This window comes from Exiguobacterium sp. s193 (assembly GCF_018618755.1).
In the GTDB taxonomy this organism is placed as follows: Bacteria; Bacillota; Bacilli; order Exiguobacteriales; family Exiguobacteriaceae; genus Exiguobacterium_A.
In genome coordinates, this window is record NZ_JACSMR010000006.1 from 56,884 (window position 1) to 162,421 (window position 105,538).

Annotated in this window: 97 protein-coding genes, 1 tRNA gene, 1 rRNA gene, 1 pseudogene and 1 other annotated feature (1 of these 101 cut by a window edge); of the genes and pseudogenes, 57 read left to right on the forward strand and 43 right to left on the reverse strand. The window is 46.2% G+C overall.

Annotation, left to right across the window (positions count from 1 at the left end):
* The 5 genes from nfsA to KNQ04_RS09315 all read left to right on the forward strand — a co-directional run.
* Positions 1 to 6: the end of an oxygen-insensitive NADPH nitroreductase gene (gene nfsA, locus KNQ04_RS09295; RefSeq protein WP_214849900.1), read on the forward strand. The gene continues 741 nt to the left of window position 1, outside the view; only the last 6 of its 747 coding nucleotides appear in the window; the start codon falls outside the window, past its left edge; it ends in the stop codon at positions 4 to 6.
* A 15-nt stretch (positions 7 to 21) separates the two neighbouring features.
* Complete coding sequence (locus KNQ04_RS09300) at positions 22 to 1,257, forward strand: LCP family protein (protein ID WP_214849906.1); 1,236 nt, start codon at positions 22 to 24, stop codon at positions 1,255 to 1,257.
* Between the two features lie 273 nt (positions 1,258 to 1,530).
* Entirely contained in the window at positions 1,531 to 2,241 is a 711-nt protein-coding gene (locus KNQ04_RS09305) for an SDR family oxidoreductase (protein WP_214849908.1), read from the forward strand.
* A gap of 114 nt (positions 2,242 to 2,355) precedes the next feature.
* Complete coding sequence (locus KNQ04_RS09310; protein ID WP_214849911.1) at positions 2,356 to 2,901, forward strand: TlpA family protein disulfide reductase; 546 nt, start codon at positions 2,356 to 2,358, stop codon at positions 2,899 to 2,901.
* A gap of 3 nt (positions 2,902 to 2,904) precedes the next feature.
* Positions 2,905 to 3,357: a hypothetical protein gene (locus KNQ04_RS09315; RefSeq protein WP_214849914.1), complete on the forward strand. Its 453-nt coding sequence runs from the start codon at positions 2,905 to 2,907 to the stop codon at positions 3,355 to 3,357.
* A 97-nt stretch (positions 3,358 to 3,454) separates the two neighbouring features.
* On the opposite strand, the gene KNQ04_RS09320 is transcribed toward KNQ04_RS09315, so the two are convergent.
* Together KNQ04_RS09320 and nhaC are read right to left on the reverse strand one after the other, a co-directional pair.
* A complete protein-coding gene (locus KNQ04_RS09320; RefSeq protein WP_029332693.1) occupies positions 3,455 to 3,664 on the reverse strand; it encodes a DUF3006 domain-containing protein in 210 nt (69 codons plus the stop codon).
* 461 nt (positions 3,665 to 4,125) lie between these two features.
* The gene (gene nhaC, locus KNQ04_RS09325) at positions 4,126 to 5,499 is read right to left on the reverse strand and encodes a Na+/H+ antiporter NhaC (protein ID WP_214849917.1); all 1,374 of its coding nucleotides are present in this window, start codon (positions 5,497 to 5,499) and stop codon (positions 4,126 to 4,128) included.
* A 587-nt stretch (positions 5,500 to 6,086) separates the two neighbouring features.
* On the opposite strand from nhaC, the gene argC reads away from it, so the two are divergent.
* From argC to argF, 7 genes are read left to right on the forward strand one after another with little or no spacing between them, the layout of a single operon-like run.
* Positions 6,087 to 7,118 (forward strand): N-acetyl-gamma-glutamyl-phosphate reductase, encoded by a 1,032-nt coding sequence (argC, locus tag KNQ04_RS09330; protein ID WP_214849920.1) that lies wholly within the window; start codon positions 6,087 to 6,089, stop codon positions 7,116 to 7,118.
* A 12-nt stretch (positions 7,119 to 7,130) separates the two neighbouring features.
* On the forward strand, positions 7,131 to 8,348 hold the full coding sequence (argJ, locus tag KNQ04_RS09335) for a bifunctional glutamate N-acetyltransferase/amino-acid acetyltransferase ArgJ (protein WP_214849923.1): 1,218 nt from the start codon (positions 7,131 to 7,133) through the stop codon (positions 8,346 to 8,348).
* Positions 8,345 to 9,118: an acetylglutamate kinase gene (argB, locus tag KNQ04_RS09340; RefSeq protein ID WP_214849924.1), complete on the forward strand. Its 774-nt coding sequence runs from the start codon at positions 8,345 to 8,347 to the stop codon at positions 9,116 to 9,118. The genes argJ and argB overlap by 4 nt, the downstream gene beginning before the upstream one ends.
* Positions 9,084 to 10,229 carry an acetylornithine transaminase gene (locus KNQ04_RS09345; protein ID WP_214849926.1) on the forward strand — a complete coding sequence of 382 codons (1,146 nt, stop codon included), beginning with the start codon at positions 9,084 to 9,086 and terminating at the stop codon, positions 10,227 to 10,229. The genes argB and KNQ04_RS09345 overlap by 35 nt, the downstream gene beginning before the upstream one ends.
* Positions 10,226 to 11,278 carry a carbamoyl phosphate synthase small subunit gene (locus KNQ04_RS09350; RefSeq protein ID WP_214849928.1) on the forward strand — a complete coding sequence of 351 codons (1,053 nt, stop codon included), beginning with the start codon at positions 10,226 to 10,228 and terminating at the stop codon, positions 11,276 to 11,278. Before KNQ04_RS09345 ends, KNQ04_RS09350 begins: the two co-directional genes overlap by 4 nt.
* Positions 11,268 to 14,303: a carbamoyl-phosphate synthase (glutamine-hydrolyzing) large subunit gene (gene carB / locus KNQ04_RS09355; RefSeq protein WP_214849930.1), complete on the forward strand. Its 3,036-nt coding sequence runs from the start codon at positions 11,268 to 11,270 to the stop codon at positions 14,301 to 14,303. Before KNQ04_RS09350 ends, carB begins: the two co-directional genes overlap by 11 nt.
* The gene (gene argF, locus KNQ04_RS09360) at positions 14,300 to 15,232 is read left to right on the forward strand and encodes an ornithine carbamoyltransferase (protein WP_214849931.1); all 933 of its coding nucleotides are present in this window, start codon (positions 14,300 to 14,302) and stop codon (positions 15,230 to 15,232) included. Before carB ends, argF begins: the two co-directional genes overlap by 4 nt.
* Before the next feature lie 414 nt (positions 15,233 to 15,646).
* Here the strand turns inward: argF and KNQ04_RS09365 are convergent, their stop codons facing one another.
* Together KNQ04_RS09365 and KNQ04_RS09370 are read right to left on the reverse strand one after the other, a co-directional pair.
* The gene (locus KNQ04_RS09365; protein WP_214849942.1) at positions 15,647 to 16,456 is read right to left on the reverse strand and encodes an MBL fold metallo-hydrolase; all 810 of its coding nucleotides are present in this window, start codon (positions 16,454 to 16,456) and stop codon (positions 15,647 to 15,649) included.
* A gap of 141 nt (positions 16,457 to 16,597) precedes the next feature.
* A tRNA-Gly gene (locus tag KNQ04_RS09370) sits at positions 16,598 to 16,671 on the reverse strand.
* A 172-nt stretch (positions 16,672 to 16,843) separates the two neighbouring features.
* Here KNQ04_RS09370 and KNQ04_RS09375 point away from each other — a divergent pair.
* Together KNQ04_RS09375 and KNQ04_RS09380 are read left to right on the forward strand one after the other, a co-directional pair.
* On the forward strand, positions 16,844 to 17,389 hold the full coding sequence (locus tag KNQ04_RS09375) for an imm11 family protein (RefSeq protein ID WP_353049715.1): 546 nt from the start codon (positions 16,844 to 16,846) through the stop codon (positions 17,387 to 17,389).
* Positions 17,386 to 17,805 carry a hypothetical protein gene (locus tag KNQ04_RS09380; RefSeq protein WP_029332704.1) on the forward strand — a complete coding sequence of 140 codons (420 nt, stop codon included), beginning with the start codon at positions 17,386 to 17,388 and terminating at the stop codon, positions 17,803 to 17,805. The genes KNQ04_RS09375 and KNQ04_RS09380 overlap by 4 nt, the downstream gene beginning before the upstream one ends.
* A gap of 129 nt (positions 17,806 to 17,934) precedes the next feature.
* On the opposite strand, the gene KNQ04_RS09385 is transcribed toward KNQ04_RS09380, so the two are convergent.
* Together KNQ04_RS09385 and KNQ04_RS09390 are read right to left on the reverse strand one after the other, a co-directional pair.
* Positions 17,935 to 18,894, reverse strand: coding sequence for an alpha/beta fold hydrolase (locus tag KNQ04_RS09385; protein WP_251136975.1), 960 nt, complete (start codon positions 18,892 to 18,894; stop codon positions 17,935 to 17,937).
* 19 nt (positions 18,895 to 18,913) lie between these two features.
* Positions 18,914 to 20,593: a formate--tetrahydrofolate ligase gene (locus KNQ04_RS09390; protein WP_214849956.1), complete on the reverse strand. Its 1,680-nt coding sequence runs from the start codon at positions 20,591 to 20,593 to the stop codon at positions 18,914 to 18,916.
* A 165-nt stretch (positions 20,594 to 20,758) separates the two neighbouring features.
* On the opposite strand from KNQ04_RS09390, the gene KNQ04_RS09395 reads away from it, so the two are divergent.
* The 5 genes from KNQ04_RS09395 to KNQ04_RS09415 all read left to right on the forward strand — a co-directional run bounded on the left by KNQ04_RS09395 (position 20,759) and on the right by KNQ04_RS09415 (position 24,974).
* Positions 20,759 to 21,649: a carbohydrate ABC transporter permease gene (locus tag KNQ04_RS09395; RefSeq protein ID WP_214849959.1), complete on the forward strand. Its 891-nt coding sequence runs from the start codon at positions 20,759 to 20,761 to the stop codon at positions 21,647 to 21,649.
* Positions 21,646 to 22,533 carry a carbohydrate ABC transporter permease gene (locus KNQ04_RS09400; RefSeq protein WP_214849962.1) on the forward strand — a complete coding sequence of 296 codons (888 nt, stop codon included), beginning with the start codon at positions 21,646 to 21,648 and terminating at the stop codon, positions 22,531 to 22,533. Before KNQ04_RS09395 ends, KNQ04_RS09400 begins: the two co-directional genes overlap by 4 nt.
* 142 nt (positions 22,534 to 22,675) lie before the next feature.
* Positions 22,676 to 22,936 (forward strand) — a binding site (T-box leader).
* 67 nt (positions 22,937 to 23,003) lie between these two features.
* Positions 23,004 to 23,978 carry an aspartate--ammonia ligase gene (asnA, locus tag KNQ04_RS09405; protein WP_214849965.1) on the forward strand — a complete coding sequence of 325 codons (975 nt, stop codon included), beginning with the start codon at positions 23,004 to 23,006 and terminating at the stop codon, positions 23,976 to 23,978.
* Positions 23,979 to 24,137: 159 nt separating this feature from the next.
* Positions 24,138 to 24,359, forward strand: a complete 222-nt coding sequence (locus KNQ04_RS09410) for a hypothetical protein (protein ID WP_029332710.1) — start codon at positions 24,138 to 24,140, stop codon at positions 24,357 to 24,359.
* Positions 24,360 to 24,374: 15 nt separating this feature from the next.
* Positions 24,375 to 24,974 carry a DedA family protein gene (locus KNQ04_RS09415; RefSeq protein ID WP_214849968.1) on the forward strand — a complete coding sequence of 200 codons (600 nt, stop codon included), beginning with the start codon at positions 24,375 to 24,377 and terminating at the stop codon, positions 24,972 to 24,974.
* 369 nt (positions 24,975 to 25,343) lie between these two features.
* On the opposite strand, the gene KNQ04_RS09420 is transcribed toward KNQ04_RS09415, so the two are convergent.
* Positions 25,344 to 26,807 carry a potassium/proton antiporter gene (locus tag KNQ04_RS09420; RefSeq protein ID WP_214849976.1) on the reverse strand — a complete coding sequence of 488 codons (1,464 nt, stop codon included), beginning with the start codon at positions 26,805 to 26,807 and terminating at the stop codon, positions 25,344 to 25,346.
* 189 nt (positions 26,808 to 26,996) lie between these two features.
* Between KNQ04_RS09420 and KNQ04_RS09425 the strand changes: the two genes are divergently transcribed.
* Positions 26,997 to 28,280, forward strand: a complete 1,284-nt coding sequence (locus KNQ04_RS09425; RefSeq protein WP_214849978.1) for an ABC transporter substrate-binding protein — start codon at positions 26,997 to 26,999, stop codon at positions 28,278 to 28,280.
* A gap of 108 nt (positions 28,281 to 28,388) precedes the next feature.
* On the opposite strand, the gene KNQ04_RS09430 is transcribed toward KNQ04_RS09425, so the two are convergent.
* The gene (locus tag KNQ04_RS09430) at positions 28,389 to 29,678 is read right to left on the reverse strand and encodes an NCS2 family permease (protein WP_214849980.1); all 1,290 of its coding nucleotides are present in this window, start codon (positions 29,676 to 29,678) and stop codon (positions 28,389 to 28,391) included.
* 207 nt (positions 29,679 to 29,885) lie between these two features.
* On the opposite strand from KNQ04_RS09430, the gene KNQ04_RS09435 reads away from it, so the two are divergent.
* The 8 genes from KNQ04_RS09435 (at position 29,886) to KNQ04_RS09470 (ending at position 38,564) form a co-directional block, all read left to right on the forward strand.
* Positions 29,886 to 31,643, forward strand: coding sequence for a sensor histidine kinase (locus KNQ04_RS09435; RefSeq protein ID WP_214849982.1), 1,758 nt, complete (start codon positions 29,886 to 29,888; stop codon positions 31,641 to 31,643).
* The gene (locus KNQ04_RS09440; protein ID WP_214849984.1) at positions 31,643 to 32,347 is read left to right on the forward strand and encodes a response regulator transcription factor; all 705 of its coding nucleotides are present in this window, start codon (positions 31,643 to 31,645) and stop codon (positions 32,345 to 32,347) included. The genes KNQ04_RS09435 and KNQ04_RS09440 overlap by 1 nt, the downstream gene beginning before the upstream one ends.
* 24 nt (positions 32,348 to 32,371) lie before the next feature.
* Positions 32,372 to 33,079, forward strand: a complete 708-nt coding sequence (deoD, locus tag KNQ04_RS09445) for a purine-nucleoside phosphorylase (RefSeq protein ID WP_029332717.1) — start codon at positions 32,372 to 32,374, stop codon at positions 33,077 to 33,079.
* A 203-nt stretch (positions 33,080 to 33,282) separates the two neighbouring features.
* Positions 33,283 to 34,665 (forward strand): aldehyde dehydrogenase, encoded by a 1,383-nt coding sequence (locus KNQ04_RS09450; RefSeq protein ID WP_214849989.1) that lies wholly within the window; start codon positions 33,283 to 33,285, stop codon positions 34,663 to 34,665.
* A gap of 169 nt (positions 34,666 to 34,834) precedes the next feature.
* Positions 34,835 to 35,542, forward strand: a complete 708-nt coding sequence (locus KNQ04_RS09455) for a Crp/Fnr family transcriptional regulator (RefSeq protein WP_214849991.1) — start codon at positions 34,835 to 34,837, stop codon at positions 35,540 to 35,542.
* A gap of 733 nt (positions 35,543 to 36,275) precedes the next feature.
* Positions 36,276 to 36,389: a cytochrome C oxidase subunit II gene (locus KNQ04_RS09460; RefSeq protein ID WP_152638917.1), complete on the forward strand. Its 114-nt coding sequence runs from the start codon at positions 36,276 to 36,278 to the stop codon at positions 36,387 to 36,389.
* A 12-nt stretch (positions 36,390 to 36,401) separates the two neighbouring features.
* Entirely contained in the window at positions 36,402 to 36,872 is a 471-nt protein-coding gene (locus KNQ04_RS09465) for a cytochrome c oxidase subunit II (protein WP_214849993.1), read from the forward strand.
* A complete protein-coding gene (locus KNQ04_RS09470) occupies positions 36,873 to 38,564 on the forward strand; it encodes a b(o/a)3-type cytochrome-c oxidase subunit 1 (RefSeq protein ID WP_214849996.1) in 1,692 nt (563 codons plus the stop codon).
* A gap of 395 nt (positions 38,565 to 38,959) precedes the next feature.
* Here the strand turns inward: KNQ04_RS09470 and KNQ04_RS09475 are convergent, their stop codons facing one another.
* From KNQ04_RS09475 to KNQ04_RS09495, 5 genes are read right to left on the reverse strand one after another with little or no spacing between them, the layout of a single operon-like run.
* Positions 38,960 to 39,589 (reverse strand): response regulator, encoded by a 630-nt coding sequence (locus tag KNQ04_RS09475; protein WP_029332722.1) that lies wholly within the window; start codon positions 39,587 to 39,589, stop codon positions 38,960 to 38,962.
* Positions 39,586 to 40,611: a sensor histidine kinase gene (locus KNQ04_RS09480; protein WP_034801180.1), complete on the reverse strand. Its 1,026-nt coding sequence runs from the start codon at positions 40,609 to 40,611 to the stop codon at positions 39,586 to 39,588. The genes KNQ04_RS09475 and KNQ04_RS09480 overlap by 4 nt, the downstream gene beginning before the upstream one ends.
* Entirely contained in the window at positions 40,608 to 41,327 is a 720-nt protein-coding gene (gene liaF, locus KNQ04_RS09485; RefSeq protein ID WP_029332724.1) for a cell wall-active antibiotics response protein LiaF, read from the reverse strand. The genes KNQ04_RS09480 and liaF overlap by 4 nt, the downstream gene beginning before the upstream one ends.
* A 57-nt stretch (positions 41,328 to 41,384) precedes the next feature.
* Positions 41,385 to 41,999 carry a hypothetical protein gene (locus tag KNQ04_RS09490; RefSeq protein WP_029332725.1) on the reverse strand — a complete coding sequence of 205 codons (615 nt, stop codon included), beginning with the start codon at positions 41,997 to 41,999 and terminating at the stop codon, positions 41,385 to 41,387.
* Positions 42,000 to 42,029: 30 nt separating this feature from the next.
* Positions 42,030 to 42,410 (reverse strand): lmo0954 family membrane protein, encoded by a 381-nt coding sequence (locus KNQ04_RS09495; protein WP_029332726.1) that lies wholly within the window; start codon positions 42,408 to 42,410, stop codon positions 42,030 to 42,032.
* Between the two features lie 269 nt (positions 42,411 to 42,679).
* Here KNQ04_RS09495 and rsgA point away from each other — a divergent pair, with 269 nt between their 5' ends.
* Positions 42,680 to 43,729, forward strand: a complete 1,050-nt coding sequence (rsgA, locus tag KNQ04_RS09500; protein ID WP_214849999.1) for a ribosome small subunit-dependent GTPase A — start codon at positions 42,680 to 42,682, stop codon at positions 43,727 to 43,729.
* 173 nt (positions 43,730 to 43,902) lie between these two features.
* Here the strand turns inward: rsgA and abc-f are convergent, their stop codons facing one another.
* The 3 genes from abc-f to pflB all read right to left on the reverse strand — a co-directional run bounded on the left by abc-f (position 43,903) and on the right by pflB (position 48,845).
* Positions 43,903 to 45,579 (reverse strand): ribosomal protection-like ABC-F family protein, encoded by a 1,677-nt coding sequence (gene abc-f / locus KNQ04_RS09505; protein WP_214850002.1) that lies wholly within the window; start codon positions 45,577 to 45,579, stop codon positions 43,903 to 43,905.
* A gap of 272 nt (positions 45,580 to 45,851) precedes the next feature.
* Entirely contained in the window at positions 45,852 to 46,571 is a 720-nt protein-coding gene (gene pflA, locus KNQ04_RS09510) for a pyruvate formate-lyase-activating protein (RefSeq protein ID WP_214850005.1), read from the reverse strand.
* A gap of 24 nt (positions 46,572 to 46,595) precedes the next feature.
* Positions 46,596 to 48,845 carry a formate C-acetyltransferase gene (gene pflB / locus KNQ04_RS09515; RefSeq protein ID WP_483299245.1) on the reverse strand — a complete coding sequence of 750 codons (2,250 nt, stop codon included), beginning with the start codon at positions 48,843 to 48,845 and terminating at the stop codon, positions 46,596 to 46,598.
* 346 nt (positions 48,846 to 49,191) lie between these two features.
* Between pflB and KNQ04_RS09520 the strand changes: the two genes are divergently transcribed.
* From KNQ04_RS09520 to KNQ04_RS09530, 3 genes are read left to right on the forward strand one after another with little or no spacing between them, the layout of a single operon-like run.
* Complete coding sequence (locus KNQ04_RS09520; protein WP_214850012.1) at positions 49,192 to 49,623, forward strand: hypothetical protein; 432 nt, start codon at positions 49,192 to 49,194, stop codon at positions 49,621 to 49,623.
* A gap of 28 nt (positions 49,624 to 49,651) precedes the next feature.
* Complete coding sequence (locus KNQ04_RS09525; RefSeq protein ID WP_214850016.1) at positions 49,652 to 50,824, forward strand: DEAD/DEAH box helicase; 1,173 nt, start codon at positions 49,652 to 49,654, stop codon at positions 50,822 to 50,824.
* The gene (locus KNQ04_RS09530) at positions 50,821 to 51,465 is read left to right on the forward strand and encodes a hypothetical protein (protein WP_214850019.1); all 645 of its coding nucleotides are present in this window, start codon (positions 50,821 to 50,823) and stop codon (positions 51,463 to 51,465) included. Before KNQ04_RS09525 ends, KNQ04_RS09530 begins: the two co-directional genes overlap by 4 nt.
* Positions 51,466 to 51,568: 103 nt before the next feature.
* Here KNQ04_RS09530 and KNQ04_RS09535 read toward each other — a convergent pair.
* The 8 genes and pseudogenes from KNQ04_RS09535 to KNQ04_RS09570 all read right to left on the reverse strand — a co-directional run bounded on the left by KNQ04_RS09535 (position 51,569) and on the right by KNQ04_RS09570 (position 60,747).
* A pseudogene (locus KNQ04_RS09535) lies at positions 51,569 to 53,152 on the reverse strand (IS1182 family transposase).
* Positions 53,153 to 53,324: 172 nt separating this feature from the next.
* A complete protein-coding gene (locus KNQ04_RS09540; protein WP_214850022.1) occupies positions 53,325 to 55,115 on the reverse strand; it encodes a GGDEF domain-containing protein in 1,791 nt (596 codons plus the stop codon).
* A gap of 12 nt (positions 55,116 to 55,127) precedes the next feature.
* Positions 55,128 to 56,969, reverse strand: coding sequence for a GGDEF domain-containing protein (locus tag KNQ04_RS09545; RefSeq protein WP_214850025.1), 1,842 nt, complete (start codon positions 56,967 to 56,969; stop codon positions 55,128 to 55,130).
* A 207-nt stretch (positions 56,970 to 57,176) separates the two neighbouring features.
* Complete coding sequence (locus KNQ04_RS09550) at positions 57,177 to 59,069, reverse strand: ABC-F family ATP-binding cassette domain-containing protein (protein WP_214850027.1); 1,893 nt, start codon at positions 59,067 to 59,069, stop codon at positions 57,177 to 57,179.
* Position 59,070: 1 nt separating this feature from the next.
* Positions 59,071 to 59,769, reverse strand: a complete 699-nt coding sequence (locus KNQ04_RS09555) for a lysophospholipid acyltransferase family protein (protein WP_214850030.1) — start codon at positions 59,767 to 59,769, stop codon at positions 59,071 to 59,073.
* A gap of 77 nt (positions 59,770 to 59,846) precedes the next feature.
* Complete coding sequence (locus KNQ04_RS09560) at positions 59,847 to 60,104, reverse strand: hypothetical protein (protein WP_214850032.1); 258 nt, start codon at positions 60,102 to 60,104, stop codon at positions 59,847 to 59,849.
* Between the two features lie 39 nt (positions 60,105 to 60,143).
* Entirely contained in the window at positions 60,144 to 60,449 is a 306-nt protein-coding gene (locus tag KNQ04_RS09565; RefSeq protein ID WP_214850034.1) for a hypothetical protein, read from the reverse strand.
* A 130-nt stretch (positions 60,450 to 60,579) separates the two neighbouring features.
* Entirely contained in the window at positions 60,580 to 60,747 is a 168-nt protein-coding gene (locus tag KNQ04_RS09570; protein ID WP_214850036.1) for a hypothetical protein, read from the reverse strand.
* Positions 60,748 to 60,983: 236 nt separating this feature from the next.
* On the opposite strand from KNQ04_RS09570, the gene KNQ04_RS09575 reads away from it, so the two are divergent.
* From KNQ04_RS09575 to map, 5 genes are all read left to right on the forward strand, one after another.
* On the forward strand, positions 60,984 to 61,838 hold the full coding sequence (locus KNQ04_RS09575) for a S1-like domain-containing RNA-binding protein (protein WP_214850038.1): 855 nt from the start codon (positions 60,984 to 60,986) through the stop codon (positions 61,836 to 61,838).
* A 337-nt stretch (positions 61,839 to 62,175) separates the two neighbouring features.
* Positions 62,176 to 63,762, forward strand: coding sequence for a degradosome RNA helicase CshA (gene cshA / locus KNQ04_RS09580; protein ID WP_088836404.1), 1,587 nt, complete (start codon positions 62,176 to 62,178; stop codon positions 63,760 to 63,762).
* 97 nt (positions 63,763 to 63,859) lie between these two features.
* Positions 63,860 to 64,126 (forward strand): hypothetical protein, encoded by a 267-nt coding sequence (locus tag KNQ04_RS09585; protein ID WP_214850040.1) that lies wholly within the window; start codon positions 63,860 to 63,862, stop codon positions 64,124 to 64,126.
* A gap of 71 nt (positions 64,127 to 64,197) precedes the next feature.
* Complete coding sequence (locus KNQ04_RS09590; protein WP_214850044.1) at positions 64,198 to 65,388, forward strand: EAL-associated domain-containing protein; 1,191 nt, start codon at positions 64,198 to 64,200, stop codon at positions 65,386 to 65,388.
* Positions 65,389 to 65,402: 14 nt separating this feature from the next.
* Positions 65,403 to 66,149 carry a type I methionyl aminopeptidase gene (gene map, locus KNQ04_RS09595; RefSeq protein WP_214850047.1) on the forward strand — a complete coding sequence of 249 codons (747 nt, stop codon included), beginning with the start codon at positions 65,403 to 65,405 and terminating at the stop codon, positions 66,147 to 66,149.
* A gap of 201 nt (positions 66,150 to 66,350) precedes the next feature.
* On the opposite strand, the gene menC is transcribed toward map, so the two are convergent.
* The 6 genes from menC to KNQ04_RS09625 form a co-directional block, all read right to left on the reverse strand.
* Positions 66,351 to 67,421 (reverse strand): o-succinylbenzoate synthase, encoded by a 1,071-nt coding sequence (menC, locus tag KNQ04_RS09600; RefSeq protein WP_214850049.1) that lies wholly within the window; start codon positions 67,419 to 67,421, stop codon positions 66,351 to 66,353.
* Entirely contained in the window at positions 67,418 to 68,791 is a 1,374-nt protein-coding gene (gene menE, locus KNQ04_RS09605; RefSeq protein ID WP_214850051.1) for an o-succinylbenzoate--CoA ligase, read from the reverse strand. The genes menC and menE overlap by 4 nt, the downstream gene beginning before the upstream one ends.
* 77 nt (positions 68,792 to 68,868) lie before the next feature.
* On the reverse strand, positions 68,869 to 69,693 hold the full coding sequence (menB, locus tag KNQ04_RS09610; protein WP_029332747.1) for a 1,4-dihydroxy-2-naphthoyl-CoA synthase: 825 nt from the start codon (positions 69,691 to 69,693) through the stop codon (positions 68,869 to 68,871).
* 18 nt (positions 69,694 to 69,711) lie between these two features.
* On the reverse strand, positions 69,712 to 70,488 hold the full coding sequence (menH, locus tag KNQ04_RS09615; RefSeq protein ID WP_214850053.1) for a 2-succinyl-6-hydroxy-2,4-cyclohexadiene-1-carboxylate synthase: 777 nt from the start codon (positions 70,486 to 70,488) through the stop codon (positions 69,712 to 69,714).
* Positions 70,485 to 72,134, reverse strand: a complete 1,650-nt coding sequence (gene menD / locus KNQ04_RS09620) for a 2-succinyl-5-enolpyruvyl-6-hydroxy-3-cyclohexene-1-carboxylic-acid synthase (RefSeq protein WP_214850055.1) — start codon at positions 72,132 to 72,134, stop codon at positions 70,485 to 70,487. Before menD ends, menH begins: the two co-directional genes overlap by 4 nt.
* Positions 72,124 to 73,503: an isochorismate synthase gene (locus KNQ04_RS09625; RefSeq protein WP_214850057.1), complete on the reverse strand. Its 1,380-nt coding sequence runs from the start codon at positions 73,501 to 73,503 to the stop codon at positions 72,124 to 72,126. The genes menD and KNQ04_RS09625 overlap by 11 nt, the downstream gene beginning before the upstream one ends.
* A gap of 160 nt (positions 73,504 to 73,663) precedes the next feature.
* Between KNQ04_RS09625 and KNQ04_RS09630 the strand changes: the two genes are divergently transcribed.
* The 4 genes from KNQ04_RS09630 to KNQ04_RS09645 all read left to right on the forward strand — a co-directional run bounded on the left by KNQ04_RS09630 (position 73,664) and on the right by KNQ04_RS09645 (position 77,128).
* Positions 73,664 to 74,557 carry a 1,4-dihydroxy-2-naphthoate polyprenyltransferase gene (locus tag KNQ04_RS09630; protein ID WP_214850060.1) on the forward strand — a complete coding sequence of 298 codons (894 nt, stop codon included), beginning with the start codon at positions 73,664 to 73,666 and terminating at the stop codon, positions 74,555 to 74,557.
* A gap of 193 nt (positions 74,558 to 74,750) precedes the next feature.
* The gene (locus KNQ04_RS09635) at positions 74,751 to 75,662 is read left to right on the forward strand and encodes a guanosine-inosine kinase (RefSeq protein WP_214850063.1); all 912 of its coding nucleotides are present in this window, start codon (positions 74,751 to 74,753) and stop codon (positions 75,660 to 75,662) included.
* Positions 75,663 to 75,703: 41 nt separating this feature from the next.
* Positions 75,704 to 76,129 (forward strand): NUDIX hydrolase, encoded by a 426-nt coding sequence (locus KNQ04_RS09640; RefSeq protein WP_214850066.1) that lies wholly within the window; start codon positions 75,704 to 75,706, stop codon positions 76,127 to 76,129.
* A 90-nt stretch (positions 76,130 to 76,219) separates the two neighbouring features.
* A complete protein-coding gene (locus KNQ04_RS09645) occupies positions 76,220 to 77,128 on the forward strand; it encodes a YihY/virulence factor BrkB family protein (RefSeq protein ID WP_214850069.1) in 909 nt (302 codons plus the stop codon).
* 64 nt (positions 77,129 to 77,192) lie between these two features.
* On the opposite strand, the gene KNQ04_RS09650 is transcribed toward KNQ04_RS09645, so the two are convergent.
* On the reverse strand, positions 77,193 to 79,142 hold the full coding sequence (locus KNQ04_RS09650; RefSeq protein WP_214850071.1) for a heavy metal translocating P-type ATPase: 1,950 nt from the start codon (positions 79,140 to 79,142) through the stop codon (positions 77,193 to 77,195).
* A gap of 186 nt (positions 79,143 to 79,328) precedes the next feature.
* Here KNQ04_RS09650 and KNQ04_RS09655 point away from each other — a divergent pair, with 186 nt between their 5' ends.
* Together KNQ04_RS09655 and KNQ04_RS09660 are read left to right on the forward strand one after the other, a co-directional pair.
* A complete protein-coding gene (locus tag KNQ04_RS09655; RefSeq protein WP_214850074.1) occupies positions 79,329 to 80,258 on the forward strand; it encodes a DMT family transporter in 930 nt (309 codons plus the stop codon).
* Between the two features lie 154 nt (positions 80,259 to 80,412).
* Positions 80,413 to 80,709: a hypothetical protein gene (locus KNQ04_RS09660; protein WP_235195201.1), complete on the forward strand. Its 297-nt coding sequence runs from the start codon at positions 80,413 to 80,415 to the stop codon at positions 80,707 to 80,709.
* A 115-nt stretch (positions 80,710 to 80,824) separates the two neighbouring features.
* On the opposite strand, the gene KNQ04_RS09665 is transcribed toward KNQ04_RS09660, so the two are convergent.
* The 3 genes from KNQ04_RS09665 to yfkAB all read right to left on the reverse strand — a co-directional run bounded on the left by KNQ04_RS09665 (position 80,825) and on the right by yfkAB (position 83,435).
* Positions 80,825 to 82,015: an MFS transporter gene (locus KNQ04_RS09665; protein WP_251136978.1), complete on the reverse strand. Its 1,191-nt coding sequence runs from the start codon at positions 82,013 to 82,015 to the stop codon at positions 80,825 to 80,827.
* Between the two features lie 39 nt (positions 82,016 to 82,054).
* Positions 82,055 to 82,237, reverse strand: a complete 183-nt coding sequence (locus tag KNQ04_RS09670) for a hypothetical protein (RefSeq protein ID WP_214850077.1) — start codon at positions 82,235 to 82,237, stop codon at positions 82,055 to 82,057.
* Positions 82,238 to 82,319: 82 nt separating this feature from the next.
* A complete protein-coding gene (gene yfkAB / locus KNQ04_RS09675) occupies positions 82,320 to 83,435 on the reverse strand; it encodes a radical SAM/CxCxxxxC motif protein YfkAB (protein ID WP_214850079.1) in 1,116 nt (371 codons plus the stop codon).
* 86 nt (positions 83,436 to 83,521) lie between these two features.
* On the opposite strand from yfkAB, the gene KNQ04_RS09680 reads away from it, so the two are divergent.
* Both KNQ04_RS09680 and rlmD read left to right on the forward strand, forming a co-directional pair.
* Positions 83,522 to 83,728: an SE1561 family protein gene (locus KNQ04_RS09680; RefSeq protein ID WP_029332765.1), complete on the forward strand. Its 207-nt coding sequence runs from the start codon at positions 83,522 to 83,524 to the stop codon at positions 83,726 to 83,728.
* Positions 83,729 to 83,771: 43 nt separating this feature from the next.
* Complete coding sequence (rlmD, locus tag KNQ04_RS09685; protein WP_214850081.1) at positions 83,772 to 85,157, forward strand: 23S rRNA (uracil(1939)-C(5))-methyltransferase RlmD; 1,386 nt, start codon at positions 83,772 to 83,774, stop codon at positions 85,155 to 85,157.
* A 31-nt stretch (positions 85,158 to 85,188) separates the two neighbouring features.
* On the opposite strand, the gene KNQ04_RS09690 is transcribed toward rlmD, so the two are convergent.
* From KNQ04_RS09690 to KNQ04_RS09715, 6 genes are all read right to left on the reverse strand, one after another.
* The gene (locus KNQ04_RS09690) at positions 85,189 to 85,707 is read right to left on the reverse strand and encodes a TVP38/TMEM64 family protein (RefSeq protein WP_251136979.1); all 519 of its coding nucleotides are present in this window, start codon (positions 85,705 to 85,707) and stop codon (positions 85,189 to 85,191) included.
* 123 nt (positions 85,708 to 85,830) lie between these two features.
* On the reverse strand, positions 85,831 to 87,225 hold the full coding sequence (locus KNQ04_RS09695; RefSeq protein ID WP_214850084.1) for a sensor histidine kinase: 1,395 nt from the start codon (positions 87,223 to 87,225) through the stop codon (positions 85,831 to 85,833).
* Positions 87,222 to 87,905: a response regulator transcription factor gene (locus KNQ04_RS09700; protein WP_214850087.1), complete on the reverse strand. Its 684-nt coding sequence runs from the start codon at positions 87,903 to 87,905 to the stop codon at positions 87,222 to 87,224. The genes KNQ04_RS09695 and KNQ04_RS09700 overlap by 4 nt, the downstream gene beginning before the upstream one ends.
* Positions 87,906 to 88,039: 134 nt before the next feature.
* Positions 88,040 to 88,597, reverse strand: coding sequence for a GNAT family N-acetyltransferase (locus tag KNQ04_RS09705; RefSeq protein ID WP_029332770.1), 558 nt, complete (start codon positions 88,595 to 88,597; stop codon positions 88,040 to 88,042).
* A gap of 259 nt (positions 88,598 to 88,856) precedes the next feature.
* A complete protein-coding gene (locus KNQ04_RS09710; protein WP_214850089.1) occupies positions 88,857 to 89,999 on the reverse strand; it encodes an amidohydrolase in 1,143 nt (380 codons plus the stop codon).
* Between the two features lie 19 nt (positions 90,000 to 90,018).
* Positions 90,019 to 90,927: a TIGR01777 family oxidoreductase gene (locus KNQ04_RS09715; protein ID WP_214850092.1), complete on the reverse strand. Its 909-nt coding sequence runs from the start codon at positions 90,925 to 90,927 to the stop codon at positions 90,019 to 90,021.
* A 113-nt stretch (positions 90,928 to 91,040) separates the two neighbouring features.
* On the opposite strand from KNQ04_RS09715, the gene KNQ04_RS09720 reads away from it, so the two are divergent.
* From KNQ04_RS09720 to KNQ04_RS09740, 5 genes are all read left to right on the forward strand, one after another.
* Complete coding sequence (locus tag KNQ04_RS09720; protein WP_214850093.1) at positions 91,041 to 91,862, forward strand: RecX family transcriptional regulator; 822 nt, start codon at positions 91,041 to 91,043, stop codon at positions 91,860 to 91,862.
* Positions 91,863 to 92,235: 373 nt separating this feature from the next.
* Entirely contained in the window at positions 92,236 to 93,963 is a 1,728-nt protein-coding gene (locus KNQ04_RS09725; RefSeq protein ID WP_353049716.1) for an ABC transporter ATP-binding protein, read from the forward strand.
* 8 nt (positions 93,964 to 93,971) lie between these two features.
* Positions 93,972 to 96,041, forward strand: coding sequence for an ABC transporter ATP-binding protein (locus KNQ04_RS09730; protein WP_483299246.1), 2,070 nt, complete (start codon positions 93,972 to 93,974; stop codon positions 96,039 to 96,041).
* A 59-nt stretch (positions 96,042 to 96,100) separates the two neighbouring features.
* Positions 96,101 to 96,418 (forward strand): DUF1811 family protein, encoded by a 318-nt coding sequence (locus KNQ04_RS09735; RefSeq protein WP_214850102.1) that lies wholly within the window; start codon positions 96,101 to 96,103, stop codon positions 96,416 to 96,418.
* A complete protein-coding gene (locus KNQ04_RS09740; protein WP_214850105.1) occupies positions 96,418 to 96,693 on the forward strand; it encodes a YfhJ family protein in 276 nt (91 codons plus the stop codon). The genes KNQ04_RS09735 and KNQ04_RS09740 overlap by 1 nt, the downstream gene beginning before the upstream one ends.
* A gap of 57 nt (positions 96,694 to 96,750) precedes the next feature.
* Here the strand turns inward: KNQ04_RS09740 and KNQ04_RS09745 are convergent, their stop codons facing one another.
* Positions 96,751 to 97,734: a metal-dependent hydrolase gene (locus KNQ04_RS09745; RefSeq protein ID WP_214850108.1), complete on the reverse strand. Its 984-nt coding sequence runs from the start codon at positions 97,732 to 97,734 to the stop codon at positions 96,751 to 96,753.
* 106 nt (positions 97,735 to 97,840) lie between these two features.
* Between KNQ04_RS09745 and mutY the strand changes: the two genes are divergently transcribed.
* From mutY to KNQ04_RS09765, 4 genes are all read left to right on the forward strand, one after another.
* Positions 97,841 to 98,860, forward strand: a complete 1,020-nt coding sequence (gene mutY, locus KNQ04_RS09750) for an A/G-specific adenine glycosylase (RefSeq protein WP_214850111.1) — start codon at positions 97,841 to 97,843, stop codon at positions 98,858 to 98,860.
* A complete protein-coding gene (locus tag KNQ04_RS09755) occupies positions 98,857 to 99,279 on the forward strand; it encodes a hypothetical protein (protein ID WP_214850114.1) in 423 nt (140 codons plus the stop codon). Before mutY ends, KNQ04_RS09755 begins: the two co-directional genes overlap by 4 nt.
* 120 nt (positions 99,280 to 99,399) lie before the next feature.
* Positions 99,400 to 99,942, forward strand: coding sequence for a nucleoside tri-diphosphate phosphatase (ntdP, locus tag KNQ04_RS09760; protein WP_012369561.1), 543 nt, complete (start codon positions 99,400 to 99,402; stop codon positions 99,940 to 99,942).
* A 42-nt stretch (positions 99,943 to 99,984) separates the two neighbouring features.
* The gene (locus KNQ04_RS09765; RefSeq protein ID WP_214850117.1) at positions 99,985 to 101,772 is read left to right on the forward strand and encodes an ABC transporter ATP-binding protein; all 1,788 of its coding nucleotides are present in this window, start codon (positions 99,985 to 99,987) and stop codon (positions 101,770 to 101,772) included.
* A 56-nt stretch (positions 101,773 to 101,828) separates the two neighbouring features.
* Here the strand turns inward: KNQ04_RS09765 and KNQ04_RS09770 are convergent, their stop codons facing one another.
* Positions 101,829 to 103,127: a glutamate-1-semialdehyde 2,1-aminomutase gene (locus KNQ04_RS09770; RefSeq protein ID WP_214850120.1), complete on the reverse strand. Its 1,299-nt coding sequence runs from the start codon at positions 103,125 to 103,127 to the stop codon at positions 101,829 to 101,831.
* 158 nt (positions 103,128 to 103,285) lie between these two features.
* Here KNQ04_RS09770 and perR point away from each other — a divergent pair, with 158 nt between their 5' ends.
* Positions 103,286 to 103,726 carry a peroxide-responsive transcriptional repressor PerR gene (perR, locus tag KNQ04_RS09775; protein ID WP_251136980.1) on the forward strand — a complete coding sequence of 147 codons (441 nt, stop codon included), beginning with the start codon at positions 103,286 to 103,288 and terminating at the stop codon, positions 103,724 to 103,726.
* 13 nt (positions 103,727 to 103,739) lie between these two features.
* Here perR and KNQ04_RS09780 read toward each other — a convergent pair whose 3' ends face one another.
* Positions 103,740 to 104,102, reverse strand: a complete 363-nt coding sequence (locus KNQ04_RS09780; RefSeq protein WP_214850142.1) for a YgzB family protein — start codon at positions 104,100 to 104,102, stop codon at positions 103,740 to 103,742.
* A 118-nt stretch (positions 104,103 to 104,220) separates the two neighbouring features.
* On the opposite strand from KNQ04_RS09780, the gene KNQ04_RS09785 reads away from it, so the two are divergent.
* Positions 104,221 to 105,090: a nucleotidyltransferase-like protein gene (locus KNQ04_RS09785; RefSeq protein WP_214850144.1), complete on the forward strand. Its 870-nt coding sequence runs from the start codon at positions 104,221 to 104,223 to the stop codon at positions 105,088 to 105,090.
* 339 nt (positions 105,091 to 105,429) lie between these two features.
* Positions 105,430 to 105,538 (forward strand): 16S ribosomal RNA (locus KNQ04_RS09790); the annotation flags it as partial.

Sequence of the window (105,538 nt, forward strand, 5' to 3'; positions counted from 1 at the left end):
GACTAAAACGGAGGTACTACTATGGATGAGTTTCAATCAGGCCGTTCTCGCCTAGAGCGAAAACGGCAGGAAGAAGAGCAGGCACGACGTACTTCGACACAGATACCAATCGAGCAACAAGCAGACCAGCGGAGGCGGATGGATGAATCACAACAGTCGAATCATCGATACGTCGAGGATGGACCAACTTTGACGTCACGTCCGGTTCAGCAAAATCACCAGGGATCGCAGAAAAGAACGTGGACTGGTACCGGTGGGCGGCTTTTCACCTTAGTCAGAAAATCTGCAAATCGAATTGGAATGAGTATGGCAGAGCGGACACGGTCGAATCGACGTAAAAATAGACGTTCGGAAGAAGCGGTACCAGATGAGGCAAGACAGGGCGCGTTAAAGAAACAGCCTGTCGAGAAGAAAAAACGTCGCTTCAAAACGAAAATGTTTGGTCTGCTCTTAGTTCTAGCGATTGGATTTATCCTGTTTGCTTCACAACCGTTTACCTTTTTATTGATCGGAAGTGACGCGAGACCTGGAGAATCGTTGCGAGGTTCAAGGTCCGATTCATTATCCGTCATGCAATTCGTGCCGTTATCACGGACGATTCAGTTGACATCGATTCCGCGGGATACGTATACACCGATCAGTTGCGAGGATGGGAAGAAAGATAAAATCACACATGCTTTTGCGTTCGGTGGGGAAGAGTGTACGCAAAACGCCGTCAGTGAATTACTTGATGTAGACATCGACAGCAAAATCGTCATCTCTTTTGATAGTTTCATTGGTTTAGTTGATCAAATCGGTGGGATAGATCTTGTTTCGACGGGCACGTTCTCGGAACAGGACGCAAGCGGAAAAGCGAATCAATATGCGTTTCAAAAAGGAAAAGAATATCATATGGACGGAGCGATGGCGCTCGCCTATTCCCGTCACCGAAAAACAGACAACGATGGTGCACGAGCCAATCGGCAATCGGAAGTTATTCAAGCTGTGGCGACACATTTGTTGAAGCCGACAGGATGGACTAAAATTTCGGCAGCGCATGCTTACATGAAAGAAGAGATGAATTTAGATATCAGTGTCCGTCAAATGGCAACGGCAGGGCTATCACTTGCGTTGATGTCTGAGAAGCAGCACCTTGAAATCGAAGTCGTCAGTGACCGGCTGAATGGGATTTTCTATGATTTTCCGAATGAAAAAGCTTTGACACAACTGAGAAAAAAACTACAGACGACGTTTTATGGAATGCTAGCAAATGAGTGAACCGTTTAATCTGGAAAAGGTTTTCTTCTCCTTATTGGGGGTATAAATTGATGTACGCAGTTGCGCTTTTGAGAACGGAAGATATTGTTGTTAGAGACATCCATATCTTCAATATTCATACTTGGTTGTCTGAATAGAAGAGGCGGAAGCAGGGGATTTCTGTATCACCGGTCAACTTATCTGAAAGGGGTCGGAAGCTCAGAGATTTCCAAATTCGCATAAGTATGAGTCGTTCGATAGAGGTGACTAACTCATCGAGGAGGGACCTAACATATGAATGTATTAGTTGTAGGTGCATCAGGTACAATCGGAGCTCGCGTCGTCAAGTCGCTTGCAAAAGGTCATCAAGTCACCGTCATCGTTCGTCATAAACATCTCGTCGAACGTTTTGAAAAGCTCGGTGTCAAAGCTCACTACGTCGACATTGAAACAGAACTCGAAAAAGTGATTGAACGTGGAGTCGCTGGTCAAAACGCTGTGATTTGTGCAGCAACTGCTGGTGTCGATGGTGAAGCAACTGAAATTGAGTTGCTCGACCGGACGGTTGCTTTGAAAACGATTGATGCCGCGAAAAAGGCACGTGTCCGCCATTTCGTCCTCCTCAGTGCCTATGGTGCTGATCGTCCGAATCAGTTTAAAAAAGAAGTTTATCCATTTTATGCTGCTAAAAACGCAGCGGAAGAGCAGATTGAGCATAGTGGTTTAACGTATACCATCATCTGTCCGGTGAATATCGTGGATGGAGAAGGTCTTGGGTTGATTGAAGCAGATGAAGATTTAAAAGACGTGAAAGATGCGACGATTTCTGAAATTGATGTTGCATCCATCTTGGCGGCATCTGTCGACAATCGCGCATTGTTCAATCGACGCCTTGAAGTGAAACAAGGTAAAACGTCATTGAATGAAGCACTAGGTGGCGATGAGTCATTTGAAAGCATTAAAGATAATCGTCGTGTCAAACAACAACTGCCACGTTATAATTAAATTTAAACAGAAAGAGCAGCGTACTTCCTAAAAAATTGGGGAGTGTGCTGCTCTTTTTTCGTAAATTTTCAAGAGGATTCTGCTACACTAATGAACAGAGGGAGTGGGCAGAATTTGAAAAAATATCTACTATACGTGATTGTTGGAATAGCCATCTGTGGGATTGCCTATAAAAGTTATGATGCTTATCAAGCCAAACAAACGAAAGCCTTTAATCAAGCCACACAAGAAGCGCAAGGTGGATTGGATGTCGGAATGGTTGCACCGAATCTTAAACTAGAGCAAGAGGGAAAACAAGTTGAACTATCTGACTTATCGGACCGTCTCATCGTCATCAACTTTTGGGCGACGTGGTGTCCACCGTGCAAACAAGAAATACCAGAACTAAATAAATTCTCAGACACATCGGATATTCCGGTTTACGGAATTAATGTCACGACAGCTGAGCGGAAACGGACAGATGTTTCGGATTTCCTTAAAAAAACACCAATTGAGTATTCGGTTTTATACGATACAGCGGGTGAGTCAGAGCAGTCTTATCGATTAGTGGCGATGCCAGCCACCTATGTGATTGACGCGGACGGTAAGATTGTCGCGAAGCATGTGGGTCCTGTCACATCGGATATGCTAAAAGAAATGGTGACACAAAAAGGAGGGTGAAGGATGGAAATCCATTGTCGGACATGCACGTACCAAGTATGCGTCGAAATAGGTCAGCCGGAAACATGGGACGGTTTTCCATCGATGCTGACATATGGTCTAGATCAATACCGGACGGCGTTGCCCTTTCTATTTGTCCCGCCTTACCAGGAACCCCTCGTCAGCCGAAAACGAATTGATGACCAAAACCGGGCGATGTTAATTCGAGCGTATCATGCCCACATTGACGAGATTGAAGGCGGCTGGGTCCCACATCAATATGATTTGTTCCAGTGTCCCACTTGCTGCACGATTTCCACGCGTTTTTGGTGTGCGCTGTTCGTCGAGTCGGGCATCATCGAGCCGACACATCACTGCGAACAAGATGGGGAAGTGCTTGGGCGGATCGCGCTAACGGACTTGAACGAGTTAAATTGTCCTGCGTGCAGTAATAAAACGTTATATTTAAGGAATTGACCACATACGAAAAAGCCATTCGGAAAATGAGAAGACTGACGGTAAGCAGAGTCGCCCTGTAGTCGATTCATCGTCGGAATGGCTTTTTTAATGGTCATCAACCCATTTGTCGAAACGAAAACGTTTGAAAGGATGACTGGGATGTACTCGAAGCATCGATTGAATAAGTCGTCCCGTCAAAAAGAATTGTATCACCTAATCTTGCTTCTGTTGGTAAATAGCGGCGAGGGATAAAACTGGAACCGTTCTCCCAGAGAAGAACAGCATATTTGCCATCAAGCCGTTCAAGCGTACCACGTTTGATCATTTTGAACTCCTCCTACAATTACATCGAAGACAACCCTACGATAAGAGCTGTAATCTCTCTCTCTGATTCTTTGTAATTTTAATCTTATGTTTGGTATATTCCCAATTCGTTTTATCTTTACACTTATTTCTCTAAAATAGGTGGGGGTCAATTTTAGCGCTACGCTTCAAACAATGCTTACGTTCGGCTTGAAACTGAAAAAACAGCACGAAATGAATGAATTCCTTCAGAGAATCGAAAAAGGGATTGCCCCTTTGGATAAGGTGACAATCCCTGCTTTGTTGATTAGCGTTAATAGATTTGACCTACGTCTCAGACTGTAGACAAAGTGCTATCGGGAGATACAGCGTCTTTTTTCGTTGCCTTCCTCGGGCGAGGCGCGTTAAAGACGCACTTTTTCCCGTAGGAGTCAACGAAACGCGACGCTTCATAAGAGTTTGTCTACACGCTGGACCTACATCTTACGCTACTTTTGCGTCGGCTTGTTTTTTCGTCGGACGCGTGTAAGCAAAAATGAAGGTAAACAGTGGCGACAAGATTAAGAAAAAGGCGAACGGAACATACGATGTGACGGGAACCCCGAGTGTCGATGCGAAGAACGCACCCGAAACACCCCATGGAATAAGTGGATTAACAAGCGTTCCACCATCTTCAAGCGCACGTGATAAAAAGCGTGGGTCAATCGACCGTTCTTCAAAAATTTTCTTGAAGGCTTGTCCTGGTAATAAAATGGACAGGTATTGTTCACCGGCCATGAAATTCACGCCGATTGCAGCAAGCGCAACGGATGAGATGATACTTCCATCACGTTGCAGTTTCGAAACCGTTTTTTCGATGATGACATCGATGACACCGATCCCACGTAAGACGCCCCCAAATGCTAATGCGAGCATGACGAGAGAGACCGACCACATCATCGATTGAATCCCTCCTTTACTGATGATACTCGCAACGGTTTCATTGGCTGTTTCGAGTTTTAGCCCGTTTTGGATGACGGACATCCATTGTGCAATGTCCCAGTTTCCTTGTACGAGACCTGTCAGGAGCAGCCCGCTTAAGACACCAGCGATCAACGTAGGAATGACAGGGTATTTCCGAATCGCGAGAACCATTACGAGAAGCGGAGAAAGCAATGTCCAAGGAGATAATCGGAAAAGACTGTCGAGTGCTTGCTGTGTTGCCCCAATCGCCTCGGTATCAATCGAACCTGCCCCACGTCCGAAAATGAGGAAAAGAACAAATGTGATGGCGATAGCGGGAAGTGTTGTCCCCATCATAAAACGAATATGATCAAAAACAGACACATTGACGATACCAGGCGCAAAGTTCGTTGTATCTGACAAAGGAGACATCTTGTCCCCGAAACAAGCGCCACTGATGATCGCACCTGCTGCGAGTGCAGGGTTAACTCCAAGTACGACAGCGATTCCCATCAAGGCAACACCGACTGTTCCAATCGTCGTAAACGAACTACCTGTAAAGGTGGAGACGATCATCGCGATGAGTAAAGCGCTTGGTGCGAACCATGTTGCAGACAAGGTTGATAAGCCATAATGAAGCAATGTCGGGACGGCGCCACTCATCATCCAAACGGCAATCGTCATCCCAACGAGTAACATGATTAAAATGGGTTTAATGGCTTCACGAATTCCATTGATCATATGCTCTTCAATTTGACTGAAGGGGAAGCCGCGGTAGACGGCATACCCGACAACAAAGATAAGACTTGATAAGATTGCGAGATGCGGTTCGGCGTGAGCACCGAATAGTGCGGATAATAAAATGATGATACTGATTCCTAGGATAGCTGCGGATTCACGAAAGGACATACGCATGCTTCCACCTCCTTATAATATCTTTTATACGTTTATGCTTGTTTGCTTTTACGCACGAAAGTAATGAACAAATGCAATCTTATCGAAGATTGATTCATCCGTCAACTAAGAAAGGTTCCTTAGACTACAAAAAACAAGAGGAATACATGTTGCATGTGATATTCCTAGTTCTTTTTCTGCGTAGCATCGGCTGAGTACTACTTGATCTACACAATCAGATTGTAAAAAAATAAAAATGTGACGATTTTTTGTCGTAAACGCTTTCTTTTTATTTAAAAATCTTGCACAATAGGAAAGAAGCGATGTCTATTTTGTGAACAAGAGGAGGATACATATGTTTACTGCGATTTTCGTTGTCGTCATTGCATTGATGGGAGCAAGCGTTTTTGGGATTGATCACTTAGTTGCCCAACGTGCCGAAAAAAGATAAGTACGAACTAAAAAAGACTTTGACCAATCACATCTCTTAAGAGGGTGTGCTCGGTCAAAGTCTTTTTTTTGAGTTTAAATTAATAAAAATACATTTGACAGTATAAATATACATGTGTTTAAATCAGTTTATCATTCTTGGTAAAGGGGCGTACAACATGAAATGTACAATCGTAGGGGCAACAGGATATACGGCAATTGAGTTGATACGCTTGCTCGAGCAACATCCGAAGCTAGAAATTGTTTCGCTTGTCAGTGATTCAAAAGCGGAAACATCCATAACAGAAATATACACGTTCATGAATAAAAAAAACTATTCCCTTTTAGAAGAGTTCTCGCTCGAACATTTGGCAGCAGTTGGAACCGAGCTATTGTTCTTAGCGACACCGAGTGGGGTTTCGAAACGATACTTAGAACAACTGGGAGAATGGGAAGGAAAAGTAATTGATTTAAGTGGAGACTTACGAATCGAAGAAACGGCCTATGAGCAGTGGTATGGCAAGTCAGCGATTGAGCCAGCCATTCAAGCGACAGCGACATACGGATTATCAGAATGGAACCGGGACGCGATTAAAGGGAGTCGGTTGATTGCGAATCCCGGATGTTACGCAACAGCAATCCTACTCGGTCTCTTACCATTTTTGAAAGAACAATTAGTTGAACCGGATTCCATCATCATCCATGCGAGCTCCGGTTTGTCAGGTGCAGGGAAATCATTTAGTGAACAGACACATCATGTCCGATCGAATGAAAACATGCGTCTCTATAAGATGAATCGTCATCAGCATATTCCGGAAATCGAATCCGTCATTCAGCGCATGACGGGACAAGAAACCATCGTTTCACTCGCGACCCATCTGATTCCAATCAACCGAGGCATCATGGCAACGATGACGTTGACACCACGCGTTGAGTGGTCGGAGACAGTCTGGCGAACATGGTTGAGTGATTTTTATGAAGAGGAACGATTTGTCCGAGTCAGTACAGCGGACCCGGAAATCAAATCGGTCATTGGTAGCAACTATTGTGATTTGGCCGTTTATCTGGATTCGCGATCAGGGCGCCTGACGCTTGTCTCGGTCATCGATAATATGCAAAAAGGGGCTGCGGGGCAGGCTGTTCAAAATGCGAACATCCTGTGTGGTTATCAAGAAGAGCTTGGATTGACGCAACAACCACTATTCATTTGAGGGGGAACGAACGTGTTGAACTTACAAACCGTATCAACGTTGACACTGACGACACCAAAAGGATTCAAGGCGACAGGTATTCATGTCGGACTCAAGCGTAAACGGAAGGATTTAGGCTTGTTGGTATGCGAAGGCGGAGCGAGTGCTGCTGCTGTCTATACGACGAATCAACTGCAGGCAGCACCGATTCTCGTCACGAAACAAGCGATCGCGCAATCTGGAGGTCGCATCGACGCCGTCTTAGTGAATAGTGGAAATGCTAACGCCTGTACGGGTGAACTGGGACTGACACATGCCTATACATCACAGCAAGCCATCGCGAATCATTTACAAATCAAACCGGACCATGTCGCGATTGCCTCGACCGGAATTATCGGACAACCACTTGCAATCGACACACTTGTTGCAGGAGTTAGTCAATTGGAAGCAGGCGAGGCAGAGGAAGAAGCGGATGCTTTTGCTCAAGCGATTTTGACGACGGATACGGGGACGAAAACGGCAGGTTATCAGTTTTTGATTAACGGGATCGAAGTTTCGATTTGTGGTGTTGCGAAAGGATCAGGAATGATTCATCCAAACATGGCGACGATGCTCGGTTTTTTGACGACGGATGCAACGGTTGAGCCGGCCGTCCTACAAACGCTCCTGAAACGCTCCGTCGACCGGACGTTCAATTGTATTACGGTCGATGGTGATAGTTCGACTAACGATATGGTGATGGTGTTAGCGAGCGGTGCGGCACAAGCTCCGACGATTGAACTCGGTACTCCGGAAGCCGAACAGTTTGAGCAAGCAATGACGCATGTTTGTCAGCAACTAGCGAAACGTATCGCACGTGATGGTGAAGGAGCGACTAAATTAATTGAAGTGACCGTCAAAGGGACGGATGATGAAAAACTTGCCCGGAAAATCGCCAAACAAATCGTCGGTTCGTCTCTCGTCAAAACAGCGATTTTTGGAGAGGATGCGAACTGGGGACGGATTGTCGCTGCGATCGGAAGCATCGAAGAACCGATTGACGTGACGAACATCGACATCCGGATTGGTTCACAGACGGTCTTACGCCACAGTATGCCGGTCTTGTTTGATGAAACACTTGCTTCGAGTGAGCTTGCGGCAGATACGGTATCAATTGAAGTGGATTTAAACAGCGGACTGGCAGTCGGACATGCATTCGGATGTGATTTGACATACGACTACATCAAAATCAATGCGAGTTACCGGACATGAAAAAACGAAAATTAATTAAACTCGGCGGGAGTATCTTCGACCAACTGGATCCACAGTACTTCGAGGAATGGAAGGCATGGTGCGACGCGGGTCATGAATTAGTCATCGTCCATGGTGGGGGACCGGCGCTGTCTGCCTATTGTGAAGCGATGGAGATTGAGACGATTTTCGAAGCGGGTGTCCGCGTGACGACGGACGACATTCTCCTTGGGGCAGAACGTGTCCTCGGCGGCGAAGTCCAATCAAAGATTGTCTATCAGCTCAATCAAGCCGGGATCCGGGCTGTTGGATTGACGGGGATTGACGGTAAAAGTATCGTCGGGAAACAGCGAGACGGGCTAGGGGCAGTCGGTGATATTGCATTCGTTGACTGTACGTTATTCGAAACGCTGCTCAAAGCAGCATACGTCCCGGTCGTGACATCACTGGTCACAGGAAAAGATAGTACTTTGAATAGCAACGGAGATACATGTGCAATTGCCGTAGCAGCGGCGCTTGCTGTCGATAGCTTTGAGTTATTGACGGATGTCGATGGGGTCAAATTGGATGGAGCCTATCAAACGGTTGTTTCATCTGAAAGATTAGTGGCAGGCATTGAATCGAAAGAAATTTACGGTGGGATGATTCCAAAGGTACAGGCTGTAAGAAATGCTTCAACACAAGGGATTCAAGATGTCCGGATCCGGTCCGGAAAATATGTGTCGAGTCAAGGGACTCGGGTCAAGGAGGAGACAAATGAGTGCATTGTTACCAACCTATCAACGTCATGACATTGAACTAGTCGAAGGAACGGGGTCATTCGTCACAGATGCACAGGGGAAAACGTATCTTGATTTTATGATGGGGATTGCGGTTTGTAATACAGGACATCGCCACCCTGAGGTCGAGAAACGGCTTCACGCCCAACTGGGGCAGCTGTGGCACACATCGAATTTATTTGAAAGTAGTAAACAAGAACGTGTCGCGACACTTTTGACAACTAACAGTCACTTAAGTCACGTTTTCTTTTGTAACAGTGGAACAGAAGCAAATGAAGGTGCCTTTAAACTAATTCGGAAGTGGACGCAGAAAACGGAAATCCTATCGTTTAGTCAATCCTTCCACGGACGGACATTCGCGATGATGGGAGCGACGGGGCAAGACAAAGTAAAAGAAGGGTTTGGCGAGATGGTATCCGACTTCAAACATTTGACGTTCAACGATTTTGAGAGTTTGGACGCAATCACGGAAGACACAGGTGCGGTTTGGCTCGAAGTCATTCAAGGTGAAGGCGGTATCATCCTAGCCGAAAATGAGTGGCTGGAAGCATTGATGGAACGAACGCAAGCTTACGGTGTCAAAATCGTCATCGACGAAGTCCAAACGGGTATCGGACGGACGGGTTCACGTTTCGCTTTTGAACAAACGCCGTTGAAGCCGGATATCATTACCGTGGCAAAGGGGCTCGGGAGCGGTTTCCCTGTCGGAGCAATCATTACGACGCCGGAAGCGGCGACAATCTTTACACCGGGGACACATGGATCAACATTTGGTGGAAACCCACTCGCGATGACGGCAGCAGAAGCGACACTTGAACTGATTTTGACGGAGCAGACGTTACGAAGCGTTCAAGAAAAAGGCGAGTATTTGATGAAACAGTTGAACGTCTTCCTTCCAGAAAATCAGATTCGCACGATTCGTGGGCGTGGATTGATGATTGGCATTGAATTCAAACAACCGGTCGCATCTATCGTCCTGTCCTTACAACAAGCGGGAATGCTTGTCGTCAGTGCCGGTCCGACCGTGATTCGATTATTACCTTCGCTATTCGTCACCGAATACGAACTTGACTTAGCAGTAGAAAAAATCAAACAGGTCTGTCAACAGGAGGTCATCGCATGAAGGAGCAGGGAGCGTTAACGCTTGCGAATGGTGAATCGTATGCAGGAGAGTTGATTGGAACATCATCTGTCGAAGGGGAAGTCGTTTTTTTCACAGGGATGACAGGCTATCAAGAAGTTTTGACCGATCCTTCCTATCGCGGACAAATCCTTGTTTTTACGTATCCACTCATTGGGCAGTATGGGATTAAGCAAGAGGAATCAGAAAGTCATCAAATTCAAGTCGCCGGTGTCATCGTCCAGACCCTTGCGAACAATGGAACGAAAACAGATCTTGCAGACTGGCTTGCGGAAGCGGATATTCCTGTTCTGACGGGAGTCGATACACGATCGCTCGTACATCAATTACGTGAAGCCGGGGATCAGCTCGGAGTTATTGAATCGGCTGTTTCCAAGAAGCAGCATCAAGCGACGGGAATTGCCGCCGTATCCGTTGAAACAGTGAAAACGATTGACGTACCGGACGCTGTCGGACACATCGTTTGTCTGGACTACGGTGTAAAAAAATCAATGATTGAAGCATTGCTTGCACGTCAGATGCGGGTGACAATCGTCCCGTTCGACACCGCTACATCTGTCATTGAAGGGTTGAAACCGGATGGACTGTTGTTCTCGAACGGACCAGGGAACCCGAACCAACTCGAACCATTCTTACCACACATCAAGCAGCTCGCGAGTCATTATCCGACGCTCGGGATATGTATGGGGCACCAAATCATCGCCAAAGCATTTGGATGTACGATTACGAAACAACATCATGGACACCGGGGGGCCAATCATCCGGTTCGTCATCTCGCATCTAATCGTGTCTTCATGACGTCGCAGAATCACGGATATGTTGTCGAGGCGAAAAGCGTTGAGTCATCCGAATTGGTTACAGCCTACGAACACATTAATGATGGTTCGGTCGAAGGATTGGTTCATCCATCAAAACCAATCATGACGGTCCAATTTCACCCAGAAGCAAATCCGGGGCCGACAGAAGCAATGGTCGTTTTCGACCAGTTCGTCGCATCCGTTTTAAAACAGGAGGTAGCGTATGTTGGATAACAAAAAAGTCATGGTCATCGGATCGGGACCAATCGTCATCGGTCAGGCGGCAGAATTTGATTACTCAGGAACGCAAGCATGTCAAACGCTTCGGGAAGCGGGCTGCGAGGTCATTCTCATGAATTCGAATCCGGCTACGATCATGACAGATCCCTTAACTGCGGATCACGTATATATCGAAGCGATGACGGTCGAAAAGGCGACAGAAATCATCGGGCGTGAGCGTCCGACACACCTGCTTGCGACTGTCGGGGGTCAGACCGCTTTAAATCTGGCACTTTCTTTGGAAGAAGCCGGTGTTCTTGAACAGTATGGCGTGTCCTTGCTTGGAACATCACTTGAGACGATTCGTGACGGTGAGGATCGTGAGCGGTTTAAGCAACGGATGATTGAATTAAACCAACCGCTCCCGGATAGCCAAACGATTGAGACGATTGAGGAGCTTGAAGAATTCATCGAGAACCACGGTGTAACGCTCGTCATCCGTCCGGCGTTTACGTTAGGGGGAACAGGCGGCGGGATCGCGACGACGAAGGAGCAAGCCCGCACGCTTGCACTGAATGGTCTGCAAGCCAGTCCGATTTCACAATGTTTAGTCGAAGTCAGTATCGCGGGTTACAAAGAAGTAGAATATGAAGTGATGCGTGATGCTTACGATACGACAATCATCGTTTGTAATATGGAGAATATCGATCCAGTCGGTGTCCATACGGGAGACTCGGTTGTTTTTGCGCCAATCCAATCGATTAGTGATCAAATGAATCAACTTTTACGTACCGAATCACGTCGTATCGTTTCAGCGCTCGGTGTCATCGGTGGCTGCAATATCCAATTCGCGATCCATCCGACGGAACATCGGTATTTTGTCATCGAAGTCAATCCACGTGTCAGTCGTTCCTCCGCTTTAGCATCAAAAGCAACAGGGTATCCGATTGCAAAACTTGCGACACGACTTGCGCTCGGTGAACGCCTTGATGATTGTATCAACCCGGTAACGAAAGAGACGATGGCAAGCTTTGAACCGGCACTCGACTACATTACAGCGAAAGTACCGTGTTTCCCATTCGATTTATTTCCAGGATGCGACCGTGCGCTCGGAACCCAGATGAAAGCGACCGGGGAAAGTATGGCGATGGGAAAAACGTTGGAAGAGGCACTCCAAAAAGCATGGCGGGGGGCCGGGGTGGAACAAGCTCCCCTTTACCCGGCATGGATGCGTGACGTAGCGTGTGAACAGTTGTGGAAGGAAATCATGACCCCGACGGACTTGCGGTTGCCGGCGATGCTCGCCTTGCTTGACCGTCAAGAAACGACACAAGAAGAACTGGCAGTCAAAACGAGTATCCACCCCCTCTTTTTAGCACTGTTCGGACGTTTACTGACGATTCGTGATGGACTCGATGTAACATCGGTGACATCCATTCAACACGCAAAACAACATGGGTTTACTGATCAACAGATTGCCGACATCACCGGCGTGACGACGGAGACAATCCGTGACATCCGGATGGTACACGGCATCCATCCTGTGTTCCAAATGATTGATACATGCGCCGCAGAATTCGCGAGCACGACACCTTATTACTACGGAAGCTGGTCCGGGAAAACGGAAGTCTTGCCGTCAAATCAAAAAAAGGTCGCCGTCATCGGGGCGGGTCCGATCCGAATCGGACAGGGAATCGAATTTGATTATTGTTCAGTCCATGCGGTACGTGCCTTGCAACGTGCAGGATACGAAACCATCATGATTAACAATAATCCGGAAACAGTGTCGACAGATTTTGAAGTCGCAGATCGTCTCTATGTTGAACCGTTGACGGTTGAAGATGTCGTCCATGTTCTTGAAGCAGAAGATTGTCAAGATGTACTCGTCCAATTTGGAGGGCAGACAGCAATCAGCTTAGCGGCAGAACTTGAGAAACGCGGTTATCAGTTATTAGGAACGACCTCGGACACGATTGACGCGATGGAAGACCGTCACCGGTTTTATGATTTTCTTGACCGACTCGACATCCATCACATTCCCGGGGAAGAAGTCATGACGATTGATGCCTTGAAGCAAACAGCGACTCGACTCGGCTATCCTTTAATCGTTCGTCCCTCCTACGTGATCGGAGGGAAAGGGATGCATATCTTAAAAGATGAAACGATGTTGCAGGACATCTTACCGTCATTGACGTTCCCGGTCTTACTCGATGCCTATGTCGCCGGACAGGAATTTGAAGTCGATTGTATTTCGAATGGTACGACGAGTTACGTCCCTGTCATCATGGAACAAATCGAAGCGGCCGGTGTCCACTCGGGGGATTCGACGATGATTCTTCCGCCGAAGTCAGCGACGGTCGAGCTGCAAGACGCAATCGAACGGATTGCGAAGAAAATTGGTCAGCACCTTCCGTATCGCGGAGCATTCAACATTCAATTCGTCGTGACGGATCAAGAGATTTATGTTCTTGAGATTAATCCCCGAGCATCACGGACGTTGCCAATTGTCGCGAAGGTGACGGGACAACCGTTACTTGAGTGGGCGGTGCAGGCTGCAATTGGTCAAGAAGTCAACTTGCCATCAAAGCGGATGGAGCTTCCTTTCCATGCCGTCAAGACACCCGTCTTCTCGACGTTGAAATTGACACACGTCGATCCAAAAACGGGTCCAATCATGCGTTCGACCGGAGAAACGTTGCAGTGGACAGAAAACGGTTATGCCAAAGAACGTTTCTTGTTCGATGAGACAACGAAACGTCTCATGACAAAGCCTACGTATACGATTGCGGGTCAAGGAACGGAAGGGTGGGGACAAGGAATCCCGATTACGGAAGACGTCTCATTTGATGCGTGTGTTGCGTTCTTCTCTTATGTAGCGGAAGAGAAAGTGTTACGGGAACAGGCCCTTGCAAAAGGAGTTCACATCATTACCGAGAAACATCTAGCCGAATATTACGAAGTGGTACGCGATGATGGATCGATTCCAGTCAAACCATTGAGTGAATGGACAATCAAACAAAAGGAGTGGGTCGAGGGATGAAGACGATGCACAAGCTACAGCATATGTTGACGCTAGAAGAATTAACACCGGAAGGATTGACGGAGTTACTTGAACTCGCAAAAGCAGTGAAATTGTCGCCAAACGATTATAAGACGGCACTGACCGGTAAAAAGGTTGCGCTTTTGTTTGAGAAAGCATCGACGCGGACACGTATTTCCTTTGAAGTCGGTGTTGTCGAACTCGGTGGATATCCGGTCGTTCTCAGTGGAGCTGACATGCAAATCGGCCGGGGAGAGCCATTAAGCGATACGATTAAGGTCATGAGTCGTTATGTAGATGCATTGATGATTCGGACATTTGCCCATGAAACGGTCGAAACGCTTGCTACACATGGGACGATTCCGATCATCAATGGTTTGACGGATTTACATCATCCTTGTCAAGTGCTGGCAGACTTGCTGACAATCGAAGAACACTTAGGTTCGCGCCAAGGAAAGGTCTTAACGTATATCGGTGATGGGAACAATATGGCGCACTCCTTATTGCTTGGAGGAGCCCTCAGTGGGATGGAAGTACGCATTTGTAGTCCGACTGCTTATGCACCAAACGAAAAAATCGTTTCCCAGGCAGCAGAAATCGCAAAAGCGACAGGTGGGAAAGTCGAGCTCTTTACGGACCCTGTACTGGCTGTAAAAGAGGCAGAAATTATTTATAGTGACGTGTTTGCGAGCATGGGACAAGAGTCCGAATCACTCGAGCGTCTTAGTGCCTTCGAAGGATATCAAGTGAATACGGAGCTCCTTCACCATGCTGCAGATGAAGTCATATTTTTACATTGTCTACCTGCGCATCGCGGGGAAGAAGTGACGTCTGAAGTCATTGATGGTGTACATTCCGTCGTATTCGATCAAGCTGAAAACCGCCTTCATGCACAAAAAGCGCTGATGATTGAACTGTTAGGCGAGTAAGCGAAAGACGTTAGATTTTTTTACGCTTCATAAGAGTTTGTCTACAGCCTGAGGGAAATCAAGCGTCTTTTTTCGTTGCTTTCCTCGGGCGAGGCGCAAGCCGTTGCTCCTTCGTCCTAACGGACAAGAAGCAGGGTCTTGCCTGCCTCTGAAAGTGCGTTTTTAACGCACTTTTCCCCGCAGGAGTCAACGAAACGTGACGCTTTTTAGGTAACACTATGATGGAAAGCCAGTCATGCAGACGGTTTAGGGCGCGACCGGTTGCCGCTTTGAAGACGAGGCGAGACAGGGAAGCGCGACCGGATTGCCTCTCGTTATCGCCTGTTTACGCTTCATAAGAGTTTGTCTACACGCTAAGGGAACGATTCCAATTGGAATCGTTCCCTTTTTTTAATTTGAATTAGAGTCTATAGCTTAATCGAACTGTCGTCGTGCGAGACGGACCTCGTGTTCTTTTTTAACCTGGCGTTTATTTTTTTCATGTAAGCGCAGCATAAAAGGTGTTCGTTGCCAGGACGCAGACCACTCGGATTCTTTTCCGGCACGTAAGGCTAAGATGTAATCATATCCGAGGTGCAAACGTTCGACCATATCTGTCCGGACATCACAAATATGTCCATGACCTGGGACGAGCAGTTTAATTTCATATTCGTAAATGAATGATTCGAGTAGTTCGAGTGTTGTTAAATATTCAGTCGAGTCGTGTTCGATTAAAGGGATTTCTACATCGGAAGCATAATCACCACAGATGAGCAGGTGCATTGGCATGACGACGAATGACAGGTGAGTCGCTTCATGACCGGGTGTCAGGAAGAAAATCAGTTTCGTCGAACCGATCGTCAGCGTCGTTTCCGACTCTTCAATCACATGTGTGATGTCCGGAAAGAGAACAGGTGAATCAATGTAGTATTCATCATTAAAATTTTGAACTTCTTCTAAGGCGGCCTTGGCATCCGTTTCGACGAACCGACGGGACGCAATCGCAATCGCGTCTTTGAAGGCGTAAGCCCCTAAAATGTGGTCGAAGTGAGCATGCGTGTAAACGATATAGAGAGGACGTTCATGGCGGATGATTTCAACATCTCGGCGTATCGTCGCAATTTCGTCCGGTAGCCAGCCGGGGTCGACGACGATTAAACAGTCCGGCGTTTCAATCAAGGTCGAGGTTGTTTTCATTAATGTACTTTGATAGACGGTCACGCCCGGCATCTTCATCTGGATCATGAAATCCCTCCTTTTATATCGAACTATACCCTGAAACGATGAAAAATCACCCTAGAAGACAACAAAAAGACGGCTTGCATCGCGCAAGCCGCCTGCCCTCTAGAGGGATTATGGTCATTGACCTATGTTATGTCATAAAATTGGAGCGGGTGAAGGGAATCGAACCCTCATCATCAGCTTGGAAGGCTGAGGTTTTACCACTAAACTACACCCGCATGAGTGCTACATGAAATATAGTAGCATAGCAAAGCAGTTATTTCCATAACTTTTATGAAAAAAAGTAATTTCGTCTAGTTTTATGTGTACAATAATAATAGCTAAATCGTTTACATAAGCTTCCTGTAACGATTGTGAATGGCTGAAGATGGATAGAGGGGCGTATGAGTAGTGAACAAAGTTCAAGTTTGGAGCGAACAGCCGATGGGAAAAGGATGGAGGGCACGATGCCACCACAAAATCGATCGTCATCGCTTCACGACAGGAGAGTGGTTCCTTAACGCAAGCTTACTTGCCTTTTCGATCGAACAGGATGCGGATATGTTACCGGACGTGCTTCCGAACGTGTTGAATATCCCACTGGTCTCCGAGCGAGTGAAACAGGCACTTGAACAGTTCACACCGTTTTCTGTTCAATGTCTTCGGGTTCAACTTCAAACGAGATCGGGATGGAGCAACTACTATCTCATCAATATACTAGCGGTCAGACGGATGGAGCATCTACATAAGACGGATATTTTCCGACCAATCGGTAAAAAATACGTCTACTTCATGACAGAGCGGCTCGTAAAAGAATCGCTTGGCGTCCACCATCTAATACGAGACGAATGGACAGATCGAATTTTCGTCTCCGATCAGCTAGCACGGTATTTAGAGCGACTGACCGTGACAGGAATACAATTTGACGAGATAAATCGAATGGAGGAATTAATATGAAACAGTACACGGTCGATAATTGGATTACACTTGAATATCCACAAACGTTTGAATATCAGGAAGAAGAAACTTTTGTCAGTTTTTATTCGACAGAAGAAAATGCGATGGGAACATTACAACTTTCGATTTATGAGTCGGACGCGGAGGAATTGACACCGTTCGAAGCAGCCGAACAAGAAATCAACCTATTGGTCGAAGAATTTGATATCGAATTGACGAGTCCGCTCGAAACACGTCGTAACTCAATGAAAGAAGCGTTGCTTGCAGTGGATGGAAAAGAAGAAGGTATCTTCCTTCGTATTTTTGCATATTCTGATGGAGAACGCCTTGTGTTACTGACGTACTCAGCAGACCGTGAATCGCTTGAATTAGAAGAAATCGAAACGATCATGACATCGTTGAAATGGATTTCTTGAATTGAAAAAGGTACGAATTCAAAACGACTTTCTTCACAATCCTTTGTGACGGACAGTTTCGTTCTTGGCGCAAGAAACGCCGATGATCCGTTTTTCATACGGAGTCATCGGCGTTTTTTTTTGCTTCGATTAAGATCCCTGTTTTCGAATGGAAGCAGGATAGGGAGCATTGATATGATTGTTCAACCAGCCGGCAATGTCTGCAAACACACGAATGCGTTCGAACTCATGGAAGAGTTCATGACGTAATCCACGGTAAACCGTCAACTGTGTATCTTCAACCCGTACGCGGTTGTAGGCATCAAATAACGCATGAACCCCTTTTCCGTCAAAAGCAACCGGATCATCTTCCCCTGCGACGATCAATAACGGCAGGTGACGTGGGTGCTGATAGAGGTTCGCTAACGCATTCACAGATTTCGTCGCCGTCAAGAGCTCGTGGAAAAAGCCGAGTGTCACGGTTTGTCCGGAAAGTGGATCTTCGTCGTAACGCAAGACAGACTGTGGATCGGAAGACAGCCAAGCGTTTGATGAAAGAGCCGGGAAAAAACGTAGATTGTATCGACCGAACACCGCACGTCCCATCCCTTCAGCCGGTTGTTTGGCGGACGAATTAGAAATGAGTCGTTTGACGAGCTGTTTACTAATCGTTCCTGAGAGACCGGCATCGGTAGGAGGGCCGCTCACGATGATCCCGGCAAGCTCATGTCCGAGTGTTTGACCAAGCCGACGCGAAATCAATGAACCGAAGCTATGTCCAAAAACGAAGACAGGTAAAGCCGGATACTGTTCTTTGATGTCGTGAACGAGTTCCTCGGCATCTTGGATGAGCTGGTCGAATCCTTGATTCGGCTCGAGATGACCGAGGTGATTTTGTTGCTGTGCACGCGCTCCGAAACATCGTAAATCCGGGATGAAGACATGGAAATGATGTGCATGGAGGAATTCAGCGAATTCATCATAGCGGGCGCTATGTTCCATCATCCCGTGAAAGGCGATGACGATCCCTTTTGGTGCGTTCGCTTCAATCATTCGCATATTTGTCGTATAGCCATCAGACGCAATCCAGTGTGTTTCGTTAATTGTCATATCTATCATCCTCTCTTGATTAAGAAAGACCAAATATCGTTCCGTCTTCAGAAACCCCCATGTGATTAGCAGCCGGTTTTTTTGGAAGACCTGGCATCGTTAGTACATTCCCGGTTAGGGCAATAATGAATCCGGCACCGATGGCGGGTTTGATTTCGCGGACGGTGATGGTAAATCCGTCAACACGACCATATTTTGATGGATCATCCGTTAAAGAAAATGGAGTTTTTGCCATACAGATCGGTAAATCGTTTAAGCCCATCTCTGTACAACGATCAAGTTCGCGTAATGCCTTCTCTTCAAAATGCACATTAGCAGCACCATAGACACGCGTTGCGATCCGCTCGATTTTTTGTTTGAGTGGCAATTCTGCAGGATAAAGTGGTTTGAACTGACTGTCCTCTTCCAGGGCATCCATGACTTGCTCGACGAGTGTCTCGCCACCCGCACCACCTTGACTGAAGACTTCGCTTTCGGCGACACGAATATTTCGTTCCCGGCACCATGCTAGGACAGTTTGACGTTCTGTTTCTGTATCACTGACAAATCGATTGAGCGCAACGACGGCAGGCACGCCGAACAGTTCCATCGTCTCGACATGTTTCTCAAGAAGTGCTAATCCATCAGTCAACGCCGCCAGATTTTCTTCGACGAGTTGATCTTTGGCGACACCTCCATGCATTTTAAGCGCTCGAATGGTCGCGACGACGACAACGGCGTCAGGATGCAGGTTACCGATTCTTGATTTAATGTTGAAAAATTTTTCGGCGCCTAAATCGGCACCAAACCCGGCTTCCGTTACGACATAATCACTCAATTTAAGTGCCGTCCGTGTTGCGATGAGCGAGTTACAGCCGTGGGCGATGTTTGCAAACGGACCACCGTGGATTAAAGCAGGTGTGCCTTCGACGGTCTGGACAAGATTCGGACGAAACGCTTCTTTGAGTAATAAAGTTGCAGCACCGGACGCTTCAATGTCTTTGACCGTGATTGCTTGCTGATCATAAGAATAGGCGACGACAATTCGGCTGATCCGTTCTTCTAAATCTTTTAATGAGTCGGCTAAGCACAAGACTGCCATGATTTCTGAAGCGACCGTAATATCGAATCCGTCTTGTCTCGGAATGCTGTGCGCAGGTCCGCCGAGACCGATCGTGATGTTTCGCAACGCCCGGTCATTTAAATCGAGCACCCGCTTCCACGTGACTCGCCGCGGATCGATCCGTAAATCATTTCCTTGGTGCAGATGATTGTCTAGCAAGGCACTAATCGTATTATGGGCAGAAGTAATCGCATGCATGTCTCCCGTAAAGTGGAGGTTGATTTCTTCCATCGGTAATACTTGACTGTATCCTCCACCACAAGCGCCACCTTTTAAACCCATCGTCGGTCCGAGGGAAGGTTCACGTAAACAAATCATCGTTTTATGGTTTTGGCGGTGAAGAGCTTGACCAAGTCCGACGGTGACCGTCGATTTTCCTTCGCCGGCAGCTGTCGGGTTGATGGCAGTCACTAAAATAAGTTTTCCATCCGTTTTGGTAGCAAGACGATCTGCTAATCCATCACTTAGTTTTGCCTTGTACTTTCCATATGCGTCGTAATCCGTGTCAGTTAGCCCAATCAAGTCAGCAATTTCAGAAATCGGTTTTAAAGTCGTTTGTTGCGCAATCTCTAAATCAGAACGAATGGTTTTTTCCATGGCGGTTTCTTCCTCTCAAGATGAATTTCTCTGTATTTCCTTATAGTAGCGTATCTGCATCAGACACGCCAAATAATCGTTCAATATATTCCACCCAATGGGTCAAATGGTTGCGTTTTCATTTCTGTCTGAATTCCGTACTGTAAGGTGGAGGAGGGATGATAAATGGCATCAAGCAATAAGAAGAAACTAAAACGCGGACTCGATTTTTGGATGTTCGTAGGACCGGTTTTTTTAGTGTTCGCGGTCATTGTTCTTGTTCCATTTTTTAATGGTGTGATGTATTCATTTACGGACTGGAATGGGATTACGGGTGAATTGAATTGGATTGGTTTTGACAACTATGTTCGATTGTTTACGAGTGACGAGCAGTTCCAACAGTCGTTTTGGTTAACGACGAGATATACGATTGTCGCCGTCGTATTAACCAATGTAGTCGGATTCATCCTGGCGTTCTTATTGACTCAAAATATTCGGACGCGTAATTTTTTACGGACGATTTTTTTCATGCCCAACTTGATTGGTGGATTGATCCTCGGGTTTATCTGGCAGTTCATCTACGTGAAAGGTTTCTCTTCAATCGGTGAGTTGACGGGCTGGAGTTTGTTTGAGTTACCTTGGCTCGGTGACGCACGAACTGGTTTTTGGGGCATCGTCATCGTCTCGATTTGGCAAGGTGGCGGATACATCATGGTCATCTACATCGCAGCATTACAAAATGTGCCACAAGAATTGATTGAGGCGGCGAAAATTGATGGAGCGAATCGTTTATCGACGTTACGCAATATTACGATTCCGTTGATCATGCCATCCGTTACGATTTGTTTGTTCCTGACGATTTCCTGGTCGTTCAAGCTGTTCGATACGAACTTATCGTTAACGAACGGTGGTCCGTTCAAGTCGACAGAAATGCTTGCCTTGAACATCTACAAGGAATCCTTTACAAACAATAATCTAGGACTCGGTTCGGCAAAAGCCGTCATCTTCTTCGTAATCGTTGCGGCGATTACAGTGACACAGGTCTACTTGACGAAGAAACGGGAGGTGGAAGCATGAGTACGGCACAACCTTTACCAACAGCAGAGGAACAGACACCAAAACAAAAACCGAAAAAAAAGAGTCGCTATTCACTCCGTCTAGGGACAGTTGAAATTGCGGCGCTCATCATGGGATTGCTCTATATGATTCCCTTTTACTATGTGCTGTCGAACTCGTTTAAGTCGCGCGGGGATATCTTTACAAACACATCCGGTCTTCCGAAAGAGTGGATGACTTCTAACTACGTGGATGCCTGGGAAGCGATGAACTTCGGAAAAGTTTTCTTGAATTCCGTCATCATCACGGTCGGTGCCAATGCAATCATCGTTATTTTCTGTTCGATGGCGGCATGGAAACTCGTCCGGACGAAAACACGTTTATCGACGATCATTTTCTTTTTGTTCGTCGCAGCAATGATCATTCCGTTCCAATCGATCATGATTCCATTATCCAAGTTATCGGGTCAGCTCGGTTTGCAAAACAGCTACTGGGGTTTAATCTTGATGTATCTTGGCTTTGGATCCGGATTATCGATTTTCTTATACCACGGCTTCATGAAATCGATTCCGGAAGAAATTGAAGAAGCAGCAATCATCGATGGCTGTTCGCAGTGGGGTGTCTTTTGGCGGATCGTCTTCCCGCTCCTCAAACCGATCACGGTCACGATCGTCATCTTGAACACGCTTTGGATTTGGAACGACTTTTTATTACCATCGCTGATGTTACGTGATGTTGATTTACGGACGATTCCACTGGCGACATTCTATTTCTTCGGTCAATACACGAAACAGTGGGACTTGGCGCTTGCCGGACTCGTACTTGGTATCATCCCGTTACTGCTATTTTTCTTCGCAATGCAAAAACAAATCATCCAAGGAATTACGAGTGGTTCAATCAAATAATTTTGAAAGCGCGTTCTCGCTTCTGCGGGAACGCTTTTGCTTGATAAACTTAATCAGATTAGTCAGACAATTTTATTTTTTTGAAAAAAAAAGCTTTTCAAAATGAGACAGCATAGTGTACGATAATCTCAATTCAATTGTAACAACGACGTTGAAGGGAAGAGTAACACCTTGTAAAACCGCATTAGCGAGCTGGGGACGGTGAGAGCCCAGTCGGAATCAAGATGTGAAGAACATCCCGGAGTCGCTACCCGAACACGAGAGTCAGTAGGCGTAGCCGGAGTTGCCTGTCCGTTATCATATGGCCGAAGATTAAGATGATGATTGATCATCAGTCTTTTGAGTGAACAGCTTTTGCTGTTAACATGGGTGGTACCGCGGAACCGAGTCTTTCGTCCCATATTCTTGGGAGAGAAGGGCTCTTTTTTATGGCTTCTTTTTCAAACACACAATTGAGGAGGAAGAATACCATGACAACACTCGTATCGATGAAACAGACACAGGAAGCCATTACACTCGTAAAAAAACGCTTTGAGGATCAGTTCGCTCAAACACTCGGATTGACACGTGTAGAAGCACCTTTATTCGTAGAAAGCACGTTAGGTGTCAACGACCACTTGAACGGAACGGAGCGTGTCATTCGCTTCGACGCGATTGATCATCAAGTAGAACTCGAAATCGTTCAGTCACTCGCGAAGTGGAAACGCCAAGCATTGCATACTTATGGGTTTGCAGAAGGTGAAGGGTTGTACACGTTGATGCATGCGATTCGTCGGGACGAAGTACTCGACGCGACACATTCGATTCATGTGGACCAATGGGACTGGGAACGCATCATCTCAAAAGAAGCCCGGACAATCGATTCATTAAAAACAACGGTCTTATCCATCTATGAAACGATTCGCCAAGTTGAATTAGAAGTGGAAGAGCAGTTCGGAATCGAAGCGACATTACCGGAGGCGATTCACTTCATGACGACACAAGAGCTTGAAGATGCTTATCCAACCCTTTCGACGAAAGAACGTGAGACGGAAGTGACCAAAGAATACGGTGCAGTATTCTTGATGCAAATCGGCGGTGCGTTGGCATCCGGTGAAAAACATGACGGACGAGCGGCTGACTACGATGACTGGTCATTAAACGGCGATATCTTAGTCCATCATCCGGAAATCGGCGCCTTCGAATTATCTTCGATGGGGATTCGCGTCGATCGGGAAGCACTTCTGTCTCAAATCGAGACGACAGGTGAACACGACAAGTTAGCATTTCCTTTCCATCAAGGTGTTCTTTCAGAGACACTGCCTTTAACGATGGGTGGAGGAATCGGACAATCACGGATGGCGATGTTCTTGTTGAAGAAACGTCACATCGGGGAAGTTCAAGCGTCCGTCTGGTCTGAAGCGACACGTCGTTCGTACCGCGAACAAGGGATCCACCTCTTATAAACGAGTGAATGTATTATATAGAAGAAATCGAAAAACGAGATCCTACAAACGTGGGATCTCGTTTTTAATTTAAATAAGTTCATAAGACCTTAGACGGAGGAAAGACGTGTCGAATTGACGTATAATGGGGATACTAAGTAATAAGAAAGAGGTGAAGACATGTCTGCTCTACTCATTACAGGTCTCGTATTTGCGCTATTATTCGTCTTATTCCTTTGGTTCAACATCAAAGGGTTACGTACCATGTGGCGCGATTACAATGAAACCGGTTCGATGGTTGCTCTTGGTTTCTTTATTGTTGGTATCATTGGTATTTTCACAGGTGTCTGGACGACACTTGTCGTCATTATTTACTACTTCCTCCGCCCGACGCGAGGTTAAAAGAGGAGGGGTCATGTGCTAGAATGGTTATTTGCAGCCGGAGAATCGAATCTCTGGCTCTTTTTAGGAATTATGATTCTTGGGTTAGGAACGGAATTGATTCCGGCAGAAGTCGGATTACCGTTGCTTGGTTTATATGTCTCAAATGGAACACTCGGTTGGACGACGGCAGTAGCAATCGGGTTCTTCGGAAGCTTGATGGGAGCGACGTTATTCTATTTCTTAGGTCGTTACGCCGGGCGACCATTACTCGTCCGTTATGGGAAATGGCTGCTGATTAAAGAGCGGGAAATCGATCAAGGTGAACGGATTGTTTCGAAATATGGAACGTGGTCAGCACTATTCGGTCGTTTCTTTCCTGTCGTCCGGTCAGTCGTCTCGATTCCTTGCGGATTATTCAATCTGTCCTTCAAACGTTATATCCTTGCTTCGAGCATCGGATTATTTCCGGTCTCGTTCTTCTATATTTGGTTAGGAGAAAAGTTTGGCGTAGATCGGGCAGAGTCGATGTTAAAAGCACTTGAAAAAGAGTTGTGGTGGATTCTCGGGATCATCATCATCGGAATCGTCGGCTATATTATTTATCGTCGCAAATCAAAAAAAGGAGAATCGTGAACACGATTCTCCTTTCAGACAGACTGTAGACAACGTGCTAACGGGAGATAAAGCGTCACGTTTCGTTGACTCCTACGGGAAAAGTGCGTTTTTAACGCACTTTCAGAGGGAGGCAAGACCCTGCTCGTTGTCCGTGAGGATCAAGGAGCAACGGCTTGCGCCTCGCCCGAGGAAAGCAACGAAAACAGACGCTTTTTTAGGTAATACCGTAAGGGAAATCCAGGCATGCGAACGATTTAGAGCGCAACCCGCTAGAAGACGAGGCGAGACAGGGAAGCGTGAACTAATCGCATCTAGGTATAGTATTTTCACTTTCATAAGAGTTTGTGTACACGCAAAGGAGAATCGTAAACACGATTCTCCTTTTTGTTATGAGGTTTTAGGAAACAGAAACTGTTTTAACGTCTTGATTCGGTGTTTCGGTGTCAGCAACAAGAGTTGATCATTTGCCTCAAATACCGTATCGCCCCGTGGCGTAACGATTTGGTCATTCCGAATGATTGCCGTGATTAAAAATTCTTGCGGGAGTTGAATATCTGAAATCATTTTTCCGATGAACGGATGGTGACGTGGAATCGTCAATTCGATGATTTCGGCGTTTGGTTTCCCGATCGACATGAATTCAATCACCGTTTGAATGGTTGATGAACCCGTTTCGTTTAAATGTAAGCGGTCAGCCAACACACTTAACAAACTCCCTTGAATCAATGTCGAGAGTAGGACGGTGAAAAAGACAATGTTAAAAATCATCGAAGCATTATCAATGCCAGCAACAAGTGGATAAGTTGCGAGAATGATTGGAACAGCACCCTTAAGACCTGCAAACGAGATAAAAATCTTCTCACGCCAACTGTATTTAAACGGCCATAAACTTAACCAAACAGACAAAGGGCGAGCGATGAAAATCAAAATCAAGGCTAGCGCAATAGAGGAAAGGATGACTTGCGGATCTAACAATTGTTTTGGGAAGACAAGTAGACCAAGGACGATGAACATCCCGATTTGTGCCAAGTGTGCCATGCTCATCGTGAAACGGACGAGTGTCTGCCGATAGACAAGTTCATGGTTGCTGATGTAAATGGCTGTGACATAGACGGCTAAGAATCCGCTTGCTGAAAAAGCAGAAGCGATGCCGAATGATAGGAAACCAAATGACATCAAGAGAATCGGATAAAAACTAGAAGAACTTAAATCGATTCGATTGATTACGGCGGAAGCAATCCAGCCAATTGCGAGTCCAAGCAATAAGCCGATCATCATTTCCCAAGTGAGAGAAAACAAGCCGCTTAAAAGAGACGCCTCTTGCGGATTGGTGACGAACTCAAGAAAGAGGACCGTCAAGAAAACGGCCATGGGATCGTTCGTCCCTGATTCCACCTCAAGTGTGGATCCGACTTTTCGCCGGACAGATTGACCGCTCAGGACAGAAAAAATTGCCGCAGCATCCGTCGAGCCGACGATAGCACCCAGTAAAAATGAATTTGGCCAGTTGAAGCCAAGAATATAGTGGGAAGCAACGGCAACGACAGTCGTTGCGATGAACACACCGAATGTAGCGAGGGATAAAGATGGGGCAAGTTCCTGCTTAACATCTTTCCAGACGGTCTGAAGACCCCCTTCAAAGAGAATGATGATTAACGCAATCGTTCCGAATAATTGTGCCAGTTCAGCATCATCGAAACGAATGAATCCCGTCACATCACTACCGGCAATCATCCCTAAAGAAATGAAAATAAGTAAGGCCGGTATGTTAAAGCGGCTCGATAATTTTGTTGTCCAGACAGCGATGAACAACAAGGAACCAATCAATAAAATGATCGAAGGTAAGGACATTGCATCAAACTCCTTTGTTAAAATTTAATTCTACCTTTATTATACACTAATTCCGAGTTTTTCTGTCGGATAATGACTGTTCAATATTTTCCACCACACCCGACAAAATTATCTATCTTATTTGCAAGCGTTTTCATTTATTGTAAAAGCGTAGCACGATTATCAACTCGAAATCAGGGAGGTATCCGAATGCGTAAACGTAAATGGGCAACAGTACCAGTCGTCACTACGGCAATGGTCGTCGCGTTAGCAGCATGTGGTGGTGGCACGCTAAACAGTGATGATTCTAAGGACAGTGATTCTTCCAAGGGTGGAAAAACGCTGAACGTCTTCCAGTTTAAAGCTGAGATTGCGAAAGACATGGAAAAAATGGCGAAAGAGTATGAAAAAGAAACAGGCACGAAAGTCGTCGTTCAAACAGTTGGTGGTGGTTCGGATTATGGTGCAGCCTTGAAGTCACAATTTGCATCAGGAAATGAACCGGATGTCTTCAACAACGGTGGTTTTGCTGAAGCGAACACATGGCAAGATAAATTAGAGGATTTATCAGATGAGAAGTGGGTCAGTGACTTAACGGATCTTTCGAAAGAACCGATGACGATTGATGGAAAATTATACGGTATGCCGATGAACCTAGAAGGTTACGGTTTTATCTATAATAAAGAAATCTTCAAAAAAGCCGGTATTACAGAACTGCCGAAAACGTTGACAGAGCTGACGGATGCCTCTAAAAAACTTAAAGCGGATGGTGTCACACCGTTCTCGATCGGATATGGCGAGTGGTGGGTCCTCGGAAATCACTTGTTGAACATTCCGATGGCACAACAAGACGATCCGGATCAGTTCATTGCAGACTTAAATGCAGGTAAAGGCAAATTCGAAGACAACAAACAGTTTAAAGAATTCATCAACCTCTTTGATTTAACAGTTGAATACGGGAACAAAAATCCGTTGACAACAGATTATAATACGCAAGTCACACAGTTCGCTGAAGGAAAAACCGCAATGATTCAGCAAGGGAACTGGGCACAACAATTGATCACGGATGTGAATCCAGACATCGAAATGGGCTTCATCCCGATGCCGATCAATGATGATAAAGAAAAAATGGACCGTCTTCCCGTCGGTGTACCGAATAACTGGGTCGTCAATAAAAACTCGAAGAATAAAGAAGAAGGTAAGAAGTTCCTCGAGTGGATGGCGACATCAGATACAGGAAAAGACTACATGGTCAATAAATTCAAATTCATTCCTGCTTTCAAATCAATTGAAGCGAAAGATTTAGGACCGCTTGCAGAAGATATTCAAGCTTACTCGAAAGAGGGCAAAACAATCTCATGGAACTGGTTCAAATATCCGGATGGTGCCGTTAATGAATTCGGAGCAATCATGCAAGCCTATGTCGGAAAACAAAAAACGTCAGAAGAGATGTTGCAAGACTTCACGAAGACATGGATGAAAATGAAAAAATAAGTAGTAGCCAGACTGGCCTCGAACTAGCAGTTTATATGGTGGAGAACGATATAAAAAACTCCTCTTTCCTATCATCGAATCGATAGGAAAGAGGAGTTTTTGGACGTCTTAGAGGAAAAATAACTGGATGAAGAACAAGATGGCGAATAGGTAAATCAAAGGATGAACCCGTTTTTTTTGAACGGCCTTCATGATGGGATAGACGATGAAACCAAAAGCAATCCCCGTCGCAATGCTTCCTGAGAGTGGCATGATGACGATAATGACGAATGCGGTGAATGCTTCACTGAAGTCTTCCCATTCAATTTGTTTAATGTTTTGGAGCATTAAGGCGCCAACGAGAATCAAGGCCGGTGCTGTGATGGAAGGAACACCTGAAATCGCTTGAACGACCGGTCCAAAAATCGCTGCAAGTGCGAAGAGTAGACCGACTGTGACCGACGTTAATCCCGTTCGTCCTCCAGCAGCAACACCGGAAGCAGACTCGACGTAAGCTGTCGTCGGGCTTGTTCCGAACATCGAACCAACCACCATTGCTGTCGAGTCAGATAACAACGCGCGGTCACTATTTTTCAAGGAACCGTCTTGTTCGATCAAGCCGGCCTGTTCTCCGACGGCGACCATCGTCCCTGTCGTATCAAACATCGTCACGAGAACGAAAGAGAGAACACCACCGAACAATCCGTATTGCAAGACGTCTTGAATCGCTGTCAGTGGATTTACGACTAACAATCCTTCAGGTAACGTCGGCAAAGCCGTGAGTGTACTTGAAAACTTCAGGTCACCGATGATGAACGCAAGAACAGCGGCTAAAATCATGGCATACAATAACCCGCCAGGAACACGTTTGACCGTTAGGATTGCAGCCGTCATCAAACCAATTAGTGTAATGATGGCTTCTGGTGAGGACAGTGAGCCGATCGTAATCAAAGTCGCCTCATCTGCGACAAGAATGCCTGACATCTTCAGTCCGAGTGAGGCGATGAACAGTCCGATTCCACCTGTGATGGCAAGTTTGAGTGTTTGTGGAATGACTTCAATCAGCTTCGTCCGGATGGGAGACAACGAAAGAAGTAAAAAGATGATTCCAGAAACGAATACGACAGACAGTGCGGTTTGATAAGGAATTTTCTCCCCGACGACAAGGGTATACGTAAAATAAGCATTTAATCCCATGCCAGGAGCAACCGCAATCGGTAAGTTCGCATACAGTCCCATTAAAAGTGTTCCAACGAGTGTCGCGATGATTGTCGCAGAAAAAGCTTGGGCCTGCGGAATCCCGGCGTCCGCTAGGATTGTAGGGTTAACGACTAAAATATAGGCCATCGTGATGAACGTGATGAATCCAGCTTGGACTTCACGTTTGACCGTTGTGTTATGAGCGGAGAGTTTGAACATAAATAAAGAACCACCTTCAATAAAAATAGTGAAAAACGAACATTAACGATACTATATGAATGTTCATTCGGAATCAAGAGTTATTTTTTGAGTATATCTGTAGTAACACAAGAAATGAAAAAAAATAGCAGATATCAACTGTGTGATGTAAGCGGATACAGCTATGCTATACTAATGATTAGAAGAAAAAGGATATGGGGTGACAACGTGAAGAGCATTCGAACACGATTGATTGTGCTTGTCGCCCTCGCGATTCTGGTCCCGACGACACTAGCGACATCTGCATCTTATTTATATGTACGCCATCAAAATATCGCGGAAGCAGAACGCTCAAGTTTAAACGCCTTACAACGCGGAAATAGTCAAATCAGTCATTATATGGAAGATGTGAAACGGCTTTCGACAAGTCTTTATGCAAATCGTTCTCTCATGAATATCATGTATGCTGGAGCAGATGCCGAGATTGGTGAATCAGACAGTATCGTCGCCCGTTCTTTACTGGGTTTGTTTTTATCTAGACAAGACATCGAACAACTTCATTTCGTCATCTTAAAAGGACACGCCGAATATTCTGTCTACAATATGAAAACATCTGGACGCGGCAAGTTTGATTGGTTACAAGAGACGGATTATTTTCGGCTGATGCAACAAGAAAATGGATGGTTGATTGATCCGCAGCATCCGATTGCACCATATAACACAAGGACGATGCTTCTTGACGAAACAGAAGTCGTCAGTTTTCGTTACCGGATTGATCGTGTCGAAACGAACGAACCAATCGGCTTTTTGTCCGTTGATATTCCGGCACATGTGTTTGAACAGCAACTGCAACTATTTGAAAATTCTCCGGACGAATCGTTGTGGTTGATGAGCGGGGATCATTTGATTGCGAAAACAGGAAAGACGATGACGGTGACGAACGAACAATTGACTGGAAACAGTGGAAGTCTGCATATCGGTGACTCTTTTATCGTGTATGCGAAAGCGGAGAATCACGGTGTACCGATTACGCTGATTAAAAAAATTCCTTACGCCTCCGTCATAAAGGGCGCGAATGAAACAGCAATCATCCTTTTATTGATCGGATTAATCTCCCTTGTCTTGATGATCATCGCGGCAAGTCTCGTCGCACTCGAAATCACAAAACCGATTAAACAATTGACGGCAAATGTTTGGCGGGTCGAGCAAGGGGACCTCTCCGCACGTTTCATCGCGACGACGAATGATGAGATTGGTCTACTGAATCGACAATTTCAGCGAATGGTGCAACGGATTGATCGTTTGATTAAACGAGAATACCGGTTAGCCCTTGAGAATCGGACGAACGAACTGCGTGCTTTGCAATCCCAGCTCAATCCACACTTTTTATTTAATGCGCTCCAATCGATTGGAACGACGACGTTGCAAGGTGACCGGAAAGTCGCGTATCGTTCGATCACCGGTCTTTCACAAATGATGCGTTATTCGATGAACAACGAACAAACGATAGTCACATTAAAGCAGGAAGTCGATCATCTTCAAGGCTATATGCGTTTACAGCAACAGCGGTTTCCCGAAAAGTTTCGTTATATCGTCGATGTCCCGTGGCACATGAATCCGATTGAAGTACCAAAGATGATTTTACAACCGTTCGCCGAGAATTACTTCAAGCATGCTTTTCGTCAGCAAAGTGATGCGTCAGAAAATTACTTAGCATATAAAATCAGAACGGATGGGGACCAATTGATCATCCATGTCGAAAACAGCGGCCCAGTCATGTCTGAAATGGAACTCGAAACGATTGATCAAAACATGCGGGCACATCGTGTTCCGGAAGACCGCCAAACATCCGGCATCGGGTTACACAACATCAACGAACGGCTGCAAATTTTTTATGGTGAACGGGCAAGTATGGTGCTTCAATCTCCAAGAGAAGGTGGGTTCAGAATCATTATTCGAATTCCAATCGAACAGGAGGAATTATAATGAATGTACTGATCGTTGACGATGAGCAACACGTGCGTGATGCGGTGAAGTTACTCGGAGAGTGGGATGACTGGAAGGTATCACAGATTTTTGAAGCGGAAGATGGAGCGGCTGCGAAAAAAATCCTCGATGAAGAAAAAATCGACTTAATGCTGACGGATGTCGAAATGCCAGGATTAGATGGGTTAAGTTTGCTAGAATGGACAAAGAATCACCAGCCAAAGGTCGTCACGATCGTGTTGACAGGGTATGATGATTATACGTATATGCGTCGTGCGATTTTACATCAATCGTTTGATTACTTATTAAAACCGATCGATCCGGATGTTTTAAATGATGCGCTCTCCCGCGCGATGGAACTGATTTGCCCGGTTCAAGAGCAAGGAGAGGCGATTGATCAAATTGCGAAGTATATCGAGACACATTATGCGGAAGAGTTAACACTCCAACTCATGAGTGAACGCTTCTATTTGAGCCGAGAGTATATATCAAGGCGCTTTAAACAGCGTTTTTCGGTCAATTTATCGGATTATATCCAAACGATTCGTTTAAACCGGGCAAAAGAGTTACTCGGGGAGACGGATGCCCGTATTTATGAGATTGCCGTTGAAGTCGGGTATCAAGATGATAAATATTTCCGGAAAGTATTTAAGAAGCAATTCGGCATGACACCAAATGAGTTTAGAGAGTTGTTATCGATTTAGTTCAATATCAAGGAGGAATCGTACATGAGCGTACACATTAATGCAGCAGAAGGTCAAATCGCAGAAACCGTTTTACTTCCAGGAGATCCACTTCGTGCGAAGTATATCGCCGAAACATTTTTAGAGGACGTTGTTCTTTACAATGAAGTACGTGGAATGTACGGCTTCACAGGTACGTATAAAGGTAAAAAAGTATCTGTTCAAGGAACAGGTATGGGTGTTCCTTCAATGTCGATTTATGCGAATGAACTCGTTCAATCGTATGGTGCGAAAAACTTAATCCGTGTCGGTACAGCGGGTGGAATTACACCGGATGTAAAAGTCCGTGACGTTGTCATCGCGATGAGTGCTTCACACGACATGGCTCAAAATCGCGTTCGCTTCAATGGATTGGATTATGCACCGACTGCTTCATTCGAGTTATTGCATAAAGCGTACACAATGGCACAAGAACACGGAATCGACGCAAAAGTTGGTCAAGTCTTCACGACGGATCAATTTTATCAAGATGATTTCCACCACTTCAAAAAATGGGCAGACTTCGGTTGCCTCGCAATCGAGATGGAGGCAGCAGGTCTCTACACACTCGCTGCAAAACATAAAGTGAACGCCTTGACGATTTTGACGATTTCAGATCACCTCTTAACGGGAGAAGAAACAACGTCTGAAGAACGTCAAACGACATTTAATGACATGATGAAAGTTGCGCTTGAAACAGCGATTCAACTGTAATTGGTCCGGTGAAGTAAAATCATGTGGATGATACAATCACGGTCTTCATGAAACGAAAAAAGCAGGACTCGCGTTCACTAACGGATTCGAGTCCTGCTTTTTTTGTCTAACCACAAAGAAGAGGGAGCATACGATTGAATCATTGCTCATTCGCTATGATAGAATGAGGAAAAGATACCCTAGACTATGAGGAGGAACGAAAGATGGAATCGACGATGATTGAATCAAACATTTCGCATCTTGTTCAAACGCAACGTAATTTTTTTAAGACAGGTGCGACGCGGAGTGTTGCGTTTCGTCTAAGTATGTTGACGTTTTTAAAGCAAGCGATTGAGACACATGAGGAAGCAATCTATGAGGCGTTAAAAACGGACTTGAATAAAGGACGTCAAGATGCGTTTACGACTGAAATCGGATTCGTCTACGGTGAGCTTGCGCGGATGGAGAAGAAACTTCGTCGCCTTGCTAAACCAAAACGTGTCGGGACACCATTGTTACATATCGGATCAAAAAGTGACATCCATTATGAACCATACGGAAACGTGCTCGTCATCGCGCCGTGGAACTATCCTTTCCAGCTCGCTGTTGCACCCATCATCGGGGCGATTGCAGCGGGAAATACGGTGGTCTTGAAACCGTCAGAACTAACGCCGAACGTCTCGCGTGTTCTCCGAGAAGTCTTTGAAACGGCATTTCACGAACGGTTTGGACTTGTCATCGAGGGGGATGCGGACGTCAGTTCAGCTGTTCTTGAAGAGAAGTTTGATTATATCTTCTTTACGGGTTCGACGCGTGTCGGGAAAATCGTCCATCAAGCAGCGGCGAAACATTTGACGCCTGTCACGCTTGAACTCGGCGGGAAGTCTCCGACAATCGTTCACCGTGATGCGAACTTAAAGCTTGCCGCAAAACGGATTGCTTGGGGCAAATGGTTGAACGCTGGACAAACGTGTATCGCCCCGGACTATGTCTTCGTTCATGAAGATGTCCGTGAGGAATTTTTACGCTTAATTGAAAAGGAAGCATTTGCCCAGTATGGGAATGGTGTTGGTGTGAATGCTTACGTCAAGATTGTTTCGGACAGTCATTTGGAGCGATTGAGCAGTTACTTGCCCCAAGGTGAAATTTTATTTGGTGGTCAAGTCGATGCAGCAACGAGAAAGATGGCACCAACTGTCATGACGGACGTTGATCCAGAAAGTCCGTTGATGCAAGAAGAAATCTTTGGACCGATTCTTCCGGTTTATTCGTATCGTGAAGTGGAAGAAGTCATCCGTTTCATCAATGACCGTGATAAGCCGTTAGCGCTTTATCTCTTCACAGAGAGTGAAGCCGTCCAGCACCGTGTGCTCGACCGTGTGTCATTTGGTGGTGGGTGTATCAATGATACGTTGATGCATGTTGCGCAACATAACTTACCATTTGGTGGCGTCGGGGGAAGTGGTATGGGTGGTTATCACGGCAAATTCAGCTTTGAGACGTTCAGCCATCGTAAAGGTGTCGTCAAGAATACGACGAAATTCGATTTACCGTTCCGCTATATGCGCTCAAATACCGATTCGAAATGGATGCGTTATTTATTGTAAATGGAACTTTAACGAAGCCAAGAGTAAATCCAAGTGATCTACTCTCGGCTTTTTTTGCTTATTTAATTTGTGAAATAGTGAACAAAGTTTGACAATCTTTTGAAAAAACGCTATTTTCCCTTGTGATGTTCTATACTGAAGGCAGAAGCTACGGAAAGGAGAATGCGAGATGCTTACTTGTGGGACGACAGAGGCCAATACGTTCGTGTTGTCGAACGAGACACGTGAATTACTTGAAGAGTTCATGACTGAGGTACCTTTTAAAAAAGATTCAATCGTCTGTTGGGAAGGGGAAATGAACGATAAACTTTTTTATGTGAAACAGGGTGGTGTAAAACTATCAAAGCTCACGAAAAAAGGTAGCCCGCTGATGATGTTCTTATATTTCAAAGGTGACTTGTTTGGTGAATTCGATGTCGGAGAAGCATTTCCAAGCTCCTATAGTGTTGAAACGATGGAGGACAGTGTCATTGGCTTCATCTCGAAAGCGACACTCGAAGACTTGATGAAAAAAGATGGAACGTTTGCGTTAGATATCATGCGCTGGCAAGCGTTGATGCGAAAACAAACGGAAACGAAGCTACGTGACCTTTTATTGTTCGGGAAACAAGGGGCACTCGCTTCGACACTCTTACGATTGATTGCGATGGACGGAAAAAAAGTGGATGACGATTACGTGATTTCGAAGCGACCGTCGGATACTGAACTCGGTCAGTTGATTGGGGTACCACGTGAAACGGTCAACCGGATGTTTTCCCAGTGGAAAAAAGACAATGTCATTTCAATGACGACGACTAAAATCATCGTTCATGATGCGAACTATTTACGCGATCTTTGCCACTGTGAAGGGTGTCCTGTCGGTGTCTGCCGGATTTAGGCTTAACTTAAGCGTTAGCTTATGGAGCCATACGTTGGAGCTGACTTAAAAATTGCTTCAAAATCATCCTTTTGATGGAACCGCAACACGTTAAACTTCATAAGAACTTATCAACAGTCTAGGATCACATTCTTTTTGAATGTGGTCCTTCAGGCTGTAGACAACGTGCTATCGGGAGATCAAGCGTCTTTTTTCGTTGCTTTCCTCGGGCGAGGCGCAAGCCGTTGCTCCTTGATCCTCACGGACAATGAGCAGGGTCTTGCCCGCCTCTGAACGTGCGTTAAAAACGCACTTTTTCCCGTAGGAGTCAACGAAACGTGACGCTTTTTAGGTAACACTATGACGGAAAGCCAGTCATGCAGACGCTTTAGAGCGCAATCCGTATCGAATCGCTTAGAACCGCGAACGGTTGCCGCTTTGAAGACGAGGTGAGACAGGGAAGCGCGACCGGATTGTCTCTCGTTATCGCATGTTCACGCTTCATAATAGTTTGTCTACACGCTGTAGGATCACATTCTTTTTGAATGCGGTCCTTTTTTGTGTCGCACAAACAGTAGCGGTTCAAAATATGTTCAGGACGTAACAAGTTGTGAACTTTATGTGTGTTTTATAAAAGAAAAGCGCGAAATCGTCACAATTGGTGTGACGTTTATCACATATTACGAAGGGTGTCTTTTTCTAAAATAAAGGTAGGTTAAGTTATCGATTCAAAGAGGGAAAGGAGATGCGAATCATGCGTCAGAAATCAGATACAGAACTGAAGGGAACGTTTATCGCTGTATTTATCGTTGCCGGAGTCATCATCGGAATGTGGGGATCAATCTTTTTATTGTTCACTTCAAGATAAGGGGGAATCAGGATGCATATTCATCGTTTAGAAAAAATATGGTTAGTGTTCGGCTGTATCATGTTGGCAGTCTTTTTAATCATCATTGGCGTATCGGCGTTCGCTTCTGATAATCAACCACCGTCGGATGCGACATTGATTGACCCGACGCAAGTCGATCAGACGAAGCCGTTTGATAAACCAGGTCTGAAAAAAATTGACGACAATAAGTATGAAGCCGTCATGGTCTCACAAGCGTTTCAGTTCACACCGCAAGACATGATTATCAAAAAAGGCGCGACCGTCGATTTTCTCGTGACGTCGAAAGATGTCGTCCATGGGTTTGAAATCGTCAAGACGAACGTCAACATGATGGTCGTTCCCGGACATATCAATTCAATTGAGTACACATTCAAAGAAGCTGGCGAATATTTGATTGTCTGTAATGAATATTGTGGGTCAGGGCATCACATGATGTCGACTAAGATTAAGGTGGTGGAATAAATGAATGCGATTTCGAAAAAATTAATGGAGTTTGAGATGGAGCGGGGAATGCCTGCAGGAGAAATAGGGTTAAAAGAAGCAAAACTCGGATTTGCCTATGTTAGTTTTTCACTGGTCGCCTTATTGATTGGTGGACTGTGTGGTTTATTGCAGACGCTTGTCCGGACAGGAGTCATTCCAGAAATTGCCGGGATCGGATATTACGAATTGCTGACGGCTCACGGATTAATGCTAGCGATTGTTTTTACGACATTATTTATATTCGGACTTTTATTTTCATTTTTAGGACAGTCGTTCGGTCGGTTCGAAGAATTTCCGAGACGCTTAGGTTGGGTCGGTTTTTGGTTGATGATCGTTGGTGTCCTCCTTGTCACATGGATGGTGTTAGCAGGTGAAGCTTCCGTCCTCTATACGTTTTATGCACCGCTAAAAGCACATCCGGTTTTTTATATCGGGCTCGTGATCTTCGTTGTTGGAACATGGGTTTCTTCTGCTGCGATGTTCCGGATGTATGCGGATTACAAACGAGAACATAAGGGAGTCCATCCGCCGCTCCAAGCCTACATGAGCATCATGACGGCTTTGTTGTGGGTCATCGCAACGCTAGGCGTCGCAGCAACGATTCTCTTTCAACTCTTGCCGTTGTCACTCGGTTGGACGGATAAGGTCGGGATCGAATTATCCCGGACATTATTTTGGTATTTTGGCCATCCACTCGTCTATTTTTGGTTATTGCCGGCGTATATCGTTTGGTATACGGTCATTCCAAAGATTGTCGGGGGGAAGATTTTTTCAGATGCCTTAGCACGGATGTCGTTTTTATTGTTCTTGTTATTCTCGTTCCCTGTTGGTTTCCACCATCAGTTGCTCGAGCCCGGTATTTCAGCATTTTGGAAGTACATCCAAGTCGTCTTGACGTTCCTTGTCATCATCCCTTCATTGATGACGGCATTCTCGATGTTTGCGACCTTCGAACTAGCAGGTCGTCGTCAAGGCGCGACCGGACTATTTGGGTGGATTAAGAAAATGCCGTACCGGGATGTCCGTTTCCTTGCACCGTTCGTCGGCATGTTATTTTTCATCCCGGCCGGAGCCGGTGGTGTCGTCAATGCTTCCCACCAATTGAATATCGTCGTGCATAACACTTTATGGGTGACGGGTCACTTCCACATCACAGTCGGGGCTGCCGTGGCGTTGACGTTCTTTGGAACGGCCTACTGGCTTGTCCCATTATTACGCGGACGCACCTTAACGAAACGGATCAACACAATTGGTCTCATCCAGACAGCGACGTGGACGATCGGTATGCTCTTTATGTCGACTGCGATGCATATTTCAGGCTTGCTCGGTAATCCGAGACGGACAGGTCCTGCGGCGTACTTCAAAGATTCGCTCGTCGCAGATTGGATTCCCTATCACGTTGCGATGGCGATTGGAGGTACAATCCTCTTTATTTCAATTCTCTTGTTCTTGTTTGCGATGTTCCAACTGGCCTTCCGGACACCAAAAGGAATTACTGAATTCCCGGTCGCAGAAACAGAAGAAGCAGCGATGCAGACGCCACTCTTTTTTGAGAACTGGAAACTTTGGATTTTCGTGACGTTTGCTTTGATTGCTTTTGCTTACACAGTACCGATTTGGCACATGATTGACAATGCCCCTCCTGGAGCACCGGGGTGGAAACTCTGGTAAAGGACTGAGTAAGTCACACCGAAAAGTGCTATCGGGAGATAAGCGTCTTTATTCGTTGCTTTCCTCGGGCGAGGCGCAAGCCGTTGCTCCTTGATCCTACCGGACAACGAGCAGGGTCTTGCCTGCCTCTGAACGTGCGTTAAAAACGCACTTTTCCCGTAGGAGTCAACGAAACGTGACGCTTTTTAGGTAGTATCGTGACGGAAAGCCGGGCATGCAGACGGTTTAGAGCGCAATCGGTCTTGAATCGCTTAGAACCGCGAACGGATTGCTTCTCGATATCGCCTGTTCACTCTTCATAAGAGTTTGTCTACACACGTAAGGGTCAGCTTTGATAAGCTGACCCTTTTTTTAATGAATGGATGCATAAACGAGTGCAAAAACTAAGTAAAAGATTACTTCACGATGTGGTGCTTAAAGGCATAGACGACGGCTTGCGTCCGATCGACGACATCGAGTTTCGATAAAATGTTTGATACATGCGTTTTGACCGTTTTTAGGGAGATGAACAGTTCATCTGCAATCTCTTGATTGGCCATACCGCGCGCCATCAACTGTAAGACTTCTTGTTCACGCTCTGTTAAATCATCATGGAGTTGACTAGCAGGTTTGCGCAGGCGTTCCATCATCTTACCTGTCACTTGAGCTGCCATGACAGACTGTCCGCTCGCTGTCTTACGGATTGCTTCTGCAATATCAAACGCACTTGCCGTTTTTAGGACGTAACTCATCGCACCAGCTTCAATGACGGGATAAACTTTCTCATCATCTAAGAAACTTGTGACGACTAAAATTTTAGCTTCCGGCCACTCGGCGCGAATCAGGCGTGTTCCTTCGACACCATCGACCGGCTCCATCACTAAGTCCATCAAAATCACATCAGGGCGATGTTCAAGAGCAAGTTTCGCTCCGATTTGTCCGTCAGCAGCTTCTGCGACCACTTCAATATCAGGTTGGGTCGATAAAAAGGCAGAGACTCCAGCGCGAACCATTTCATGGTCATCGACTAATAATACGCGTATCATACTTGCACCATCCGTTCTTTTCTAAGTTTGACTTCAATCTGTGTTCCTTGACCGGGCACACTGACGAGGCGAATCGTCCCACCGATTTCAGCCGTACGTTCGCGCATCGAGTTGATCCCGTACGAGGCGAGTTTTTTCTCGTCGACGATAAAGCCGACACCGTCGTCATTCATACTCAAGATGATCGTCTCATTGAATTGACGCAATTCGATATTCATATGGGAAGCTTTCGCGTGGCGTAAAGCATTCGTCAAGCCTTCTTGAACGATGCGGAATAATTCATTTTCAATCGGGCGTGGTAATTCAATCGGCTCGAGTTTCCAGCTCAGTTGCGTCGATTGTTTTCGTGATAGTTCTTCGAGCAGTTGGGTTAGTCCTTGTTGCAACGTCATCCCTTCGAGTTCAACGGGACGTAGTTGGAGCAATAAAGAACGCATTTCTGATTGCGCGGTCTGGGCCATCGTCTCGACTAAGTCAATTTGTTTCGCTGCCGTTTCCGGTTGCGTCAAAATCGTTTGTTTGGCAGCCGTCGTCATCATCGAAATGGCATAAAGTTGTTGGGAGACGGAGTCATGGAGATCACGTGCGAGCCGTTTCCGTTCTTCCGTGATGGCTTGGACACGAACTTGTTCGACGTGTTGCGGACGTGTACTGATTTTTTGAACCGTCTCGACCTGTTCATCGATTCGTTTCCCAATTCGTGAGAGGCGGGTCAGTGTGTGGAAGTAAGGTCCGTTGACAATCGTGACTTCTTTTCCTTGCTCGAGTTCGATGATGGCGGTTGTGACACGTTTGAAGTCACGACGTAAAAAGAAGTAGTGGATGCTGCCGATTGCGAGCGGAAGTAACAGGGATAATCCGACGACGAGTAATAGGACGGGTAAATCTTGCTGACGGACGAAAAGTACATGCCAATCGACTTGGCGTGTACTTAAAAACAAACCAGTCGTCACGACGGCTGTCAGAAATCCGGTCAATACTTGGAGCGCAATGACACCGAGCGGGAAGTGATCACGTTTCATATCGAGGTCACCTCCACGTTACCGATGCCAAGCATGACGTGAATGCGGACTTTTCGAGTCGCTTCTTCATATTGTGGTGCCCGGAACTGAATGCGACGGTTAAAAAATGTCGGGATCCGGCGGACATCTGTTTTGACGCTTCCAAAACCAATCGACGTATCAAGCGTATAGTCATATCCGGAAGGTAACAAAATACGGACATCTCCGACGACACCACTGATGACGATGAGTGTTTCACCTTCCGGAACATAGGCATGCGTCAAATCGATTTCTAGATCTTTAACGATGAACTGTTCACTCAAGTCTTTTAACACGTAAGGCGTTTCAGACTGCGTCGAAAACGAGTAAGCAGGTTGGATCGTAATGCCTTCTTCTTCATAAAGACGTGGTGAAATCTTCGAAAAGAAAAATTCGCGGACGGAGTGTCGGGTGACAAGGATAATTCCGAGATATAGCAAAATTCCGGCGATGACGAATCCGACAGCTGCCGAGCTCAAGACGACTCCAGCTAAGATAATCGTACCGACGATGTAGAACAAGATGGCCAGTTTTTCATGACCGCGACGCCGGAAATGAATCCCGACATAATACAATAAGAACGGGAATAAGATTCCAAATAAGACGTTTCCGGCTCCAGTCATCAAATCATAAAATAATCCGAGCGCGAATAGGATCGACACGTAGCCGACTAATTGTTTTGTACTTAATCGTCGCACGATCAATCTCCTCCCTGACATGACAAAGGGAGGCAAAGGCCTCCTTCGTCAAAATACTTATTTTTGGAAGCGACGTTCGAGTTCTGCAATACGTGAATCGATGTCGTCTTCTGGTGTTTGTTCTTCGACATCCGGTTCTGCTGCCGTAAACGGATGTTCTTCTTGTTTAATAGTAGCATTTGGTTCGCGTTCTAGCACCTGGTTCATCTTTGATTTTAAATTAGAAACGTTTTCCCGCATCATCCACTCATAGCGTTTATTTTGCAAGTCTTCGAGTTTAAGTTTCAACTCCAGTGCTTCCCGTTCAAGTTGCGTCAATTCCCGTTTCGTTTCAACAATCAACTCTTCGAAGAAACGGAACTGTTCACCGTAATGTTTGGATTCGATAGCGGCGCGTTCTGCAAGTTCCTGCTCTTCAGCTTGTTTAGCGATTTCGACTTGGGCAAACCGCTTATCAGCTAGTTCTTTTGCTTCATCTTGTTTTTGTGTGAGTTCGCTTAGGAGTGACCGTTGACGTTCGAGTAGCCGGTCGATTTCTTTTAAATCAGATTCGGTAATCCGGATATGACGGACTAATTTTTTAGCCGGGACTTCACCTTGCTCGGCTGCCTTTTTGACTTCCGTCATCATTTGGTTAGCAAAATCATTGAGTTGGTCGAATACGTTCTTCATCGTGAATTCCTCCTTGAGTATAAGTAGCGATTAAAAGCGTTTTTGATCGAGGTCTTTCCAATCTGCCTCAAAATGAGACGCGTTTGACCGACGACGGCGAGAAAATAAATCGTTTGGGTTCACACGTTCCATCTTCATCCGCATGTAACCGATGTAGAGGGCAAGTGCTGCCGCGATACCGAATACCGCCCAAATGTTTGAAAGGGCTAAGCCGATTCCGACTGCTGCGAGTAAACCAAAACCGATTTTTGCGATGACTTTTGTTGAACGGATAAACTTACTGATGGCGTAAAATGCAAGCAGTCCACCGAGCCCGAGTCCAATCATATGTGGGAGTGTCCCGATGACGACTGCGAGAAGAGCGATACCAGCAAGTATCATCAAAGCCTGTTTGCCTTTTGATTGCTTCATGATGAAGCCTCCTTTTACTTGATACCTTTATGATAAAGGATGGTGAGAAAAACGACGACGCCCCTCGGACCGTATTCGTCTCGGCCTTGAGGCGGAGTAGTAAGGTCTGACTTTATCACCTAACGGTTTTGAAGCGGCTATGTATGATAAAATACAAAGGAAGTTACTGGAGAGGAGTGAGGTTTATGAATGTGCAAATCAACGTAAATCAAACACGTACTGGAGAACAGGGAGGGGTTTCCCTCCCTTAAATTAGAGGAGGAAACCATTTGAACGAATGGGGTAAACCACCTGCACATGAGGCAGGAGAACATGAAAATTTAGGACGGATCACTGCAGTCTTTCAAAAACAGTATCGTGTCATGACGGCTGCTGGCGAGACGCTTAGTGAATTATCTGGAAAGATGCGCTTTGAGGCATTGACGAAAGCAGATCTTCCCGCAGTAGGGGATTGGATCATCCAGACAGAGCGAGAAGCGGGATTAGGACGGATTGAGCAAGTTCTTCCGCGGACCTCACAATTCTCAAGAAAAGCAGCAGGTACGGAAGCCGAAGAACAAATCATTTGTGCGAATGTTGACGTAGCGTTGCTCGTCATGGCATTCGGTCACGATTTTAATGTCCGGCGACTTGAACGTTATTTAACGGTCGCCTGGGAAGCTGGCGTCAAGCCAATCATTGTGTTGACGAAACGAAGTCTGATGGAATCCGTCGAGTCAGAGTTGGCTGAGATTGAAGGGATTGCCTTCGGGACACCTTATTTTGCGATTGATTCGTTGACCGGTGACGGGTTAGAAAGTCTTCGGGAAGTTCTCGAACCACGTGAGACGATTGTCCTTGTCGGTTCATCCGGTGTTGGGAAATCGACACTCGTTAATGCGTTAGCAGATGAACAGCTGATGGAAACAGGGGGCGTGCGAGAAGACGATCAACGTGGACGTCATACGACGACGCACCGTGAACTCAAACGATTAGCGAATGGATTATTGCTCGTCGACACACCAGGTATGCGTGAACTGGGGCTATGGGACGGGAGTGACGGGCTGACTTCGACTTTTTCTGATATTGAGTCGCTTGCTGAAAACTGTCGTTTCCGGGATTGCCAACATGGTAATGAACCCGGGTGTCAAGTCCGCCAAGCATTGGAAGAAGGAAGTCTTCCGCACGAACGCTGGGAAAGTTATCTGAAGCTGCAACGGGAAATTGCCTATGCTGAACGGAAGCAAAGTGTAGCGCTACAAGCTGCCGAAAAAGAAAAATGGAAGAAAATTCAGAAAAACGCACAGGCACATACAAAATTAAAGTATCAAAAAAGATAAGTAAACGAAACGCCGATGTTCCCGTTCTTTACAGGGAATCATCAGCGTTTTTTTTTGTTCGCGGTAATTAGATACGCACGTGGTAGGCGCATGGACAAGTACCGTATTTCTTTTTAAGTTAGCATTCTTTTATCATCGTGCTAAAAATCATTTCGTGATGTGACTTCCATCAATTACGCATCAAAGTCGATTTCGCCGGTCAATTCGTTTAAACGGCGTAAGTCAGCGCGTATTACCTCCGAATCAGAGGCACGTTGTTCCCGTAAAATCTTTGTTCCGACCGAATGGATTGTGAAGTCATCGGTCAAGGAAATCGTTCGATTTGATAAACGATCGGTAAAATACCGGTCATGGGAAACAAACAGCAACTCACCGGGAAAAACTTCGAGTGCCGCTTCGATTTGTTCCCGTGTCGCAAGATCAAGATAATTCGTCGGTTCGTCGAGGATGAGTAGATGCGCGCCGGAAAAATAGAGACGTAAAAAGGCGATCCGGCATTTCTCGCCCATACTCGCTTGAGCGATTGGCTTATGGACGGTCTCGCGTCGGAATAAAAAGCAGGCGAGTAGCGTCCGGGCATCTGTTTCCGAAATCTCACTCGTCTCAAGCAAGGCATCAAGTAGTGTACCGGTCTTCGGTAAGGTGGAGAGGACTTGAGAAAAATAGCCGATTTTTAAAGCCGGATGATGTGTGACAGTACCGGCAGTTGGTGACAATTCTCCGAGTAAAAGGCGTAACAACGTCGTTTTACCGGAACCATTTCGGCCAATCAACGCGATTCGGTCCCCTCGTTGAATGGAGAACGACATCTCATGAAAGAGTTGCCGGTGCGGATAGTCGAATGAGAGAGCATCAACTGAAACGAGACGCTTCGCTAAAAAATCTTCTGCTTCGAACCTGACATGAATGGAGGATGGTGTTTCCGGTTTTTTGACTTGGTGTTCCAGTAGGCGTTCGAGCTGATTTTCTTTTGCTTTGACTTTTGTTGCATGTTTCGCAGCCTTTTTTTTCGCATACGGATCTCGTTCACTCGCACTAGCCGTCGCTTTTTGATGCCAATTTCGATATTGACCAATCATCCGGGTGAGTTCTTTTCGTGTTCGTTCTTGTTTCTCATATTGATGCCACTGTGCAGTCCGTTCTTGTTCCTTTAACGTACGGTAGATCTCATAGTTTCCTTCGTAACGCGCCGCTCCTGCTTCCGTCAATTCAATGACGGCGTCAGCTGTCGCATCGATAAAGGCACGCTCATGCGAAACATAGAGCATCGTCGTCTTCGTTTGACGTGTCCACGCGACGAGCCACTCAAGTGTGTCTTCATCTAAATGGTTGGTCGGTTCATCAAGCAGGATGAAGTCCGGTTTCTTTAACAGTAGACATGCAAGTTGAATCCGGGTCTGTTCGCCGCCGCTCAGTGTGTTTAAAGGCTGAAACCAAAGAGACTGCTCGAGTTGAACTTCTTTCAGGACACGTCTCGCATCGGCTTCAAGCGTGAAGGCATCTGCGTCAACGGCAGCTTGATAGTCGTCCACGGACTCAGTGGTCAAGGCACGTTCACGTAAGTCGTAACGGTTTACATCCGCCTGTTCGACGATTTGAATTGCTAAATTTGTCGAGGGTTCGATTTGTTGAGCTAAGAGACCGATCCGCTCATACGTACGATGAATCGTCCCGGTCGTCGGGATGATTTCTTTTAAGATGGCGCGTAAGAGCGTCGTTTTTCCGACGCCGTTCGGCCCGACCAATGCGACGTGTTCACCGTCGCGGATCGAGAACGTGACATCGTGGAATAGACGTTGATCGGCAAAATCGATTTGTAGATCGTGGATGGATAATACTTCAGTTGGCATAAGTTCAGCTCCCTTTGTTTCATTTCGGTTAAGATGAAATGAAAACACACCATCCTGAGCGTACGGATGGTGTGCGGGAGTGCAATTCAAAGAAGGTATCCACCTGAAATAGGGAAATACCGAAATTGAGCAGACTCGTAGCGTCAGTCATCCGCAAGCGATTGCGAAAGTGATGAGTTCATTCATCATTAGACGTTAGCGAGTGATTGCTTCATTTCGGTATTGTACCTCCTGTTCATAGACTATGTGTTCAGTCTATCAAGTCACATCAATCATGACAAGTACGAGTTGAGTAGTTCTTGGGCGGCAACCGTTTCCTCCGTTGTAGGCGGTAAAACTTCTTTTAACGCGTATTCAAGACCGAGCGCCTCCCATTTGTAGACACCTAATTGATGATAGGGTAGGACTTCGATTCGTTCGACATTTCCGAGTGTTCGAATGAATTCACCCGTTTGACGTAAAAACGTTTCCGTCATCGTCACACCAGGCACAAGAACATGACGAATCCAGACGGGCACATTTCGTTCTGCGAGCAATTTTGCGAAAGCTAACGTATTGACGTTACTGCGTCCGGTCAAAATCCGGCACGTTGCATCATCGATGTGTTTGATATCGAGTAAGACGAGATCTGTATACTCCAGGATTTGATCCAGGTTTTTCGGGACGACCGAACCTGCTGTATCGATGACGGTATGCAATCCGTTTCGTTTTGCTTCACGCAGTGAGGCTTCTAAAAACTCGGGTTGAGCCAATGGTTCGCCACCGGAGAAGGTGACCCCTCCACCGGTTGCTTCAAAGAAGGAACGATAGCTGTTCGCTTCTTTGATGATTTCTTCAGGGGTTACTTTTCGACCACAACCGAATTCCCAGGTGTCCGCATTGTGGCAATATTGGCAGCGCAGCGGACAGCCTTGCGTGAAAACGATGAAGCGAATGCCAGGACCATCGACAGTCCCACAAGATTCGACAGAATGAACCGTCCCGTAAGTCATAGTGATCAAGTCCTTTCAGTAAAGTTAAAGCGCACCGTGGAATGTCCGGTTGATGACATCGATTTGTTGTTCGCGTGTCAACTTAATGAAGTTGACGGCGTAACCCGATACACGAATCGTCAACTGGGGATAAAGTTCCGGATGCTCCATTGCATCAAGTAAAGTGGCACGGTCGAACACGTTGACGTTTAAGTGATGACCACGGGTAGTCGTGCCGCCCATGTAGCCGTCAAGTAGACCCACTGTATTGTTGATACGTGTTGTTTCATCTTTTCCGAGTGCTTTTGGAACGATGGAGAACGTATAGGAAATGCCATCTAAAGCGTGCTCATAAGGTAATTTTCCGACAGAAGTCAACGCAGCGACAGCACCACGCGTGTCACGTCCATGCATCGGGTTTGCTCCTGGTGCGAACGGTTCGCCGGCGCGACGACCGTCGGGTGTATTCCCGGTTTTTTTACCGTACACGACGTTTGACGTAATCGTCAGGACGGATTGGGTTGGTAAGGCTTCCCGGTACGTCGGATGTTTTCGGATTTTTTCCATGAACAGTTCGACGAGATCGACGGCCATTTGATCAACACGGTCATCGTTATTTCCGAATTTCGGGAAGTCACCTTCAATTTTAAAGTCGACTGTAATTCCGTCCGTATCGCGGATTGGTGTGACTTTGGCATAACGAATCGCTGAGAGACTGTCGGCGACAACGGATAACCCGGCAATTCCGCAAGCCATCGTCCGTAAAATTTCAGGATCATGGAGTGCCATTTCAAGACGCTCATAGCTGTATTTGTCATGCATGAAGTGAATGACGTTCAGTGTGTTGACATAGAGTTCGGCTAACCAGTCCAATTGTTTATCGTATGCGGCCATGACAGTTTCGTAATCGAGCACGTCATCCAAAATTAAGTTCGCTGGAGGTGCGACCTGGATTTTAAGTTTCTCATCGACGCCACCGTTCAACGTGTAAAGTAAGGCTTTTGCTAAGTTCGCCCGTGCGCCGAAGAATTGCATTTGTTTACCGATTTTCATCGCTGAGACGCAACATGCGATCCCGTAATCATCACCGTAAATCGGAAGCATCAAATCATCATTTTCATATTGGATTGAACTAGATAGGATTGACATTTTCGCACAAAATTCTTTGAAGCCACGTGGGAGTTTTGGTGACCATAACACGGTTAAGTTCGGCTCAGGTGCCGGACCGAGGTTGACGAGTGTCTGCAAGAAACGGAACGAACTTTTTGTGACGTTCGAGCGACCATCTTCACTCATGCCACCGATTGATTCCGTTACCCATGTCGGATCACCGGAAAAGAGTTCGTTGTAATCGGGTGTCCGAAGAAACTTGACGATGCGAAGTTTCATCACGAAGTGGTCGACAAGTTCTTGTGCGCTCTCTTCTGTCAATCGACCCGTTTGCAAGTCACGCTCGATATAAATATCAAGGAAGGTCGAAACGCGGCCGAGTGACATGGCAGCTCCATTTTGTTCTTTAATCGCTGCGAGATAAGCAAGATAGACCCACTGGAATGCTTCTTGCGCCGTTTCAGCTGGTCGTGATACGTCACATCCATAACGTGTACCGAGCTCTGTCAGCTCGTGAAGGGCGCGGAGTTGTTCGTTCATCTCTTCGCGGTCACGAATCATCGCTTCCGATAAAAAGCCACCATGTGCTTTTAAATCGGCTTGTCGTGACGTGATGAGGTGAGCTGTTCCGTAAAGGGCGACCCGACGATAATCACCGATGATTCGTCCGCGACCATACGCATCAGGAAGTCCTGTGATGATACCGGCTTTACGGGCGGCGCGCATTTCTGGTGTATAGGCGTCAAAAACACCTTGATTATGTGTTTTACGGTATTCGCTGAAGGTTTTTGTAATGGTTTCATCTGCTTCAAAACCATAAGCTGCTAACGCGTCATTGACCATACGAATACCACCGTTCGGATGAATCGAACGTTTGAATGGATCATCTGTCTGCAAACCTACGATCTTTTCGAGTTCGGGGTTAAGATAGCCCGGACCGTGTGAAAGAATTGAAGATGGGGTCGAGGCATCTACATCATAAACACCGCCACGGACCCGTTCTTCTTCTGTCAATTGCATGATTTGTTGCCATAATGTGTTTGTAGCATCGGTCGGACCGGCGAGAAACTGATCGTCTCCTGTGTATTCTGAACGATTACGTCGGATGAAATCGGCGACATCAATCTTCTCAACCCATGTTCCAGCTTCAAATCGTTGCCATGCTTCTGTTTTTTCAAGTAACATCATCAACACTCCTTCATTTGTAAGGTCAGTGATTCTTGATACATCTCCTATGTGAATAGTGTAACAAACAATTGAGGTGAGAGGTTTTACGTATATGTGAATCTTTTAACAAAATGAAAAGTGTTGCTATGACTTACTTCACAACTAGTTGTATCAGTTTGGGATAAGCTTAAAAAAACAGAAACAGACTGCTATGTAAGACTTTTTTTGCAGCTGTATCACTGATTTTCGGGCAAGTGGATAGACACAGGAAGGTCTGTGAGAAAAGTCACGCTGCGCTACCTTGTATTTTTAGGACGTATCGTTGACAATGAAAAAGGGAATATAGACCGTGGAGGTGGAGTGAATGGAGTTTTCGCCATTAAAAGACCAAGCAGATTATCGAACAGGGGACTGGGTTTCCCTAAAAGTAACAACTGAAGGAACGGAACGGATTGGAATGATCACCGAGTTTGAAGACGATGGTTTTTGGCTCCGATTTGAAGATGATTTTGATTTCGAGGACTTTATCGGTTACGACCAGAAGTATCTCGCGCGGTTAGTTCGACGCCCGATTGATGTCAGAGCAACTTATCCTGCACTTGCTGATTTTGAAAAACTTGCTGTTGAGCTGCAAGATCGAATGGCGCAAGGTTTCGAAGTGTTACGTGCAGAGCAACAAAGTGAGTCGGAAATCGTTTTTCATATCCGGTTAATCGATTCCGGAAATGAGTATACGCAGACGTTACGCGGTATGAAAACTGAATCCGGCGACCGTTTTGAATATGTAACTGAATGATTGACAAGAGAGTAGGAGAAGATACGTTATGAATTTTATGAAACCTTTTATTAATGAAGCGTGGGAACGAGCACGCTTTGAACAAATGATGCCCGTCCAAGAACAAGCCATTCCTTTAATCCGGGAAGGTAAAGATGTTTTGGTCGAGGCACCGACAGGAACGGGGAAAACGCTCGCTTATGTCATTCCAGCCCTCGAGCGCATTGATCCGAATGAACCACACGTTCAAGTCGCCATCACGGCACCGACACGAGAACTCGTCATGCAAATTCATCAAGTCATCCAATTGTTTGCCCAGGGAAGTGGGATTAAGTCAGGAGCGTTCATCGGTGGCGTTGAGTTAAAACGTCAATATGAACGTCTCAAGAAAAAACCACAAATCATCGTTGGGACACCAGGACGGTTAGTTGAATTGATTGACTCGAAAAAGTTGAAAATGCATAAAGTGAAATTGATTGTTTTAGATGAAGCCGATCAAATCTACGAAAGTGGAATGAGTGCATCGGCGACACGAATCGCGAACAGTGCGCTTCGTGACCGTCAGTTAGCACTCGTTTCAGCAACGTTACCTGAACGGACGGCAGAATGGGGACGGACACTTTCGAACGAACCAGAAGTGATCCGGGTTGAACGGACGGAGACGTCACAAGTCAAGTTTGGTTATATCGAAACATCACGTCGTCTAAAACCAGAAATGTTACGCCGTTTGTCTAATATGCAACAAGTAAAAGTGTTGACGTTTATTAATAACCGCTCATTCCTCGGTCCGCTAAACGGTGAATTAAGCAAGTTTTCGCTGAAATACCGGATTTTAGATGCGGAAAAAGGGAAAAGAGAACGGATGGAGACGTTACGTTCTTACAAGCGTGGAGAGTTTCCGTTACTCGTCACGACAGGGCTTGCTGCGCGTGGGTTAGATATTGATGCCGTCACGCATGTCGTGCATTATGATTTACCAGAATCCCTTGATGATTTTGTCCACCGTTCAGGTCGAACAGGACGTGGGAACGCGTCAGGTATGGTCCTTGCGCTTGTCACGGATCATGATCTGAAACACCTGAAAACATTAACAAAACAAATGGGTGTGGAAATTGAACCAATGGAGATTTATGGCGGGGAATTGATTCCAAAACGTGAAGTCAAGGAACCCGAAGCACTTAAAAGTCCGGCGAAACCACACCGGAAAGGATCAACGCGATGAAAAGTGAGCGAAAGATTATCCCGTTTCCGACAACTGTATCCGAAGCAGAGATGAACACAGCGCTCAAAACCCTTTATCAAGAAGCAGCCACTGCTCGAAGCACCGACTGGGTCGCATTTATCGAAGAAATCGCGACGGAAGGCCGCTGGTATTTAAAAGATGCCGAATTGTTCCGAGATTTGTTCGTCGACTGGGCGATTTTTTATGAAACCGATGAACAAGGGAAAACCCCCCATGGACGTTTTTTAGATCAAGTCAAAGAAGATATGTCTCAAAGTCTATATCGTGCTTTAAGAGGGTTAGCTGATCCTGTTCCATCGCTCTTTCTCGTGAAAGAGGAAGGTGTCGTCGACATCATGTCGGAACAAACGTACCAAACCGATTTGACGGAGATTGATGTCGAGGTTGGTGATTTGTTAGTTGGAAAACTGCTCTACATTTCAGGGAAATGGCGATTCGCGATTGCTTATATGAAGGTCGCTCGTGCGCTAGTACCTGAAGTGCGTATCCTGTTAGCTGATTTTGTCGATGAGGTGGGTGAAGACGCGTTGCTACGCCAGTATCCTGAGTTTTGTGCAGAGTTAATTGATTTATTACTCGATATCGAAGAGGGAAACATTACACCACGACCTGAAGCATGACAGTAAAAAAGTAAGAGGCTGGGACATAACTAGCTGACTTTTAAAAAAATAAGGGATTGCCATCCTCACGATGCGCAATCCCTTATTTTTTCGTCACCGCTTTTTAAATTGCCCCTCGGGCAATACTTCGGGTGAGCCACTTTCTTAGATTTACTGCCATAAGAATGAAGCCAAGCTCACGTTTCACCTTTGCTTTTCCTCTTACGGAAAAACGAGTGAAACGCAAATTAGCCTTCAGATTCCCAAAAACTGGTTCTACGTCTATCTTACGTTTTGCGTAGATTTTCCCGGTTTTTTGATCTGAAAGCAGGTCCTTTACCTGTTGCTTTTGCTCTTCCCACGAAACGTTTACTCGGACTTGGCGATGACGCCCCTCCTCTGCCTTGGTACAGAGAGAGCGAAGCGGGCAGTCATCACAACTCTCACTTTCGTACACCTTGAAATCGCGGGTAAAACCATATCGGTCCGTCCTCTTAGACATATAACGGAACGTCACGTTCTGTCCGTTCGGGCATACAAAGTGATCGGTTGTTTCATCGTAGGACCAATTGGCGATATTAAAAGGGTGATTACGCCATTTTCGCTTTTTCTCTTTTTGGAACATCGTATAGGGAACGAGCGGAATGCGCCCTCGACGCATCAGAATCTCCTGATAATTTTCTTGGCTTCCATAGCCGGCGTCCGCAACGATATGTTCCGGTAAAGTAAGATACGAGGCAACCTCATCTAAAAATGGGATTAACGTACGGGCATCGGTCGGATTAGGATAGACATCATAAGCGAGGGTATATTGACCTTCGGTCGCAATCTAGACGTTGTACCCAGGCTTGAGTTGTCCATTTTTCATATGGTCTTCCTTCATCCGCATAAACGTCGCATCCGTATCCGTCTTCGAATAGCTGTTCCGTCCATCAAACGTCTCCTTTTGGACGGCATACTTCCTTTTTCTTTCCACGAACTCAGCGAATTTTTTTCGGGAAAGATGGGGTTGCTTTCGTTCGGAACGAAGCCGTTTTCTCTCCTGCGTATCTGAACTTGCCTCGATTTCTTGATTGATAGAAGCGATTCGTTCCTCCAAAACATCACCGATATGCTCGAGTTCAGGAATGGTCAGTTCGTCTGGACTTTCCCGTTCAATCTCCGGTAAGATTTCCTGTGCGACGAGTTCTTCATAGAGAAGATTAGACTTTTCAACGAGCGACGTACTATATCGTTCGACGGATTTTCGCCAGACGAACGTATATCGATTCGCATTCGCTTCTAGTTTCGTACCATCAATGAAAATCGCTTCTTCCTTAATTTCTCCCATCTCGACGAGATGGCAACGGAAGGTGACGAACGCCTGCTTCAGGATAGGTGTGACTGCCGGGTGCACTCGAAAGCGATTGATCGTACGATAGCTCGGTTCATTCCCTTGAGCGAGCCACATCATACGCAGACTGTCTTGAAGGAGTCCTTCGATCTTCCGACCGGAGAAGACCGATTGCGTATAGGCGCATAAAATGATTTTCATCATCATGCGTGGATGATAGGCGGGGCAGCCTGTCGTTCGCATGAAAGGCTCGAACACATCGTCTGGAATGGACTCGACAAGATGATGAACGGCGAATGCGATATCATTTTCTTGAAGACGAATTTCTAAATCTAAAGGCAGAACCAACTGGTTCATGTTATAATTTTTAAACATAAGGACACCTCCGATGGTTATGGTTTCGTCACTTTAACTTTATCAGAGGCAGTCCTTATTTGTTTACTTAAAATATGTTTTTCATCATAAGAAGAAGGCCCTCGAAACGAAAAACGTTTCGAGGGCCTTCTCATTTATAAAGCTGAGTTATGTCCCAGCCTCTTTTTCTCATTTAAAAATCTTGATGGTAGACGGCGATATCATTTTTTTCACGATTTTTGATGCGATACATCGCGAGATCGGCGTGTTTCAGCCAACTTTCTAAATCATCATTTTCAAAAAATGGAGCGACACCGATGCTAGCCGAGACATGTAACGTTTGCCCTTTATAAACATAAGGGCGACGTAATAGGTGCAAGAAGTGTTTACACCGACGCCGGAGTGAGAATTCATCTTCAGCCGAAGTCAGTAATGCAAATTCATCACCTCCTAGTCTATAAATTGATTCATCGGCTTCCAGTTCATGATTCATTCGGCGAGCGACTTCAATTAAAACGTAATCGCCGGCTTCGTGTCCGTACGTGTCGTTTACTAGCTTGAAGCCGTCTAAATCGAGCAACGCAAGGTAATTGACGGAACTTTTCAATGATAAGAATGTTCGTTCGAGCGCACGACGGTTACCGATTCCGGTCAAGACATCATGAAAAGCATGATACTCGATTCGTTGTTGTCGCTCCTTTTGTTCCGTCACATCATGTAAAACTAAAAAATGACCGACCGATTTTGAATTGATTTGAATCGGGATTTTTGTTACATCATATTGCCGGTTCCTCTCATCCAAGTATTGCTGTGGGTTAAGGTGCAAAGAAGACTGCAGGTGCAGGAGAGGATTGGTTGGCGTTTCAATTGATAAGGAAGACGTTTTGAATAACACTTGTGCCGCAAGATTCGCGTACGTAGCGGTTTCATTTTGACTGAACCGAACAATCGGATCTGGGTGACTGGCGAAAAGCGGTAGAACTTGTTGTTCACTTTTTTTAATCTGTTGAATGCGGTGTTCGATGCGAGTAGCTAATTGTTCATTTCGCTCCGTTAACTTTTCGACCAGCATGGTATGCTGTCTTGCGATGAAGATTTGACGAATGATGAGTAATAGCAAAATGATGAATACATCAAATTTCTTCCCTTCGAGTTCGATGACATAATGTAAAAACAATGGAATTGCAAGTAAAGGCAGCCACGTTCTTTGAACGATGGGGGATGCTGGTTTCCCTTCAGTGATGTGATCGAGATGCCACAAGATAGCGGCACTTTGAGCGAGGCGAATCAAAATGGGTGAAAATACTAAATATTGGGCTGTGAAGTCTGGAAAGTAGACTGCAGAAACTTCATACATCCCGCGGATGAAAAGCGATAGGAATAACAGCGTTAACGTCGTCCGGGAAACCCAATGTGTTTCTTGAATGAAAAAGAAGTAGAAGAAAACAAACAGACCGAGTGAAGTGTTAACGATAACAATCATGTCGTACGGGAATGTACTGACAGCTGCGTCGGTGACTTCGCTTAATGAATGGAAGGCAGCGAGACCTAAAAAAACGACGATGATCAGCGCATCGATGAAGGCCAGTAAGTGTTGGGAAAAACTTTTTTGTGAGACAATCCGGTAAAACAGGCCAACCAAAAATAGATAATGCGACAATGAGAAGCAGATTAAGCTGAAGTAAGTCGGAACAGACAAGGTGCTACTGAATAGATTGATAGTTTCAAAGATAGAGGCGAGTAAGGACAGCATCAGTGAGCCGAAGGCGATGAGCCAAAATTTTCGTCTCGGCACAATGAGTTGTTGTTCTTTTTTATAGGCCATGAGGATAAAGGCAGCGATTAATAGAAACGACAAGTATTCGAGGACTTGTTCGACTGCATGAGTTGTAAAGGAGTCTTGGTTGTATGAAAAAAGTATTAAAATCAACGAGATGATTAATAGCGATGGAAACCATCGCGTGAAGTAGGGGGATTGTTGCATCGACTGTTCCTCCTAATTTCGTTTTAGTTGGGCTGCGAACTGGAAGTTGTTTTTATTCGTATTTTTTATATGATACATCGCTTCATCGGCTCTGATGAGTAAGACGTTCGAACTTTTTCCATCGTTCGGATAAAGTGAAATTCCGATTGAAGGTGTGACGGACATGATTTGATTGTTAATATGAAAAGGTTCATTCAGTGATGCAAGTAACGTCGTTGCAAAGGCAGTCGTTTCTTGTTCATCCCGTAGTAAGAACAAGATGAATTCATCTCCACCAAGCCGGGCAACGAGTTCATCTTGCTGAGTCAACTGTTGCAGACGGTAGGCGGTTTCTTGTAACAGTAAATCACCAGCATCATGTCCGTACGTATCATTAATGGCTTTAAAACCATCTAAATCGACAAACAATAAAGAGCCATATCGGATCGCCGGGAGGAGAGTTTGCAGCTGCTCTTCAAAAAATCGTCGGTTCGGTAAACGGGTCAAGGCATCGTGATTTCCTAACTTTTCTAACCATTGTTCTTGGCGCACATCATCTGTGATATCGGATAAGATGATAAAGACACGTTCTTGGTCGGCGATACAAATCGATGTCATCGTATAAATCAGTTCCTCTTGATCCCGTTGCACATAAAACGTTTTCGATAGGGAAGGGACGCCTTTATTGGCATGTAATGTGTCCATTACTTGTTTGAAAAGATGGGTCTGTTCGTCTGTTAACGGCTTCTCCATCCATCCTTTCCGAATGGCTGCAGGATTTCCGGATAGAATATGACTCGCTTGATTGACTTCAAGCACCATTTGCGGATAGGAGAGGAACAATGCCTTGAACTCCTGTTCACGTAACCGGAGAAGCTCTGTTTTTTGTGACACGATGTTTTCTAAGTTTTCTTGAAGGGACGTTGTTTCTCGCAAAAGACGGATGTTTTCACGGTAGGAAAGAAACTGCCGCGTTAAAAAAAGTAAGAAGGTCGTCGCGATCGTAATGAAGTAAAAACGTGTTGAAACAGGAGAAAAGGTGACATAGGTAATTAAAAGCAGCAATAAGATATATGAAAAAGAAGGACGGAGGATTTGTTCGATGCGAAGCATAAAGTCTTGCTGTTTTTTTATGACTGGTAACTGCCGCGATAATAAGAAGCTGATGAAAAAATAACTACTTAACGGATAGAGCGGTAATAAGAGTGTCGCGTAAACTGTAAAGTCGTTAAATAAAAAACTGTAGAAGAGAAAATTCATGATGCCGAGTAAAAAAGTACCACTCGTCAGAAAAATGAAAGACGTCAAAGATACCTCTTTTTTTAAGCCGGAAGCATACAGTAAAAAGAAAAACAGTGTGAGTAAAATCGTCAGAAAAGCATAAAGCAACCAACTGCTTTGTTGAAGGGGTGTCTTTGTAAATTCAGGAATGAATTGAAAGATCGTAAGGTAACCGACAATCATCGAGACCGTAAAGAGCGTCAAGGAATCAAGAATCAGTAATTTTTGAGAACGTAAATGTTCGAAATCAAGCAACTGATACAAGAAAAAGTTAATCATTAATAAATGAATCGTATATGGAAAATCGAGGGCTACGTTCAAGTTGACGGATGTCAACGAAAAATAGCCGCTAATCAGTGTCCCCAAATCACTAATAAAGTAGGCGGTCATCGCAAGAATCAGCCAAGCTAGCTTTCGTGAGGGTGACCTGCGATAGTATGTAGCGCTAGCTAGTACAATTGCCAAGGAACCAATGGCACTCAAAGTGACAGCGAGTGGAGCGACATATGAATCCGGACTGAGGAATAGAACGGCATATGAGACAACTAAATAAACGATGATTCCTCCTGTCATCCGTTTAAAGACATGTGGCATAAGAAGACCTCCTTTTTCAAAAAAAGTAAGAGAACAATTTGAAATGGAAAACGTTATAGGTTATTACCCTCTATTTAGTAAAAAGTCACCTTTAGAAAAGAAGTAGACAAAAAAACACCCTCTTCCGATAGAAAGAGGGTAGAGAATCAATCAGTACGATTCAGTGTGGTTTTTATCAAAATTAGGCAACGATCCGCATAAGACTGATTATTTTTTGTAGGTTTCGTAGGCTTCAATTTTCTCAGACAAGTAAGACCAATAGTCCATCAGTTGATCGAGGTGGACTTTTCCTTTTTCAATCTTTTGATAGAGCTCGTTGACTTGACCGATGTCGCTACCGGCAGAAGCAAGCTGTTGTTCGAGTTGTTCAAGCTCAGCTTCCGCGTCTTCAATCTGTGTCTCAATCGTTGTCCAGTCTTGCTGTTCCTGATAAGACAATTTTTTCGGGACCTCGATTGGCGGCAACATCTCTTCTTTTACCTCAGTCACGAGAGTTGCTTCGGGTGCATCCTCGTCACGCTGTTCCAAGTAGTCCGTGTACTGCCCATAATAAGAGACGATCGTATTATTCTCGAACGCAAGTAACCGGTCGACGACTCGATCGAGGAAATAACGGTCGTGACTGACCGTTATGACCGTCCCGGGGAAGGACTCGAGATAATCTTCAAGAACCGACAGCGTTTCTGTATCTAAATCATTCGTCGGCTCATCGAGGAATAAGACGTTTGGTTCATCCATCAAGATCGTCAATAATTTAAGTCGGCGCTTTTCGCCACCAGACAATTTACCAATCGGCTTATACTGTGCTTCCGGCTTGAATAAAAATTGTTCAAGCATCTGACTGGCCGTGATTTCCTGACCATCAAGTGTCGTGATCACCTGGGCAATCCGTTCGACTTCATCGATGACACGACGTTCCGGGTGCGTGAACTCGGCGAACTGTCCATAAAAACCGACTTTGACCGTTTCCCCGTGCACGATTTCCCCTTGAGTCGGTTCAAGTTGTTTCGCTAAAATCGATAACAATGTCGATTTCCCGCTCCCATTCCGACCGACGATGCCGTAACGTTCCTTCCGACCAAATAACCAACTGAATGACTGGAACAACGTCCGTTCACCAAACGTATGACCAAGTTCCGTTGCTTCGATGACTTTCTTACCGAGGCGTGTCGAGCCGACTTGTACTTCAAGTGTTGCCTCTTCTTCTTCATAAGAGAGTTCTTGGAGTGCGTCGACTCGCTGAATCCGTGCTTTTTGTTTTGTCGTCCGTGCCTTTGCACCACGACGTAACCATGCCAGTTCGCGGCGTAGGATGTTTTGACGCTTCTCTTCCATTGAAGCCGTCCGTTCACGGCGCTCGGCCCGCTTTTCAAGGAATGATTCATAGTTTCCGACATAAAAATGAGCCGTCCCGTTCGCGATTTCCATCATGTGATTCGTGACGCGGTTCAAGAAGTACCGATCGTGAGTGATTAACAAAATTGCCCCACGGTATTCTCTAATCTGTGACTCGAGCCAAGTAATTGTTTCTGCATCGAGTTCATTCGTCGGCTCATCGAGTAGTAATAAATCAGCTTCGTCGAGTAAAGCTTCTGCCAAGCCGACGCGTTTGCGTTGACCACCTGATAACGAACCGATTTTTGCTTCTAAGTCCGTGATTCCGAGCCGCGTTAAAATCATTTTAAGGCGAGACTCCGTATCCCAGGCATTTGCAGCATCAATTTCTGTTTGGGCATCGATGAAACGCTTAAGTAACGTTTCACTTGTCGGGTCTTGCTCAAGTGCTAGACGGGCCGTTTCGTAATGGCGTAAAGCATTGATCGTTGGTGTGTTTCCGGAGAGAAGTACTTCCATCACCGTTTGATCTTCCGGATAATCGGTTGATTGTGAGAGCAAACGAATCCGGTAGTCGTTTGGATGATGCAGCTCACCGAAGTCAGCGGTCTCTTTTCCTGCTAAAATATGAAGCAGTGTCGATTTTCCCGTGCCGTTGACACCGATGATGCCAATTCGGTCACCGGGCGTGACGGAAAACGTCACATCTTCAAAAACGATTTTATCAGCAAATTCTTTTTTTAATTGATCTACTTTAAGTAGCATGTCAGACTCCTTCTACGATGTGCTTGATTTGTTGTTCAACAGTAGCGACGAGTTCCTTTTGAGTCATCGTCGCGGGGTCGATGGAAGGAAGAATCGTCACATCAACAGTGGCCGGTCGAATTCGTCCGGTCTCTTCCATGACACGGTAGCTTCCTGAAATGGCAATCGGAACGACACGTGCACCACTAGATGTTGCTAGGGTGAAGCTCCCTGCTTTGAACTCGGCAATCGGTCCGCCTTTCGACCGGGTACCTTCCGGGAAGATGATCATCGATTGACCGTCTTTGATGGTTTCGACACCGGCACGAATCGCTTTTAAGGATTGCCGTCGATCTTTTCGGTCAATCATGACACAGCCCATTAAATTCATCCAGACATTGACGATCGGAATTTTATTGACTTCGATTTTCGAAATAAAAGCTTTTGGTTTGTCGATATGCCCAAGCAAAATCGGAATATCAAAATTCCCTTGGTGGTTGGCAATGAAGACGACTGGTTGATCAGATGGAATATTTTCTTCACCTGTCAGGCGGACTTTCACTCCTGCTAAGCGAAGGAGGGAGTTCGCCCATGCGTGCGCTACTTTTTGGGTATAGGCATAGCGTGCTGTATGCGTCCGACGTTTTGCCCCGGGCAAAAATGGTAATGTAAGAGGTAACACTAGTCCAAAGTGAATGAACCAGATAATCGTGCGTAACATGATGACATCAAACTCCTTTTTAACGGTATATTATGATTGTACAAAAAAAGACCAGGTATCGCACCCGGTCTTCATGATTATTCCCAGTAACGAGGCTCGGATTCCTCTTCGCTCTCGCCGAGTTCGAATGTCAGGCGTCTCGTCGTCGGATCAATCGAAAAAGAAGCATTCGTATTATCGATTTGCTTGATTTCCATCGTTTCTTCATCAAGGATTAGCGTCAAGCGGACCTTATCTTCATGATCGACGAGCAGGACACCATCTTCTTTCAGCCACAAGTCGATGACTGGTGAATAACGAAGGGTCCAACCGTTTGCTAATGGTATTTCATTCATAATGGATCGGTTCCTCCTAAAATCATTGAATCATGTTCTTTATTTATCATGCTGTTCTGCACTGGATAATGCAAGTGGCGCGATTGTCTCTTGTTGATCGTAAGACAGATGATAAGACTGCTCACGCTTTTGCATACGGTCAAGTTGTTTTTTGACACGACGGTCTTGCACGTATTCATGGTAGGCATGATAGCTTGTACGGAGCAACTGTCTGAACGAAGAGAGAGACAGACAAATCGATAGCGTAAAGACAAAAATCCCGATCGAATCGGTATAATAACCAGAGGTGAAACTAAGGTATGTACTAATGAGACCTGCAAGCGTCGTAAATAAGTAAAAAGACAAGTAACTTCCTCCTTCATGTCGCGATGCTCATTGCATATATTAAGACAATTCGCTAAGAAGATCGGATTTCCTTTGTTGCCCAGTAAATCTTCGGAAACAAATAAAAAAATCTACACGGAGGGTGTAGATTTTAAGGTGTATCGATTTGTTGAAGCGCAGGTGTCTTCGGTGAGAGGTCAGTACTGTTCGATCCTTCAGCGAAAACGATTCCGATTGTTGCGAGAAATGCGAAAAAAGCGAATACCAATGTTTTTGTAAAGCGTCTTGCGAAAGACCGCGATTGAATGTTATGAAACATGTTTTTCCCCCATATTTACCAAAACTAAACCTTCTTTTTCCTATTCTCTTATCATATCTGTTTTATTCGAAAAAATCATTTAAATCAGATTCGTTCACAAAAATGTCACAAATGTGTCGTTTCATTTGATGACAGGGATAGGCTGAAAAAGAGTATAGTATTGTAGGTGATGAAAAGAACTGACGGTTATCTGAGTGAATCAGCTTAACCAAGTTAATGAAAGGAGATGACCATAAATGGCACTACGCGCAGGACAGGTTGTCACATTAAAAGTAGAACGGGAAGCAGATTTTGGTGTCTTTTTAAGTGATGGTACGGAGGATATCTTACTTCATAAAAATGAACAGACAAAACCGCTTACATTAGAAGAAGAAGTGGAAGTGTTTCTTTATCAGGACAATGAAGGGCGTCTCGCCTCGTCGATGACGATTCCGGAAGCGTCATTTGAAGATTACGTCAAAGCACCGATTAACGGAACGCGTTACAATACGGGTGTTTTTGCGAACATCGGAATTCAAAAGGATGTCCTCGTCTCACTGGACGATCTCCCACAACGCCGGACGTTTTGGCCGGAAGAAGGAGACGAACTGTACATTCGTTTGAAACATGATCAAAAATTACGATTGCTCGGCGATCCGGCACCGTATGCGTATTTCAATCTCAAAGCGAAACCAGCACCGGAAGAGTGGAATAACATGGACGTCGAAGGACTTGTTTTCGCCCAGCGTGATCCGGGTGTTAATGTTTGGGTCAATGATCAAACGATTGGTTTTCTCCATGAACAAGAGATGGAACGGTGGCCGCGTCTCGGAGAAGTTATGAAATTACGGGTGACAAATGTGAAGCCAGATGGTACAGTATTACTTTCAGCAAGACCACGTGCTCACGAGGCAATCGACATCGATGCGGATTTAATCCTGAACCACCTACTTGAACATGGCGGTCAGATGGCGTATGGTGATAAGACACCTCCTGAGACGATTGATGAGGTATTCGGCCTAAGTAAGGCTGCCTTCAAACGTGCTCTAGGTCGATTGTTGAAAGATAAAAAAATAGAAAAACATGAAACGGGTATTCGGCTAACGAAATAATTTAGCCAACTGAACCTACGTTTCGAATAAATAGTTAGGAATTCATCATTTTGGTGGTTGCGGCTGGTTTTAACCGGCGACCATTTCCAAATAAAACCCCATCACTAGTGGGGGCAAGCGGCGCGATTCAAAGCGTTGAACGGTCCGGGCATCATGCCTTTCCCTCGCCCTTATGGCAACGATTATGATGGTGACTTCCCTAAACATTATTATCAGTAGAAATAGCCTCTATCTTTAAGGACGGGCTTCTGCTATAATAGGTAGTCGATTGTATTCGTTACGGTAGCGTCTGTTTAGTGGCAGACGCTTTTCATATGACAAAGGAGAGTATTTAGCATTGACAACATTTCGTGAATTAAATCTTAGTGAGGCACTTATCAAAGGTGTCCTAAAAATGGGCTTTGAAGAAGCAACTCCAATCCAAGCAGAAACAATTCCAGTCGGTCTTAGCGGCGTTGACTTAATCGGTCAAGCACAAACAGGTACTGGTAAAACAGCAGCATTCGGTATTCCGACGATTGAGCGTCTTGACGCAAAATCGCGCCATATCCAAGCGTTGATCCTCGCACCGACTCGTGAACTTGCGATTCAAGTAGCAGAAGAATTGAACCGCATTGGTGAAATGAAACGCGTTCATGCATTGCCAGTATACGGTGGTCAGCAAATCGACCGTCAGATTCGTGCGCTTCGTAAGAACCCACAAATCGTCGTTGCGACACCTGGTCGTCTAATGGACCACATGAACCGTAAAACATTAAACCTTGACCACGTTCAAACCGTCATCTTGGATGAAGCAGATGAAATGTTGAACATGGGCTTCGTGGAAGATATCGAAAAAATCTTAGGTACACTTCCGCCAACTCGTCAAACACTCTTGTTCTCTGCAACGATGCCACCGCAGATTCGTAAAATCGCGGATCGTTTCATGACAACACCAACACACATCAAAGTAAAAGCAAAAGAAATGACAGTCGAAAACATCGACCAATCATTCATCGAACTAAAAGAAAGCCAAAAATTCGATGTGCTTTGCCGCTTGATTGATACAGATTCTCCAGAACTTTCAATCATCTTTGGTCGTACGAAAAAACGTGTTGACGAAATGACGGAAGGACTTATCCAACGTGGATACACGGCGGACGGATTACACGGTGACTTAACACAAGCGAAACGTGACCAAGTCATTCGTCGCTTCAAAAAAGGAACAATCGATATCCTTGTTGCGACAGACGTTGCAGCACGTGGACTTGATATTTCTGGTGTTACACACGTTTACAACTTTGATGTACCACAAGATCCAGAGAGCTACGTTCACCGTATCGGTCGTACGGGACGTGCTGGTAAAACAGGATCAGCAATCACGTTCGTTACACCACGTGAATTTGGTCAAATCAAAACAATCGAACGCGTAACAAACAAAAAAATGTCACGTCGCCATGCACCGACGCTTGACGAAATCTTGGAAGGCAACTTGAAGCTTGCTGCACAAGAACTCATCAAACGTGTAGAAGCGAAAAACTCACAAGAGTATACAACACTCGCTCAAGAACTTCTTGAAGAGTATGAAGCAGTTGAATTAATCGCAGCAGCGCTTAAAGGATTAACGAAAGAGCCGGACGCGACTCCAGTTCAAATTTCGTCAATCGAACCAATCCGTGTCAAACGTTTTGGTAGCAATGGTGGCGGTGGTAACCGTCGTCCTTACGGCAATAAAGGTGGATCAGGTTCTGGTTCTTCTAACCGTGGTGGCGGATACCGTGGCAGCAACCCACGTGGTGGGGAGCGCCGTGAAGGCGGTCGTCCTTCTGAAGGTAACCGTAGCTCATCTTCTTCAGATCGCCGTGAAGGTGGATACGCTGGTCGTAGCAACCGTAGCGAAAGTGATCGTAACCGTGGCGGACGTAAACCACGTTTTGAAAAGTAAGAAGTTGGAACCGATTTGTCACAGACAAGTCGGTTCTTTTTTATGAACTGCCATGATAAAATGAGCAATGAAAGATATAGAGAGGGCTGAATCGTTCGTGTATACCATTTATGCAGTAGCATTCGTTTGTCTGATCGGATTGCTCATCGCGACGAAGAAAATTAGTGAGCAAACGACAAAAGGACACTTTCGTTATATCCCTTTAGCGACGTTATTGTTCGGCGGGATTATCTTTCTCGTCTTGGCGATTGGTAAGGGTGGTGCGACGGGCATTCAATATGGTGTTCTGAGCATCGTCTACTTGACGGCGACGTTTGGGGTCTATTTGTACATTGCGTTAAGAAAAGATACGACGTTATTTTAAAGAAAGGACCTCTCTGATTACAGGGAGGTCCTTTTTTGATAAGATGGAACAAGAGAACAGGGGGGAGAAGAATGGATGCGTTAGAAGTCATTGTTCATCCCGAACAGATTGAGGCGTGGTTCCAACCAATTGTTGGAGCAGCTCCTTTTAAAGTGGAAGGGTATGAAATCCAATCTCATTTTCGCGGCGAGCCGCTGAAACCATTTTTTCAAGAAGATGATGTACCAATCGAGTATCAGTTAGAAGTCATGAGTCATGTCATTCGTCATGCCTTTCAAAAAGTACCGGCAGATGCTCATTCGTTTGTCTTAATCCGTTGTCGTCCTGCCTGGTTGTTCGAAAACGGGGGCGAAGACTTTTTGAACATCTTACGGGACGCGCAAATCGATTTTCCGGAAGACCGGTTATATATCACACTAACCGATGTCCAAGTGGATGATTTTGATCGACTCGGACGGATCGTCGCATACTATCAAAATTCAGGTTTAAAAGTTGCACTTGATCGTGCGGAAGCGACGAGCTTAGAACGGGTTTTTGCCATGTCGCCGGACATGCTGATTGTCGATTTATCCTCGATGATTGAAAAAAAGACCGTCTCAGCAAGCTATCCACACCTATTACAAACAATGGAACACTTATGTGATCAGCTCGGAGCCCCGCTTCTTTACAAAAATATCAGCCATCTCGGTCAACTTCGGTATGCTTGGCAACATGGTGGACGCTATTATATGGGAACGCTACTCGGTGAAACGACACCTGACTGGGTGACAACATGCCCTGGCATGGAAATATTATTACACGAAGTGCCGATGTTCTACAAATACGACCGGGAACAAATGAATCGGTTATTCCAGCTCGAGCAAGACTGGACGGTCCGGTTTAATGAATATTGTCAGTCGTTAAAAGCAGATGAGCCACTGGATGATTGGTTGATGCGGCTCGCCCGAAAGATGGAGCCGGAATTCATTCGTTTCTACATTACGGATGCGAACGGGTTTCAAAAATCATCAAACATTAGTAAAAAAAGTGGTGAATGGAAAACATACGCGTTCTATAAGGGATACAATTGGAGTTTTCGACCGTATTTCATTCGGACAACGGTCGCGATGGAACGACGGAACACGGGCTATTTGTCTGACCGGTACGTCGATTTTAGTTCAAGTGAACAAACGCGAACGTTCAGTATGCCGCTAAATAATGGGATGTTCTTATTTGCTGATATTTCAGCAAGTTATTTATATCAAGAACGGTTAAGTGAATAAGGAGGAAATGAAACATGTTGGATTATAATTATGATGCACTACGTGAGATTGGGCGAATCGTCGCCATCGCACGCGATGAAATGGCAGATGCCGTCAAACCGGGGATTACGACGAAGGAACTAGATGACATCGGGGCACGCATCTTGAAGGAACACGGGGCGGAATCAGCACCAATCGTTATGTATGATTTCCCTGGAGCGACATGTATCAGTGTCAATGAAGTCGCAGCTCACGGGATTCCGGGTGCATATGTCATTCAAGAAGGAGACATCGTCAACGTCGATGTCTCGGCAGTCAAAGACGGCTACTATTCAGATACAGGTAAAACGGTGATTGCGGGCGAAGCGAAGCGTCCTGAACATGTCCGACTGGTCGAAGTGTCCTTGTCGGCCCTTGAAAAAGGACTTGAAAAAGTCAAAGCTGGTACGAAAGTCAATCAAATCGGGAAAGCAATCTATGCGGAAACACGCAAAAATGGCTTTACGGTCATTCGGAATTTAGCCGGTCACGGATTAGGAAAAACGTTGCACGGTGAACCAGAATCGATTTCGAATTATTTCAACCGGGAAGAAAATGATTTGTTGAAAGAAGGACAAGTCATCGCAGTTGAAACGTTTATTTCGACGAGCGACGAATTTTGTATGGAAGATGAAAAGGATGGCTGGACACTGTATACACCAAACAAAAGTCTGGTCTCGCAGTTCGAACATAGTGTCGTCGTCTTGAAGGATGGATACGAAATCTTGACGAAGGCAGACTAAAAAAAGCGTCGTTCCGTAAAGGGACGGCGCTTTTAGAATGTAGACAAACTCTGGTTAAGCGTGAACATGCAATCCGTTCGTGCGTCCCTGTCTCGCCTCGTTTTCAAAGTGGCAACCGTCTGCATGCCGGGATTTGCCTCGCCCGAGGAAAGCAACGAAAAGGTAGAAGATTTTTTTGACAGATATGACTTCTCCATGCCGTCAAAGAACGAGTTTAGACTGGGTAAGTCGTCCTAACCGCTCGAGTGAGACCTCGTGTTCAGCATATCGAATTTGACCGTTCTCAATCCGATAGTCAACTTCAAGGAGATCTTCGACGAAATAGTGATCGGTTCCAGCCATGTCAATCGGATAAGCAAGACCGGGTAACGTAGCAAACGCCAGCGTCTGGCGACGGCCGATGCCACTCTCAAACATTCCGCCGAGCCAATACGTCGCTTTTTCCCGAATCGTTAAGGCATTCGTCAATCCACCGACGCGTGCCGGCTTGATATTGATGATTTGACCTGCATGGAGTGAGTGCATTAAATCAGCGTCAGCCGCGGTTTCGATCGACTCGTCCAAACAAATTGGGGTTGAGAGGAGTGACGCGGCATATTGATGCGTCAACCAATCATTTGCCCGGAATGGTTGCTCCATCATGAGTAATCCATACTGATCCCAGTCCTGTAAAAGGCGTATATCTGAACGGGTGAAACTTCCGTTGGCATCAAACATTAAAGGCGCATCAGGGAATTGTTTTCGGACGTGCGCCAAGATGGAAGTGTCCGTCGGGGCTAGCTTTAGCTTGATGCGCTGAAAACCTTCCTGTAAGGCGTTTTCAACGGCGTGTGTTGTCTCGATTGCCCCGGCTCGACCAAGTGCCTTTCCACACGCGATAGCTTGTTTCTCGTCACCCCCGAGATACGTGGCAAGCGTTTGGTTACTTGCGTTGGCAAACAATTCATAGACAGCTCCGTCGAACATCGCTTTGGCCATCTGGTTTCCCTGAATCGGTTGGAAGCGTGTGGTGACTTCTGACGGATGATTGAGCGGTGCTTGAAGCAAGCGATAGAGGATGGGGGCCAAAGCATGAATCGAATCTTGTGTCTCCGCGGTATACCAAGGTGTCTCAAAGGCGACACCTTCCCCGTAGCCGATGTTGCCTTCTGTGTCCGTCAATCGAAGAATCGTCGTCCGGCGATCGCTTAAAGTAGTGAGTGCCGTTTTCATCGGCTGACGGAATCTTAATCGGACATCAAACAATTCTGCGCTTCGAAGTGTGATTGTCATAGCAATTCCTTCAGTTGGTGGCGTAATAGTTTTCCATTCGCATTACGCGGCAACGCATCACGATACACGTAAGTGACTGGGCATTTATATTTGGCGAGCAGCTGACTGATCGATTGACGGACGGTTGATTCTTCAACAGCGCTGACGATGAAAGCGACCGGTACCTGCCCCCACGTCGCATCAAAGCGACCGACGACACCGGCCTCTTTGACACCATCAATCGAGAGCAGGGCAGATTCGACTTCAGCCGGATAGACGTTTTCGCCGCCTGAAATGATTAAATCACTCCGGCGATCGAGAACATATAAAAAGCCTTCTTCATCTAGCCGGCCAAGGTCACCCGTCTTGAAGTAACCGTCAGCGGTAAAGGAGTCGGCAGTCGCTTGTTCATTCGCGAAATATCCGTTCATGACGGTCGGTCCTTTGACTTCGATTTCCTGATGACGCGTGATGCGGATATCAGTCGGAGCAATCGCTTGACCGGCTGAACCAATCTTTCGTAACGCGTCTGCCGGTAACAGGGTCGCGATTTGTGAGGCGGTTTCAGTCATCCCGTACGTCTGCATGACAGGAATCTCTCGATCGAGCGCGCGAGTCAAAATCGGTAAAGGGACAGGCCCGCCGCCCGTCAAAACGACACGTAAATCATAGCGACGTAATCCTGCTTCAAGCAGGCGGTCTAACATCACAGAAACAAGAGAAACATGTGTAATCCGTTCGTTTTTAATCCACTCAATCGTTTTTGTCGGAGAAAAATGAGGCTCAAGAACGATGGGCGCACCATAAATGACGGCGCGGTAGACGACAGCCAGACCACTCATATGAAACAGTGGCGTGACAATCAGGAAGCGGTCGTCAGGTGAAGAACCGATATGCCGTGCCGCATTCATCGCACTCGAAAAATGATTCAGCATCGTCTGTTCGACGGCTTTGGCTCGTCCGGTCGTCCCGCTCGTAAAGAGCATCGATTGAACATACTGTTTGGGCATATGACGGACGATGATGTCCGGCGCCGTATTCGAATACATGAAGGGCAAAACGTTGATGTCCGTATCCAGTGTCCGGTCGGAAATGACATACTTGACTTGTGCTTGTTTTAATTGCGTATTCAATTCAAATTGACTCAATCGGATATTGATCGGGACAATCGTTAATTCAAGCAATTGTGCCGCGTGGATGGCGACGATGTAAGACTTGCTTGCAGGTCCATAAAGTGCAATCCGGTCACCGCGCGACAGGTGGATTGCCCATGCGCTCGCGAGTTTATGGGCTAACGTATACAAGTCATGCCAGGTCAGGCGTTCCTGTTCAGTGATGAGAGCTAAATCAGTTGGTTGCTCTTTAGCGCGTGTGTAAATCCAAGGGTACACCGAAAATCACATCCTCTTTCCTTAGAAATGATACGAAAAAGGTTCAAACGTCTCACGACATTGAACCTTTTTTCGTATTATGGGAAACGTGGGAATTGACCGAAGTCAGGATCACGTTTTTCTTTGAAGGCATCGCGTCCTTCTTTTGCTTCGTCTGTTGTGTAATAGAGTAATGTTGCATCTCCAGCAAGTTGCTGAATTCCAGCAAGACCATCCGAGTCTGCATTAAGTGCTCCTTTTAAGAAACGAAGAGCAGTTGGTGAATGTTGAAGAATCTCAGAACACCATTGGATTGTTTCTTGCTCAAGATCAGCAAGTGGGACGACCGTGTTGATGAGTCCCATGTCGAGTGCTTCTTGAGCACCGTACTGGCGACAGAGGAACCAAATTTCACGCGCTTTTTTATGGCCGACGACGCGTGCCAAGTAACCAGAACCATATCCTGCATCAAATGAGCCAACTTTAGGACCAGTTTGTCCAAACTTCGCATTATCAGCAGCAATCGTTAAGTCACAGACTAAATGTAAGACGTGTCCGCCACCGATTGCATAACCAGCGACCATTGCGATGACTGGTTTTGGGATAACACGAATCAAACGTTGAAGGTCAAGAACGTTCAAGCGTGGGATTTCATCTTCACCGACGTAACCACCATGTCCGCGAACTTTTTGGTCTCCACCTGAACAGAAAGCGAGATCGCCTTCACCTGTTAGGATGATGACACCGACGTTTTGGTCGTCACGCGCACGTGAGAACGCATCGATTAATTCGTGGACCGTATGTGGACGGAACGCGTTGCGCACTTCCGGACGGTTGATCGTAATTTTAGCAATCCCGTTCCATTTTTCGTATTTAATGTCTTCATAACTACGGACTGCTGCCCATTCTGGAGCGTACTTCATCTAAATTCCCCCGTTTTCTTAAGTTAAGAGTAGTTTCTCTACCATTGTAACAAACTTTTCCGGTTGGTCGATATGTGGGGCATGCGTTGCATGCGAAATCTGGTGGATTTTTTCGGGATCCGCCGCTTGTTGCGCAATCTTTTTAAATTTTTCATCGTCTTCCCCGACAATCCATTCAATCGACAGGTCTTGAAGACAGGACCATAAAGACGGCATGTTGCCTGTTCCTTGTGCGGCGAGGGAAGCGGCTAATCCCTCTGCCGATTGGGACAGGCGCTCCGACCGGATTTGTTGTTGCGTCTCTAACGGTAATTGCCGCTGGCTTGTGAACAACGGTAACGCTTCCCAGTGCCGGACGAATGCCTCGAGTCCGTCTTCAAGCAACATCTGTTGTAAAAGGCGGTCTTGGACACGCCGGGCGCGGCGCTCGTCTGCTGTCCGTAAACCAGGTGTCGTACTGACGGCAATCGTCTTTTGGACTTGTGGCGAGCAGGCTGCGAGCATCAAGGCAATCCGTCCACCCATCGAGTAACCTAACACGGTCCATCGTTCATTTCGTGACGCAAGCAAAGCTTGCAAGTCTTTGACTTGTTCCGTCAATCGCATCCGCTGATACGCAGCAGGCGGTGTCTTTCCATGGGCAAGCAAGTCAATCCGGTAGACGGTGTAGGTTTCTTTGAGGCGTGCGCTGAGCGTCGTCCATGTCCCGCTGCTACCGGTAAATCCATGCAGTAACAACAATGGAGGACCTTGTCCTTCGACTTCGAGATGGTAGTCATGGTCACGTAACTTCATTGGAAATACTCTGTGAGCGCATGATTCGTCTGTTCCCAAATCGCACGGTGCTTCAAGACGTTTGTCGCACGATCTGTTCGAATTTCGAGAATGCGTGTGACGTTCGTCGATTCCGCCAACCGGGTTTTCAGTTCGGCAATCGATGTGACGACGTGATGGGTGACGCCATAACCGGCCGCGATATGGCTGAAATCAAGATGCTGGGCTGTTCCGAATAACGGTTCGAAGACGTCCGCTTCCAGCTGTTGCTGCTGTGGCAGGAAATTGAAAATGCCACCGCCAGTATTGTTGATGAGTAAGATGGTAATCGGATGAGTCCGTGCCATCATCAAGCCATTGACATCATGAATAAACGCGAGGTCACCGACGAGCAAATACCGTTCCTCTGCATCATATGTCGCACCAACTGCGCTCGATAAAATTCCATCAATCCCATTCGCACCCCGGTTCGCAAGGAGACGAAGTGGTGTGCCTGTTGGTAAAAACGTATCGATGTCGCGAATCGGCATGCTGTTTGAGACGAATAAGCTGCCTGCTTTCAATGTGTTCAAAGCACGAACGACGTTATATTCCGTCAAGTCGTTTTGGTCGAGTGAAGCGAAAACGTTCGTGACGGTTTCTTCGGCAACTTGAATCGTTTTGAGATAAGCAGAGTCATGCTCGGTCACAGGCATCTTCAGGAGCTGGCTCGGGTGGCCCGCCAACAGAGTCGTATGCAGTTGCGGAGCACGCCAATTTGCCGCATGACCGATGACGGTCGTCGGGATATCATGTGACCAAAGCAAATACGGTTTTGATGTCGGCATTGCTCCGAACCGTACGATATGATCGGGTTTGGCTGCTGCTTTGACCGCCTCATGTTTCAGCCACGTATCGTAGTAGGCGAAGACCGTGTCTGTTTTGTGCTGGCGCCCTTGACTCAGCGGGTCCGCTAAAACGGGAATGCGGGAATGGTGCGCATAGTCTAAAATAATTTTTGTGTCGATCGCTGAAAGTTGTGGTCCGATGACAATCAAAAGACGCTTCACGGAGAGCAACGACAAGAGTTCCTCCGTCGTCGCCTGCCCGGCAAAGCGAGGTAATGTTCCGACGGGTCGGCCAGTCCGTAACGAATCAAGTTCTGGAATCAACGGTTCACGAAGTGGCACGTTGATATGGACCGGTCCGGCTGGTTCAGTCATTGCTAACAGGACGGACCGTGCCGCGACATGAGCGACGTAAGGTAGACTCTGTTCCTCGGGTAACGGAAGGTCGAACGCATGGCGAACTTGTTTTCCGTAAAGACCGACTTGGTCGATGACTTGTGGTGCACCGACTCCACGCAATTCATGTGGTCGGTCAGCTGTCAAAACGATCAAGGGGAGTTCGAAAATATTGGCTTCCGTGATGGCAGAAAAATAATTCGTCGCTGCCGTCCCACTTGTACAAATCAGAACGACCGGACGTGTCTGTTCTTCCGTCCTTGTTAATCCTAAAGCAAAAAAACTAGCCGACCGTTCGTCGACGATGACGTGGGTACGGCTAGACGGGTGAAGAAATGCGGCAATCGCAAGTGGGGTGGAACGAGAGCCGGGACTGATCACGAAATCTCGAACCCCACTCGCGACGAGCGTATCAATCAATGTATGCATCCATTTAGTCAACATAAACATCATCCTTTTCTAACGTGCACAGATGTGAAAGAGCTTGCAGCATCGGTGAGAGTTTGGTTTCCGTCTCTTCTAGTTCGCTTGTCAATTGCGATCCTTCGACGAGTCCGCAACCGGCATAAAGAATTGCCGAGCGCTCCGTGAAAAGACCCGACCGGATAGCGACGATGAATTCACCGTTATCTTGACCGTCCATCCACCCGACAGGAGAACCGTACCAACCGCGTTCGAACGTTTCAATCTCGCGGATGGCTTTGACTGCTTCAAGTTTCGGTTCGCCACCTAAAGCAGGCGTCGGATGAAGTTTTTCGATGATTTGCAACAATGTCACGTCCGGTGCCAGTGTTGCAGTGATTGGTGTATACAGGTGCTGGATATGTCGATTCTTAAGCAACATCGGTTGATCCGGCTTCTCGATTCGAGTCGATAAATCGTTTAACGTACTCGTGATGGAGTCAACGACGATTGAATGTTCAACACGATTCTTTTTGTCTTCGAGCAACTCGAGACCAAGTGCGTCATCGGTCTGTTCGACTGCGTGGCGCGGAGCGGAACCGGCGACGGCCGCTGTTTTGATTTGATTTCCTTCTTTTAAGACAAGTCGCTCAGGTGTAGCCCCGAGGAAGGCCTCGTCTACATTCGGCTGGAAGAAGAAAACATAACTTCCCGGTTGCGACCGTTCGAGTTCACGGACGAGTCCGGCAAGGTCGACGGCCTGATCCATTTCGTACACGACTTCCCGAGCCAACACGATTTTTTTTAACGATGTTTTTAAAAGTTGTGTCGCTTGATGGAAAGACGCTTCAAAAGCCTCATTCCCGTCGCGCGTCATGCGGATCCGGGTCACGAAACGATTTGCTTTTGGTTGGTGTAACTCAGCGTAATCAGAAGCGAGTTGATTGAGTGTTTGTTCAGCGTTTGACTGAGGATCGATGGTCGCAAATAATGTAACGGTCGTCCGGCCGTCCCGTTCTAAGAACAGAAATTTCGGAACCGTCATCGAGGCTTCTCCGAAGGAAGACCACCGATAATCGGGTGCTTTAAGTTCACTGAACGAAAAACCACAAAAAACAAATAAATCATCACCTACATGATCACGGTTGAGATTCGCCCATTTCGATTGAATCCGTAAAAAGCGATCGTGTCCTGACGTGTTTAACTGTTTCGCAATACCGAAGCCGATGGCACGCATCGATCGGTCGGGTGTCGTAAAGTAATAACGTTCTGTTGTTCCGTGCGTCAATGAATTGACGTCTTGCGCTTCGATTTCCCATGAATAAGAAGCGATTATAGGGCGCTGGTATGCGTTCGCATGACCAACGGCCTGTTCAATACGTTGTTTAAGCTCTTGTTGAGCGTAAGCCATACCGCTCATTGCCCCCTAGTCTGTAGATACTGTGATACGTTTCACTTAATCTAAGTGTAAACTTTTTGTTGAAAAAAAAGAAGGAATAAGCTATCTTTCATTGAGCATTGACAGCAAAAAACGAAACCCGATACACTTAGACGGGAAAGGGGTTTATTATATGAATAAATCAATCGCCGTATATTGGCGAATGACACGACCACATACATTAACTGCAAGTTTTGTACCGGTCGTCGTGGGAACGGCTATCGTCGCACCACGTATCGAGTCATTGCGACTCGATCTATTTTTTGCGATGTTGATCGCATCGATGTTGATTCAAATCGCAACGAACTTATTTAATGAATACTATGACTACAAGCGGGGACTCGACAATGAGGAGTCGGTCGGCATCGGTGGTTCCATCGTCCGGGACGGATTCAAGCCGGGGACAATTCTTGCCTTCGCCTTATCGCTTTATGGAATCGCTGCGCTGCTTGGAATGTATCTCTGTTTTGAGACGACATGGTGGTTGCTCTTAATCGGACTTGTTTCGATGTTCGTCGGTTACATCTATACCGGGGGACCACTCCCGATTGCGTACACACCGTTCGGGGAGATCGTCGCCGGATTTTTCATGGGTTATGTCATCATCGCGATTTCTGCATATCTCCAGATTGGCTATGTCCCGACGGAAGCGGTCGCGATTTCAGTGCCGGTCGCGATTTTGATCGGATCGATCTTGCTTGCAAATAATATTCGGGATCTTGACAATGATAAAGTGAACGGAAGAAAAACGATTGCTTGTCTCGTTGGTCACCGGGCGGCCGTCTACGTCTTGATCGCCTTTTTTGCTGCTGCCGTCATTTCGTTAATCGTTGCGGTCGCTGCGTTTAACGTCTCCTGGTTCGCATTGCTCGCTTTACTGAGTATCCCGTTGATGATCAAGGCCGTGAAGCTGTTTTGGGACGACCTTGAACCCCAAGAATTGATGCCGGGAATGGCACAGACCGGAAAAGTAAATACGATTTTTGGCTTGTTGCTTGCGATAAGCTTGACGTTCGCTAACTTCTAAAATCATACTTCTTAAAATTCCCCGATACCGTGAATACGGTCAGCGGGGAATTTTTTTATGCATTGCATGACCTACTAGGAAGAGTAGGATTGGTTGTCACAGATTTAAAATTTTACTATAATTGAAGCAATGTGCCTGAAATATTCGAGTGGATACTCGGGAATCATGAATTTTTTTTAGAGGTGGAACTGGAATGAATAAAATTGCGGTAATCGGAAAAGTATTCGTCGACATAAAAGGAACTTCGTTCGCTCCATTGCATAAGGATGCGAAAAACGTAGGAGACATCACGTTTTCAAATGGTGGTACAGGACGGAATGTAGCGCAGAACCTAGCCGTTCTCGGGAATGATGTTCGCTTTATCTCGACGGTTACGAACGACCAAATCGGTGTCGGTGTGCTAGAAGAACTAAAATCATACGGTGCAAATGTGGATCATGTCGAAATGCTTGACGACAACGGGATGGGCATGTGGTTAGCGGTCATGGATAATGAGGGTGACCTCCAGACATCGATTTCGAAGCAACCGGACGCAAAATTATTGGAAGAAGCGATTCTCCGCCAGTCCGTCTACGCCTTAGATGGCGTTGATGCAGTCGCGATCGACTTAGACTTATCCGTGACCGTTTTAGAGCGGTTGATTCATCTCTGTCGAAAAATGGAGTTGCCATTGTTCGGAGTGTGTGGACATCTGAGTGTCATCGAACGGAATCGTCACCTGTTGCAAGGGTTCACAGGGTTTATCTGCAGTCGCGAAGAAGCAGAAATCTTATCTGACTTATCTATCGTGACCGTTGAAGATGCAGTCCATGTCGCAAACGAACTAGCTAAAAAAGGAGCACCGTTTACAGTCGTGACGATGAGCGAGCTGGGCGCGGTCTACGTCGACCGCAGAAATGCGACATCTGGTCATATCGGAACGAAAAAAGTGAAGGTCGTCGACTCGACGGGAGCGGGCGATTCATTCTTTTCAGCTGTCTTATCTGAGTTGACTGCCGCTAAACAAGCAGAAGAGGCATTGACACTCGGCATGAAAGTCGCGGCAGAAGTCATTGCGTCGACAGAAAACGGCTTAGTCCCAGAAATGTTGGAGACGATTCGTTAAGAAGCTGGATGATGTTTTGTGTAAGTGAGGGGAGGGATAGCATGCCGATTCAACGGAGTGCTGTTATCATTTTTAATGAAGCAGATGAAGTTGCCTTGATTCGCCGGGATAAACAAGATGTGACGTATTACGTTTTTCCTGGCGGTGGTCTCGAAGAGGGAGCGACGCTTGAACAAACAGCGATTCGTGAAGCCCATGAAGAACTAGGTGTCGACGTTGAGCTCGAGGGGGTTGCAGCCGTCGTCCGTTTTAACGGTTTAGACAATCCGTACTACTGGGCAAAGATTACAGGTGGTATTTTTGGAACGGGTACTGGAGAAGAGTTTGAAGATCCGTCGTCTGGTTATACGCCGTTATGGGTAAAACGGAGCGAATTAGAACATTTACCGGTCCGGCCAACGAGTCTCGTCAAGGAGTTGACGAAGAGGACAGATCGTTTTTATGATATTCAACTAGAAGATATTTAAGGTTTTGATTGAACGAAACAGGGAAATAAAATAGATAGACAAAGAGGTGGTCCTAGACTGCCTCTTTTTAATTAAGGAGAGATGATGGAGATGGCGCATACACGTGACCCAAAGGGGTTAGCACTTAATTTAAAACAGCGGATGTCTGATCATAACATTAAAGATTATGCCGGAACGCTCGCCTATTTTTGGTTTTTATCGATTTTTCCAGGTATCATTTTCGTTATTTCAGTATTATCATTTTTTGATATCGATCAACAGACGCTCGAATCACAGATTCGTGATTTAGCACCGGGTGGATCAGTCAATACATTCACCGATGTCATTTTTCAAGCAATCAAGGAGCCGCAAGGTGGTCTTCTTTCAGTTGGTGCGATTTTAGCCATCTGGTCGGCTTCTAAAGGAGTGGATCGGTTGATTACGACGGCCAACCATGCGTACGGAGATTTTTCACCACGTGGCTTTGTTGCTTCACGTGGGATTGCCTTAATCTTGACGGTCGTCCTTGGTATTGGAATGTTGCTCCTCATTATCTTGAACGTGCTTGGTGGTCCGATCATTAGTTACTTAGCTAACTTTGTCTTACCCATCGACATGGGTCAAAAAATCCTCTTGACGGTCCTCCGGTATACGATTTCGACAGTACTGCTGATCGTCATCTTATCTATTTTTTACCGAGTTGCGCCGAAACGTCCGATTACGATGAAAGAAGCGATTCCAGGTGCCGTGTTCGGTGTTATCGTTTGGCAACTGTTATCAGTTGGATTTGGTTTTTATGTATCGAATTTTTCAAATTATAATCAAACGTACGGTTCACTCGGAAGTGTCGTCATCGTTCTCTTATGGCTCTACTTTACCGGCTTAATCATTTTACTTGGATCAGAGTTAAATGCGGCGTGGGAACGCTTCATGAAAAAATCGGATCCGAAAAAAATGGAAGAAAAACGTTTGAAGGAACAAGCAGACCTTGATTCGATCCCGACGAATACGTTTGGATGATAAATAAAAAGACGCTAAAAACCGGTGTTACGTCGGCTTTTAGCGTCTTTTTTGCTGGTTGGAATTAGGCTGCGACTTTTTTTAAGCCGGCCGTCATCTCGACAGGCGAGGGAGCGTCTTTTTGTAAGAGACGTAAGCCGTTGAGAATGACGAGTATCGTCGATCCTTCATGGCCGACGACAGCGAACGGCATGATGAGAAGTTGAGAGAGATTCGAGACAATCAAGAGTAAGATGACGCCAATCGCCAAAGTAATGTTTTGTTTGACGACACGGTTCATTTTCCGTGCTTTGTTGACGGCATACGCGAGACGACCTAAATCATTTTTCATCAAGACGACGTCAGCGGTTTCTAATGCAGCGTCCGTCCCTTCTCCCATCGCGATCCCGACATGGGCAAGGGCGAGGGCAGGGGCATCGTTGATTCCGTCACCGACCATGGCGACAGTTTGACCATCTGCTTGGTATTGCTTGATATAGTTCACTTTGTCTTCCGGTAAACATTCTGCGACAAATGATGTCAGACCGGCTTCTTCTGAAATCGCGGCTGCCGTGACAGGATTATCGCCTGTCAACATGATGGTCGTGATACCGAGAGCGTTGAGTGAAGTGATGGCTGCTTTTGCTTCGGGGCGAATCGTATCGCGAAGCGCGTAGAGGGCGATAATCGATTCCCCGTTACTGACGTAGACCATCGTATTTCCTTTTTCTTTTAACGTCTGTTCCATCGCGCGGAACGGATCGTGTAACCCTTCATGAAAACCATATTTCCCAATCCGGTACGTCACACCAGAAACCGTTGCTTCAATCCCATAGCCTGTCACGTCTTTAAAAGCAGACGGTTCACGGGTCTCGACTTCTAAGTGATCGACGATCGCTTGTGCGAGTGGGTGGTTCGATTGTGACTCGATGGAGGCGACAGCCTGTTTGATCAGAAACTGGTCAGTCGATTCCGCATAATGACTTTCTGTCACGATCGGCTTCCCTGTCGTCAATGTCCCTGTTTTATCGAAGACGATCGTGTTGACTTGACCAAGTGTCTCGATGTGGGCACCACCTTTAAACAGGACACCATTTCGCGCAGAGGCTGCGATGGCTGATAAGGCAGCAGGTGTAATCGAGGCAACGAGGGCACAAGGTGACGCAACAACAAGTAAAATCATCGCCCGGTAAATGCTCGTCTCGAAACTCCAGCCGACAAGGTAATGGGGAAGAATCATCATTAACGTGACGACGACGAGGACGACTTTAACATAACGACTTTCAAAGCGCTCGATGAATTGAGCGGAAGGTGATTGTTCACTTTGTGCATTTTGCACCATATGGATGATTTTTTGGAACAACGATTCATCTGCTGCTTTCGTCATCTCGATCGTTAAGACGCCGTTCATGTTGACCGTTGAGTTGTATACTGTGTCCCCCGTCCGTTTTTCGACCGGAATCGATTCACCTGTAATCGAAGCTTCCTCGATCGCGGCTTGACCACGAATGATTGTCCCGTCAACCGGAATGCGCTCACCGGGACGGACATAGACGATATCACCAACCGAGAGTCGTTCGATTCCGACGACTTCAAGTTTTCCGTCTGCGTTCAAGCGAGTTGCTTCTTCCGGTTGTAAAGACATCAAACTTTGGAGTGCCCGTTCATTTTTATTCATCGTATAGGTTTCAAGTGCACCGGATAACGCAAAGATGAAAATCAGGATCGCACCTTCCATCCAGTAGCCAATCGCGGCTGCACCAATTGCTGCTAAAATCATCAACAATTCGACGTTCAGTGTTTTTTCATGGTACGTTTCCGTCAAACCTTCTTTGGCTTTAGCGTACCCTCCGATGACGTAGGCGGATAAGTAAAGTGTGACATACACTGCAGCGGGAATTTGTAGTTTTTCGAAAGCGTAAGCAATTAAAATTAATATTCCGCTAAAGAGTGCTAAAATCAATTCGTGATGCTCCTCAAAAGCATGACGAATAGCAGAACGCTGATGTGTGTCGGTAGTAGTAGAGGTAGTCATAAAAAATCTCCTTTCAAGCTGTAAATGAGAAAAAGTATCATTATATCAAAACAGTGAGAATGTTTATTACCAACGTTTTCAATTGATGATAATGAGTTTCATTGTCGCTAGATTATAATTATTATTATCTGTAAAGATACTATACCATGCCACAGTGAAAAGAAACAGGGAAGGAAACTGAAAAAAATGAAAAAAATCTTAACCCATCCTGTAGGGATGGTCGTGTTTGCGTTGTTTACGACGCTCTTATGGGGAAGTGCTTTTCCGTTCATCAAAAAAAGTTATGAATTGTTGACGATTACTTCTTCGGAATACGGCGAGCAACTACTGTTTGCGAGCTATCGTTTTTTCCTGGCGGGAGTTTTATTACTCATCGTTAGTGTCTTCATCTTTAAACAACCGATTACTTTGAAAAAAAGAGCCTATGCCTATAGTCGGCTTGGATTCTTTTTGACCTTCTTGCAGTATGTCTTTTTCTACATCGGGTTATCCTTATCGACTGGTGTTCAAGGATCAATCATTGCCGGTTCGACATCGTTCTTTCAGATGTTACTCGCACACTTTCGTTATGAAGACGATCGGCTGAATCGCTTCAAAGGACTGGCGCTGTTTTTAGGGTTTACGGGCGTGATTTTAGCGAACTGGCCGCAAGGATCGACGGGTGTAACGTTCGGCGTCGGTGAAATTTTGTTGATTTGTGCGATGATTTCAGGTGCATTTGCTAACTTGATTGCGAAGGAATATTCAGCTGCTTATCCGGTTGCACCAATGACGGGCTGGGCGATGGTGATTGGTTCGATTGGTTTATTTATCGCAGGAGCGGTATTAAACGGTCAATGGTTCCCGTTCCATTTCACACAGACGACAGCCTGGATGCTGCTTTATCTCGCCTTTTTATCAGCGACAGGCTTTACGCTTTGGAACTTGCTGATGAAGTACAATCCGGTCAGTCGCGTGTCACTGTTTATGTTTTTCGTTCCGATTTACGGTGTCAGTCTATCTGCACTGATTCTCGGTGAGACGATTCCGCCGCAAGCACTTCTTGGATTATTGTTTGTCGTCGCAGGAATTCTCGTCTCGACGTATCTACCATTCTGGTTTCAAAAGCGTGGTTGACGAAGAATCTGAATCGTGTGAAAATAGTCTCAATTAAAGTTTCATTCTTAATCGTTCGTTGCTGAAGCCGACTTGTTCGGCTTTTTCTGTACGGTCATAAAACAACCGACTCGGCCTTGCCAAAAAGGCTAGTATGACTAGAAAACGAGAGGAGATGAGAAAAGTGGAACGTAATGAAATCGTTCGAAAGATCATGGCAAATCGCCGTCCCCGGGATGAGTTCGCTCGGTTCGTCGTAACATGCGTCAGCCAGCAACTCAAGGAAACCCATGGCGAGGTCGATGTGGAAATTATTGAGGCGGAAAAGGGATACGATTCAGTTTGGTCGATCAATGGTCGAGAGGTCATCGTGTTATTGGAGACGGAAGAGTTGAAGCAAGCAAAAAATCAACCGTACGCAATCGATGAAAAGCTCTGGCAACGTTTTCGGCAAGTCGGAATCGTCAAGTGACACCACCTGCAATACACGAATAATCGAACGGTGATGGACGGAATGAAAACGAAACGGTAAAGAAAGGAGTGTCGCATCGAGCGGCACTCCTTTCTTGTACGTTAAAGAATGGGTCTCATTTAATTTGTGCAGGCTTTGCTGACGAGCGAAATAATAAATAAGCCAGTGTAAAGAGAACCCCGACAAACAAACTAAAGTAAAAAGCAGGAGGAAGTAAGACAAACACACTGCCTGCAATCGGTCCGAGAATCGACCCGAGACTAAAGGAGATGCCGGCTAGGAGGTTGCCGGTCGGTAATAAATGACTCGGTAATTGTTCAGTCATGTAAGCGACCCCTAACGAATACGTCGAGCCGAGTGCCATGCCGCTAAAGGCGAAGATGGCGAACAAGGCGCCGTAACTTTCAAAAAAGAAACAAGCCGCGAGAAACGCACTCGCTCCAATGCAGAGTACAGTGATTAACGTCCGCCGTTTTCCGAAATGGTCGGCGAGTCGTCCGAGTGGGAGTTGCATAATGAGCGAACTGACGACGAATGTCGTGATTAAGGCACTTGTCTCGGACAAGGCATAGCCGTTACGTGTCGCAAAAACCGGAAAGCTTGCATTTAACGTCGCTTCCAAAAATCCGTACGTAAAACCGGGGAGTAACGTAAACCAGGCACTCGCGAGGACAAGACGATAGCGGGAGGCGGCACTTTGTAATTCTTCCGGCATGATGTCGGTTGGTTTTTCGTTCGGCAAGCGACGTAACAAGACGAGGACGATGACGGTCAACGTCCCCGTTAAGACGAACGGGAGCCAGTCGATGTAGTCGACAAGTGGAGCAGCAAGAGGACCGAGTGCGAAGCCGAGCCCGAAAGCCATTCCGTAAAGCGACATCGTCCGGCCTAACTTTTCATTCGGTGTAATCGATGTCACCCAAACTTGCGAACCGTAATGTAACGTTTGATCGCCGAACCCGACGATGAAGCGTAACACCATCCAGGCGAGGACGCTTGGTAACAGCGGAAAGGCGAATACAGCGACAGCAACTAATAAAAGACCGAATGAGATGACGGGGACATACCCATGACGTCGGAGTGGTTTCTCCATCAATGGAGCGGCGACGATGACACCGATATAAAGGACGGCAGCACTCAGACCGTTTATGTAGGCAGGTGTTCCTTGACGCTCAAGTAAAATGGACAACAAAGGAATTAATAAACCTTGCGTGAAACCAGAGATAAACACAATCGATAAAATTAAAACGAAACGACGGGACACGACAAAACAACTGCCTTTCATTTTTTTAATTAAGCATAACATGCCCCGCTTGCACGATTGTACAGCGGGGCGCTTGTGTTCCTATTTTTCCGTTTGTTCAAAACGAGTTGGACGTGGCATATGCAAAAGATGTTCATCCCAATCCGTCTGGTCGAACACTTCGTCATGTTCGATACTGTGAGAAGAACGAATCCCAATCATCATAACTCCGAGTACCATGCTAAATAATCCGATGATGGCGACAATCCCGATGAGCCATTCCATTGTGAAAACTCCCTTCGAAAAAAGAACGTGTGTCAACTTTGTGACAATCTTTTCCCCGTTTGGAAGTAGGCAAAACCTGTTCTCATCCTAAACGACTGGACTGCTTGAGGAAGTCGACGTCCGGATAGTAAGCATTTTTGACGAGGGCATTCGGTCCAAGGCATTTAACGGCAGGACAATGGCACGATAGACTTTTGTTCAGTTCAGTTTGCTGCCAAGCGGCATAGGCGTCATTGAAAGAGGTATCGTGAATCGTTCCGAGAGAAGCGAGCTCATCCCCGAAGTCCGTTACGATGATTTCACCATCAAAAATATTGACGTTTAAACGGGAGCGGCCATCCGGGTCGTTCCGGACGGATACATTCGCTTCTTGACGCAGACGGCGATGGAGTACTAAATCTTCTTCTTTCATCGAACAGGCATAGAACGGTAACGTTCCGAAGAGCATCCAGACGTTTTGGTCACGGACGTCAAGCAACCGATGAATCCCGTCACGAATCTCATCAAGACTGGCCGCTTCAATCATCGAAGCGAAATCTGCTGGGTACATAGGGTGCACCTCGTGACGAGCACACCCCATATCAACAATTTCTTGATGGATGGCTTCGAGGTGCGGGAGTGTTCGTTTGTTTATCATCGTTTCAGCAGAGACGAGGACACCCCGGGCATTTAAAATCCGGGCATTTTCCTTCATCTGTTCAAATAACTTCGTTCGGGCTTCGTGCGACGGTTTTCGCTCCATCATCGCAAATCCGCCATCGATGAAATCATCCGCCGTTCCCCAGTTATGGGATATGTGTAAGACGTCGAGATAGGGGATGATTAATTCGTACCGCGAGAGTGGAAGTGTTAAATTTGAATTGATTTGGGTTTTAGCCCCGCGTTCGTGGGCATACTTAAGTAAAGGGACAACATATTCCTTAACCGATTTCGTCGATAGCATCGGTTCGCCTCCTGTAATGGAAAGGGCACGAAGGTGTTTGATTTCATCGAGACGTTTGATTAATAGTTCGACGGGGATTTCCGGCTTCTCGCTACTTGCTAACATGTATCCTACGGCGCAATGTTCACACCGCATGTTGCAGAGTTTCGTTGTCGTGACTTCGATATTCGTCAGCCTAGCCTGGCCATACTGTTCGATATCACGATAGGCTTCCCATGGATCATTTTCGATCGTAATCGTTGATTGTTGTAACATGGTTGTATTCCTCCTTCATAATGCTCCACTTCGTATCGTATGCTAAAATAACGACGGAATCTATAAGAAGAAAGGAAGTCTGAATAATGGGAAAAGCAAGAACTGATAAACTTGGTCAGATGAATGTGCTAAAATCAAGAATGCAGCTTCTATGCCACACGATTGATTCACTGGATGAAACATCAGATATCGAGGATTTAGAACGACTCGCGGTTTCCTTGGACCAGTTAAAAGCCAAGGTACTTCGTTATGCAAAAGATATGAAGGAACATGAGGGATCAGAAAGCGGTTAATCGAAACCGCTTTTTCATTTGTATCATGGAAAGGATGAAGAGAATGACAACGAAAATTAAACTAAAAGTCGGAGAAATCCGCTCCGTCACGTGTCTACGGATGGGAATCAATGGCGAGGGGATTGCGACGCTCGAACGGCAAATCGTATTCATTCCTGGATTACTCGTCGGGGAAACGGCCCAGATTGAAATCACGGAAATCCATAATAATTTTGCGAATGCCAAACTCGTTAAACGTGATGACCGCTCGCCGGACCGTGTCACACCACTCTGTCCTATCTACAGTCAGTGCGGTGGGTGTCAGCTTCAACATATGAGTTATGCGGGACAACTCCGTTATAAAGAAGAAATGTTACGGAACGCGTTCTCGAAATCAACGAAGTTGAATATCGAAAAGGCAGACATTCGTTCAACAATCGGAACGAAAGAGTGGGAATACCGCAACAAATCACAATTCGCGGTCGGAAAAGAAGGCAATCAAATCGTCAGTGGTTTATATTCAGCGAATTCAAACCGCCTCGTCGCGATTGATGATTGTGTCGTCCAAAATAAAGAAACGTTACGCGTCAACAATGCCGTGACAAAGTTATTAAACGACTACAATGTACCGGTCTATAATTCTGCGAAACAAGATGGTGTCATTCGTAACATCGTCGTCCGGACCGGAATCAAAACAGGTGAAATCCAAGTCGTCCTCGTCGCGTTCAAAGATGGATTTAAAGACCTCGAAGGACTATCACGTGATATTCACAATATTCCTGGTGTCATCTCGGTCGCGCTAAACATCAATGACAAACTGACGTCACGTGTCTTCGGAGAAGAAACAGAAGTTCTTCGTGGTGTCGAAAAGATTGAAGAGCAGATGGGTGAATTCACGTATCAACTTTCGCCACGTGCCTTCTTCCAGTTAAATCCGGAACAAGCAGAACGAATGTATGAAGAAGTCGTTCGGGCAGCGGCGCTGACAGGTGAAGAACGTGTCGTCGATGCGTATGCTGGGGTAGGGTCGATCGGTCTTTGGATTGCAAAAGGAGCAAAAGAAGTCCGCGGTATGGAGATCATTGAAGAAGCGGTGGAAGATGCGAATGCGCACATGAAACAATACGGTTTCAATCACGCCCATTACGTCGTCGGGAAAGCAGAAGCCTGGATTCCGCGTTGGGTCAAAGAGGGCTGGGTTCCGGATGTATTCATCGTCGACCCACCACGGTCAGGCTGTGATACACAACTCTTGAATGCGATGATTTCGTCAAAAGCTAAAAAAATCGTCTACGTTTCGTGTAATCCACAGTCGCTTGCCCGCGATTGCGATCACTTGATGAAGGCCGATTATAAAGTGAGTTACATTCAACCGTACGATATGTTCCCGCAAACGGCACATGTCGAAGCGATCGTCGTCCTCGAGAAAAAGAAAAAGAAAAAGTTCTAACTACGTACGAACGCCGCCTTCTTGAAGTGAATCAAGAAGACGGCGTTTTTTGTTTGGATCGATATTGTTTGTAGACGTGGTGAGCCGCATACAGAACGATGACGACAGCGACGACAACCCACTGGATTGTCGCATCGCTTCCGATGAACCAGCTGACGCTTGCGACCTCGATGAAGAGAGCGGGAATCTTGCCGAGGGTGCTTGCGATGAAAAAAATGAGCGGCGAAACACGGCTTGTCGCACTCAATAACGTGACGAGACCGGACGGAATGAACGGCAAGACACGCAGTAAAACGATCAGCCAAAACGCATCACGTCCGTTCGTTTCAGCGAGCCGGTCGGTCCACTTTCGAACGCGGACCGAGTCAATCTTTGGTGTAAGGCGCTGGACGCCGAATCGGTACAAATAAAAAGCGATGAGTGCACCAAAGGCTTCACCAAGGAAAGACAGCCAAAATCCTTCCCAGTAGCCGAAGTAAAGCACGTTCGCCGCGGTGACGAAGGCGCTCGGTAAAAAACCAAAGATGCTGACGATGAAGCTAACGAGCAAGCTGATCAGAACCGCGAAATGGTCCGCACCTTGAAGTAAATCAAGTAACTGAGCTTCGATGAAGAAACCCTCCTTTTAAGCAAAAACTTCTGAAGTCCATCGTAAAAACAGCTGACCTTTTTGTTATGCAAATCCATCATCTTCATCCGGCAAGAGGGGAAGCGTAATCGTGACGGTCGTACCTTGTCCGATCTCTGACGTAAAGGCAAGCGTCCCATCGTGGCGATCGATGATGTGCTTCGTGATGGCAAGGCCAAGGCCAGTCCCGCCATCTTTGCGAGTCCGCGACTTGTCGACACGATAAAAACGTTTCGTCAAACGCTCTAAATGTTCAGGTGGAATCCCTTCCCCTTCATCCCGAATTGTACAAATGGTCAAATCACCCTCCGTTTTGGTCGAGAGGTAGATCGCGTGATCAGACGGTGTATACCGAAGGGCATTGTCAATCAGGTTTCCGATGACTTGCTCCAACCGATCATTGTCCCCGAGGACGATTTGACTCGGGTCGAAGTCTGTTACGAGTTGAACACCTTTTGCTTGCGCGATCGGCGCCATCCGGTAGACGACATCTTCGAGAACTTGGCTGAAGACGAGCGGTTGTTTCGTCATCGGATACGAGTCGCGTTCAAGTTGCGCGAGGTCTAGTAAATCGTTGACGAGACGTTGCAGACGTTCCGTCTCCCGTTCGATGATTTGGTAATACTGATCGCGTGTCTTCGTGTCTAAATGTTCATCTTGCATCATTTCCGTATAACCACGGATATAGGACAAGGGTGTCCGGAGTTCGTGGCTGACATTCGCGAGGAACTCTTTTCGTTGTTCGTCGACTTCGCCAAGTGATTCTGCCATTTTGTTCAGCGTTTCAGCAAGCTCTCCGATTTCATCATCCGATTGGATTGGAATCCGATAATCAAAATCACCTTGGGCGTAGACCGTCGAGGCCCGTTTCATGTCAATCAATGGACGAATGATCGTATCGATGATCTGCCGCCCGAAGATGACGAGATTGAGAACGATTAAGCCGATCATGAAGAAAATCATCAACCGCAGCGGGCGGAACGGTTCACTGATTTGTCCGAGTTCAAGGTAGAGAATCAACGTTCCGACTAACCGATTGTTTTCGATGATCGGAAATCCTGTCATCAAAATATCGCTGCCTTCAATCGGATGCGTCCGGCTCGAGACGACCGTTTGACCATTTCGGAGCTGTTCGATATCTTCGTTCGTCAAGAAACGCAGTCCACCGGGATTCTTTTGCAGAAAATCGATGAAAAAGACTTTTGATTCCGTCAGCTCGTTCGTATAGGTCATCCCGTCATAAAAGGCACCGGACAGTCCTTCCGACTCATAGATGTTAATCAATTTTTCACCACGGTTCAGCAAGATGTCTTCTTGCGTCTGAAGATAAAACCGGTCGTATAGATAAAACGTGAGTAACAGGAACAGAATCGCAGAAAAGACGCTCGTGAACCAAATCGTGATCCAAATCCGTTTTCGGATCGTGTAGCGTTTAATCATACTTCCTCGAATTTATAGCCGATGCCCCAGACCGTTTGAATGGCGCCACCAGCTTCACCGAGTTTTAGGCGAAGTGTTTTGATATGCGTATCGACTGTCCGTAAGTTTCCGATATAATCGGCTCCCCAAATTTGGTCGAGTAGTTGCTCGCGAGAAAAAACTTTGTCGTTATGTTGAACGAACAAGTGCAACAAGTCAAATTCTTTTCGTGTCAGGCTGACCGGTTTACCACTGACGTGGACACTTCGGCTTTCTGTATCGAGTTCGAGCTTGCCGATTGTTAATGTCGCCGATTGATCGACTGTAAAGCGATGCGAGCGACGCAAGGTCGCTTCGATTCGGGCGAGTAGTTCGCGCGGGCTGAACGGTTTCGTGATGTAGTCATCGGCACCGATTTTCAAACCATGGATCCGGTCGAGCTCGTCCGAACGTGCCGTCAACATGATGATCGGGACATTTGAAAATTCGCGAATCCGCATGCATGCCGTCAGTCCGTCCATTTCAGGCATCATCACGTCAAGTAAGATGAGGTGAAAGGTATCCTGTTGAATTTTATCGATGGCTTCTTGACCATTCGTTGCCGTTGTCGTGACGTAGGCTTCTTTTTCAAGGTTTGATACGAGTAAATCGCGCATCTGTGCTTCGTCATCGACGACGAGAATTTTAAACTGTTCTGCCATTCAAATCGCTCCTCATTCATCCGGAAAACGGGATTTGTAGCCAGTTGTCCGGTGAGTTTTTTTTAATCATACCATTTGAGCGTTTCAAGCCGCATCAAAAGTACGACAAAAAAAGCACGAGTGGGCGATGCCACTCATGCTTCGAGTTGTTGTTCGTAGACCGTTTCGAGTTCGCGACCATGAATGTACATGTGGAAACTCGATTTTGATACTTCATACAGCGTGAACTGGGTCTCGCCTGTATTCAATTGTTCGAGTAACGTCGGACGGAGTTCATCCGCACAAAAGGCATAAGGCAATTTTTCTGCTGCTTTTTGTGAACGGATATTCGTCTGGCGAATCTTCATGAAGACACTTTCGAAACCGAGTTCGAAAAACAGCTCGGAAAAGAACGCTTCTTTCGCCAAGTTGTTATAGCCTTTTCCATGATACGGTTTACCTAACCATGTACCGAGAAAACCATAATGTCCTTCGATATCGAGTAAACTGATTGTACCGATTGGTTGGTCGAATTCATCCAGGATTGTACGTGAGACAAGTTCACCACGCTCTTCCTCTTCGATTGCCTGCTTTGTAGTAAACAGAAATTCATCAAAGTACCGTGTTTTTTGGCGGACGTACGGATATACGTCTTGATGCTGCATCAGTTCGAACAAATCAGCGCAGTCGCTCAGCTCCCGTTGCTTGAGCATACTTCCATTCCTCCTTCTTAAGACCGCTAGAATGATTGTCGAAAGCTACCTGTCTGACTCGTTTGAACCGCGCATGGTATGCCTTCTTCAGTTGTCGGATAAGATAATATTACCTTCTTTTTTTAAAAATGCAAGTAAATAATTTTTGTGAAAAAACATAAAAATTTAAGACAAACTTTGCAAACGAAATTGACTGTTTTTCACAAAGAAAAAAGCCTTTGATCTTCAACGGTTTAACGTTAAATCAAAGGCAAATCGTTTAAGACATCGAGGTTAAATGAACATGTTCAAAAATGACTTTTCCGTCAATCATCGTCATCAGCGGTTTTGCTAAATAATCAAGTGGGAAATGGCTCCATAAAACTAAATCAGCATCTTTTCCGACTTCGATCGACCCGACATGATCCGATACGCCAAGCGAACGAGCTGGATTGATCGTGATGGCACGGAGGGCGATGTCGACGGGTAAACCTTCACGAGCGGCGAGTCCTGCGCATAAATTCAAATACTGGACAGGTGTATATGGATGGTCAGTCGTGATCGACACTTCGAGACCGTGTTCGTGAAGGACACGGTACGTCTCCCATGTTTTATTTTTAAGTTCGATTTTGGATTTACGGGTAAAGGTCGGTCCGACGGTCACGTGTTCAATCGGCAGTTGTTGTAATTCTTTTGCGACGAGGTGACCTTCCGTACAGTGTTCGATCCGGACATCGAGATTAAATTCTTCAGCGAAGCGGATCGCCGATAGAATGTCATCCGCCCGGTGTGCATGGACGCGAAGTGGCATTTCTTTATTTAAGACGCGTTCAATCATCCGGTGAGCGAACGTATCTGCCGTCCGTTGCATCTTCACTTCGAGGAACGCTTCACGGAGCATACCCATGATGCCCATCCGCGTTAGTTCTCCTGCACGTCCAGCACTGTGGACACGTTTCGGGTTCTCACCAAGCGCAATCTTCAGGCCGGCATATTTCCGTAAAATCATATCATCGATGAAGCGCCCGTGCGTTTTGATGACACTCGTTACACCACCGATGATGTTCATGCTGCCCGGCATGACTTGGACGGTCGTGACACCATGTTCGATTGCTTCCTTGAAGCCTTCATCTAACGGATAGACACCGTCGATTGCACGCAAGTGCGGTGTCATCGCGAAAATCGTTTCATTGGCGTCATTTCCGACCGTACCCGTCCCTTCGTCGTACAGGCCGAGGTGGGTATGGGCGTCGATGAAACCCGGTAACAAAAAGCGTCCTTCAGCTTCGATGACACGCTCGTCGTCTTGAACGTCGAGTAACTCGTGGATTTCGTGGATTTTACCGTCTTTGATGCGAATATCACCATAAAAACTATCTGCTGTGATCGGGAAAATATGTGCATTTCGTATTAATACGTTCAACGTTTCGTCAGCCCCTGTGTTAGTTTGTCTGCTCTAAGTTGCTTAGTGCATCCTTTAGTTCAGCATACCGAAACTTGAATCCATTTTCGAGCGCTTTTTTCGGAATGACGCGTGCACCTTCGAGGACGATGACACTTTTTTCACCAAGTGCGAGCTCAAGAGCGAAGCGTGGAGCCGGTAACCAGTGGGGGCGGTGTAACGTTTTCCCGATCGTTTTTCCGAACTGACGCATCGTTTCTGGATGCGGCGCCGTGATGTTAAGCGGACCAGTGAGTTGATTTGTTGTAAGGGCGAAGATGAATAATTCGACGAGGTCGTCGATATGAACCCAAGAGACCCATTGTTTTCCGTCGCCCATCGTTCCGCCGCCGAAAAGTTTATAAGGTAAGCGCATCAATGGATAAGCGCCACCCTCGTTACTGAGGACGACACCAATCCGTGGATGAACGAGCCGGATCCCAAGGTCGGCGATGGGTTGGGCTAACGCTTCCCACTTGACGCAGACTTGACTGAGGAAGTCACTTGTCGGCGGGAGTGGTTGTTCCTCCGTAAATGTTTGATGCCGATCCTGTCCATAAATGCCGACAGCGGAAGCGGAGAGGACGACAGCCGGTTTTGTTGTTAATGCTTCATTGATGCGGACTAATTCCTTCGTCGAATCAATCCGGCTTTGCAGAATCGTTTGTTTCCGTTCTTCCGTCCAGCGGCCGTCATTGATCGAAGCACCAGCTAAATGGATGAAGGCATCGACCCCTTCAAGCTGGCGCTCTGGAGCGGCAGACGACGTCAGCCACTCGACGTAAGTAGTATGTTCTGTGTTGTCTTGTACGGACCGGGTCAAAATAAAGATATGATGGCCTTCCGCAATCAGTCGTTTTGAGAGCGCTTGACCAATCATTCCTGTTCCACCTGTAATCGCAATCTTCATCATCATCATCCCTTTCAGCAATCTTGTACATATGTTCCCGTTTGTCAGTTTCGCTCAAACATGAGGAAGCATGTTATCGTTAAGTATTCAGTTTTAAGTAGGAGGATACCCCCTTGAAGATTAAACGGATTTCGACACAAAAGAAAAATAATGAGCGGTTTAATATCTATATCGAACGGGATGGAAAAGAAGAGTATGCGTTTGCCGTCGATGTCGACATTTTAATTAAATATAACCTTGAGCGTGATAAGGAGATTGATGACGACTTCGTCAAGGAAGTGTTGACGGCGGAAGAAGAACAAAAAGCTTACCGGTTGTCGTTGAACCACTTGTCTTACCGGATGCGGGCGACGAGCGAGGTCGAAACGCATTTGATCGAAAAGGAGATGCCGGAACACGCGATCAAACATGCGATTCAGCGCCTGACGGAACAAAAGTACATCGACGATCAACAGTTTGCACTTGCCTATACGGCGACGAAAAAAGCAACGACACCCCAAGGGCCGGGACGAATCCGGCGTGATTTAGCGGCGTTGAAGATAAAAAAAGAGTACATCGATGAAGCGTTACGACAGTTCTCGGAAGAAGAAGAGCTAGAGAAGGTCGTCAAGTTCTTGCGCCAAAAACAAAAGGAATTAGCGCGGCGTTCGGTCCGGGAATTGAAACAGAAACTGCAGCAAACTCTGATGCAACGTGGGTTTTCATCAGAAGTGACGCAACAAGCGTTTCAAATCGTTTTTGAGGAAGTCGAAGTCGATGCGGAAGAAGAGGCGGCGCTTTATCAGGCACGAAAATATTATCCGAAATATCATAAGCTCGAACCCTTCGCCCGTGAGCAAAAAACGAAGCAAGCTCTCGTCCGAAAAGGGTTTCCGTATGCTGTCGTAGCGAGTGTCCTCGAACAGGTCAAGCAAGAAGAGGAAGAAGGAATCTGACAAGAGTCAGCCCTTCCAAAAAGACTGAAAAATCATTTCCCTAAAAAGCAAGATGGAAAATTGACAATTGTTCGACAATTGTGCTATTCTACGCTCAGATTAAGAAAAGGAGGAACCGTCACATGAAAAAGCAACTTGTTATCTCATCTGTTATTGGCCAGTTGAATATGGCGGAGACTCTCGAACTCGTATAAACACTCATTTAGTGTGCGATTGACAGGGAATCCGTTCCCCGAGCGCGCAGACCATATTTTTGATTCATATCGTCTTTTCAAGGCATAGTGATTCTCGGACTGCTTCCGGAAATCAGTATGCCTTTTTGTGCGTTCGGAAAAAAGGAACATCATTACATGACGCAAAGGGGGGAACCATCGTGCGATTATTTCGCCAACTCAGTTGGTTTCTGAAAGAACACAAAACATCTTATTTGATTGCCGTTGTACTTTTGATCATCACCGGTTTCATTGATTTGACACCACCGTGGCTGATTGGAAAGGTAATTGACGGGTTACGGTCCGGATCGATGGACCGGACGACGCTGATTCAATATGTCGTCGGACTGCTCGTAATTTCGGTCGCTTCGTTTATTTTGACGTACTTATGGCTCGCGAAATTGTTTGGGACGGCCTTTTTGCTCGAACGGACATTACGCAGCCGATTCTTTACACATCTATTGAAATTGACGCCGACCTTCTATCAAAAGAACCGGACAGGAGACTTGATGGCGCTTGCGACAAATGACTTAAAAGCGGTCGAACGGACAGCCGGGTTTGGTGTGTTGACGCTCGTCGACTCGTTGAACATGACGGCGATTACGCTTGTCGTGATGGGGGTCGCGATCGATTGGAAATTGACGCTTGCAGCATTACTACCGATGCCGCTCCTCGCGTATGCGATGAACAAGCTTGGAAGTCAAATTCATGGACGCTTCATCGTTGCCCAAGATGCGTTTGGGACAATGAATGATCAGGTCGTCGAATCGATTTCCGGACTGCGGGTCATTCGCTCATTCGTCCAAGAAGAGATTGATGTCAAAAAATTTGATGACACGACGACGGATGTCTTTGAAAAAAACATGCATGTCGCAAAAATTGATGTCTTATTTGAACCAATCATCAAGTTATTGGTCGGTATCAGCTATTTAATCGGTCTGTCGTTCGGGACGTATCTTGTCTTTACGAACGATATTACGCTCGGCCAACTTGTTGCATTTAATATTTACCTCGGGATGTTAATTTGGCCGATGTATGCATTCGGAGAACTGATCAACGTCATCCAGCGTGGAACAGCAAGTCTCGACCGGTTAGAAGCAACGATGCGTGTCAAACCGTTGATTGCATCAACACCGAAAGTCGAAGTCGTGCGGCCGGAAACGATTACTCTGGCTAACTTGACGTTCACGTATCCGGAGACGAATCATCCGTCGTTACACGGAATTGATTTGACGATTAAACACGGACAGACGATTGGAATCGTCGGTCCGACTGGATCAGGAAAAACAACGCTCTTACGTCAATTTTTACGGGAGTATCCGATTGGACGGGAAATGTTGAAAGTAAATGGAACACCATATGAAGATGTTGCACTGGAGACCGTCCGTGGATGGACGGGCTATGTCTCGCAAGAGCATCTACTCTTCTCGAAATCCGTCCGTGATAACATCTTGTTCGGGGCGGGTGAGGCGACAGAAGCTGAGTTGCAAGAAGCAATCCGTTTAGCGGCCTTCACGACAGATGTCGAGACGCTTGACCAAGGATTACAAACGATGGTCGGAGAACGGGGTGTCACGCTTTCCGGAGGTCAGAAACAACGCCTATCGATTGCACGGGCGATGTTGAAGAAACCGGAGTTGTTACTGCTCGACGACTCGTTGTCAGCAGTCGACGCGAAAACGGAATCACAAATCATCGACGCAATCCGGACGAACCGTCATCAGTCAACGACCTTGATTGTTGCGCACCGGTTGTCTGCTGTCGCGCATGCCGATGAAATTCTTGTCTTACAAGACGGCGTGATCAGTGAACGGGGAACGCATGAACAGCTGATGGAACGACGCGGCTGGTATGCAGAACAATTCGAACGACAAAGTGAAGAAACGTAAGGCAGGAGGTGCTGAAATTGACTGAACAAGAAAATTATTTACTCGATCCCGTCAGACGGAAGACGACGATTCGTTCACTTGTCCGCTATGCGATGCATGAGAAACGTGCAATCTTTCTCGGACTTTTCCTGCTTATTTTAGCAGTCGGAGCCGAACTGACAGGACCTTATATCGCAAAAATCATCATCGACGAACACATCGTCGCCATCGAAAAAGACTGGGTGGAAGTCGAATCGGGCGGGACGGTCGGGTATGACGGACGACGTTTTGCGAAGTCGCAAGACGTTCCGAAATCGGCGGTCATCGGTCCGATCTCAATCGTCCAGTCGAAGGCGGGGTATTATTTCGTTCCGGAACAAGTCGTCAGCGGGGGCGAACGACAAGTCGCTGGAGACACGTTAACTGTCACGCGGGGGGATGAAACGTTTCGGTACGCCGGTGTCGAAAAGCTAACGCAAGGACAAGTCTATGACTTTTACGCCTCAGACTTAAAGGCGATTGGCTGGTTATCGCTCTTTTATATCATTTTACTGTTGCTTGCAGCAGGATTGAACTGGGTCCAACAAATCTTATTGCAACGCTCAGCGCATAAAATCGTCAAACGGATGCGGCTTGATGTCTTTTCCCATCTGCAACGTTTACCGGTCCGTTACTTCGACCAGACACCGATTGGTAAAATCGTCAGTCGTGTCACGAACGATACGGAGACGATCCGGGATCTTTATCTCGGTGTCCTGGCACGGGTGTTCTCAGGCATCATCACGATGGCGGGGATTCTCGTCGCGATGTTCTTCCTGGATGTCCGGTTGGGTCTCGTATCCTTAGCCATCATCCCGATCGTCTATTTTTGGATTCAACTGTTCCAAAAACTGGCGACGGAAAACAACTTCAAAGTCCGGGCACTCGTCGCGGACATGAACGGACAATTGAATGAAAACATCCAGACAATGCCGATCATTCAGTCGTACGCCCGTGAAGCGGAAGTACTTGCTGAGTTCGAACAGAAAAATGAAGAGAACTACCAGACGCGTGCGAAACTGTTGCGGCTCGATGCGTTGATGTCACACAACTTATCGTATTTCTTAAAAAACTTGACGCTCGCCTTGTTGATTTGGGTCGTCGCCGGTCAAAGTTTAACGAACGGGACATTTTTATCGCTCGGGATTCTTTATGCCTACATTGATTACGTGTCTCGTTTATTTGAACCAGTCACACAAATCATGAACCAACTGTCACCGCTCCAACAAGCACTCGTCTCTGCCGACCGGATGTTCCAGTTGCTCGACGAAAAAGGCGAACCGGTCGAACAAGGTCGGATTCCCCGTTTCGCAGGACGCGTCGAGTTTAAAGACGTCGGATTCAGCTACGAGGAAGGTTATCCGGTTTTACGTCAAATCGAGATTGAGGCACGCCCTGGTGCGACGATCGCTCTCGTCGGGCATACGGGGAGCGGGAAAAGCTCAATCATGAACCTGTTGATGCGTTTTTATGATCCTTCGTCCGGTCAACTCTTGATTGACGGACAAGATGTTACGACGTTACCGAAACAAGCGGTCCGTGACCACATGGGGATCGTCTTACAAGATCCGTTCTTGTTTACAGGAACGATTCGCTCGAACATTACACTGGATAATCCCTTGATTTCGGAAGAACGTGTCCGTCAGGCGATTGTCGCCGTCGGAGCAGACCGCTTCATCGATCGACTTCCGCATGGCTTAGACGAACCGGTCATCGAAAAGGGCGCGACCTTATCTGCCGGAGAACGGCAATTAATCAGCTTTGCCCGTGCGCTTGCTTTTGATCCTGCGATTCTCGTTCTTGACGAAGCGACGGCAAGTGTCGATTCCGAGACGGAAGCGATGATTCAAGAAGCCTTGCTGACGTTGACGAAAGGACGGACGACGTTCATCATCGCCCACCGGTTGTCGACGATTAAAGATGCCGATGAAATCATCGTCCTCGATCACGGTCAAATCATGGAGCGTGGTACACATGACGTGCTCTTGTCGGAAAAAGGGATTTACGCGAAGATGTACGCCCTCCAAAGCAAACGGAATCTTGAACTGAAATCAAGCTAAGACCATGATATGACTTCTCCTTTTCGTATATACTAATGACGAAGAGGGGGAGTTTTTTAATGGAAACACGGATGAGTCAATTATCGAAATATGAATTAGAAATGCTCGTCACGAAACTAAACGAGCAAAAAAGAAAAGCGGAGCAGCACGGGAACATGAGTGAAGTCGAAGTCGTCATTCGAAAAATCGCGATGGCGCAAAGTTATCTCGTCGATGCAAGTCAGTTCGAAACCGGTCAACTTTACCAAGTCGAAGGGGAAGAGGCGGCGTTCGAATTACATTTCGTCAACGGTGTCATGGGCTGGGGTCATTTTGTAGGAACCGTCAATGAAGTCGCGATTCCGCTCGCGCTGATTCATTCTGAGGAGGGTGCATGATGGAAGAAAACCGCACAGCGGCACTAGAACAACTAGCAGGAGAATTACAAGCTGTCAATCCGGTGTTAACGCCAATCGAAGCATTGACATGGGTCGAAGTCCTTTGGGAAGATTTTGAGGCGACGCTTGCCCGGGCAGGCGAAAAATACCAAGGTGAGGCTGTCGCCGTCCGGTTCGTCGAGCGACAAATCAAACAACATGGAGCGATGTTGCACCGCTTCAATACATCGAATGAAAAGTTTAAGCACTTGATGCTTGGACGCGACGTCCAGTAAATGAATAGAAAAAGACTCCTTGTCCTGGTCGATTGACCACTGACACGGAGTCTTTGTTTATAAGGCAGGGATGACCAGCTTTTTTTGCAGTGTCCGTTCGCTAAAGACCCAACCCGTATAGGAACTGACGATTTGTTGGGACGCCTCGTCAATCCGGACGACGGCGACGAATGGGTAGACATCTTTTGTGAAATACCGTAAGTTCGTAAAACGATATTCGACGATGCCGTCTTTTCGGGATACCGTATACGTGTGGATTTTTGAGAAGGCGAGGAAGGCTTTCAAGTCCTCATTTTGTTTGACGATTTCATACAGTGCGTCCCCATGCGGTTCCTCTTTAATGCGGAAGTTTCCACATTCGACGACGACACCGGCATTGATTTTGACGACCGAGTACTCGTCGCGCAGTCGTGCTGCGACGTGCCACTCGTCCCACTTCATTCCGGGTGAGATGAATAACTTGTGGGCCCCGCCATAATACCGGGCAGCCGTCGCCAAGGCGTCATTTCGGAGTTTGAATTGGACGGCATAATAAATCGCGACGATGACGATTAAAATCGGGAAAATGACGAGGGTCGCACGCGTCAGGACCCAGATGCCAAAAGCGCCGTAATACATCGTGAATAAATACGGATCAAACGTATTGATGACACCCCAACCAATCCAGGTCTGTTTAAAGGGGTGAAGAGCTTGTGTGCCGTAGGCGTTAAACAGATCGACGAAGACATGAAGGGCGACAGCGATCTGCGCCATCAGCCATAATGAAGTAGGTGGTACGCCGAATAAGGTACCGATGACGATTGATAAGAGTAACGGCCAAGCGAGAAGGGCAATCAACCCATGGGATTTTCCACGGTGTTGCGTCAAATAAGCACCGTTCCCCTTGAATTTAAAAACCGTGTCAAAGTCGGGGGCGTGCGATCCGACTAAGGCAGTGGTCGTGACGGCAGCAAAAAGTGTTGCGCTTGCTGCGACGTCCGGTTCGAGTGTTGAGATGGCGGCGAGACAAAGTCCCATTCCGATATGTGTACCAGTATCCAATGCGAATTCGCTCCTCTAAAAGTAGTAATGGTACGACAAACTAGTATCAGCATTCCGAGTAATTTTCATTCACTATAACGTATTTTTGTAGAAAAGAGGTAGACATTTGATCCCCGTTCAAGAATATTTCACAAACTTTAATAAACGAACGTTCACAACCGAATTGGTCGCATGGTTTTTACGCGAACAACGCCAGTTACCATGGCGGGAAACGAAAAACCCTTACCATATTTGGATTAGCGAGATCATGTTACAACAGACGCGTGTCGATACGGTCATTCCTTATTATAACCGGTTCACGGACCGTTTTCCGACGCCGCACGATCTGGCGGCGGCAGAACAAAGTGAAGTCTTAAAGTACTGGGAAGGCTTAGGGTACTATTCCCGTGTTAAGAATCTTCAAATCGCCGTTCAGGAAGTTGTTGAAAAATATGACGGAATCGTTCCTGACGAAAAAGAAATTTTTGAAAGTTTACGTGGTGTCGGACCGTATACGACGGGAGCCGTTTTGTCGATTGCTTACGGTCAGGCGGAACCGGCAGTCGACGGAAATGTCATGCGTGTCTTATCGCGGGTGCTCGGGATTTATGAAGACATCGCCGCACCGAAAACACGGAAATTGTTTGAAGCAGCGGTCCATGAACTGATTGATCCAGCCGACCCTTCGAGTTTCAACCAAGGCTTGATGGAACTCGGGGCAATCGTCTGTACACCAAAGTCACCGATGTGTGGGTTATGCCCCGTCAACGACGTCTGTTTTGCCTATGAGCGGAATGCTCAGGGCGAGTTACCCGTCAAAACGAAAAAAGGAAAAACACAGACGATTCAATACGATGCTCTTGTCTACGAAGAAGCTGGGAAAATCGCAATCGAGCAACGGCCGGATACAGGACTGCTCGCAGGAATGTGGCAATATCCGTTAGTCGAATCAACGGAAACAAAACCTGGAACGTATGTCGGGCAGATAAAACACATCTTTTCACACCGGATTTGGGATGTTAGTGTTTACCGCGTCGCGACTCAACCGGAAGGAACGGTACTGATGGATGAAGTAACGTACGTCAAGCAACCGATATCAGTCGCACAAATGAAAATTGATCGTTTACTAAAGGAGGAGACTACATGAATACATTTCGTACGGAAACGAAAGTAACGGCGACGTTAGAGCAGGCTTGGACGTTTTTAGGCGATGCGAAAGCATTAACGGGAATGACGGTTTTCCCGAAGGTTAAAACGATTGGTGATACACGGACGCTTGCCGGAAACACGATTCAGCTCAAAGTCGGCCTTGCGCCCATTTTCGTCGAGTGGGAGTCACTCATTCCGATCGTCGGTCAACATGCTTTTGTTGATGTAGGGGTCAATGTCCCGTTCCCGTTTGCTGCTTGGTGTCACCTGCACCGGGTCGAAGAGCGTCCGGACGGGGTCTATATGATTGATGAATTGCTCTATAAATCTTATTTTCCGAAAATGATTGTCGATTTACTGATTCTTAAACCGATGTTCAAGCAACGAAAACGCGCGATTTTAGACTATTTCGGCTAATGAATCATCATCATTTTTCTGAAAAAGTACCCTTTCGTTTTTCATGTGTTCTGAAAATGGGTATAATAAGCACGAGAGTATAGAAAAATTGAATAAAAAAGCTTCAGAAAGGAGTAGCACATGAGTCGATTCCCAAAAGAAAGTAGCAAGATTGAGATTCAAAGTTTCAAACATAATGGCAGCTTACACAGAGTTTGGGAAGAAACGCTCGTGCTTAAATCGACGGAAGAAGAATTGATTGGGTTCAATGACCGAATCATGGTCAGCGAATCGGATGGTCGTCAGTGGCGGACACGAGAACCCGCGATTTGTTATTTTTCGACAGAACTCTGGTTTAATGTAATCTGTATGATTCGAGAGGACGGAATCTACTATTACTGTAACTTAGGGTCACCTTCGACGTTTGATGAAAAGGATCGAGCAGTCAAGTACATTGATTATGATTTAGACATTAAGGTATATCCGGACATGTCGTATATGATTTTGGATGAAGATGAGTACGAAAAACATCGCCGGGAAATGAACTATCCGAAAGCGATCGATCGTATTCTGAAGGACAACGTCCAGATTTTAATCCAGTGGATTCGAAGTCGCAAGGGTCCGTTCAATCCGGCATTCGTTGAAACGTGGTATCGTGAATATGAAACAAGATATCGGAGATGATGGTTCGCCATCGTCTTTTTTTAGTGGAAAGAAGGGAAACACATGAGTAAAGCAAAGCAAAAACAGTTAAAAAAGAAGGGTTCCATCAGACGGTACATGGAATTCGTCAAGCCGTATAAAAAACAAATCCTCTTGACGGTGTTCGTCGGGATCATCAAATTTTCGATTCCGTTAGGGTTACCGTTGTTGTATAAGTACATCATCGATAATCTCTTAACCGATAACACGGTGCCGCTTGCAGAGCGAAGTAAGGAACTGGCGTATTTGATTGGAGCGGGGTTCTTCGTTTTCCTCGTTGTTAAACCACCACTCGAATTCGTCCGTCAGTATTTAGCACAGTGGTCGGCGTCGAAGATTTTGTTCGACGTGCGGAACAATTTGTTTGATCATGTTCAGAAATTATCACTTCGGTTTTATTCAAATACGAAAACGGGCGAAGTCATTTCCCGAATCATCAATGATGTCGAGCAAACAAAAGATTTTGTTGTAACGGGTCTGATGAACTTATGGCTCGATATGATTACGATCTTTATTGCGATTGCCATCATGTGGACGATCAATCCGAAGTTGACGCTCGTCGCAATCATTCCACTCCCGTTTTATGCCTTTGCCGTGAAGTTCTTTTATGGACGGCTCCGTAGTTTGACGCGTGACCGTTCCGCGGCACTGGCGGAACTACAAGGCCATTTGACGGAACGGGTCAACGGAATGGCTGTCATTCGCAGCTTTGCCCTTGAACCACATGAAAACAGAGCCTTTAAAGGGCAAAATGATGGTTTCTTAAAAGCAGCACTTCGTCAGACGAACTGGAATGCACGGACGTACGTCGTCGTTTCGACGATTACCGATTTTGCACCAATCCTGATTTTTGGTACGGCTGCCTTTTTCGTCTTGAACGGACAGGTGACAATCGGGACGATGGTCGCTTTCATCGGTTATATCGATCGTCTGTATGCACCACTCGGTCGACTCGTCAACTCATCCACGACGTTGACACAGTCGATTGCTTCGATGGACCGAATGTTTGAATTCTTAGACGAACCGTATGATATTACGGAAAAAGCACATGCGAAAGACCCGGTTGATGTCAAAGGGAACGTCCAGTTCGAAGACATCAGCTTCTCTTACGAAGAAGATGGCGAACTGGCAATCAACCGGTTGACGCTTGACGTGCAGGCCGGGGAACGAATCGCCTTCGTCGGGATGTCGGGAGGAGGGAAATCGACACTCGTCAGTCTGATCCCCCGTTTTTACGATGTCTCTTCCGGACGGATTACGCTGGACGGCGTCGACATCCGTGATTTGAAGTTGCGCGGCTTACGCGACCAAATCGGGATGGTCATGCAAGAATCGATTTTATTTAGTGAATCGGTCGAAATGAACATCAAGATGGGGAATCCGGAAGCGACGGACGAAGAAGTGATTGCAGCTGCGACAGCGGCGAATGCACATGAGTTCATCGAACGGTTGCCGCAAGGTTACAAGACGGCGGTCGGAGAACGAGGCGTTAAGCTGTCAGGTGGACAAAAGCAACGTCTGGCGATTGCTCGTGTCTTCTTGAAAAATCCGCCAATCCTGATTCTTGATGAAGCAACGAGTGCACTTGATCTAGAAAGTGAATCGATGATTCAAGATTCGCTTGCCCGTCTCGCGAAAGGACGGACGACGTTCACTGTCGCCCACCGTCTGTCGACGATTACGGATGCCGATAAGATTGTCGTGATTGAAAATGGTCAAATCACGGAGCTCGGTCGTCATGAAGAGTTAATGCGTAAACGTGGTGCTTATTTCGAACTATATGCGATTCAAAACCTCGAGCTCGTCGAATGAAAAAAGGCTATTCCGTTTTTTCCGGAATAGCCTTTTTGTATACTGGATGAACAAGCTTATAATTGTGCGAACGCACGGTTGACGGCGACGATTGTCTCATCGATGTCTGCGTCCGTGTGAGCAGTCGTCAAGAACCACGCTTCATATTTCGAAGGGGCAAGGTTGACGCCTTGTTCGAGCATTAATTTGAAGAAACGACCGAACATTTCGCTATCGGCACGTTCCGCACCAAGGTAGTCAATGACCGTCTCGTCCGTGAAGTAGACCGTCAAAGCGCCTTTCAGTCGATTGACCGTAATCGTGACGTCATGAGTAGCAGCAGCCTCGAGAATCCCTTGTTCAAGCTTTGCGCCAAGACGTTCGAATTCTTCATAGACACCAGGCTGTTCAAGTAACTCGAGGCAAGCGATACCTGCTGCCATCGACGCCGGATTTCCGGCCATCGTTCCAGCTTGGTAAGCGGGACCGAGCGGAGCAACGTGTTCCATGATGTCTTTGCGACCGCCGTATGCACCGATCGGGAGACCACCACCGATGATTTTTCCGAGTGCCGTCATATCAGGACGGATATTCAACAGTTCTTGAGCACTGCCGTATGTGAAGCGGAATGCTGTGATAACTTCATCGTAGATGACAAGTGCGCCATGCTCGTGAGTAATCTCATTGATGGCTTCGAGGAATCCAGGATGCGGTTCGACGATGCCGAAGTTGCCGACGATTGGCTCAACGAGGACACAGGCAACTTGATCGCCCCATTCCGCCATGATTTGACGATAGGACTCGATGTCATTGAAAGGAGTCGTGATGACTTCTTTTGCCGTCGCTTTCGTGACACCGGCAGAGTCGGGAGAACCGAGAGTCGCTGGACCGCTCCCTGCCGCAATCAACATTAAATCCGAGTGACCGTGGTAACATCCACTAAACTTGACGACCAGTTCGCGTCCTGTATACGCGCGTGCGACACGAATCGTCGTCATGACAGATTCCGTTCCAGAGTTCGTAAAACGAACCTTTTCCAGAGAGGGAATTGCTTGTTGGAGCTTATGTGCAAAATCGATTTCTAAACGATGCGGAGTGCCGTATAAAAGACCGTTTTGTGCCGCATGTGTAATCGCTTCTGTAATATGTGGATGCCCGTGTCCTGTGATGATTGGTCCATAGGCAGCTAAGTAATCGATATAACGATTGCCATCGACATCGTAAAAGTAAGCACCTTCTCCGCGTTCCATATAAACGGGAGCACCGCCTCCGACGGCTTTAAAGGAGCGGGATGGACTGTTGACACCTCCGACGATGCATTTTTGGGCAACATCGTATAACGCCTCAGAAGTCGGGCGTGTAGAATGGGTTGACATGGGTGATTCCTCCAATCGTTGATGCGTGAAAAATATCACGATATGATTGTATCACAGACGTCAAATCAGGAGCAGAGCCGTTGACGGACACGAATAATGTAGGTAGACTAATTATAAAGATTACAATCTAATAATCAATGAAAGATAGAAATGAGGGGATGGACGTGGCTAACGAAATGCTGGATGACGCAGTACGCTCTTTACGAGAATCAGGCGTTCGCATGACACCACAACGTCACGCAATCTTGGAATACTTGACGACAGGACATACGCATCCGACGGCAGATGACATCTATCGTGCGCTCGAACATCGTTTTCCAAACATGAGTGTGGCGACAGTTTATAATAATTTACGTGTTTTCCGTGAAAAGGGAATCGTTGAAGAAATGAACTACGGAGATGCCTCCAGTCGTTTTGATTTCGTTACGACGCGTCATTACCATATGATTTGTGAAGGGTGCGGAAAAATCGTTGATTTCAATTATCCCGTACTTGATGATGTTGAGACCGTTGCGGCACATTTGACTGGTTTTAAGGTCGATCGTCACCGTCTTGAAGTGTACGGGACATGCCCGGAATGCCAATCCAAGGTACAATGAAAACGAGCTTCCTTTAGCGGGGAGCTCGTTTATTGTGTTTATTGTATTTTTCGTCAAATTCTTTTCCTGCGAGTTCTGGGTCCATCGTGAGTGGTTCGTCACAATGCATACATAAATCGACCCGACCGAGGACTTTCGTTTCCTTTCCACAGTTCGGACAGGTGACGACAGCAGCTTTTGTCGAAGTTAATCCGATTAGGAAGTATAACGCCGTACTCGCCAAGACCATGACGAAGCCGAGTAACATGAGGATGACCATGATGATTTCGAATTTTTTTAATAGAAGGCCACCATACATAACAAGCATTCCACCAAAAACGAGGAACATCGCTAAGTTACGTGCGCGGTTTATTTTATTCTTACGTTGTTTTTTCAATTTGAATTCCCCCTAACGACAGTCTAGCATAATGTAGTGGATGTCCTGAAGAAGGAAACATTGAATTTTTGTCGAAAATGGTAACGGATGAGTATGAGTGAAGAAGGGTGAGAATGAAATGGAGCAAGCAACGAGAACGATCTATTCCGAGTACGCGGCCTATCGGGAAACACAAGGAATCATCGCAGTTGAAAAACGGCAACCGAAAGACTCATTGACAGATCAATTTGATACATTATTATTGGTCGTTACGCGTGATCCCTCCATTGAATGGACAGTGAAACATTATCGTTTGGATACACTTAAAGTATCACTTCATCTCGTTCATGAAGATGTATTGTCACGGTGGATTGTGTTGAATGCGAATCGAAGAGCGGTCCACTGGATATCAGAAGGTACGATTATCTTCGAACGGAATGACTATTTGACGGATTTGAAAAGACGATTGTTGAACTTCCCGGAAGCAGAACGCTGTTTGCAAATGTCATTATCGTTCGCGAAGTTGTTACGACGTTTTCAAGACGGACGCAATTTATTTAGTCGTGGAAATCATTATGATGCGTACACGCATGTCCATCATGCGTTACATCACTTGGCCCGACTTTCTGTCCTCGAAAAAGGGGCGCATCCGGAAATAGTTGTTTGGGAGCAAGCGCGACTGGATGATCCGGAAGTATATAAGTTGTATGAACAATTGTTGTTAAGTGAAGAAACACTTGAGTTACGGGTACATTTGGCGTTGATTGGCCTTGAACATCTCCTTCAATCAAAAGTAATGTCTGGCGGAAAGTATCTTTTTGAAGTGATGCGTGAACGAATTACGCCTTGGACGATGCATGAATTGATGGAAGAAGAGCGGTTGCAAGAACTAAAAGTTGATTTAGGTAGTTTGATTGATTTCTTTATCCGAAAAGGGTTAATTCGCATTTCTTATCATCAAACAAAGGGTACTGGTGTTGAGCTCGTCACATATGAACCAATCGTTTGAGCGATTGGTTCATATTTTTTGTGATTGAATCGCTATATATAGAAGGAAAAAGTATTTTAAAGTTTTTTATTAAAATCAGTTGACGTTATTATCTCGAGATAGTATATTAATACATGTCGACAGGGCAACACGCTCTAATCGATAAAACGAATTAAAAAATAAGAAAAAAGGATTGACGATTAAGTTATTCCATGATATCTTATTAAAGTCGCTGAAAACGACACGACGAACTTTGAAAACTGAACGATGAGGCAAAAAACGTATCTTCGGATACAAACAATGAATGAAGCGCAAGCTTCGTCAACGTGACTTTGGTCACACAACGAGCAAGTCAAACACTTTATGGAGAGTTTGATCCTGGCTCAGGACGAACGCTGGCGGCGTGCCTAATACATGCAAGTCGAGCGCAGGAAGCTCGCGGAACTCTTCGGAGGGAAGCAAGTGGAAT

Excerpts from the sequence above, each read along its gene's own strand:
- KNQ04_RS09300 (WP_214849906.1), top strand. The coding sequence starts at position 22 with ATGGATGAGTTTCAATCAGGCCGTTCTCGCCTAGAGCGAAAACGGCAG.
- KNQ04_RS09305 (WP_214849908.1), top strand. The coding sequence starts at position 1,531 with ATGAATGTATTAGTTGTAGGTGCATCAGGTACAATCGGAGCTCGCGTC.
- KNQ04_RS09315 (WP_214849914.1), top strand. The coding sequence starts at position 2,905 with ATGGAAATCCATTGTCGGACATGCACGTACCAAGTATGCGTCGAAATA.
- KNQ04_RS09320 (WP_029332693.1), bottom strand. The coding sequence starts at position 3,664 with ATGATCAAACGTGGTACGCTTGAACGGCTTGATGGCAAATATGCTGTT.
- nhaC (WP_214849917.1), bottom strand. The coding sequence starts at position 5,499 with ATGCGTATGTCCTTTCGTGAATCCGCAGCTATCCTAGGAATCAGTATC.
- argC (WP_214849920.1), top strand. The coding sequence starts at position 6,087 with ATGAAATGTACAATCGTAGGGGCAACAGGATATACGGCAATTGAGTTG.
- argB (WP_214849924.1), top strand. The coding sequence starts at position 8,345 with ATGAAAAAACGAAAATTAATTAAACTCGGCGGGAGTATCTTCGACCAA.
- KNQ04_RS09345 (WP_214849926.1), top strand. The coding sequence starts at position 9,084 with ATGAGTGCATTGTTACCAACCTATCAACGTCATGACATTGAACTAGTC.
- KNQ04_RS09350 (WP_214849928.1), top strand. The coding sequence starts at position 10,226 with ATGAAGGAGCAGGGAGCGTTAACGCTTGCGAATGGTGAATCGTATGCA.
- carB (WP_214849930.1), top strand. The coding sequence starts at position 11,268 with ATGTTGGATAACAAAAAAGTCATGGTCATCGGATCGGGACCAATCGTC.
- argF (WP_214849931.1), top strand. The coding sequence starts at position 14,300 with ATGAAGACGATGCACAAGCTACAGCATATGTTGACGCTAGAAGAATTA.
- KNQ04_RS09365 (WP_214849942.1), bottom strand. The coding sequence starts at position 16,456 with ATGATCCAGATGAAGATGCCGGGCGTGACCGTCTATCAAAGTACATTA.
- KNQ04_RS09380 (WP_029332704.1), top strand. The coding sequence starts at position 17,386 with ATGAAACAGTACACGGTCGATAATTGGATTACACTTGAATATCCACAA.
- KNQ04_RS09385 (WP_251136975.1), bottom strand. The coding sequence starts at position 18,894 with ATGACAATTAACGAAACACACTGGATTGCGTCTGATGGCTATACGACA.
- KNQ04_RS09390 (WP_214849956.1), bottom strand. The coding sequence starts at position 20,593 with ATGGAAAAAACCATTCGTTCTGATTTAGAGATTGCGCAACAAACGACT.
- KNQ04_RS09395 (WP_214849959.1), top strand. The coding sequence starts at position 20,759 with ATGGCATCAAGCAATAAGAAGAAACTAAAACGCGGACTCGATTTTTGG.
- KNQ04_RS09400 (WP_214849962.1), top strand. The coding sequence starts at position 21,646 with ATGAGTACGGCACAACCTTTACCAACAGCAGAGGAACAGACACCAAAA.
- asnA (WP_214849965.1), top strand. The coding sequence starts at position 23,004 with ATGACAACACTCGTATCGATGAAACAGACACAGGAAGCCATTACACTC.
- KNQ04_RS09410 (WP_029332710.1), top strand. The coding sequence starts at position 24,138 with ATGTCTGCTCTACTCATTACAGGTCTCGTATTTGCGCTATTATTCGTC.
- KNQ04_RS09420 (WP_214849976.1), bottom strand. The coding sequence starts at position 26,807 with ATGTCCTTACCTTCGATCATTTTATTGATTGGTTCCTTGTTGTTCATC.
- KNQ04_RS09425 (WP_214849978.1), top strand. The coding sequence starts at position 26,997 with ATGCGTAAACGTAAATGGGCAACAGTACCAGTCGTCACTACGGCAATG.
- KNQ04_RS09430 (WP_214849980.1), bottom strand. The coding sequence starts at position 29,678 with ATGTTCAAACTCTCCGCTCATAACACAACGGTCAAACGTGAAGTCCAA.
- KNQ04_RS09440 (WP_214849984.1), top strand. The coding sequence starts at position 31,643 with ATGAATGTACTGATCGTTGACGATGAGCAACACGTGCGTGATGCGGTG.
- deoD (WP_029332717.1), top strand. The coding sequence starts at position 32,372 with ATGAGCGTACACATTAATGCAGCAGAAGGTCAAATCGCAGAAACCGTT.
- KNQ04_RS09450 (WP_214849989.1), top strand. The coding sequence starts at position 33,283 with ATGGAATCGACGATGATTGAATCAAACATTTCGCATCTTGTTCAAACG.
- KNQ04_RS09455 (WP_214849991.1), top strand. The coding sequence starts at position 34,835 with ATGCTTACTTGTGGGACGACAGAGGCCAATACGTTCGTGTTGTCGAAC.
- KNQ04_RS09460 (WP_152638917.1), top strand. The coding sequence starts at position 36,276 with ATGCGTCAGAAATCAGATACAGAACTGAAGGGAACGTTTATCGCTGTA.
- KNQ04_RS09465 (WP_214849993.1), top strand. The coding sequence starts at position 36,402 with ATGCATATTCATCGTTTAGAAAAAATATGGTTAGTGTTCGGCTGTATC.
- KNQ04_RS09470 (WP_214849996.1), top strand. The coding sequence starts at position 36,873 with ATGAATGCGATTTCGAAAAAATTAATGGAGTTTGAGATGGAGCGGGGA.
- KNQ04_RS09475 (WP_029332722.1), bottom strand. The coding sequence starts at position 39,589 with ATGATACGCGTATTATTAGTCGATGACCATGAAATGGTTCGCGCTGGA.
- KNQ04_RS09480 (WP_034801180.1), bottom strand. The coding sequence starts at position 40,611 with ATGAAACGTGATCACTTCCCGCTCGGTGTCATTGCGCTCCAAGTATTG.
- KNQ04_RS09490 (WP_029332725.1), bottom strand. The coding sequence starts at position 41,999 with ATGAAGAACGTATTCGACCAACTCAATGATTTTGCTAACCAAATGATG.
- KNQ04_RS09495 (WP_029332726.1), bottom strand. The coding sequence starts at position 42,410 with ATGAAGCAATCAAAAGGCAAACAGGCTTTGATGATACTTGCTGGTATC.
- abc-f (WP_214850002.1), bottom strand. The coding sequence starts at position 45,579 with ATGCCAACTGAAGTATTATCCATCCACGATCTACAAATCGATTTTGCC.
- pflA (WP_214850005.1), bottom strand. The coding sequence starts at position 46,571 with ATGACTTACGGGACGGTTCATTCTGTCGAATCTTGTGGGACTGTCGAT.
- pflB (WP_483299245.1), bottom strand. The coding sequence starts at position 48,845 with ATGTTACTTGAAAAAACAGAAGCATGGCAACGATTTGAAGCTGGAACA.
- KNQ04_RS09520 (WP_214850012.1), top strand. The coding sequence starts at position 49,192 with ATGGAGTTTTCGCCATTAAAAGACCAAGCAGATTATCGAACAGGGGAC.
- KNQ04_RS09525 (WP_214850016.1), top strand. The coding sequence starts at position 49,652 with ATGAATTTTATGAAACCTTTTATTAATGAAGCGTGGGAACGAGCACGC.
- KNQ04_RS09530 (WP_214850019.1), top strand. The coding sequence starts at position 50,821 with ATGAAAAGTGAGCGAAAGATTATCCCGTTTCCGACAACTGTATCCGAA.
- KNQ04_RS09540 (WP_214850022.1), bottom strand. The coding sequence starts at position 55,115 with ATGCAACAATCCCCCTACTTCACGCGATGGTTTCCATCGCTATTAATC.
- KNQ04_RS09545 (WP_214850025.1), bottom strand. The coding sequence starts at position 56,969 with ATGCCACATGTCTTTAAACGGATGACAGGAGGAATCATCGTTTATTTA.
- KNQ04_RS09550 (WP_214850027.1), bottom strand. The coding sequence starts at position 59,069 with ATGCTACTTAAAGTAGATCAATTAAAAAAAGAATTTGCTGATAAAATC.
- KNQ04_RS09555 (WP_214850030.1), bottom strand. The coding sequence starts at position 59,769 with ATGTTACGCACGATTATCTGGTTCATTCACTTTGGACTAGTGTTACCT.
- KNQ04_RS09560 (WP_214850032.1), bottom strand. The coding sequence starts at position 60,104 with ATGAATGAAATACCATTAGCAAACGGTTGGACCCTTCGTTATTCACCA.
- KNQ04_RS09570 (WP_214850036.1), bottom strand. The coding sequence starts at position 60,747 with ATGTTTCATAACATTCAATCGCGGTCTTTCGCAAGACGCTTTACAAAA.
- KNQ04_RS09575 (WP_214850038.1), top strand. The coding sequence starts at position 60,984 with ATGGCACTACGCGCAGGACAGGTTGTCACATTAAAAGTAGAACGGGAA.
- KNQ04_RS09590 (WP_214850044.1), top strand. The coding sequence starts at position 64,198 with ATGGATGCGTTAGAAGTCATTGTTCATCCCGAACAGATTGAGGCGTGG.
- map (WP_214850047.1), top strand. The coding sequence starts at position 65,403 with ATGTTGGATTATAATTATGATGCACTACGTGAGATTGGGCGAATCGTC.
- menC (WP_214850049.1), bottom strand. The coding sequence starts at position 67,421 with ATGACAATCACACTTCGAAGCGCAGAATTGTTTGATGTCCGATTAAGA.
- menB (WP_029332747.1), bottom strand. The coding sequence starts at position 69,693 with ATGAAGTACGCTCCAGAATGGGCAGCAGTCCGTAGTTATGAAGACATT.
- menH (WP_214850053.1), bottom strand. The coding sequence starts at position 70,488 with ATGAAGTTACGTGACCATGACTACCATCTCGAAGTCGAAGGACAAGGT.
- menD (WP_214850055.1), bottom strand. The coding sequence starts at position 72,134 with ATGTTGACTAAATGGATGCATACATTGATTGATACGCTCGTCGCGAGT.
- KNQ04_RS09625 (WP_214850057.1), bottom strand. The coding sequence starts at position 73,503 with ATGGCTTACGCTCAACAAGAGCTTAAACAACGTATTGAACAGGCCGTT.
- KNQ04_RS09630 (WP_214850060.1), top strand. The coding sequence starts at position 73,664 with ATGAATAAATCAATCGCCGTATATTGGCGAATGACACGACCACATACA.
- KNQ04_RS09635 (WP_214850063.1), top strand. The coding sequence starts at position 74,751 with ATGAATAAAATTGCGGTAATCGGAAAAGTATTCGTCGACATAAAAGGA.
- KNQ04_RS09640 (WP_214850066.1), top strand. The coding sequence starts at position 75,704 with ATGCCGATTCAACGGAGTGCTGTTATCATTTTTAATGAAGCAGATGAA.
- KNQ04_RS09645 (WP_214850069.1), top strand. The coding sequence starts at position 76,220 with ATGGCGCATACACGTGACCCAAAGGGGTTAGCACTTAATTTAAAACAG.
- KNQ04_RS09650 (WP_214850071.1), bottom strand. The coding sequence starts at position 79,142 with ATGACTACCTCTACTACTACCGACACACATCAGCGTTCTGCTATTCGT.
- KNQ04_RS09655 (WP_214850074.1), top strand. The coding sequence starts at position 79,329 with ATGAAAAAAATCTTAACCCATCCTGTAGGGATGGTCGTGTTTGCGTTG.
- KNQ04_RS09660 (WP_235195201.1), top strand. The coding sequence starts at position 80,413 with ATGAGAAAAGTGGAACGTAATGAAATCGTTCGAAAGATCATGGCAAAT.
- KNQ04_RS09665 (WP_251136978.1), bottom strand. The coding sequence starts at position 82,015 with ATGTTATGCTTAATTAAAAAAATGAAAGGCAGTTGTTTTGTCGTGTCC.
- KNQ04_RS09670 (WP_214850077.1), bottom strand. The coding sequence starts at position 82,237 with ATGGAATGGCTCATCGGGATTGTCGCCATCATCGGATTATTTAGCATG.
- yfkAB (WP_214850079.1), bottom strand. The coding sequence starts at position 83,435 with ATGTTACAACAATCAACGATTACGATCGAAAATGATCCATGGGAAGCC.
- KNQ04_RS09680 (WP_029332765.1), top strand. The coding sequence starts at position 83,522 with ATGGGAAAAGCAAGAACTGATAAACTTGGTCAGATGAATGTGCTAAAA.
- rlmD (WP_214850081.1), top strand. The coding sequence starts at position 83,772 with ATGACAACGAAAATTAAACTAAAAGTCGGAGAAATCCGCTCCGTCACG.
- KNQ04_RS09695 (WP_214850084.1), bottom strand. The coding sequence starts at position 87,225 with ATGATTAAACGCTACACGATCCGAAAACGGATTTGGATCACGATTTGG.
- KNQ04_RS09700 (WP_214850087.1), bottom strand. The coding sequence starts at position 87,905 with ATGGCAGAACAGTTTAAAATTCTCGTCGTCGATGACGAAGCACAGATG.
- KNQ04_RS09705 (WP_029332770.1), bottom strand. The coding sequence starts at position 88,597 with ATGCTCAAGCAACGGGAGCTGAGCGACTGCGCTGATTTGTTCGAACTG.
- KNQ04_RS09715 (WP_214850092.1), bottom strand. The coding sequence starts at position 90,927 with ATGAAGATTGCGATTACAGGTGGAACAGGAATGATTGGTCAAGCGCTC.
- KNQ04_RS09735 (WP_214850102.1), top strand. The coding sequence starts at position 96,101 with ATGGAAACACGGATGAGTCAATTATCGAAATATGAATTAGAAATGCTC.
- KNQ04_RS09740 (WP_214850105.1), top strand. The coding sequence starts at position 96,418 with ATGGAAGAAAACCGCACAGCGGCACTAGAACAACTAGCAGGAGAATTA.
- KNQ04_RS09755 (WP_214850114.1), top strand. The coding sequence starts at position 98,857 with ATGAATACATTTCGTACGGAAACGAAAGTAACGGCGACGTTAGAGCAG.
- ntdP (WP_012369561.1), top strand. The coding sequence starts at position 99,400 with ATGAGTCGATTCCCAAAAGAAAGTAGCAAGATTGAGATTCAAAGTTTC.
- KNQ04_RS09765 (WP_214850117.1), top strand. The coding sequence starts at position 99,985 with ATGAGTAAAGCAAAGCAAAAACAGTTAAAAAAGAAGGGTTCCATCAGA.
- KNQ04_RS09770 (WP_214850120.1), bottom strand. The coding sequence starts at position 103,127 with ATGTCAACCCATTCTACACGCCCGACTTCTGAGGCGTTATACGATGTT.
- perR (WP_251136980.1), top strand. The coding sequence starts at position 103,286 with ATGGACGTGGCTAACGAAATGCTGGATGACGCAGTACGCTCTTTACGA.
- KNQ04_RS09785 (WP_214850144.1), top strand. The coding sequence starts at position 104,221 with ATGGAGCAAGCAACGAGAACGATCTATTCCGAGTACGCGGCCTATCGG.